Source organism: Streptomyces sp. NPDC002044 (genome assembly GCF_040296725.1).
GTDB classification, from domain to species: Bacteria; Actinomycetota; Actinomycetes; order Streptomycetales; family Streptomycetaceae; genus Streptomyces; species Streptomyces antarcticus.
The window spans coordinates 1-105147 of the sequence record NZ_JBEOXU010000005.1 but is presented as its reverse complement, the minus strand read 5'-3'; the positions used below and the strand labels follow the sequence as shown (position 1 = coordinate 105147).

The following is a 105147-nucleotide window of genomic DNA, read 5'->3' as shown; positions in this document are numbered from 1 at the left end:
GGGTGGGGCCCCCCCCCCCCCCCCCCCCGGCGCCCCCGCCCCCGCCCCCCCGGCGCCGGGGGGGGGGGGGGGGGGGCGGGGCCCCCCCCCCCCCCCCCCCCCCCCCCCCGGCGCGGGGGTCAAGGCCGCAGCGCGTCCGCCAGGGCGGCCAGCAGGGCGACGACCTCGGCGGGGCCGGCGAGCACGATGTCGGCCCGCGAGGCCAGTTCCGGGACGTCCGCGGAGCCGCTGCACACCAGCAGCCCCGGGTGCCCGTCGGTCCGCCGCTTCTCGACGGCGGCGTAGGCGGCGAGGTCGCCCAGGTCGTCCCCGGCGTACAGCACGGCCTCGGCGCCGGTCTCCTCCAGGAACTCGGTCAGCGCGACGCCCTTGTCCATGCCCGGGGGCCGCAGCTCCAGCACGGCCCGGCCGGGCTCCACCATCAGCCCGTGCCGTGCGGCCAGGTCGGCCAGCGGCTCACGCAGGGCGTCGAAGGCGGCGGCGGGGTCGGCGGCGCGCCGGGTGTGGACGGCCAGCGCCTGGCCCTTCTCCTCGATCCAGGTGCCGCGCCAGGCCCCGATCGACTCCAGGAACCCCGGCAGCTCCGCCCGGACCGCCGCGACCCCGGGATGCTCGGCCGGGGCGTGGACGGTGCCGGTGACGGCGTCCCAGCGCTCGGCGCCGTAGTGCCCGAGGACCACGAGGTGTTCGAGTCCGGGGACGCCGGCGAAGCCGCCGTAGCGGACGGCGACGCCCGCCGGGCGGCCGGTGACCACGGCGACGGAGGCGACCTCGGGGGCCAGCGCGGCCAGGGCCGGTACGGCTCCGGGGTGGGCGCGGGCCTGGTCGGGGTCGGGAACGATGTCGGCCAGGGTGCCGTCGAAGTCGAGGGCGACCACGGACCGGCGGGGCGCGCGGAGCAGGGCTTCCAGGCCCTCGCGTCCGGCTGCGGTGACGGGCATCGGCAGGTCGTGCGGATGGCTCCCCATACGGACGACCCTAACGGGCGAGCGGAGCGACGGCTACGGCGCGGTACCCGCCCGCTGCGGCCCGCCCCGGACGGTCACCGCCGCGCCCGCTGGGCTTCGCGGATGCGGCGCAGCCGGTTCACCGTGCCCGGGGCGTGGGCGAGCGCCCGGGGATCGTCCATCAGCGCGTTGAGCAGCTGGTAGTACCGGACCGGGGTCATCCCCAGTCCCTCGCGCACCGCCCGCTCCTTGGCGCCGGGTCCGGGCCAGGTGCGTGCCTCGTACGCGAGCACCTCGGCCTCCGTGGCCGTCAGCCGCCCCTCGTCCGTCATACCGCCAGATTAACGCCGCCCTCCGACACCGGCCCGCGGGGCGTACCGGCGTCCCGGTCAGCTCGGGTCGGCCTTGCGGGCCGCCGTGGCGATCTCCTCCAGCACCTTCGCGGGCTGGCCGCCCGGCTGCACGGTCTTGCCGATCTTCTGCTTGATGTCCTCGCTCACGCCCGCCCAGGACTTCTTGCCGACCGGGTAGAGCCGGGAGTTCGGCAGGGCCGCCAGGAACGTTTTGAGCTGCGGGGAGGAGCCGCCCGTGGCCGCCTCGGCGGCCCGGTAGCCGCTCGTGGTGACCGGCAGCAGGTCGTACTTCGCGGTGAAGGCCGTCACGTTCTTCGCCTCGTACAGGTAGTCGAGGAACCTGCCGGACTCCTTGCGGTGCCCGTTCTTGAAGGCCATCACCCAGTCCGCGACGCCCATCGCCGAGTGCTCGGTGCCGTCCGCGGTCGGCAGGGCCACCATGCCGAACTTCACGCCCCGCTCGCCGGCCTGCTTGAGCAGGGTCGGGTGGCCGTTGAGCATGCCGACCTCGCCGCGCACGAAGGCGTCGAAGGCGGCCTGGCGGTCCAGCTTGCCCGGCTCGACCGAGCCGGTCAGGCCCTGTCCGACGAGCTTGTCGCGCAGGAACTCCAGCGTCTTGGTGTTGTCGGCGGAGTCGAGGGAGTAGTTCTCCTCGTTGTCCGTGTAGCCGCCGCCGCCCGCGAGCATCCACATCATCGTCTCGGCCTGGGCCTCCTCGCGGCCCAGCGGCAGCGCGAAGGGAGTCGGGACGCCCGAGCCCTTCAGCTTCTTCGCCGCGGCCTCCAGGTCGCTCCAGCTCTTCGGCTGCCAGGCGGTCTTCCCGTCCTTGGGGACGATCCCGGCGTCGCCGAGCAGCTTCTCGTTGTAGAAGAGCAGCCGGGTGCTGGCGACGAAGGGCAGGCCGTACTGGACCCGCTTGACCTTGCCCGCGTCGGCGAGCGGCGCCAGGAAGTCCGCCTCGGTCTTCACGGAGAGCAGTTCGTCCGCGGTGTACAGCTTGCCGTCGGCCGCGTAGTCGGCGTAGGCGCCGATCTGGGCGATGTCGGGGGCCTTCCCGGCCTTGACCATCGCGGCGACCTTGGCGTCGACCTCGGACCAGTTGAAGACGCTGACCTCGACCTTGATGCCGGGGTGCTGCTTGGTGAAGGCGTCGCCGAGGTCCTTCCAGTACGCGGCGGAGGAGTTCTGCGGATTGTCCCCGTAGTCGGCCGCCACGACCCGCAGGGTCACCTCGTTGTCACCGGCGAGTCCGTCGACGGCTCCGCAGCCCGTCAGCGTCACGCCCGTCAGGCAGAGTGCGGCGCCGGAGGCGGCCAGGCTCAGGTAACGGCGCTTCACAGTTCTCGTTCCACCCCTTGTTGTACGTACGATCCACGTAAGGTCTACACCACTTTGGCCACTGGTCCACATCCCGGGCGCGGTCCGTGTCCGCTTCGTATCCGGACCGGGGCCCCGATTTTGTATGGCCACTCAACAATCCCTCCCAATGGACTAGACCTTTCCCCGTCGAGCACGCGAGACTGTCACCTGTGAAACCCGTGAAACACGTCATCGCCCTCGATGTGGGCGGCACCGGGATGAAGGCCGCCCTCGTCGCCGAGGACGGCACCCTGCTGCACGAGGCGCGCCGCGCCACCGGCCGCGAGCGGGGACCCGACGCCGTCGTCGAGACGATCCAGGACTTCGCCGCGGAGCTGCTGCGCACCGGCGTGGAGCGCTTCGGGCGGCCCGCGTCGGCCGCCGGCGTCGCCGTACCCGGCATCGTCGACGCCGAGAACGGGATCGCCGTCTACGCGGCGAACCTGGGCTGGCGCGACGTCCCCCTGCGCGAGCTGATCGGCAGACGCCTCGGCGGCATCCCGGTGGCCCTGGGCCACGACGTCCGCACGGGCGGCCTCGCCGAGGGCCGCATCGGCGCCGGGCGGGGCGCCGACCGCTTCCTCTTCGTCCCGCTGGGCACCGGCATCGCCGGCGCCATCGGGATCGCGGGCCGCATCGAGGCCGGCGCCCACGGGTACGCGGGCGAGATCGGCCACATCGTGGTGCGCCCGGGCGGCCCCGCCTGCGGCTGCGGCCAGCACGGCTGCCTGGAGACCCTCGCCTCCGCCTCCGCCGTCTCGCGCGCGTGGGCGGCGGCCTGCGGCGACCCCGGGGCGGACGCGGCGCACTGCGCCAAGGCCGTCGAGGCCGGTGACGAGCGGGCCCGCGAGGTCTGGCTCGCGGCCGTCGGCGCGCTCGCCGACGGGCTGGTCACCGCGATCACCCTGCTGGACCCGCGCACGCTGATCATCGGTGGCGGGCTGGCCGAGGCCGGGGAAACCTTGTTCACACCACTACGGGCGGCCGTCGAGGAGCGCGTGACGTTCCAGCGGCTGCCGCACATCGTTCCGGCGGCCCTCGGGGACACGGCCGGATGCCTGGGCGCAGGGCTGCTCGCCTGGGACCTACTCGCCACGGAGGTACCCGCCTGATGTCCGGAAGCGCTCACAGCATCGTTCTCTCCGGCGCCAGGGTGGTGCTGCCCACCGGGACCGTCGCCAACGGCCGGGTCATCGTCGACGGCGACCGCATCGCCGGCAGCTCCCGGGAGGGCGCCGACGTCCTGGACCTGTCCGGGCACTGGATCGTCCCCGGCTTCGTGGACGTGCACAACCACGGCGGTGGCGGCGCCTCGTTCACCTCCGGCACCCCCGAGGAGGTCCTCAAGGGCGTACGGACCCACCGCGAACACGGCACCACCACCCTCGTCGCCTCCACCGTCACCGGGGACCTGGACGAACTCGCCCGCCGCGCCGGACTGCTCGCCGAGCTGACCCAGCAGGGCGAGATCGCGGGCATCCACTTCGAGGGGCCGTTCATCAACCCCTGCCGCAAGGGCGCGCACAAGGAGGAGCTGCTCCGCGACCCCGACCCGGCCGAGGTCCGCAAGCTGGTCGACGCCGCCCAGGGCGCCGCCCGGATGTTCACCCTCGCCACCGAGCTGCCGGGCGGCCTGGACTCCGTACGGCTCCTCGCCGAGCACGGGGTCATCGCGGCCATCGGCCACACGGACTCCACCTACGAGCAGACGCGCCAGGCCATCGACGCGGGCGCGACCGTGGCCACCCACCTCTACAACGCCATGCCGGGCCTGGAGCACCGCGCCCCGGGACCCATCGCGGCACTGCTGGAGGACGAGCGGGTCACCGTCGAGCTGATCAACGACGGCGTCCACCTGCACCCGGCCATGCTGGAGCTGGCCTTCCACCACGCCGGCGCGCACCGCGTGGCGCTGATCACCGACGCGATGGACGCGGCCGGCTTCGGCGACGGGACCTACCACCTCGGCCCGCTGGAGGTCGAGGTCAAGCAGGGCGTGGCCCGGCTCGTGGAGGGCGGCTCCATCGCCGGTTCCACCCTCACCCTGGACACCGCCTTCAAGCGGTCGGTGACCGTGGACCGGCTGCCGGTGGAGTCCGTGGTCCAGGCGATCTCCGCGAACCCGGCCCAGCTGATCGGCCTGTACGACCGGATCGGCTCGCTGGAGGCCGGCAAGTACGCCGACCTGGTCGTCCTCGACGCCGCGTTCGACGTCAAGGGCGTCATGCGGCGCGGCGAATGGATCGTCACCCCGGCCGTGCGGGGCCGTTCCTGACGGTTCGTGACACCGGCAGGACACGCAGGCAAGGCGGACGGCCCGCAGGACTGGGCCGGCCGCCTTCCGTTTGGCATGATCCCGGCAGCAACAGACCCGGGAGTGCCCATGATCCTGACCGTCACGCTCAACACGGCGCTCGACGTCACCTACCGCGTGCCGCGGCTGCTCCCGCACGCCTCGCACCGCGTCTCGGACGTCGCCGAACGCCCCGGCGGCAAGGGCCTCAACGTGGCCCGCGTCCTGGCCGCGCTCGGCCACGAGGTCACCGCCACCGGCTTCGCGGGCGGCCGGACCGGCGCCGTCGTACGGGAACTGCTGGCCCGCTCCCCCGGGGTGAGCGACGCGCTGGTCCCCTGCGCGGGCACCACCCGCCGCACCCTGGCCGTGGTCGACACGGCCTCCGGGGACACCACGCAGTTCAACGAGCCGGGCCCGCTGATCACCGCTCCGGAGTGGTCGGCGTTCCTGGCCCGGTACGACGCCCTGCTGGCCGGCGCCGGGGCCGTCGCCCTGTGCGGCAGCCTCCCCCCGGGCGTGCCGGTGGGCGCGTACGCCGTCCTCGTACGGGCCGCCCGCGCGGCCGGGGTCCCGGTGCTCCTGGACACCGGCGGCGAGGCCCTGCGCCGCGGGGTCGCCGCCCGCCCGGAGGTCATCAAGCCGAACGCCGCCGAGCTGGCGGAGCTCACCGGGTCCCGCGACCCGCTCCCCGCCACCCGCGACGCCCGCCGCCGGGGCGCCCGCGCGGTGGTCGCCTCGCTCGGCCCGGCCGGACTGCTGGCCGCCACCCCCGAGGGGGTCTGGCGGGCCGCCCCGCCGCACCCGCTGGCGGGCAACCCCACCGGAGCCGGCGACTCCGCGGTCGCGGGCCTGCTGTCCGCCCTGGCGGAGGGCCTGGACTGGCCGGCCCGCCTGACGCGCGCGGTCGCCCTCTCGGCGGCGACGGTCCTCGCCCCGGTGGCGGGAGAGTTCGACCCCCGCACCTACGAGGAGGTACGGGGGTCGGTGAAGGTCACCGCGGTCTAGGGGGTGTCGTCACCGGGCGGGCCGGGGGATCAGAACTGCTCCAGCCACAGCTGGTCGATGTTGACGTTGCAGCTGTTGCCGGCCTCGCACGACAGCTTGATCGTGTTGGCGCCCTTCTCGAGGTTGACCTGACCCCAGGTCGTCTGCCAGCCCTTCTCCCAGTCGCCCTTGGGCGACTTGGCGAAGTTGCGCATGCTGATCGGCGCCTCGTTGGCCTTGCCGTTGACGGTCAGCGTGCCGTTGGCGTCCTCGCCCGGGATGCCGAACCGCACGTAGAACTTGTACTTCCCGGCCTTGGGGACGTCCAGGGTCCACGTCACGGCCGCGCCGGGCTGGTTGAACCGGCCCACGTACTGGCCGCCCGAGCTCTTCGCCCCCGGCACGGTGCTCTCCAGGGCCGCGCCGCCGGTGATGGACATGCCCGCGCCGGCCGCCTCGCCCTTCGGGAGCGGGGCCTCGGAGGGCTTGGGAGAGCCGCTCGGAACCGGGGACGCCGGGTTCTGCGGGGCGGCCGACTGCTGACCGCCGCCGTCGTCGGCCTTGTCGTCGGCCTTCTCCTTGCCGCCGCCGCCGAAGGCCAGGGCCGCGCCGATGCCGAGCACGACCACGCCGACCACCGCGACCGCCGCGATGAGCAGGCCCTTGCGGTTGGCGCCGCCGCCGCGACCGCCGCCACCGCCGTGGCCGTGGCCCCCGCCGCCGCCGTGCGAGGCGATGGCCTGGGTCTGGGAGGACTGCGCCGAGCCGCCCGGCTGCGGCGGAACGCCGTAGCCGCCGGCCTGGAGGGCCTCGGGAGCCTGGTACTGCGCCTGGTAGGACGGCTGGCCCTGCTGGGGAACGGGGCCCCGCGGGCCGCCGCTGCTCCTGCGGTCGCCGACCGTGCGCACCTGGTGGTGGGAGGTCCGCGGGACGCCGGGCTGCGTACCGGGGTGACCGCCGCCCGGGCCGGGGTAGCCGTATCCGCCCTGCCCGGGCGGGGTGGCACCGGCTGCCTGGCCGTCCTCGTAGAGGTAGCCGAACGGATCGTCGTCCTCGGGCTTGTTCGCCCCACTGTGCGAGCCGTTGTTCGCGGGCGTCGTCATCGCAGGTCACTCCTTTCGACCCCCGGGAGCCTACCCCGAACGCGTGCGCCCACGAGCGGCCGATCGCCTCATCCGGCCCGGCGGTGGGACTTGGACCGCGACCGCTTCTCGATGTACATCCGCTGGTCGGCGGAGCGCAGCACCTCGTCCGCGGACATCCCGCAGCTCGCCCATCCGATCCCGAAACTCGCCCCCACGCGCACCGCGCGGCCGTCGACCCGGATCGGCGGGATGATCGCGTTCCGCAGCCGGACCGCGAGGTCGGCGGCGTCCGCGGCGCCCAGGCCGTCGGCGAGGACGACGAACTCGTCACCGCCCAGCCGGGCCACGGTGTCGCCGTCCCTGACGCCGGTCGTCAGCCTCCGGGCGACCTCGATCAGGACCGCGTCGCCCGTGTGGTGCCCGAACCGGTCGTTGATCGACTTGAAGCCGTCGAGGTCGCAGAAGAGCACCGCGAGCCCCTTCGTCCCGTCGTCGATGTCGGTCGCGGGCGCCACCGTGTGCACGTGGTGGTCGTACGGCCCGTCCGCCGGGGCCGCCACCGCCCCGGGGAACTCGAAGGAGTCGGCCCCGGCGAACCGGTCGGTGCCGTCGGTGCCGTCGGGCTGAAAGCCGTGCTCACCCGCACCACCCGCCGCCCCGTGCACCTCGTACCCCGTACGCACCTCACGCCCCTCGTAGGCCGCGTCCAGGGCCTCGACGGCCGTGGCCCGTACGGACTGGGGACGGCGGCACAGCCGGGCCCCGAGCCGGGATCTGAGTTCGGCGCTGTTGGGCAGGCCGGTCAGCGAATCGTGGCTGGCCCGGTGGGCGAGCTGGAGCTCGTGCCGCTTGCGCTCCTCGATGTCCTCGACGTGGGTCAGCAGGAACCGCGGCCCGTCGGCGGCGTCCGCCACCACGGAGTTGCGCAGCGAGACCCATACGTACGTGCCGTCGCGGCGGCCGAGGCGCAGCTCGGCCCGGCCGCCCTCGGCGGAGGTGCGCAGCAGGGTGCCGATGTCCTCGGGGTGGACCAGGTCGGAGAAGGAGTACCGGCGCAGCACCGAGGCCGGTCTTCCCAGCAGCCGGCACAGCGCGTCGTTGGTCCGCAGCAGCCGGCCGTGCTGGTCCCCGCCCATCTCGGCGATGGCCATGCCGCTGGGCGCGTACTCGAAGGCCTGGCGGAACGACTCCTCACTGGCCCGGAGCGCCTGCTGCTCGCGTTCCAGCCGGACCAGGGCCCGCTGCATGTTCGCGCGGAGCCTGGCGTTGCTGATCGCGATCGCCGCCTGGAAGGCGTACATCTGGAGCGCTTCGCGGCCCCAGGCCCCGGGGCGGCGCCCGTTGCGCGGCCTGTCCACCGAAATGACACCCAGAAGTTCCCCGCCGGACGCGTACATGGGTGCGTAGAGCCGGTCCTCGGGGTGCCACTCGTCCTCGAACCGCGGTTCGGGCCCCTCGGTGTGCCACTGGGGGACGTCGTCCTCCATGAGGACCCAGCCCTCGGTGTGCGGGATGAAGCGGAGGCCGTCCCAGTTCTCGCCCATCGTCAGGCGGCGGTCCCAGGAGGCACGGGAGCCGACCCGGCCGGTGATCAGGGCCTCGGCGGCCGGGTCCCCGGCGAAGGCCGCGACGACCAGGTCCCCGTCAGGGCGTACGAGGTTGACACAGGCGAGTTCGTAGCCGAGCCCCACGACGATGCCGTCCACGACGGTCTGCAGGGTGTCCGCCAGGCTCCGGGCCGTATTGAGCTCGGCCACCACCCGGTGCAGCTGCCGCAGGGTCGCAAGACGGACGTACGGCTCCGACTCGGTCTCCATTGCTCGCTCTCCCCGAGACCTCGACAGCAACTCCAGGTTTGTCATCGGCGTTTCGTTGCGGTGTCCCGTCCACTGAATCACAGTGAGCTGTGCGGCAGGTACACAGGGTCAACAAATCTTGCTCTCTGTGACTCAAGTCACATGAGATGAATAAGAGTACGCAACGGGCCTCCCCGGGCTGGGAGCGCTCCCCCTCATTCCCGGGAGCAAACGATACGCCCGGGCCTAGGCCGAGAGGCGGGGGCGCGACTCGGACCAGGGCCCGATGTGCGCCGCACGGCGCGGGATTAGCGTTTCACCGTGCCCCAGACGACCTCCGGAACCACCCTGCCCGAGCGAACCCCCCATGCTGAGGGCGTGAGCAATGACGAGTTCCGGGCCGCGATGGCCCGGCTGGCGGCAGGCGTGTGCCTGATCACCGCGCACGAGGCCCCCCTGACGGCCGCCGGACCGCGCGGCGAGGACGTCGGCATGACGGCGACCGCCTTCATGTCCGTATCCCTCGACCCGCCGCTGGTGGTGGTGAGCCTGCGCGAGGGCTCCCGGATGGACGACCTGCTGGCGGAGCAGCCGCTGTGGGCGGTCTCGGTGCTCGCCGACCAGCAGCTCCAGATCGCGGGCCGCTTCTCCATGAAGAACCGCATCAGCGACCGCCTGCTGTTCGCGGACCTGCCGTACGTACGCGGCGAGGTCTCCGGCGCCCCGCTGCTGACCGGCGCCCTGGCCACCCTCGAATGCCGTACGGAGAACCGCGTGGAGGCGGGCGACCACACCCTGGTCGTCGGCCGCGTGCTGACGGCGGGACTGCCGTCGCCGGACTCGCCGCCGCTCACGTACTTCCGCGGGCGCTACCGGCACCTCGGGCAGTAGCGGGGCGGGGCTCGGCGGGCTCGGCGGGCTCGGCTCGGCGGGCTCGGCTCGGCGAGCGGGACGCGCGCCCAGGTGCGCGGCGCGCACGGCGGCCGTTGGGGCGTGCGGGGCGGCCGGGGGCGCATGCGGTGGCCGGTGCGCTACCAGTCGCGGCCGGTACGGCCCCGCTTGGTCTGCGCCCTGGCCTTCTTCTCGCGCAGCCGGCGCTCGTTGATCCCGCGAGGGATCTTCGTCGCCCGGCGCTGCCGCGGCGGCGGCGCCGTCGCCTCGGCGAGCAGCGAGGCCAGCCGGACCAGCGCCATCTCCCGGTTGCGCAGCTGCGAGCGGTGCTCGGAGGCCCGTACGGTCACGATCCCGTCGACGAGGCGCGAGGCGAGCCGCTCCAGCGCCCGCTCCTTCCACACCTCGGGCAGCGCCTTGGTCGCCGCCAGGTCGAAGAGCAGCTCGGCGCGGGAGTCCGAGGTGTTCACGTGCTGTCCGCCGGGCCCCGAGGAACGCGAGAAACGCCAGGCGAGCTCCGACTCGGGGAGCGCGACCGAACCGCGGATGACATAGGGACCAGGCATGCCCCTATGATCCGTGCCCGCGGCCGCTCCGTCACCCTTATTTCCTCCGGGAACCCGGCAGGCCCCTCCTCGCGTTAGAGGGAGCAGCGGTACTTTGACCGCCTGTACGTGCATGTTGGATGAGGAAAGGGACATTCCCATGGCTGTAAGCCTGTCCAAGGGCGGCAACGTCTCGCTCTCGAAGGAGGCCCCCGGTCTGGCTGCCGTCACGGTCGGCCTCGGCTGGGACACCCGCACCACCACCGGTGTCGACTTCGACCTCGACGCCTCGGCCATCGCGGTCAACGCGACCGGAAAGGTCGTCTCCGACGGCCACTTCGTCTTCTTCAACAACAAGTCCACCCCGGACCAGACCATCGTCCACACCGGTGACAACCGCACCGGCGAGGGCGCGGGCGACGACGAGGCCATCAACGTCAACCTCGCCGGCCTGCCGGCCGACGTGGACAAGATCGTCTTCCCGGTCTCCATCTACGACGCGGAGACCCGCAACCAGAACTTCGGCCAGGTCCGCAACGCGTACATCCGCGTCGTGAACCAGGCCGGCGGCACCGAGATCGCCCGCTACGACCTCTCCGAGGACGCGGCGACCGAGACCGCCATGGTCTTCGGCGAGCTCTACCGCAACGGCGCCGAGTGGAAGTTCCGCGCGGTCGGCCAGGGCTACGCCTCCGGTCTCACCGGCATCGCGCAGGACTTCGGCGTCAACGTCTGATCCACCCCGCGCCGGCGGCCCCGCGCGGACCGGTCCGTACGACCGGTCCTCGCGGGCTGCCGCACGGACCCGCCCGGGCGGCCCCGTCCGGGCCGCGCGGCGGACGCCCGCGCTGGTGAAGCCCCCTCCCGGCCGTCCGGGGAGGGGGCTTCGCTACCGTTCGTCAGGTGATCCTCCACCCGCTCGTCCCCCTGGACGGCGCCCTGCCCGGCCCGGTCCTCACCGAGATCGCCACCCTCTACGCGACGAACCACGCGTTCTTCGAACTGAGCGGCGATTTCCCCGACCCCGGCCGCATCACGGTCGAGCAGGTCGCGGCCGCCCTCGCCGACGAACTCTCCCGCGACGGCGCCGAGGTCCTCCTCGCCCGCTCGGCCGGCCGGCTGGTCGGCCTGGCCACCACCCTCGCCCACCATCCCGACCCGGCGTCCGGGGACCCCGACCCGTGGATCGGGCTGCTGCTGATCGACGCCACCGCGCACCGGGAGGGGTACGGCCGCGTCGTGGCCGGCCTGGTCGAGGACCGTTTCCGCGCGGCCGGGCGCACCGGCCTGCGGCTCGCGGTGCTGGACAACAACCCGAACGCCCTCGCCTTCTGGGAGTCCCAGGGGTACACCGTCCTGCGCCGGGCCAAGGACCGCGAGCCGGGCCGCGACTGCGCGGTGCTGCGCAAGCCGCTCGAAGCCCCGTAGACCGGTGGGCCGGTGGGCCCTTGGGGGGAACTAGCGGGGCGCGGCCGGCCGGTCCTTGCCGTACAGCCAGACGTCCCAGACGTCCTTCAGGTCGTGTCCCGTCGTCTTCTCCGCGTAGGCGGTGAAGTCGGCCGTGCTCGCGTTCCCGTGCCGGTGTTCGGCGGCCCAGCCGCGCAGGAGCGCGAAGAACTTCTCGTCGCCCACCTCCTGCCGGACGCGGTGCAGCACCATCGCGCCGCGGTAGTACACCGGGTTCCCGGAGATGTCCGCGGGCCCCGGCGGGGCGGCCGGCGGGAAGGCGTCCCAGTCGGAGTCTGCGTTCTCGTCGACGTCCGTGTCGCCTTCCAGGAAGGCGTCGAACTCCTCCTGCGCCGTGGGTCCGTCGTGCTCCTCGGTCCACAGCCACTCGGCGTAGGTGGCGAAGCCCTCGTTCAGCCACATGTCCTTCCAGGACTCCGGCGAGACCGAGTTGCCGAACCACTGGTGGGCCAGCTCGTGCAGGAGGAGTTCCTCGCTGCCGAGGGCGCCCGGGAAGACGGGTTTGGTCTGCGTCTCCAGCGCGTAGGCCAGCGTTCCGGCGGGCAGCACGACGGCGCCCGCCGTGCCGAAGGGGTACGGGCCGAACCGGCCGCTGCCCCACTCCACCATCTCCGGCAGCCGCGCGAGCACCCCGGCGCTGCCGGCGGCCTCGTCGGGCGTCACGGCGTTGTAGAGGGCCACACCCGAGGGCGTGCGTCCCGTCGTCACCCGGTACTTCCCGACGACGGCGGTGGCCAGGTAGCTCGCCATCGGCTCCGGGCTGTGCCACGCGAAGGCGGTCCGGCCGGCTCCGGCCGGGGTGCGGGAGCGCAGCGCGCCGTTCGACACGGCCTCGTAGCCGTCCGGGACGGTCAGCGTGATGTCGTACGCCGCCTTGTCGCTGGGGTGGTGGTTGCCGGGGAACCACGTCATCGAGCCGACCGGCTCGCCGACGCCGACCGCACCGGCCGCACCGGCCGCACCGGCCGCGCTCCCGGTGCCTCCCGAGGTGGTGATCCAGCCTTCCTTGGAGCCGTCCGGATCGGTGAGGGCCTTCGGGTGGCCGCTGTAGGCGACCTCCGTACGGAAGACCTCGCCCTTCTTCAGGTCCTCGGCGGGACGCACCGTCAGTTCGTTCCCGGTGCGGTTGAACCGGGCGGCCTCGCCCCCCACGGTCACGCCGTCGACGCGCAGCCCGCTCAGGTCCAGGTTGAAGGAGCTGAGGCCCTGCCCGGCGCGGGCGGTGATGACGGCCCGGCCGCGCAGCCGGTTGCCGACGGGTTCGTAGTCCAGGTCCAGCGCGTAGTGCTCGACCTGGTAGCCGCCGTTCCCGGCCTTGGGGAAGTACGGGTCGCGCAGGCCCGACGCACCCGGCCGCCCCTGCACGGTGCCGCCCGTACACGCCGCGGTGAGGGCGAGGAGGGCGGCCGCGGCCGGGACGGCGAGGCGGGAGGAGCGGGATCGGGCGGGGTGTTCCACGCACTCGATCCTAAGCGGGGGAGGTGACGGGCTACTTGCCCAGCGCGTCCACGCCGGCCTGGGCGAACTTCTCGTCCAGGTCGCCGCTGGGGGCGCCGGCGACACCGATGCCGGCCACCGGGGCGCCCTTGGCCTGCACCGGGGTGCCGCCGCCGAGGAAGAGGGTGCCGGGGATGTCCTTCAGGTTCGGGGTCTGGGCGAGGCGGCCCGCGAGGACGGAGGTCGGTGCGTTCCAGGACACGGCGGTGAAGGCCTTGCGCTCGGCCGACTCGTAGGACTGCGGGCCCGCGCCGTCGCCGCGCAGGGTGACGATGGTGTTGCCGTTGCGGTCGACGACCGCGACCGTCACCCGCTGGTTCTCCTTCTCGGCGGCGGCCAGCGCGGCCCGGGCGGCGCGGGTGGCGGCGTCGACGGTGAGGTGGGTCGAGGTGGTGAAGTTGCGGTCGTCGTCCTTCTTCGCCGCGGCGGCGGCCGGGGCCGGGGCGGCCGGGGCGGCGGTGGCACTGGCGCTGACGGCCCCGAAGGTCCCGGCGCCGATGACGGCTGCGAGGGCGGTACCGGTGAGGACGCGGGTACGGGTGTTCATCTCTGCTCCTGAGGACGGTGACACGGGGGCGGCATCGGGTGGTGCCTCCCGCTCCGCTGGTGCGGTGCGGGCCGGCTCCTTCACTGCTCCAAGCCTGGGCCCGGAACCCCCGCCGGCCCGTCCCCGTACCGGCTCCCGCCGGCGACCGCACCGGTTGACCCGGGGGTCAGCCGATCGGCCGATGCGCGGCCCCCGACTCCGGTATTGGCTGACACCCACCCGGCGGCGCCGGGCACCGGGTCAACCCGCCCCGGCCGGCTCGCCGGGTCGCCGGTTCGCCGGTTCGCCCGCAGCCCGCACGCACGCACGCACGGCGCGGGCCAGGGCGCCGGGACCGCGTCCCCCGGTCCGTGCCCCCGGCCCCGGCCAGGGGCCTCCGTCCCCGTCCGCCCGCACCATGCCCCGCCCGTACCCGCGGCGCGGCGCAGCCGTACCCGTACCCGCCCGCGCCGCCCCGCGAGGACCCGCGCCGCCCCGCGAGGACCCGGCAGGATGGGAGGGCCGCGCCCCCCACCCCAGGAGAAACCCCCGTGAGCCACCCCCCACCGCGGCGACCGGACACCCGCACCCTGGCCACCGTCACGCACGCGGCGTTCTTCCTGCTCCTCGGTGCGTCCCTGGCCCGGTTCCTGCTCCGCCACCCCGGCGAACCCCGCACCCCGTGGATCATCGCGCTCAGCATCATGCTCTCCCTGCTGTACGTGCTCGGCCCCGCGGTCGGCGCCACCCCGCCCCCCGGCGCCCGGGCCGCCGGGGGCGCCGCCACCGCGGCCCCCGCCGCCCCCGTGGCCAACGCTCCGGCCCCGCCCCTGGGACGGCTGCTCTGGCTCGGCCTGGTCGTGGCCACCTGGGTGGTCCTCGTCCTGCTCGCGCCCAGCTTCGCCTGGTGCGCCGTCCCGCTCTTCTACACCGCCCTGCGCACGCTGCGCCCCCGCGCGGCGATCGTCCTCGTCGCCCTCCTGACCACCTTCGTCGTCATCGCCCAGCTCCAGCTCGCCACCGCCTTCGACCCGAATCTGCTCCTCGCCCCGCCCGCCGTGGCCGCCCTCGCCACCGCCGTCTTCGTCCACACGGAGCGCCAGGCCGAGGCCCAGCGGGCCCTGATCGACGACCTCATCCGCACCCGCCGGGAACTGGCCGCCACCGAGCGCCGCGAAGGCACCCTCGCCGAACGGCAGCGGCTGTCCATGGAGATCCACGACACCCTCGCCCAGAACCTCTCCAGCCAGCAGATGCTGCTCCAGGCCGCCGACCGCACCTGGGACACCGACCCCGCCACCGCCCGCGCGCACGTCCGTACCGCCACCGGCATCACCGCACGCGGCCTCGCCGAGGCCCGCCGCCTCGTCCACGACCTGGCCCCGTCCGAACTCGCGGACGGCGCCGGCCTCGCCGACGCCCTGCGCGCCCTGGACGCCGGCCCGCACATCGAGGTCCGCTTCCACCTCGAAGGCACCCCGGCGCCGCTCCCCGACCGCGTCCAGTCGGCCCTGCTGCGCATCGCCCAGGGAGCACTGGCCAACGTCCGCGAGCACTCCGGCGCCCGTACCGCCGCCCTCACCCTCAGCTTCCTGGGCGACCAGGTCGTCCTGGACGTCGCCGACGACGGCCACGGCTTCGCCGAGCCCCCCACCGGCCCCGGCACCGGCACGGGTCCCGGCACCGGCAGCCGCACCGGCGCCCCCGACCGCGGCCACGGCCTCCCGGCGATGCGCGCCCGCGTACGCCAGCTGGGCGGCACCCTGACCATCGAATCCACGCCCGGAGAAGGCACCGTCCTCTCCGCGGCCATCCCCCTGGAGTCCACCGGATGACGACGATCCTGCTCTGCGACGACCACGTCGTGGTCCGCGCCGGACTGCTGGCCCTGCTCGGCAGCGAGCCGGACATCGAAGTGCTCGGCGAGGCGGGCAGCGGCGAGGAGGCGGTCGCCCTGGCCGCCAGACTCCGGCCCGACGTGGTCCTGATGGACCTCCAGCTGGGCGAGGGCATCGACGGCGTGGAGGCCACCCGCCGCATCACGGCGCTGCCGGAGCCCCCGCACGTCCTGGTCCTCACCACGTACGACACGGACGCCGACATCACCCGCGCCATCGGCGCGGGCGCCACCGGCTACCTCCTGAAGGCGGAGCGGCCCGAAGAGCTCTTCGCCGCCATCCACTCCGCGGCCGCCGGCCGCACCACCCTCTCCCCGCCGGTGGCCAGCCGGGTGATGGCCCAGCTGCGCGGCACCCGCCCCACCCTGACCGACCGCGAGCTGGACATCCTCGGGCAGCTGGCCCGCGGCCTCGGCAACCGGGACATCGCGCGGGCCCTGTTCATCAGCGAGGCCACGGTCAAGACCCACCTGGGCCGGATCTACGACAAGCTCGGCGTCGACACCCGCGCGGGCGCCGTCGCGGTGGCCAAGGAACAACGCCTCCTCCCGTAGTACCCGTACGGCCGGGGGCGGGGGCGGCCCGGACCCGTGACACCATCGGGTACGTGCTCGACATCGGCTACTCCCTCTCCCGGCGCTTCCCGGACCCCCCGCAGACCGACTACCGCTCGGCGGACGTCCACACCCTGCGCCACGACCTGTTCTGCGGGGACGTCTACCTCGCCGACACCCATGCGGACCGGGAAGTATCCACAGCCTGGGGATGGGTTCCCGTACTGGACTTCGCCTGGGCCCTGTGCGACATCGTCGAGCAGCTCGACCAGGACCCGCGCGGCAACCGATCCGCCCACCGCCAGTACGCCGAACTCGACTTCACCGAGTCCACGGACCGGATGCTCTTCGAGCGCCGCTTCGGGTGGGTCGACGTCGAGGCCGACTGGATGCCGGCCGAGGAGGCGCCGCTGACCTTCGGCCACCGCCTGCTGCGCCGCGAGGCCCGCGACTTCCTGCACGACGTCATCGCGGACCTGGTCGACATGCACGAGGGCCTCGCCGACAACCCGGCCATCTGGACCCTCCAGTCCCGCTTCCCCCGCGTCCCGGCCTAACCCCACCCACCCAAAGCCCCCAACCCCACCGGCCAAAATCCAGCCCCGCCGGCGTTTGAGGCGCGGGGTCCGGGGCGGAGCCCCGCGCCTCCCCGAACCGCCGCTACGCGACCACCCGCACCCCCAGCTGCACAGCCAACGCCGGCGCCAGGTCGAACAGCTGCGCCGGGCTGATCACCGCCCCGGACAACGCCTCCACCCCGCGCGCGATCTCCAGCACGGCGGCGGCCCGCAGGTCCACGTCCGTCATCCGCGCGGCGGTGAAGTCCACCCCCCGCAGCGCGCAGTCCCGGAACTCCACCCGTTCCAGGACCGCGCCCGCGAAGTCCGGCTCCACCAGCACGCACCCCTCGAACACCACGTCCTTGAGCCGCGCCTTGCGCAGGTTCAGGTAGTCGATCTTCCCTCCGCGCACCACCACCCGCTCCAGCACCGCCCCGTGCATCTGCACCCCGCCCAGCCGGGCATCGGTCAGCTCCACGTCCCGCAAGGACGCCCCGGACAGGTCCGTACCCACCCCCCGGACCCCCTCCAGCAGCGAGTCCAGGACCCGCGCCTTCGCCAGTCCCGCCTCGTCCAGTACGCAGCGCCGCACCGCACAGTCCATGAACCGCGCGCCGGCCCCCTCCTGGCCCGTCAGGTCCAGGTCGGCGAACTCCACCCCGTCGTAGTCCCCGTCCGGCTCCAGCTCGCCATCCGCCCACACCGCCAGCTCCGGCAGCCGCACCTCCGGCCGCTTCGCCGCCTTCACCGCCCTCACGGCGTTCGCCGCCCTCACGGCCTTCGCCGACTCCGCCGACTCCGCCGACTCCGCCGTCCGCTGCTGCTGCCCGTTTCGCGCCATCCGCCCATCCTGACGCACCGCACCGACAGCACCCCCTTGACCTCAACCGCGGTCGAGGTCACAGCCTGGACCCATGACGACACCGAACCCCGCCCCCGCCCGGACATCCGCCCCCGCCGCCGCGCCGACACCCCCGCCGCCGCCCATGCGCGCCGTCCGCCTCCACGCCTTCGGTCCCGCCGAGAACCTCGTCCACGAGTCCGCCCCCACTCCCGTCCCGGCCCCCGGCCAGGTCCGCATCGCCGTGGCCGCCGCCGGGGTGCACCTCCTCGACACCGCCCTGCGCGAGGGCAACCGGGGCCCGTTCCCCGCCCTCCCCGAGCTGCCCACCGTTCCGGGCCGCGAAGTCGCCGGCACCGTCGACGCCCTCGGCCCCGGCACCGACCCCGCCTGGCTCGGCCGCGACGTCGTCGTCCACCTCGGTCTCGCCCCCGGCGGGTACGCCGAGTACGCCGTCGCCGACGCCGGCCGGCTGCACCCCGTACCGCCGGGCCTGGACCCGGCCGAGGCCGTCGCCATGATCGGCACCGGCCGCACCGCCCTCGGCATCCTCCAGTTCACCGACCTCGGCCCGGACAGCGTCGCCCTGATCCCCGCCGCCGCCGGCGGCATCGGCACCCTGCTCGTCCAGTACGCCGTCAGCGCCGGAGCGACCGTCATCGCCCTCGCCGGCGGCCCCGACAAGACGGCCCGGGCCGCCGCGAACGGCGCCCACCTCGCCCTCGACTACACCGACCCCGCCTGGTCCGACGCGGTCCGGGCCCACCACCCCGGCGGCGCCACCGTCCTCTTCGACTCCGTCGGCGGCCCCGTCACCCGCACCGCCCTGGACCTGCTCGCCCCCGGCGCCCTGCGCCTCGTCTTCGGCTGGTCCGCCGGACCGCTCACCCTCACCGACGCCGAGGAAGCCGCCCTGACCGCCCGCGGCATCACCACCCGGCAGGTCCTCGGCCCGGCCATGTTCCGGCTCGTCGGCACCCCCGACCCGCTGCGCACCCTGGAAACCCGCGCCCTCGCCGAAGCGGCCGCCGGCCGCCTCCGCCCGGCCCTCACCCGCTTCCCCCTCGCCGAAGCGGCCGCCGCCCACCGCGCCCTGGAAACCCGCGCGACCACGGGCAAGGTCATCCTGGAACCCTGACCCGGCCACCGGCGGCCCCGAGCGGATCCCGACCCCCGCCAGGATCCGGGCGACGAGGGGTCCGGGCGACGAGAGGTCCGGCGACACGTGGTCCCGGCGGCGAAGGGTCCGGTGCGCCGGTCACTGCGTCCCCGCGAGCCCCCGCAGCGCGCCGCCCGTCAGGCGGTTCACCGACCACCCGTCCATCGGCACCGCCCCGACCGACCGGTAGAAGTCGACCGCGGGCGTGTTCCAGTCGAGGACCGACCACTCGAGCCGCTCGTACCCCCGCTCCACGCACGTCCGCGCCAGTTCCGCCAGCAGCGCCTTGCCGTGGCCGCCCCCGCGCGCGCCGGGGCGTACGTACAGGTCCTCCAAGTAGATCCCGTGCGCCCCGCGCCACGTCGAGAAGCTCAGGAACCACACCGCGAACCCGACGGGCTCCCCCGCCTCCGACTCCGCGATGAGCCCGAACACCGCCGGCCGCTCCCCGAACAGCGCCTCCCGCAGCTGCTCCTCGGTCGCGCGGGCCTCCCCCGGCTCCTTCTCGTACTCCGCCAGCTCTCGGATCATGTCCCGGATGACGGGAACGTCGGCGACACACGCGTTACGGATCATGCCCGCACTCTAGACACCCCGGCCCCGGCACCTCCCGGGCACTGCACGTCCCCGGGCACTACACGTTCCGCCCCATCAGCAGCTCCGCCACCGCCCGTTGCTCCCGCGGCAGCCGTTCCTCCCCGTCCTCCACCTCCCACAGGCAGTTCTGCAGCACCCGTCCCAGCGTCCACGCCCGCGCCCGTTCCCGGTCCAGGCCCAGCACCTCCGCCAGGAGGTCGAACCGCCACCGCACCTCCCCCGCCGCGAAGTTGTTCACGAGCGCCGGCAGCAGCTCGAAACCCGCGTCCCCCGCCAGCGGCTTCGGGTCGATCGCCAGCCACTCCCCGCGGCCCCCGTCTCCGCCGCCCAGCACGTTGCCGTAGTGCAGGTCCCAGTGCAGCAGCCGGTCCCCGGGCTCCCCCGCCACCTCCGCCAGGGCCGCCGCGCAGTCCGCCAGCACCCTCCGGTCCCGCCCGTCCGCGAGCCGCCCCAGCGCCCCCGGTACGTCCTCCAGCATTCCGGCCGCCATCGCGCCGAGCCCCCGCAGCCCCGCCGGGGCCGGCGTCGCCGTCAGCCGTGCCAGCAGCCCGGCGACCACCGCCACCGCCGCGCGCGGGTCCCGCTCCGCGACCGCCGTCAGCGGCCGCCGCTCGTCCAGCCGCTCCAGCAGCATCGCCCCCGACGCCGCGTCGTGCTCCCACAGCCGTACGGCGCCGTCTCCGTCCCACGCCCGCAGCGCCACCGGCTCCCCGGCCGTCTCCTCGTCCACCGGCTGCAGCTTCAGCGCCGCCGGCGTCCCGTCCGCCCGCTCCACCGGCAGCACCAGCGCCGCCACACCGTGCATCCCGGGCCCCGTACGCCGCAGCTCCCACCGCTCCAGGAACCGCCCCGCCAGCGCCGGCAGCGCGGCGATGAACTCCCGGCCCGCCGCCCCGCCGTACGTCGCCTGCGCCTCGACCAGCCCCTCCGGGATCTCCTCGACCGCGACCTTCTCGATGTCCTCGACCCTGTCGACCATGGCCCCGAGGCTACGACGGCTCCTTCCGGGGTAACCACACGGCGCACGAGCACGCACAAGCCACGCATATACGCGTACGAAACGTTCGCGCGCAGCACCGGTGGCACACCCCGCCGGCAGACCGTACGAGGGAGAGCGCATGACCGTGTCCGACCGCTACCGCACGTCCTGGGACGGCTTCTGGGAGCAGAGCTCCGGCGAACCGGGCGAGCCCTTCTGGGACGCCGACCCCGCCCTCACCGCCGCACGCGACCTCCCCCGTCTCACCCCGTACGCCGACCCGTCCCTCCCCATCGCCGACCTCGGCTGCGGCAACGGCACCCAGACGCGCTACCTCGCCACCCGCTTCCCCCGCGCCGTCGGCGTCGACCTCTCGGCCGCCGCCGTCGCCCACGCCCGCCGCGGCGATCCGGCGGGCACCGCCGCGTACGAGCAGCTGAACCTCGCCGACACGGACCAGGCCCAGGCGCGCGCCCTGCACGTCCGCCTCGGCGACAGCAACGTCTACATGCGGGCCGTCCTCCACCAGAGCGACCCCGAGGACCGCCCCGCCGTCGCCGCCGCCGTCGCCGCCCTCCTCGGCGCCCGCGGCCGCGCCCTCGTCCTGGAGCCGACCGGCGACGCCAAGCGGGTCATCGCCGCCATCGCCGAACAGCCCGGCGGCCCTTCCCCGAAGCTGCGCCGCGTCAAGGAACACGACCTCCGCCCCGGCGAAGTCGCCGAGGGCGAGGTCGGCGCCCTGCTGCGCGCCGCCGGCCTCGCCGTGCTGGAGGAGGGGCCCACCACCCTCGCGATGAGCGAGAACCGGGCGGACGGCTCCCCCGTGGAACTGCCCGCCCGCTGGTTCGTCGCGGGCCGCGCCTGACGCACACCGGCCCGCGCCGGGCACGCACCCGCAGCGCCGGACCGGGCGCCCCCACCCCCACCCGCTACCCGCCGACGCCGGCCTCCCTGAGCGCCGCGGCGAGCGCCGCCCCGTCGAAGATCGACCCGGCGGCGCGCGCCGGCAGGGGCTTCCCGTCCAGCAGCACCATCGGCGTCCCCCGCGCACCGGTCGCGCGGAACGCCTCGGCGGCCTCGCCCACCCACGCCTCGTACGTCTGCTCCGCGACGGCCTTGTCGAAGTCGCCCGCACCGCGCAGCCCCGGCACGCCGTCGGCGATCCGCAGCAGCAGCTCGTCCGTGAACCGCCCCTTCGGCTGGCTCGCGAACAGCGCCGCCTGGTACTCGGCGAACTTCCCCTTGTCCACCGACGCCCGCAGCGCGTTCACGGCGATCCCGGAGCCGCTGCCCCGCTCGTCGAGGAACGAGGCGAGTACGTACTGGACCTTCAGCCCGCCGTCGCCCGCCAGCTTGAGCAGCGCCTCGCCGCCGGTCCGCTCGAACTTCGCGCAGTAACCGCAGTGCGGGTCGACGAGCACCTGCACCGTGTGCGGCGCGTCCGGCGCGCCCACCACGACCGTCCCGCCCTCCACCCGGGCCGGCAGCTTCGCCAGCCGGCCGGCGAACGGGCTGGTCCGTACGGCGAAGGACGCGTCGGGGTCCGCCCGCGCGTCCGCGCCACCGCTCCCGCCCCCGCAGCCCGCCACGGCCCCGCCGAGGAGGGCCGCCACCGCGGCCGCCACGACGGCGCGGCCCGCGCGCCCTGCCTTCCGTACCCGCGCCATGAACCGCACCTCTCCGTACATACAACGACAAATGCCCCGGCCCACCGTACGGATGACCGCCCCGCCCCCGCATCGGTCTTTCGGCCTCCGATCCGGCCTCGGAACACGACACTCCGCCCCTGGACACCCCTTCCGAACCGGGTGTAGCAACTCCCCCATGACGATCAACGGCGGCATCTCCTTCTGGTACGCGACCGACCCCAACGCCCCGGCCGCCCCACCCCGCGCCCCCCTGACCGCCCACGCCACCGCCGACGTCGTCATCGTCGGCGGCGGCTACACCGGCCTCTGGACCGCCTACTACCTCAAGCGCGCCGCCCCCGACCTGCGCGTCACCGTCCTGGAACAGGCGTTCTGCGGCTACGGCGCCTCCGGCCGCAACGGGGGCTGGCTCTACAACGGCATCGCCGGCCGCGACCGGTACGCCGCCCTCCACGGCCACCCGGCGGCCCTGCGCCTCCAGCAGGCCATGAACGACACCGTCACCGAGGTCATCGACACCGCCGCCGCGGAGGGCATCGACGCCGACGTCCACCGCGGCGGGGTCCTCGAAGTCGCCCGCACCCCCGCCCAGCTCACCCGCCTGCGGGCCTTCCACGCCAACGAGCTCTCCTTCGGCGAGACCGACCGCGAGCTGTACGACGCCGCCGCCACCCGGGCCCGCGTCGACGTCGCCGGCGCGCTCGGCTCCAGCTGGACCCCGCACGGCGCCCGCATCCACCCCCTCAAACTGGTCACGGGACTGGCCGCCGCCTGCGAGCGCCTCGGCGTCGTCATCCACGAGTCCACCCCCGTCACGGGGATCGCCCCCGGCCGGGCCGTCACCCCGTACGGAACCGTCCGCGCCCCCCACGTCCTGCGCTGCACCGAGGGGTTCACCGCGGCCCTCAAGGGGCAGCGGCGCTCGTGGCTGCCGATGAACTCCTCGATGATCGTGACGGCCCCGCTCCCCGCCGCGGTCTGGGACTCCCTCAACTGGTCGGACGCCGCCACCCTCGGCGACACGGCCCACGCCTACATGTACGCCCAGCGCACCGCCGACGGCCGCATCGCGATCGGCGGCCGCGGCGCCCCGTACCGCTTCGGATCGCGCGCGGCGGGCGCCGGGAACACCGGGCGCACCGAGCCGGCCACCATCGCCGCCCTGACCGACCTCCTCACGTCCTTCTTCCCCCGGCTCGCGGGTACGGAGATCACCCACGCCTGGTCCGGCGTCCTCGGCGTCCCCCGCGACTGGTGCGCCACCGTCAGCCTCGACCGCGCCACCGGCCTCGGCTGGGCGGGCGGTTACGTCGGCTCGGGCGTCGCCACCTCCAACCTCGCCGCCCGCACCCTGCGCGACCTGGTCCTCGGCGAGTCCACCGGCCTGACCGAGCTGCCCTGGGTCGGCCACCGCGTCCGCCGCTGGGAGCCGGAACCGCTGCGCTGGCTCGGCGTCCACGCCCTGTACGCGGCCTACCGCGCGGCGGACCGCCGCGAGGCGTCCACCGGCAGTGCGCGGACGACCCCCCTGGCCCGCCTGGCCGACCGCGTCGCGGGCCGCCACTGACGGCACGACGAAGGCCCCGGACGGTGACCGTCCGGGGCCTTCGTGCGCGGAGCCCCCTGTCGGGTTCGAACCGACGACCCCCGCTTTACAAGAGCGGCGCTCTGGCCAGCTGAGCTAAGGAGGCAAGGCGCTCTCACTCTACACAGAGGCCACTTACCGGGACCATCACGTTGTCGGCGCCGCCGGGCGGCCCGTCCAGCCGCGCGCGAGGGCGCACGGAAGCACGCCGGACCGGCAATCCGGGCGGCCAGGGTGCTGACAGGAGCCGTCCGGGCGGGTAGCGTCGAGCGGAGTCCGACAACTGGACTAGACCTTCCACTCGGATCGTCCGGCACGTTCCTGCCGGTAGAAGGGATTCACCCCCATGGCTTCCGTCACTTTCGACAAGGCGACCCGCCTGTACCCCGGCGGCGACAAGCCCGCCGTCGACCAGCTGGAGCTGGAGATCGAGGACGGCGAGTTCCTCGTCCTCGTCGGCCCCTCCGGCTGCGGCAAGTCCACCTCGCTGCGCATGCTGGCCGGCCTGGAGGACGTCAACGGCGGCTCCATCCGCATCGGCGAGCGCGACGTCACGCACCTGCCGCCCAAGGACCGGGACATCGCGATGGTGTTCCAGAACTACGCGCTGTACCCGCACATGTCCGTCGCCGACAACATGGGCTTCGCGCTCAAGATCGCGGGCGAGGACAAGGCCACCATCCGCCGCAAGGTGGAGGACGCGGCGAAGATGCTGGACCTGACCGCGTACCTCGACCGCAAGCCGAAGGCGCTCTCCGGCGGCCAGCGCCAGCGCGTCGCGATGGGCCGCGCCATCGTCCGCAAGCCGCAGGTCTTCCTCATGGACGAGCCGCTGTCGAACCTGGACGCCAAGCTCCGCGTGTCCACCCGTACGCAGATCGCCGCGCTCCAGCGCGACCTGGGCATCACCACCGTCTACGTCACCCACGACCAGGTCGAGGCCATGACGATGGGCGACCGGGTCGCGGTCCTCAAGGACGGTCTGCTCCAGCAGGTCGACACCCCGCGCAACATGTACGACCGCCCGGCGAACCTGTTCGTCGCCGGCTTCATCGGCTCCCCGGCCATGAACCTGGTCGAGGTCCCGATCACCGACGGCGGCGTGAAGTTCGGCGACAGCGTCGTCCCGGTGTCCCGCGAGGCCCTGTCCGCCGCGGCCGACGCGGGCGACCGCACCGTCACGGTCGGCGTCCGCCCGGAGCACTTCGACATCGCCGCGACCGGCGGCCTGACCATCACCGTGAACGTCGTCGAGGAACTCGGCGCCGACGGCTACGTGTACGGCTCGACCTCCGCCGCCGACGGCTCGCAGGACCTCGTGGTCCGCGTCGGCGGCCGCCAGGTCCCGGAGAAGGGTTCCGAGCTGCACGTGGTCCCGCGGGCCGACGAGATCCACGTGTTCTCGACGTCCTCGGGCGCGCGGCTCTCCAAGTAGCCGCCGCGGCACGGTCCGGAGCGTGAGGAGGGGCGTCCCGCCAAGGGGCGCCCCTTTCCCGTCGGTTGCCCCGCGCGGGCGGCGCCGCGAGGGGTGCCGGAACCCCGGCAGACCGGGCCATTCGGCCCCAACCGTCAACCCGTTATTCGAAAAGCCACGTCGAACCATCCCCCGACAGGGTGACTAAATGTCGCCAATTCTTCACCGAGCGCTACTCTCGCCCTCGTGACCCACACTGCCCGCCGTATCGGCCGTTCCCTCGCCCTGGTCCTGCCCGTCGTCCTGGTCCTGTCCGGGACCCTCGCGGTCACCATGGTCCCCTGGGCGGACACCTCCTCCTCCCAGATCCTGACCGCCTCCGCCGAGGACGTCTCCGTCCCCGCCAAGCCGCGCGCCGCGCAGGACGTGCTGCGCGACAAGCTGCTGAGCGAACTGCAGCAGGGCGAGGAGCCGGGTGACGTACTCACCCACCTCCAGCAGGAGGTGGACCGCAGGCCGTCGCTGGCCGAGCACTGCGTGGGCATCGCGCGGGCCCTGGGGCGCGCCGCCGTCGACGCGTACGGCCCGACGAAGGCCCAGTCCTTCGCCCGCCCCGTGTGCGACACCTCGTACGCGACCGGCGTCGCCTCCATGGGCTGACCCCCGCCGCGTCCCTACGCTGGCGGCCATGACCGACGCAGCTCCCGAACCCGCAGCACCCCAACCGTCCGATCCCGCAGCCGCGTTCCCGGCCGCGCCCGTCCAGGCAGTCGTCCTGGCGGGCGGCCAGGGTTCGCGGCTGCGGCCGTACACGGACGACCGCCCGAAGCCGATGGTGGAGATCCCGGGGACCGGCGTGCCGATCATCGGGCACCAACTGGCCTGGCTCGCCTCGGAGGGCGTCACCGACGCGGTGGTGTCCTGCGGGCACCTCGCCGGCGTGCTCCAGGAGTGGCTGGCCGGGGCCCGGCTGCCGCTGCGCGTGACCACGGTGGTCGAGGACGAGCCGCTGGGGCGCGGCGGCGGCCTGAAGTACGCGGCCCGGAGCCTCCCGTACCCGGAGCTGTCCTGGTACGCGACCAACGGCGACGTCTGGACCCGGTTCTCGCTCCGCGAGATGGCGGCCTTCCACGCCGAACGGGGCGCGACGGCGACGCTGGCCCTGGCCCGGCCGCGCATCCCGTGGGGCGTGGTGGAGACCAACGAGTACGGGCAGGTGCTGGACTTCATCGAGGCCCCGCCGTCCCCCTACCCGGTCAACGCCGGGGTGTACGTCTTCGGGCCCGAATTCGCGGCACTGCTGCCCGACTTGGGGGACCACGAGCGCACCACCTTCCCGCGGCTGGCGCGCGAACGCCGCCTGGCGGGCTTCCCGCTGCCCCAGGGGGCCTACTGGCGGGCGATCGACACCGCGAAGGACCTGACCGAGGCCGCGCGGGAGTTGGCCGCACAGACGGGCTCCTGAGCCTTTTCGCCCGCCCGTACGGCGCCTCGCCCACCCCTACGACACCCCGCGCGCGACCCCTCACAGAGCCGCGCCGGACACACGCGAAGGGGCCCGGCACGCTCGCGCGCACCGGGCCCCCGACCGTACGGCCGGACTCAGCCGAGGAGGCCGCCGACCAGGCCGGGCTTCTTCGGCGCAGTGCTCCCGCCGGTCCCGCCGCTCCCGCCGCTGCTCCCCGAGGAGGAGGACGGCGGCTTCTGCGGGGTGGACTGCCGGGGGGTGCTGCGCGGGGTCTGCTGCCGGCCGGTGGCGCCCTTCGTCGCGGAGGGCGGCTTGGAGCCGGAACGGGTACCGGTACCGGTACCGGTACCGGTACCCGTTCCGGCGGTCTCCCGGGCGGGCTCGCCGCTCGCGCTCCGGCCGGACGTGGCGGCCGGCTCGGAGGCGGTGGCGGACGGCTTGGCCGGCGCCCTGGTGGGCTGCTGCGAGGAGGGCTGCCGGCGGGCGGGGGCCTTCGGCAGCGGCTGCCCCGGCAGGTAGTTGCTCGGCGGCTCCCCGGGCCCGGGGACGGTGACCACGGTGCTGGAGCGGACGGCCCCGCCGAGGAGGGAGCCGACGAGCAGGGCGAGCCCGCAGACGACGGCGGCCATGACGGCCCCGCGGCGCAGGACCCGCCGGCGCAGCCGCCAGACCTCGGAACGCGGCCCGAGCGTGCGCCAGGCTTCGCCCGCGAGCCGCCCGTCGAGGGAGTAGACGGGGGCGCCGGCGATGATCAGCGGGCTCCAGGCGGCGAGGTAGATGATGTCGGGCGCGTCGTACGCGGGAACCGTCTTCCAGCTCACCGTCATCAGCAGCGCGGCGGAGAGCAGCGCCCCGAAGCTCGCGGCGAACCGCTGCCACAGGCCGAAGACGGTCAGCACGCCGACGATGACCTGGAGGAAGGCCACGCTCAGGCCGGCGCCCACCGGGTGCGCGAGCGCGAAGTCGCGCAGCGGCTCTGCCAGCGCCCACGGGTGCAGGGTGTGCAGCCAGGTCACCATGGAGCCGCGTTCGCCGCCGTCGAAGTAGACGGGGTCGCACAGCTTGCCCATGCCGGCGTAGATGGAGATGAACCCGAGGAACACGCGCAGCGGGAGCAGCACGACGCCGAGGTTCATCCGGCGGCCCGGATAGTACGACGCCTGCGCACGGCTGTCGGCGGGGCCGCGCCGGGAGTCCGCCCCGGGCCCGGCGCCGCCCGGCGGCTGCCCGTACGGCAGGTCCCGTACGGCGGCCAGCGGGCGGGTCTCGTCCGGATCCCCGTAACTGCGCTGGCCGATGACGGTCGGCGTGGCGAGCGTGTCGTCGGCGAGGTCGTTCGCCAGGTCCACCCGGGGGATGGTCTGGGTGGCGCCGCCGTCGTACTCGCCGTGGCCGCGCCCGGCCTCCCGCACGGCCTGGAGGAGTCCTCCCATGGCGGCCGCGTCGCCGGGGGCGGCCTTGCCGCTCCACACGACGGGGGCCCGGCGGCGGGTGGCTCCGGCCGCGGCGACCACGGCACCGCCGAGAACGGGTGCGCGGCCGGGGGCGTTCGCGGGCTTGGAACGCGCGCTCGGGCTCGGTGCGAGCCGCACGCGGAAGCTGGCGTGGTTGACGATGACCTGTGCGGGATCGCACGGCACCTTGACCATGCTCAGCGCGGGCTGGTCGTCGAACCCTGACGTTCTGGTGTCCACACTCATCTAACCGAGTGATCAGTGTTTAGGACACTGCCTTGACATCAGGGATCTGTCCGAGACCCGTCAAGATCAAGCCACCCCGCCCGTAACGGGCGGGGTGACACGCTCACGTGTCACTTTCCGTGAGCCAAGTGGATCAAGCCGTCGGACCGGCCGGACCCGTCGGCCCGCTCGGACCGGCCGGACCGGCCGGGCCGGACCCGCGGATCAGACGCGGCCGCGGTCGGCGCGGCGGCGGGCGGCCTCGTACAGCACGACGCCCGCGGCGACACCGGCGTTGAGGGACTCGGCGCCGCCCGGCATCGGGATGCGCACCAGGTAGTCGCAGTTCTCGCCGACGAGGCGGCCGAGGCCCTTGCCCTCGGAACCGACGACGATGACGACCGGGCCGCCGAGCGCCTCCAGGTCGTTCACGGTGTGCGTGCCCTCGGCGGCGAGACCGACGACGGTGATGCCCGCCTTCTTGTACTCCTGGATGGCGCGCGTCAGGTTGGTGACGCGGGAGACCGGGGTGCGCGCGGCGGTGCCGGCCGAGGACTTCCAGGCACCGGCGGTCATGCCGGCGGCGCGGCGCTCGGGGATGACCACGCCGTGGCCGCCGAAGGCGGAGACGGAGCGGACGATCGCGCCGAGGTTGCGCGGGTCGGTGACGCCGTCGAGGGCGACGATGAGCGGGTCCTCGCCGTTGTCGTACGCGGCGGCGGTGAGGTCCTCCGGGTGCGCGTACTCGTACGGCGGGACCTGGAGGACCATGCCCTGGTGGTTGAGCCCGTTCGTCATGCGGTCGAGCTCGGGGCGCGGGGCTTCCATCAGGTTGATGTTGCCGCGCTCGGCCGCGAGCTGGAGGGCCTCGCGGACGCGCTCGTCGTTGTCGATGAACTGCTGGACGTAGAGCGTGGTGGCCGGAACGCCGTCGCGCAGCGCCTCGAAGACCGGGTTGCGGCCGACGACCATCTCGCTGGTGCCCTTGGGACCGCCGCGGCGCGGGGCCGGGCGGCGCTTGGCGGCCTGCCGGGCCATGGCGTTGCTGATGCGGTTCGCCTTGTGCTTCTTGCGGTCCTCGGCCTTGGGCGTGGGGCCCTTGCCTTCCAGGGCCTTGCGCCGCTGGCCACCGCTGCCGACCGTCGCGCCCTTCTTGTTGGACGTGCGGCGGTTCCTGCGCTGGCTGTTCCCGGCCATGACTTCTACCTGTTTTCGTTGATGCTGCGGTGTGTACGTATGAAGAGTGTGCCGCCCGGGGGGCCGGGCGGCACAGTCGGACTGCTCCGGTGGGCTCAGCGGGGGCCGAGCGTCCAGCGGGGTCCCGTGGGGCTGTCCTCGATGACCAGGCCGGACTGCTGGAGCTGGTCGCGGATGGCGTCGGCGGTGGCCCAGTCCTTGCGGGCCCGGGCCGATTCGCGCTGCTCCAGGACGAGGCGTACGAGGGTGTCGACCGCGCCGTGCAGGTCCGCGCCCCGGTCGGCCTCGCCGGCCCAGAACGGGTCGAGCGGGTCCAGGCCGAGGACGCCGAGCATGGCCCGTACCTCGGACAGGCGCGCGACGGCCGCTTCCTTGTCGTCGGCCGCGAGCGCGCTGTTGCCCTGCCGGACCGTGGTGTGGACGATGGCGAGCGCCTGCGGGACGCCCAGGTCGTCGTCCATGGCCTCGGCGAACGCGGGCGGGACCTCGGCGGCGGGCTCGACGGCCTTGCCCGCCTTCTCGCCCACGCGCTGGTAGAAGCCCTCGATCCGGGCGAAGGCGGACTCCGCCTCGCGCAGGGCCTCCTCGCTGTACTCGATCATCGACCGGTAGTGCGGGGTGCCCAGGTAGTAGCGCAGGACGATCGGGCGCCACTGCTTGACCATCTCGGAGACGAGGACCGAGTTCCCGAGGGACTTGGACATCTTCTCGCCGGACATGGTCACCCAGGCGTTGTGGACCCAGTACTTCGCGAACTCGTCGCCGAATGCCTTGGCCTGGGCGATCTCGTTCTCGTGGTGCGGGAAGATCAGGTCCAGGCCGCCGCCGTGGATGTCGAAGGCCTCGCCGAGGTACTTGTGCGCCATGGCGGAGCACTCCAGGTGCCAGCCGGGACGGCCGCGGCCCCACGGGGTCTCCCAGGAGGGCTCGCCGGGCTTGACGGACTTCCACATGGCGAAGTCGCGGGCGTCGCGCTTGCCGGTCTCGCCGGTGGACTCCGGCTGGCGGATGTTGTCGAGGTCCTGGCGGGACAGCGAGAGGTAGCCGGGGTACGACTTCACGTCGAAGTAGACGTTGCCCTCGGACTCGTAGGCGTGACCGCGCTCGATGAGGCCGCGCATCATCTCGACCATCTCGGTGACGTGGCCGGTGGCGCGGGGCTCGTAGGTGGGCGGGAGGCAGCCGAGGGCGGCATAGCCGTCGTTGAAGGCCCGCTCGTTCTCGTAGCCGATGGACCACCAGGGGCGGCGCTGCTCGGCCGACTTCGCGATGATCTTGTCGTCGATGTCGGTGACGTTGCGGACGAAGGTGACCTCGTAGCCCCGGTACTCGAACCAGCGGCGCATCATGTCGAAGTTGAGGCCCGACCGGATGTGCCCGATGTGCGGGGCGGCCTGCACCGTGGCGCCACAGAGGTAGATCGAGACGCAGCCCGCTGTGAGCGGGGTGAAGTCACGGATCTGCCGGGCGCTGGTGTCGTACAGGCGAAGAGTCACGGCATCCAGGGTAGTGCGCCCATAGCAGTGCCCCGCGACCCTTTCGCGGTGCGGGGCGCGTTTGTTGCCGAAGAGGTGTCGGCGGCGGCACGGACGGACACCCGCTAGGCCCGATTCGTCCGGTACACGAGAGCGGTGGCGAGGGCGGCGAGACCCTCGGCCCGGCCGGTGAGGCCCAGACCGTCGGTGGTGGTGCCGGAGACGGACACGGGGGCGCCCGCGGCGGCCGCGAGCGCCTTCTGCGCCTCTTCGCGCCGTTTGCCGACCTTCGGGCGTACGCCGATCACCTGGACGGCGATGTTGCCGATCTCGAAGCCCTCGGCGCGGACGATGCGGGCGGCCTCCGCGAGGAGGGTGGTGCCCGAGGCGCCCGACCACTCGGGGCGGGAGGTGCCGAAGTGCGCGCCGAGGTCGCCGACACCGGCCGCCGAGAACAGGGCGTCGCAGGCGGCGTGCGCGGCGACGTCGCCGTCGGAGTGCCCGGCGAGGCCCTCCTCCCCCGGCCACAGCAGGCCGGCGCACCACAGCTCGCGGCCGGTCTCGAAGGCGTGCACGTCGGTGCCGATCCCGACGAGCGGGATCAGCGGGGTCTGCGGGGTCTGCGGACCGGTTCCGTACGCGGACCCGGTCTCCGTCTCGGGACTAGTAGGCATCGGTGGCCCTCCTGCGGGCGAGTACGGCCTCGGCGAGGACGAGGTCGAGGGGGCGGGTGACCTTGAAGGCCTCTTCGTGGCCGGGGACGACCACGACGGTGACGCCGAGCCGCTCCACCATGCCGGCGTCGTCGGTGGCACCCTCCCCGTCGAGGGCGATCTCGGCGTGTGCCCTCAGGAGGGTGGCGAGGTCGAAGCCCTGGGGGGTCTGGACGGCGCGCAGCCGGGCCCGGTCGGGGGTGGCGACGACCGGCTCGGGCTCGCCCGGCGTGCCGGGCTCGACCTCCTTGACGGTGTCGGCCAGCGGCAGCGCGGGCACCACGGCGGGGGCGCCGTCGCGGACGGCCCGGGCGACGGAGTCGACGGTGTCCACGGGGACCAGCGGGCGGGCCGCGTCGTGGATCAGTACGGAGGTGACGTCGGCCGGCAGCGCCTGGAGCCCGGCGCGCACGGACTCCTGGCGGGTGTCCCCGCCCGGGACGACCAGGACCTCGGCACGGTCGGGTAGTGGGTGCTCGTCGAGCAGGAGGCGTACCTCGGCGGCGCCGTCGGCGGGGGCCACCACGACGACGAGGGAGACCGCGCGGGATCGGGCCATCGCCCGGACGGCGTGGATCAGCATCGGGGTGCCGCCCAGGGCCCGCAGGGCCTTGGGGGCGCCGGGACCCAGGCGCACCCCGCGCCCGGCGGCGGGAATCACCGCGGCGGTGCGGTGCGGTCGCGTTTCGTCAGACATCGCAGACTCCGGGTTGCGCGGCCAGGTTTGTGTCTTCGGCCGACATGGGTATGGCCCTGGGTGATGTGCCGGGTGCGACGCCCTCGCCCCTTCCGTGACGACCGGTCGAGCCGGCTGCCCGGACCCGGCACACCAGTGGGGTCAGAGGTTCAGTACGGTGCCGGGAGGTACGCCGGACGGTGCGGAGGCAGGCATGCCGCAGACAGACATGCCGCAGCGCCCGGCAACAGGTCCCTCGTGGAGGAGGGGTCTTGTCATCGGGCACCGCGGCACAACTGTGTGAACACTGTTCTGATGTGCTCAGAGGAACGGGATGCTCGCGTCAGGACGCGAGGACCTCGTCGAGGAGGGCCTCGGCCTTGTCCTCGTTCGTGTTCTCGGCGAGCGCGAGCTCGCTGACCAGGATCTGGCGTGCCTTCGCGAGCATGCGCTTCTCACCTGCGGAGAGTCCGCGCTCACGCTCACGACGCCACAGGTCACGCACTACTTCCGCGACCTTGATGACATCTCCGGAAGCGAGCTTCTCCAGATTTGCCTTGTAGCGACGGGACCAGTTCGTCGGCTCTTCTGCGAACGGTGCGCGGAGCACCTCGAAGACCCGGTCCAGCCCCTCCTGACCTACTACGTCGCGAACACCGACGAACTCCGCATTGTCCGCAGGCACACGAACAGTCAGGTCGCCCTGGGCGACCTTGAGCACCAAGTAGGTCTTGTCCACGCCTTTGATCTGACGAGTCTCAATGGCCTCGATCAGCGCGGCCCCGTGATGGGGATAGACCACGGTGTCGCCAACCTTGAACGTCATGTGACAGGTACCCCTTCCGTGGCTATCCAGGGTAACACGAGAACTGACTGTTATGAATGGCGTTTTCGCAGGTCAGGGCACCTCTCGGGGCTTGACAACAGCGCCACGAACGTGCTGCGGAAGGGCTCGGGAAGGGGGTATCCGCAGGTCGGGGGCGCTGCGCGGACCAGGCGAAAGGGCCACGCTACACCCGCCCGGCAGTTCCGCCGGAGTGACGTACGTCCCGATTTGCGGCGTTCGGAGGCCGGAAAACGAACTACTCCGTTCGACTGGCGGGCGCCCCCGTCCAGCGGGTTCCGGCCCAATCCGGAATTGATCACGAAGCCGCGTTCGAAGGAATCCGGAATTGATCACCGGGTGGCCGGCGCACGATATGCGGGACCGGATGCGGGACCGGCCCGATCGGCCACATGATCGACGGGGGAAGACGCGGGGAAGTCCCGGGGAACGGCCGGGGGCGGAATGCAAGATCGCGGGGTGGGCCGAGCGCGGGGCCGCGCTGCGGAGGGTCGGGTGCGGGGGCGGGGCGGCGGCTCGGTAACCTAAGCGCGCTGACACACCCTTAGAGCGGCTTTACCTCGGCCGTTCCGAGCGTCCACCCTCCCCCTTTCGTTCGTCCAAGGAGATGCCGCCGCCGTGAGCCGCAGCCTTCGACGCGGCGCCCTCGCCGCCACCGCCGTCGTGTTCTCGATCGCCTCGCTGGCTGCATGCAGTGCGGGCAACAACGCTGAGACCCTGCAGATCAAGCCGGACAACGCCGCCGTCACCAAGGGCGAGATCAAGATCCAGAACGCTCTGGTCATCACCCAGGGCGAGAAGGACAAGAAGGGCGCCGCCGCCGTCTCGGCGACGGTGTTCAACTCCGGCACCAAGGCGCAGACCCTCGACGGCATCACCCTCCCGGGTGGCAAGGCCAAGGTCGTGCTGAAGGCGGCCGAGGGCACCGGCAAGGTGACCGTGCCCGCCGGCGGCTCCGTGATCCTGGGCGGCAAGGGCAACGCCTCCGCGCAGATCGACGCGGGCGCGGACGCCGAGGCGGCCAAAAACGGCGACGTCCAGAAGGTCGTCTTCCAGCTGAGCAGCACGGGCGACGTCGAGCTCGAGGCCTTCGTGGTCCCGGGCACCGGCATGTACGCGGGCTTCGGCCCGACCGTGGCCCCGGCCGCCGGTGTCTCGCCCTCCGGCAGCCCCTCGGGCACGCCGTCGGGCGCCGCTTCCGGCTCCCCGTCGGGCTCGGCCTCCGGCAGCCCCTCCGCGGGCGCCACGGGCGGCGCGGCCGGCTCCTCCCCGTCGGGCTCCGCCTCGCACGCCGCGGGCCACTGAGCCGCGGAACCGTACCCGTACGGGAAGGGCCCCCGGTCGCAGCCGCGACCGGGGGCCCTTCCCGTACACCCGTGAGGATGACGGCCTACGGCTCGAACGTGTGGCCGGGTCCGCGGGCCGCCACCAGGCAGCGCGGCGTGCCCGGGTCAGGCCCGAACCCCTTCCGCCCGCACCCCTCGCCGCGGGCCGTCCCGCGGTTTACGGCTCGAACTTGTAGCCGAGGCCGCGGACCGTCACCAGGTAGCGCGGCGCGCCCGGGTCCGGCTCGATCTTGGCGCGCAGCCGCTTGACGTGGACGTCGAGAGTCTTGGTGTCGCCCACGTAGTCGGCGCCCCAGACCCGGTCGATCAGCTGCATGCGGGTCAGGACGCGGCCCGCGTTGCGCAGCAGCATCTCCAGCAGGTCGAACTCCTTGAGCGGGAGGTCCACCTTCCCGCCGGAGACGGTGACCACGTGGCGGTCCACGTCCATCCGTACGGGACCGGCCTCCAAGGCCGCCGGGGTGACCTCCTCCGGCTCGCCGCGGCGGCGCAGGACCGCGCGGATGCGGGCGACCAGCTCCCGCGAGGAGAACGGCTTGGTGACGTAGTCGTCGGCTCCTATCTCCAGACCGACGACCTTGTCGATCTCGCTGTCCTTCGCGGTCACCATGATCACGGGGACGTTGGAGCGGCCGCGCAGCTGCCGGCAGACCTCCGTGCCGGGCAGGCCGGGGAGCATCAGGTCGAGGAGGACGAGGTCGGCGCCGTTGCGCTCGAACTCGTCCAGTCCGTCGGGCCCGGTCGCCGCGATGGCGACCTCGAAGCCCTCCTTGCGGAGCATGTAGGACAGGGCGTCGCTGAAGGATTCCTCATCCTCGACGACGAGCACTCGGGTCACGGAAGGACCTCCGGGGCAGGGATGGCTGGTGCGGTGTGCGGTGCGGGTGCGGTGTGCGGTGCGGCGGGTGCTGCCGCGTGCAGCGGTGTGGCGGACGCGGGGGCCGCGGCCCGGCCGGGCGCGGCTGCTTCGGGTGCGGCCGCCTCGGGCAGCCGCAGGGTGAACGTGGAGCCCTGGCCCTCGGAGCTCCAGACCGAGACCTCCCCGCCGTGCGAGGCCGCCACGTGCTTCACGATCGCGAGGCCCAGGCCCGTACCTCCCGTGGCTCGGGAGCGGGCCGGGTCGACGCGGTAGAAGCGCTCGAAGATGCGCTCGCGGTCCTTTTCCGGGATGCCGATGCCCTGGTCGGTCACGGCTATCTCGATCAAGTCTCCACCCGGCGAGGTCACCCGGCGCGCGGCGATGCCGACGCGGGTGCGGGCGGGACTGTAGTTGACGGCGTTCTCCACCAGGTTTCCCAGGGCCGCCGCGAGCTGGCCGCGGTTCCCCCAGACGCGCAGGTCGGCGGTGCCGCCGGCGGCCATGGTGATCTGCTTGGAGGTCGCCGTGTGGCGGCAGCGGTCTATGGCCTCCGCCACCAGGGTGTCCACGCGCATCGGCTCGGCGTCCTCCAGCGGGTCGTCATTCTGCACCCGGGAGAGGTCGATGAGCTCTTGCACGAGGTTGATCAGCCGGGTGGACTCGATCTGCATGCGGCCGGCGAAGCGGCTGACCGCCTCGGGGTCGTCCGAGGCGTCCATGACCGCCTCGGACAGCAGGGAGATCGCGCCGACGGGCGTCTTGAGCTCGTGGGAGACGTTCGCGACGAAGTCGCGGCGTACGGCTTCGATGCGGCGGGCCTCCGTGAGGTCCTCGACCAGGAGGAGCACGAGGCGGGAGCCCAGCGGGGCCACGCGCGCCGAGACCGCGAGGGCCTCGCCGCGGCCGGTGCCGCGCCGGGGCAGGTCCAGCTCGACCTGCCGTATCTCCCCGTCACGGCGGGTGTCGCGGGCCATGTGCAGCATGGGCTCCACGGCGAGCTTGCCGCCGCGGACCAGCCCGAGGGCGTAGGCCGCCGAACTGGCCTTGACGACGGCGTCGCCCTCGTCCAGTACGACGGCGGATGAGCGGAGCACGGAGAGGACGGTGTCCACTCCGGGCGGGAGTACCGCGTTGATGTCGGGGCGCATGGAGCTCCTGGTGGGGCGGGCTTGGTCGCGCTCGCTCCAGCGGAACGCCAGCATGGCGATGACACCGGTGCAAAGACCGGCTATCGCTGCAGCTGCGGCGACCGCCGCGTTCACGTCCATGCATCCAGGTTAAGCAGGCAGAACGACACTTCCACAGCCGTTCGGGTGGCACCTCGAACACTCGTCGCCCAGAGTTCACCCTGGCGACGGGGTTGATTCACTTGTGGTGCCGGAGTCGGACGCGTTTGCGGCGCACCGTGTCAACGTGGGGCAAGAGGCCGCCCCGGCCCGGCCCCCGGGCAGTAGCGCAGTAGGTCAAGAGAGGGACACCAGACATGCGTGACGCGTACCACGAGGAACTGGACTCGATCGGCGAGAGCCTGGTCGAAATGGCCCGGCTGGTCGGTTCCGCGATCGGGCGGGCCACGACGTCCATGCTCGACGCCGACCTGAAGCTCGCCGAGAGCGTGATCGCCGGTGACCAGAAGGTCGACGACCTCCAGCACGACCTGGAGGCCCGCGCCATCGCGCTCCTCGCCCGCCAGCAGCCGGTCGCCACCGACCTGCGCATCGTGGTGACCTCGCTGCGGATGAGCGCCGACCTGGAGCGCTCCGGCGACCTGGCGCAGCACGTGGCGAAGCTGGCGCGGCTGCGCTTCCCGGACACGGCGGTGCCGCGGGACCTGCACGCCACCATCCTGGAGATGGGGCAGCTCGCGCAGCGGCTGATGGCGAAGGCCGCCGAGGTGATCATCACGAAGGACGTCGACCTGGCGCTCCAGCTGGAGCAGGACGACGACGAGATGGACCAGCTGCACCGCACGCTGTTCCAGCACCTGATGGACGACCGGTGGAAGCACGGCATCGAGACGGCGGTGGACGTGACGCTGCTGGGCCGGTACTACGAGCGCTTCGCGGACCACGCGGTGTCGGTGGCGAAGCGGGTCGTCTACCTGGTGACGGGCGAGCACGCGGACGAGCTCCAGCCGCCGACGGCGGTCGACGGCGTCTGACCGGGCCGCGGCAGGGCGGCCGGGCCGGGTCCCGGCGGTCCGGCGGCCGGCGGTCCCGGCGGCGGCCCTCACGTACGGGCGGTCCTGGCGTACGGGCTTTGCGGGGCCTCGACCCAATGCGCCGTTGACGCGCCGGTGCGGCTGGGCATGAATGAGGCGAAGGCGGTCCGTCGTGCGAAGTCCCGTACGCCGCCTGCGAGGAGGAACCATGCCCGATTCCCCCGTCCCCATCACCCCGGAGCAGGAGCAGCCGCCGAGGCCGGAGCCGCTGCGCCTGCCGCTGCTCGCCGCCTGCGGCTGCGGCTCGGGCTGCGGCTGCGGCTGCCAGTCCGGCGCCCCGTGCCAGTGCGGCGGCTGAGCCGCCCGCCCGGTTCGACACGTACAGGGCCCCGCCCCGGCTTCCCCGGGACGGGGCCTCTGCGCGTCCCCCTAGGATGCGGTGGGGGGCGGGGCCGTAGCGCAGAGGTGGTCGCGCGCGGTCTCCAAAACCGCGAGGACGCCGGTTCGACTCCGGCCGGCCCCGCCCTTCCTTTCCCCTTCCGTCCGCGATGAGTTTTCCGCGCCGCGTCGGTCTGTACGCGTGAGACCGACTCACGGGAGGCTGGCCGGCATGAGGAAACTGATCTACGGCATGAACCTGTCCCTGGACGGCTACATCGCCGCGCCCGGCGACGACATCGGCTGGAGCGTGCCGAGCGACGAGCTGTTCCAGTTCTGGTCCGACCAGTTGCGGGCGACCGACCTGTCGCTGTACGGGCGCAAGCTGTGGCACACGATGAGCTCGTACTGGCCGACCGGCGACGAGCGGCCCGGCGCCACCCCGGCGAAGATCGAGTTCGCGCACCGCTGGCGGGACATGTCGAAGGTGGTGTTCTCCTCGACGGTCGACGAGGTCGACTGGAACACCCGCCTGGTCTCCGGCGACGCGGTCGCCGAGATCACCCGGCTCAAGGCCGGGGACGGCGGCCCGATGGACATCGGCGGCGCGACGCTCGCCGGGGCGGCCATGCGGGCCGGGCTGATCGACGAGTACGTGCTGGCCACCGCGCCGGTCCTGGTGGGCGGCGGCACGCCGTTCTTCACCGCGCTGGACAACTGGGTGAACCTCGACCTGGTGGAGACGCGGACGCTTCCCTGCGGCGTGATCCTGACCAGGTACGAGACGAGGCGCTGAGCGCCCACCGTGGGCCCCGGGCAGACGAATGCCCCCGATCTGCGCCGCACGCGCAGGTCAGGGGCATGGTCGCTGTGGCTACTTCTTCTTGCCCTGGTTCTTGACCGCCTCGATCGCCGCCGCGGCCGCGGCCGGGTCGAGGTAGGTGCCGCCCGGGTTGAGGGGCTTGAACTCCGCGTCCAGCTCGTAGGCGAGCGGGATGCCGGTCGGGATGTTCAGGCCGGCGATGTCCTCGTCGGAGACGCCGTCCAGGTGCTTGACCAGCGCGCGCAGGGAGTTGCCGTGCGCGGCCACCAGGACCGTGCGGCCGGTGAGCAGGTCGGGGACGATGCCGTCGTACCAGTACGGGAGCATGCGGACGACGACGTCCTTCAGGCACTCCGTCTTGGGGCGCAGCTCCGGCGGGATCGTCGCGTAGCGCGGGTCCTCGGACTGCGAGTACTCCGTACCGTCCTCGAGGGCCGGCGGCGGGGTGTCGTACGAGCGGCGCCACAGCATGAACTGCTCCTCGCCGAACTCGGCGAGGGTCTGGGCCTTGTCCTTGCCCTGGAGGGCGCCGTAGTGACGCTCGTTCAGGCGCCAGGAGCGGTGGACCGGGATCCAGTGGCGGTCGGCTGCCTCGAGCGCCATCTGCGCGGTGCGGATCGCGCGCTTCTGGAGCGAGGTGTGCACGACGTCGGGGAGCAGGCCGGCGTCCTTGAGCAGCTCACCGCCGCGGACCGCCTCCTTCTCGCCCTTCTCGTTGAGATTGACGTCCACCCAGCCGGTGAACAGGTTCTTCGCGTTCCACTCGCTCTCGCCGTGACGGAGGAGGATCAGCTTGTACGGTGCGTCGGCCATGCGTACGAGCCTAATGGACGCGCGGGGGCGCTCGCGCGCGGTGCGCGCCCCCGCCGATTGACGCGGCGCGTCAATTCGCTGGCGCCGGACGGCCCCCACTCGTAACGTGCCCAGAGCAGGAGAGACGCTTACATCACCGGGGGGATTCCTTATGTCCGTTGCCAGTCTGAGACGGGCGGCCCGGGAGAGCGTGTCGGGGCTTCCGCGCGAGTTCTGGTGGCTGTGGACGAGCACCCTGGTGAACCGGCTCGGGGCCTTCGTCGCCACATTCATGACCTTGTACCTGACGATGGACCGGGGTTACTCGGCGACCTTCGCGGGACTCGTCGTCGCCCTCCACGGCCTCGGCGGCGTCATCTCCTCGCTGGTCGCGGGGGTGATGACGGACCGGCTGGGGCGGCGGCCCACGCTGATGGCGGCGCAGGCGTCGACGGCCCTGTCGGTGGCGCTGCTCGGCTTCATGGAGCACCCGGCGGCCATCGCGGCCGTGGCGCTGCTGGTCGGCATGACCTCGAACGCCTCGCGGCCGGCCGTGCAGGCGATGATGGCGGACATCGTGCGGCCCGAGGACCGGGTGCGGGCCTTCGCCCTCAACTACTGGGCCATCAACCTCGGCTTCGCCGTGTCCGCGACGGCGGCCGGCTTCGTCGCCGAGTACAGCTACCTCGCCGGCTTCCTGGGCGAGGCGGTGCTGACGATGGTGTGCGCGGTGCTCGTGTACGTCAAGCTCCCCGAGTCCCGGCCCGAGAAGGGCGCCGCCGCGGCGGCCGCGGACGCGGAGGTCGGGCTGGGCACCGTGCTGCGCGACGGACGCTTCATGGGGGTCGTCGGGCTGTCGTTCCTGATCTCGCTGATCTTCATGCAGGGGTCGTTCGGGCTGCCGCTGGCCATGGGCGCGGCCGGGTTCTCCACGGGGGACTACGGCCTGGTGATCGCCGTGAACGGGGTGCTGATCGTGCTGTTGCAGATCCCGGTCACCCGGTTCATCGAGCACCGCGACCCGCAGCGGCTGCTGGTGCTCTCGGCGCTGCTCGCGGGGTACGGGTTCGGGCTCACCGCCTTCGGCGGTTCCCTGGGGGTGATCGCGCTGACCGTCTGCGTCTGGACGCTGGCCGAGATCATCAACTCGCCGACCCAGATGGGCCTGGTCGTGCGGCTCTCCCCGCTGCACGGGCGCGGCCGCTACCAGGGCATGTACACGATGTCCTGGGCGGTGGCCTCGCTGATCGCGCCGCTGCTGGCGGGCTGGGTCATCGACCGGTTCGGCGCGGCGTGGCTGTGGGGTGCGACGGCGGTCCTGGGCACCGTCGCGGGCCTCGGGTACTGGCTGCTGATGCGGAACCTCCCGGCGGCGCCCGGCGCCGACGGGACCGCCCCCGAGGAAGCCGCGGCCGACGAGCCCGCCGCCGCGGATTCGGCTTCCGGCTCCGGCCCCGCCGGGCTGCCGCTGCCGGGGCCGGCCGTGACGCCCGCGCCCTCCTCCGCGTGACGAGGGGGCCCGGGCCCGGGGGCTACGACGGGCGCGTCAGGTGCTTGAACGCGTCGAGGTTGCGGGTCGGCTCGCCGCGCGAGACGCGCCAGTCGTACTCGCGCCGGATCGCGCCCGCGAAACCCAGCTCCAGCAGGGTGTTGAAGGCGCCGTCCGCCGCCTCCAGGACCGTGCCCAGGAGCCGGTCCAGCTCCTCCGGGGTGACCACGGCGAGGGGGAGGCGGCCCGTCAGGTAGATGTCGCCGAGGCGGTCCACGGCGTAGCCGAGCCCGTACAGCTTGAGGTTGCGCTCCAGCAGCCAGCGGTGGACGGCCGGCTCGTTCTCGTCGGGGTGGCGGATCACGAAGGCGTTGACCGACAGCGAGTGCCGGCCGAGGCGGAGCGAGCAGGTGGTGCTCAGCTTGCGGGTGCCGGGCAGCTGGACGACGTACGAGCCGGGTGACGGGCTCTCCCACGACAGTCCGGCCCCGGTCAGCGTGCTCTCGATGATCGCGGCGGTGTCAGCCATGGTGGGAGCGTACGCGACGGCGATGATCGTGCATGGCCGCGGTGTAGACGTCCGCCGTGCCGCTCGCGGCCGTGTCCCAGCCGAAGAACTGCGCGTGCCGCGCGGCCTGCGCGCCCATCCGGTCGGCGAGCCCGGGCTCGTCCACGAAGCGGCGCAGCTGCCGGGCGTAGTCCACGGGATCGTGCCCGGGTACGAGGATGCCCGTGACCCCGTCGTTGACGGCGACGGGCAGCCCGCCGACCGCGGCGGCCAGGACCGGCGTGCCGGCGGCCTGCGCTTCGATGGCGACGAGCCCGAAGGATTCGCTGTACGAGGGCATGACCAGCACGGACGCGGCGCGGAACCAGTCGGCGAGCCGGTCCTGCCCGACCGGCGGGTGGAAGTGGACCAGGTCGGCTATGCCCAGCCGCGCGGCGAGCTTCTGCAGGCCCTCCGGCTTGGCGAGGCCGCTGCCGCTGGGCCCGCCGACGACGGGGACGTGCAGGCGGCGGCGGAGCGAGGGGTCCCGGTCGACCAGCTCGGCGACGGCCCGCAGCAGGATGTCGGGGGCCTTCAGCGGCTGGATGCGGCCGGCGAACAGGGGGATGACGGCGTCCTGCGGCAGCCCGAGGCGGGCGCGGGCGGCGGCGCGGCCGTCGCCGACGGTGAACCGGTCGAGGTTCACGCCGGGGTGGACGACGGCCACCTTGCCGGGGTCCGCCTCGTAGTGGCGGACGAGCTCGTCCGCCTCCTCGGCGGTGTTCGCGATGAGGCGGTCGGCGGCGGCCACGATCTGGGTCTCGCCGATGACGCGGGCGGCGGGCTCGGGCGTGTCGTCCTCGGCCAGCGACGCGTTCTTGACCTTGGCCATGGTGTGCATGGCGTGGACGAGCGGGACGCCCCAGCGCTCGGCGGCGAGCCAGCCGACGTGGCCGGACAGCCAGTAGTGGGAGTGGACGAGGTCGTAGTAGCCGGGGCGGTGCCCGGCCCACGCCTGCATGACGCCGTGGGTGAAGGCGCACAGCTGGGCCGGGAGCTCCTCCTTGGCGAGGCCCTCGTACGGTCCCGCGTCGACGTGGCGCACCAGGACGCCGGGCGCGAGGTCGACCACGGGCGGGAGGCCGCCGGTGGTGGCCCGGGTGAAGATCTCCACCTCTATGTTGATCGCGGCGAGGCGCTTGGCCAGTTCGACGATGTACACGTTCATCCCGCCGGCGTCGCCGGTGCCGGGCTGGTGCAGCGGCGAGGTGTGCACGCTGAGCATGGCCACGCGGCGGGGCTTGCGGTGGTGGCCGACCGCCGGCAGGCGCAGCCGCGGGGGCTCGTGACGGGTGGCGCGCGCGGCGGCGAGGCGGCCGCTGATGCTGCCGCCGAGACGGGACACGTACTGGCTCAAGGGAGCAGTTCCTCTCGCTCTGACGATGCTCGGACGGACGGCGCGGCGGGACGGCCCCGGGGCGCTCTCCCGGCGTTGGCACCACGCTGTGTCGACGCTGGACGGCATGACCGCAGGGCTGGACGGCATGACGACAGGAGCGCGGTCGGCGCCCTGCACCGAGTGCAACCCGAACGGCCGTCCCCCGCATTCCGGGGAGCGGGGACTTTCCTCCTCGGTTTGCCGGATTTTTATCCTGCGCGCGCCCTCCGCTTACGCTCGCCCCATGGCCTCCCGCACCACCCCGCCCCCTTCCGCGGGCCGATCCGACCGCACCGGCCGTTCCGAGCGCGCCGACCGCTCCGAGCGCCCGGGCCGCCCGGTGGGCGCGGTGACGCGCGGGACGACCAACCCGAACCGGTTGCGCCGGATGGACCGCTGGATCGCCGCGACGCACGGGGCCGCGCTGCGGCGCGCAGGGTCGCCGGTCGCCGTCGACCTCGGGTACGGGGCCGCGCCCTGGACCGCGGTGGAGCTGATGACGCGGCTGCGGGAGGCGGCGCCGCACGTGCGCGTGGTCGGCATCGAGATCGAACCGGCGAGGGTCGCGGCGGCGAAGCCGTACGAGCGCGAGGGCCTCGGCTTCCGGCACGGCGGCTTCGAGGTCCCGCTGGACGGCGGGGAGCGCCCCGCGCTGATCCGCGCGGCGAACGTGCTGCGCCAGTACGACGAGGACCAGGTCGCGCGGGTCTGGGAGCGGCTGTGCGGGCGGCTGGCGCCGGACGGGCTGCTGGTGGAGGGGACCTGCGACGAGATCGGGCGGCGGCACGTGTGGGTCGCGCTGGGTCCGGAGGGGGCGCGCACGGTGACGTTCGCGACCCGGCTGGGCTCCCTGGAGCGCCCCTCGGACCTGGCGGAGCGGCTGCCGAAGGCGCTGATCCACCGGAACGTGCCGGGCGAGCCGGTGCACGCGTTCCTCCGCGACTTCGACCGGGCGTGGGCGGCGGCGTCCCCGTACGCCTCGTACGGGGCGCGGCAGCGCTGGATCCGGACGGCGCGGGCCCTGGCGGCGGACTGGCCGCTGGCGGACGGGCCGGGCCGCTGGCGGCAGGGGGAACTGACGGTGCGCTGGGAGGCGTTGCGCCCCCTGGGCTGAGCGGGACGGACGGGGAACCGGGAGCCGGGAGCCGGAGAGGCCCGTTGAGCCGTCAGGGGCGGCGGGACCGAGGCCATTTCCGGGCTCTTCGGGGACTTGTCGGGGACTTGTCGGGGACTTCGCGGTGCTTGCCGGCGCTTCCCGGGAGGACGGCCGGAGGTCAAGTACCGCACGGTGGCTTCGCGATGGCGTTCCGGCGGGGCGGGCGGGATCCGGCGGTTATCCACAAGGGTGTTGGAATTCACCGACTCGTGGCACCATCCCGAAGGCAGTGAAAAGTTACTGATGAATAGTCAGATCTGATACGGGATCCGACTCGGGTGCCTGGGGGGACCATGGTGGCCGTAAGGCGACGGCGCGGCGCAAGCACGCTCGTACTGCTCTGCGCGATGGCGATAGTGACGGCCCCCGGCCTCGCGGCGGGCGTGGCACACGCGGCGCCCGCGGCGCCCGCTCCCCCGCCGGCGGCCCCGGCGGCACCGGCTCCCCAGCCCGGCGCCAAGTCGCTGGAGCAGGTCCGCAAGGAGATAGAGGACCTCTACCGCCAGGCCGGCAGCGCCACGGACGCCTTCAACCTGGCCGAGTCCGAGACCAAGGCCCAGTCCGAGAAGATCGTCGAGATCGCCAACCTCGTCGTCGCCGGCCAGAACCGCATCACCGCCCTGAAGGGGCGCGCGGGCGCCGCCGCCCGCGCCCAGTACCGCTCGGGCGGCCTGCCGGCGGGCGCGGAGCTGGCGCTGAGCGAGAACCCGGACCGGTTCCTCGACGGCGCGGGCCGGCTGCGGCAGGGCGAGAAGGCCGCCTCCGATCTCCTGTCCGAACTGGACCGTACCCAGGCCGACTTGAGCCGGTACGCGACGGACGCGGCCGCGCACTGGCAGGCCCTCGAAGCCAACCGCGTCAAGCAGGAGACCGCGAAGAAACAGGTCGAGGAGAAGATCAAGGCGGCGGAGGAGCTGGAGAGCAAGCTGGAGGCCGAGGAGAAGGCCCGGCTGATCCAGCTGGAGCAGGAAGCCCAGTACAAGGCGCAGACGGCGTGGCTGTCCACGGGCGCGATGAAGGACGTCAAGGGCACGGCGACGGACGCGGGGAAGCGGGCGGTCCAGTTCGCCACCGCGCAGATCGGCAAGCCCTACATCTGGGGCGCGGTCGGCCCGGACTCCTTCGACTGCTCCGGCCTGACCTCCAAGGCGTGGCTGGCGGCGGGCAAGGGCATCCCGCGCACCTCGCAGGAACAGCTGCGGCTGCCGAAGGTCGCGCTCAAGGACATGCGGCCGGGCGATCTGATCATCTACTTCGACGACGCCAGCCACGTCGGGATGTACGTCGGTGACGGCGCGATGGTCCACGCCCCGCGGCCGGGCCGGCACGTGACGATGGCGGGGGCGGGCTCCATGCCGATCAAGGCGGTCGTCCGCCCCGACGCGTAGGCGTCCCCCGCGGATCTCGCCGGCCGAGTCCGCGCCGGGCCCGGCACCGTCCGGCCCGGTCCCGCCCGGCGCCCGTGGCGAAGGACACAGCCACCGCCCCCGGAGGCAACCAACCCGCCGTCCACGGCGTCTCGCTCCACGGGACGTACCCCGGGCCTCCGTGACATTGGTCATCCGGTGAGGCCGATTTTCCCCCGCGATAACGGCATATGACGCAGGCCCGGCCGGGAACGGCATTCCGCTCCCCGGTCCGGGACCGCTAGGGTCTGCCCGACGAGCGCACCCCCGGGGGGAGGGAAGGAACCGGAGACGATGCCCGTACCCGTACCGCGGCAGAGGGACACCCCGGCCGCGGAGAGCGGTCAGGCCGTTCTGCACACCGCCGCACCGCCCGCCGCCGCACCCACCACGCTGGTCGGCGCACCGGCGGCCGCGCGGCCGGTCCCGCAGACGGCTCCGCCGGCGACCCCGCTGACCCTCCTGGTCATCCAGGACGACCCGGCGGGCGGCCTCACCGTCCCCGAGGTCCTCGACGCCGACGGCCACCGCATCCGGCTCCGCACCGCCCGCAACCTCACCGAGGCCGCGCGCCTGCTCACGCCGGACGTGCACTGCATCCTGCTGGACCTGTCGCTGCCCGCCCCGGCCGCCACCGACGACGACCTGGCCGCGCTCCGCCAGGTCCTCGGGCTCGCGCCGCACCACGCCGTCATCGTCCTCACCTGCGAGACCGACGCCGAACGGGCGGCCGAGGCCGTACGCGTCGGCGCCCAGGACTTCCTCTTCCGGGACGAGCTGGACGGCCGGCTGCTGAGCCGCGCCATCCGGTACGCGGTGGAGAGAAAACGGGCCGACATAGCCCAGTACAAGCTCGCGGAATCGAAACTGCGCGCCCAGGAGAACGCCCGCCTGGAGCGCGGGCTGCTTCCCCACCCCCTCCTGGAGGGCTCCGACCTCCGCTTCGCCGCCCGCTACCGTCCCGGCCGCAGCCGGGCGCTCCTCGGCGGCGACTTCTACGACACCGTCCGCACGCCCGACGGGACCGTCCACGCCATGATCGGCGACGTCTGCGGCCACGGCCCCGACGAAGCCGCCCTCGGCGTCGAGCTGCGGATCGCCTGGCGGGCGCTGACCCTGGCCGGCCTGTGCGGCGACGACCTGCTGGCCACCCTCCAGGAGGTCCTGGAGGTCGAGCGCCCCTGCGACGAGATCTTCGCGACCCTGTGCACGGTGGACATCGCCCCGGACGGCCGCCGCGCGGGCCTCTGCCTCGCCGGCCACCCGGCGCCGCTGATATCCAGGCCGGGCCGCCCCGCCCGGCTGCTCCCGTACGAGAACAGCGGCCCCGCGCTCGGCCTGCTGCCCCGGGCCCGCTGGCCGCGCCGCCAGGTCGAGCTGGGCGGCGCGTGGAGCCTGATGCTGTACACCGACGGCCTGATCGAGGGCCGGATCGGCGAGGGCAGGGAACGCCTCGGGCAGGACGGCATGGTCGAGATGATCAACCGGCACCTGGACCGCGGGCTGACCGGAGACGCCCTGCTGGAAGCCTCCGTCACCGAGGCCCGCCGCCTCAACGGCGGCGAGCTGACCGACGACGTGGCCGTGGTCCTGCTCTCCCGCGGCGGCGGCTGAGCCGGCCGGCCCGGCCGGACGGGGTCACCTGACGGCGTCCGCCGATCGGGTCAGCGGTCCGGGTCAGCGGCTCGGGGCACCGGCTCGCGTCACCGGCCGCCGTTGTAGGGCCCGTACGGCCCGTCGCTGCTGCTTCCGCCCCGGCGCCGGCCGCCGCCCGAGACCTGCTTGAGGGCCGGCCGCACGTCCACGAAGAAGACGATCGTCGCGACCAGCCCGGCGATCTGGAGGAACAGCATCCCCAGGAAGAAGTCCACGAGCACGGTGATGCCGAGGAGGACCATCCAGAAGGTCTTGCTCTGCTTCTCCGCTGCGCGGTAGGCGTCCTCACGGGCCACCAGCGCCATGACGAAAGCCACGACGGCGAGCACCAGCATGGCCAGTCCCAGCAACGGGACCACACCTCGATCGAACCCGTCCATCAACCACATCGCGATGACCGCTTTCTCCCGCTCCGCACGCCGGACGACGTCTGCCTCCACGCTACCGGCAGTGGTTCCTCCGCGGAGAGCACAACGGGCCGGACACCCGTCGAGGTGCCCGGCCCGCCCCGTGTCATGCGGTTCAGCTCGCGTCGCCCTGCACGGCGGCGGTCTTCTTCGCCGTGCTCTTGCGCGCCGCGGGCTTCTTCGCGGCGGGCTTCTCCGCCCCGGCGGCCGCCTCGGCGGCGTCCGGCTCGGTGACGACCGGCTCGGTGACGACCGGCTCGGTGACGACCGGCTCGGTGACGACCGGCTCGGTGACGACGGTCCCGGACGCGGCCTCCGGCGCGGGCTCGACGGCCACGGCGATGTCGACGATCTCGTCGGAGACCTCACCGCGCCAGGTCCGGACGGCCTGCTCGCCGTGCTCGGCGACCTTGTCGTACGTCTCCTTGGCGCGCACCGCGTACTCGGCGGCCACGCCGACCCCGCGCAGCGCCAGGTCCTGGGCGGTCTCGCCGAACTTCTTCGGGTCGATCGCGCCGAACACCTCGGCAACCTTCGCGGAGACCGCCTCCTGCGCCTCCTTGGCCGCACCCCGGGCCTTCTCCTGCACGGCCTTCGGGTCGGTGTTCTTGACCGCCTCGATGCGCGCGGGGGCCTCGGCGCGCAGCTGCTCGATGAGCCCCGGCACCTTCTTGGCCTGCTGCACGGCCAGGTCGGCGGTACCGGCGGCGAAGTAGAGCGGGGTGGGGTCGGTGAGGGTCTTCTTCAGGTCATCGGCGATGGCCATGTGCGGGTCCTCCCGGATCCAGGTCAGTTCGTCTTCTGCGGCATCTCGTCGTCCACTACGGCATCACGTCGGTGGCGGACGCGTCGGGCGCCCCGTCCGCCGGGGCCGTGCCGGCCGTGTCGAGCGCGTTCTCCTTGCGGAAGGACTCGTAGATCTGGAGCAGCACCTGCTTCTGCCGCTCGTTGATGGACGGGTCGGCGAGGATGACGGCCCGCGTCTCCACCTCGTCCCGGTCCCGTTCGTCCAGGATCCCGGCCTGCACGTACAGCGTCTCCGCGGAGATCCGCAGCGCCTTGGCCAGCTGCTGCAGGATGTCCGCGCTCGGCTTGCGCAGGCCGCGCTCGATCTGGCTCAGGTACGGATTCGACACCCCCGCGGCCTCGGACAGCTGCCGCAGCGAGAGCTGGGCCTGCCGGCGCTGCTCGCGAAGGTATTCGCCGAGGTTTCCGACGTTGAGCGATGCCATGCCCCGATCCTGCCCGAGCTTGCTAACTATTGCAAGCAGCCGCTTGCAGGATCTAGCACCCCGGGACGGTGGCGATGGCCACCGTCGCGTACAGCTCCCGTGACTCCGCCGTGCGGACCTCCAGGCCCGCCGAGGACAGGGCCGAGGCCGTCCGCGCGGCCTGGTGGGCGCTCGTCTCGATCAGCAGGTGCCCGCCCGGGGCCAGCCAGGGCAGTGCCCCCGCCGCGACCCGGCGGTGAACGTCCAGGCCGTCCGCGCCGCCGTCCAGGGAGACCAGCGGCTCGTGGTCCCGGGCCTCCGCCGGCATCAGCGCCACCTCGTCCGTCGGGACGTACGGGGCGTTCACCACCAGGACCTCCACCCGGCCCCGCAGCGACGCGGGCAGCGGCCCGTACAGGTCGCCCTCCCACACCGCGCCGCCGTACGGGGCCACGTTGCGCCGCGCGAAGGCCAGCGCCACCGGGTCGATGTCCGCCGCGTGCAGCTCCACCCCGCCCGGCACCCGCGCCGCGACCGCCGCGCCCAGCGCGCCGACCCCGCAGCACAGGTCCAGCACCACGGCGCCGGGCCGGACCAGCGCCGCCGCCTCCCGCACCAGGAACTCGGTGCGCCGGCGCGGTACGAAGGCCCCCTCGCCCACCTCCACGCGCAGTCCGCCGAACTCCGCCCAGCCCACCACGTGTTCGAGTGGCTCACCCGCGACCCGGCGGGCCAGCAGTCCCGCCAGGTGGCCGTCGTCCCGCGCGGCCGAGACCAGCAGGTCCGCCTCCTCCTCGGCGAAGACGCAGCCCGCGGCGCGCAGCCGCTCCACCAGTGACCTCGAATGCGTCATGTGCCCGGTCTCCTCCGGTCCCGCGTCGCCTGTGTCCGGCCGTACCCCGCGGCCGCTCAGAAGACGTCCGGGCACCACGGCCGCCGCGCCGTGCGGAACACGGCGTCCGCCAGCGCGACCGCCCCCGGGCGCTCCTCCGCGATCCGTCCGAGCAGGGCCAGGCGCACAGCGGACTCGTCGCCGAGGTAGAGGGAGCCCAGCGCCGACACCTCCAGCCGCAGGTCCGCCGGATCCGCGGTGCGCTCGCACGCGCCCTCGGCCGCGTCCAGCCGGTAGCGGCCGTCCGCGAGGCCCGCCGCGTCCGTCACCTCCAGGACCAGCACCCCCGGTACGGCGTACGTCCGCGCGCGCAGGGCCCGTACGACGTCCAGCACCCGCACCCACAGGAAGTCCGCCGTGGTCACCAGCGCGGCGGCGCGCGGGTCGGGGAGCAGCTGCGCGACGAGGTCGTCGGGCGCCCGGAAGCCGGTGCGGACCCTGGCCACCCAGTCGATGGAACACAGGAAGTGCCACAGCGCCCGCTCCGCGTCCGCGGTGACCGCGAGCAGCTGCTTGACCCGCAGGGTGTTCTTCGGGAGCTTCGCGTCCGTCCAGTGCCCGTCGGCGGCGTAGACGGCCAGGCCGGCCACCTCGCCCGCGGCCGTCCGGTACACGGCGTAAAACTGCTCCTTGTACGGGCGGTACGACAGCTCCTCCGCACCCGTCGCCAGGCTCCACCAGCGCGCGTCGCGGTCCACCGCGCCGTGGGTCGCCGCCCGCAGGCGTTCGTGCAGCCCGGGGCCGGTCCGGCGGGCCTCGGCGGCGTCCACCAGGTCGATGCGGCCGCCGTCGGCGGGCGCCGACCACCGGGGGTCCAGCCCGGCCCGCGGTACGTCGATCTCCCATTCCGAGACGGACGCGGCGGGCCCGTACCCGTACCGCCCGTAGATCGGGTACTCGGCGGCGATCAGCGTCGACAGCACGTCGCCGCGGTCGCGGGCGGCGGTCAGCTCGGCGGTCATCATGCGGGTGAGCAGGCCGCGGCGGCGGTGCGTGGGGAGCACGGTGACATTGGTGACCGCGCTGGAGCCGACGGCCGCGCCACCGGGCACGGTCAGCTCCTGCGGGAACGAGCGGAAGGTGGCCACGCAGCGCCCCGTGCCGGGGTCGAACGCCCCCTGGGTGCGCGCGAGGTCGCCGTGTCCGGCGCGCTGGGCGACGTCGGAGTCGCTCACCGCGGCGGCTTCCAGGAAACCGGTGTTCACGGTCCGCAGCCAGTCGGGCAGTTCGGATTCGGCGATCGGCCGGACATCAGCGCTCATGGCGGACCACGCTAATCGGCCCACCGGCCCGCGTCCCGCGAATATCCGGGGCCGGGGCGCGCGGTGGCGCCGGGTGCCCGGGGAGGCCGGGCGGGACGCTCACGCCAGCAGGTCGTCCACCTGCGCCTCGCCCTCGCGGTATCTGCGGGTGATCTCGCCGCTGCAGTCGTCCGCCGTGCGCTGGAGCGCATGCCGGCGCCGCGAGACCTGCTGCTCGTACCGGACCAGCCGGCCCAGCCCGTCGTGGAGTTCGCCGTCGGTACGGGCGCCCAGGTCGGAGAGCTCCACGTCGGACAGCATCTCCGCCGCCAGCACCCGGTACTCCTCGCTGTGCGGAGTGCCGAGTGTGACGTGCCGGGCGGAGGCACTGCGGCTGGAGGGGGCGTCGGCGAGGATCTCCGAGAGCCGGTCCACCACCGGCGCCTCGGGGTCGGTCCGCCGGGCGAGCTCGGCCCGCAGGATGTCGATGCGGCCCTGCAACAGCCGCCGTACGTAGCTCAGATCGGCCTCGTCGCGCTGCGCGTCGCGGCGCAGCGCCCGCAGCTCCGGCAGCCCGAGGGCGGTGGCCGCGGCCGCCGTGGTCGCGGCCGCCGGGACCGGGCTTTCGGCGGTGCGCTGCGCGGGCGGTCGTACCGCGGCAGCGGAGATGGAAGCGGGTGAAGCAGGTACGGAGGTACCAGAAGTATTCATACGAACGAGTCCGTCCCCTCGACCGGTGCGGCGCACCCGCACCGCCTGCGTGCATCGTGCCACTCTCCGTGGCCCGGGTGCAGTCCCACTGCACCCGATCGGCCCCGGACGGGTGCACGCCTGGTACACAGGTGGTATGCGAGCAGTGGTGCAGAGGGTGGACGGCGCGAGCGTCGTCGTGGCCGGCGAGACCGTCGGGGAGATCGTCGGCGAGGGACTGTGCGTGCTGGTGGGGGTGACCCACGACGACACGCCGGAGAAGGCCGCGCTGCTGGCGCGCAAGCTCTGGTCCGTACGGATCCTGGAGGCGGAGAAGTCGTGCAGCGACGTGGACGCGCCGCTGCTGGTGATCTCCCAGTTCACGCTCTACGGGGACGCCCGCAAGGGCCGGCGCCCCACCTGGAACGCGGCCGCGCCCGGCCCGGTCGCCGAACCGCTGGTGGACGAGGTCGTGGCGCAGCTGCGGGCGCTGGGCGCGACGGTGGAGACGGGCCGCTTCGGCGCGCAGATGCGGGTCTCGCTCACCAACCACGGCCCGTTCACCATCGTCATCGACATCTAGCCCCGGCGGCTCCGCGGCTCACGGCGCCACAACGACCTCCTGCGCGGCCGCCGTGCCGCCGACCAGCAGCGGCGCGTCCACCGGCACGTTCCGCTTGACCAGCGCGAGGGCGATCGGGCCGAGCTCGTGGTGGCGCACCGAGGTCGTCACGAAGCCGAGCTGGCGGCCCTCCTCGCCGTCGGCGGCGAGCCGGACCGGGGCGCCGTGCGCCGGGAGCAGCACCTCGGAGCCGTCCAGGTGCAGGAAGACCAGGCGGCGCGGGGGCTTCCCCAGGTTGTGGACGCGGGCGACCGTCTCCTGGCCGCGGTAGCAGCCCTTCTGGAGGTGGACGGCCGTGCCGATCCAGCCCAGCTCGTGCGGGATGGTGCGGTGGTCGGTCTCCAGGCCGAGCCGCGGCCGGTGCGCCTCGACGCGCAGGGCCTCGTAGGCGAGGAGTCCGGCGGCCGGTCCGTGGGCGACGGCGAAGGACTCCAGCTCGGCGCGGGGCAGGAAGACGTCGCGTCCGTGGGCGGTCTCGCGTACGGCGTGCTCCTTGGCGACCTCGGCGATGGAGCCGGCGGGCAGGTGGACGACCGCGAACTCCTCGGTGCGGTCGGCGACTTCCACCCGGTAGAAGAACTTCATGGACTCCAGGTAGGCGATCAGCTCCGCCTGGGTGCCGGGTTCCACGTGCACCCAGGTGGTCTCGCCGTCGTCGACGAGGTAGAGCGCGTGCTCGATGTGGCCGTTCGCGGAGAGGATCAGGGCCTCGGTGGCCTGGCCGGCCGGCAGCTCGGTGAGGTGCTGGGTGAGCAGCAGGTGCAGCCAGCTGAGGCGCTCGGCCCCGGTCACGGTGACCACGCCGCGGTGGGAGAGGTCGACGAAGCCGCGGCCGGCGGCGAGGGTCCGCTGTTCGCCGTACAGCTCGCCGTAGTGGGCGGCGACGCCCTCGTCGCGGCCTTCGGCCTGCACGGCGCCGGGGAGGTGGAGCAAAGGGCTGCTGGTCATGGGACCAAGCGTACGACTCGGCTACGCCTGCGCGGCACGGTGCTTGGCCGCGCACTTCTCGCAGAGCCCGAAGATCGCGAAGTGCTTCATGTCGGTCTCGAACCCGAAGGTGGTGCGGAGCTTCGCGGTGAACTCGGCCGCGATGTCCACGTCGGCCTCGATCACGTCGGCGCAGTCCCGGCAGACCAGGTGGATGTGGTGGTGCCGGTCGGCCAGGTGATAGGTGGGGGCGCCGTGGCCGAGGTGGGCGTGCGAGACGAGCGCGAGCTCCTCCAGGAGCTCCAGCGTCCGGTACACGGTGGAGATGTTGATCCCGGACGCCGTCTTGCGCACCTGGACGAGGATCTCGTCCGGGGTGGCGTGCTCCAGGTGGTCGACGGCCTCCAGCACGAGCTGGCGCTGGGGAGTGAGCCGGTACCCGCGCTGGCGCAGGTCGGTCTTCCAGTCGGTGCCTTCGGTGCCTTCGGCGTGCTCGGTCCTCACCACCCGGCCAGTGTAAGCGCGGGGAGGGGACCGCGGGCGGTCCCGCGGTCCCCTCGTCGCACGGCCCGTGGAACGGGCGGGCGGATCAGCGGAAGAAGGCGATGCCGTCGTCCGGCATGTCCGGGAGGTTGCGCGCCATCTCGGCGACCTCCTCGGGCGTGACGACCTTCTTCAGCTGGGCCGACATGTACGGGCGCAGTTCGACGTCGGGGGTGGCCTTCTCGCCGACCCACATCAGGTCGCTCTTCACGTACCCGTAGAGCCGCTTGCCGCCGCTGTACGGGCCGGAGGCCGCGGTGCGGGCGACGGCGTCGGTGGCCAGGTCGATCTGCGGCTTCTGGTCGGCGAGCTCGCCGTACCAGACCTCGACGACGCCCTGGTCGCGGACCATGACGATCTCGACCTTGCGGTCCTTGTCGATGCGCCAGTAGCCCGACTCGGACTCCAGCGGCCGCACCTTCTCGCCCTCGGCGTCGAGGACCCAGGTGTGGGAGGTGTACTCCAGGAAGTCCCGGCCGTCGTGGCCGAAGACGACCTCCTGGCCGAAGTTGCACTTCTCCTCACCGGGGAAGTCGAAGACTCCCGCGCCCTCCCAGGTGCCGAGGAGGAAGGCGAGCGGGACGAGGCCCGGGTTCAGGTCGGACGGGATCTGGATCATGAATGGCTGCTCAGGCGATCTGTCGGAGGGGTTCCGGGGCGGTCAGCTGCGCGGACGCTCAGCGCTGACCCTGGTACAGCTTCTTGACGGCCAGGCCGGTGAAGGCCATGACGCCGACGCAGACCAGGACCAGCAGGGAGGTGAAGACTGCCTCAAGCACGGGGTGCTCCTCGGAGGATTCGGTGCGGTGTACGGGCCGGTCCCCAAGCCTACTGGCCCGGGGACCGGCGCACTCTGTGAGGTCCGCCGTACCGGTGGCTCCGGCCCGCGGTCAGCGCAGCAGCTGGTGCTGCAGGATCACCGTCTGGTGGAGGGGGACGGCGGGCAGCACCTCGCCCTTGCGGCTCTGGAGGATCACCGCCTGGACGTCACCGGACTGGACGCATCCGATCCTGACCTTCTCGTCGCCCACCGGGACGGACTCCTCGTGGACCGAGAGGCCGGTCCCGTCCGGAACCGACTGGTCGATCCTCGCCTTGCCCCACACCCCGTCGGTCTCGATCCGGTTCACGCCGTTCAGGTTCATGTCGGGGCCGCAGCCGTCGAAGGCGTCCGTGAAGCCCGAGGCGTGGAAGCGCAGCAGGTAGAGGCGGGTCCGGATGCCGTCCGGGGTGGTCCAGCCCCGGCCGACGATCTGGCGCAGGCCGTCGTCGGCGAACTCCTGCTTCATCTTCGCGCGCACGGAGGCCCCGTACTCCTCCAGGAAGGTGTCGACGGCCACCACGCCGTCCTTCTCCACCTTCAGCGCGGCGTCCGGGGTGGACCCCAGGGGCGCCGGCAGGAGCAGTTGCGTGAGGCCGGCGTAGTGGATGCCGTCCTCGTTGTCCGGGGCGAAGGGCAGGGCCGCGCCCGGGGGCAGCGCCGGCTTGGCCAGCTCCGGGTAGGTCCAGCGGCCGTCGGACGCGGTGGACAGCCCGGGGATGTCGGTGCGCTCGGGCTGGGAGATCCCGTACGCGACCCCCGTGGCGGCGGCGCCGAAGACCAGGAAGGCGGCCGTCCAGCGCAGGAACGCGAACAGCTTGCGGCGGTCCCTGGGAGCCGCGGCCGGGGCCAGGACCTCGGCGCCGGATTCCGGCGCGGGCCGGGTTTCCGGGGCGGGAGGGGCCGCGGCTCGCGGGGCCGCGGCGGCCTCCTCCGGGGCGGGCCCGGCTGCGATGGCGGGATGCTCGGTCACACGGACTCCCCGGGGGACTTCAGGTGGTTCAGCTGGTTTTTGAGGAACCCGACGGCTTCGGTCACCGAGAACTCGGGCTTGGGCCCGAAGGCGCGGAAGTTGACCATCACGTCACTCTCGACCGCCACGCAGTAGAGGGAGTCGATCTTCTCCTTCTTCTCCTCACCGACCGGCAGCACCCAGCACTTGGCGTCCGGGTAGCCGTCGACCTTCGGCGCGCCGCGGTCGGCGCCGCTGAGCTCCATGAGCTTCTTGGTGACCTCCGAGAAACCGCCCACGGCCTGCGGGCCGGCCTGCATGAGACGGACCTCCGCGACCAGGTAGCCCGAGCCCTTGGTGTAGCTGCGCCCGGCCAGGCCCTTGAGCTTGAGGCCGGCCAGCATGTCGTCGCGCTTCTTGCGCTCGGTGCTGGACAGGCCGTCCCTGGCCTCCTTGAAGCCCTCGACGGCCTTGTCGCCGGAGACGAAGAAGTTGTTCCCGTCGCCCGCGAGGTCGGGACCCGGCGTGAAGCCGCTCGGAACCGGGAGCAGCTTGCCCGAGAGGGCGTTCGCCGGCACCGGCGCGGGCTCCTCGGCCTTCTGGACCTTCTCCCCGAGGGGGACCCAGTAGGCGGTGGGCGCGGTCCGGTCGGCGTCCGCGACGGCGGAGACCGACCAGACTCCGCCGCCCGCGAGCACGGCGACGGCCAGACCCGCGGAGACGAGGACGGCCGTCTTACGGCGGCGGGGGGTCACCGGCCCGGCAGGCGCGGCCTCGGAGGGCGGGGCCGGGGGAAGCGGGGCATCGGGAAGCGGAGCCTCGGGCCGCGCGGCCGGGGCCTCAGCGGCCGGGGACGTCGGGAGCGGGGCCGCGGGCCCGGGTGCCCCGGCCGGGGCCGCCGGGGGGTTCTCGTTCTGCGGCTCGGTCACAGTCGCTCCAGCTGTCGCTCGGCCAGGCGGACGATGTCGCTCTCGGCGATCTTCCCGCCGCGGTTGTCGTGGTAGTAGATCGTCATCACGATGTCGCCGCGGCGGGCGATGGCCGTGGCACCGCGGGTCGGCTCGTAGCCCGGCTGCTCCCGGGCCTTCGAGTCCACCCAGACCCGCCCGAGGTCCCAGGAGATTCCGGGGATGGCCACGCCGGCGTAGCCCGCGTTCTCCTTCAGCGGCATGAAGGACGCCTGGTTCTTCTGGTAGTTCTCCGCGCCGGCGTAGTCGGTGAACTGGACCAGCTGGACCTGGACGAAGACCCGGTCACCGCGTGACCAGTGCGTCGAGGCGACCCGCCGGAGGCCCTCGGACGCGAATTCGCTCACGGCCAGGTCCGGCTTCTCGAAGTCCGCCGCGAAGACGTCGAGGCTGTCGTAGCCCTTCCCCTCGGGCTTGGTTCCGTCGGGCGCCTCGATCAGCAGCTTGCCGAGGTCGTCGTCGTTCTTGTGCCAGCGGTTGGCGTTGATCGTCTTGTTCGTCGTGCTGTCGTCCGGCGCGAGCGCCTTCGGGGCCACCAGGGTCCGCTGGGCCAGTGGCGGCAGCGGGGTGGGGTCGCGGTGGTACTGGACCGCGTAGCCGGCGACGGTTCCGGCGAGGACGCCGAGTACGGCCGCGGCCGCGATCAGGAGGGTCGTACGGCCCCGGCCGCGCGGTGGCGCGGCGCCGTCGGCCGTGTCGGCTACGGCGGCTACGGCGGCTACGGCGGCTACGGCGGCTTCGGCAGCGACCGGGGCCGTACCGGCAGCCGGTGCGGCGATCGGGTCCGAACCATCCGGCTCCGGGGCGGATTCATCCGCTTTCCGCAGCTCGGGGATGGTCTGTTCGTGTTCCAAGAATGTCCCCCACAGGGCTGGACGCGCCGGCTGGTTACCCGCGCGTACCCATGACCCGTTCCGGGGAGAAGCAGTTGTAAGGATGTCTATTACATTCTTGTCTCACTGGGTTTCACGGCTCGCGTCGCCGTTTTCCGTCCAGTTCGTCCCACCACTCGTCGGACTTCGGGTCGCCCGAGGGGTCGTCCCACCAGCGGTCGTCCGGGCCGCGCCGGTTCGCGATCATCGCGGCGACCGGCGGGATGACCATGGCGACCACGCACAGGGCGACCGCCGCCTCCACCGACCACAGGCGCACGAAGGACCAGGCGGAGACGAAGAGGAACAGGCATCCGCCCATGAGCAGGAAGTAGACGCGTCGGCGCCGGGCGTACATACCTCCAGCGTAGAGCGGGACGCCGCGCTGACAAGTGCGCGGACCCGGACGGCACGAAGGGCCGCACCCCGATCCAGTGGCGTCCAACCCCCGGGGGTGCGGCCCTTCGGCCGGCTCTGCGGTCATACGGTCGTGCGGTTACGCGGTGGTGCGCGGAGCGGTGGTCAGACCGCGATCGCCACGTCCGTCACGCCGCCGGCGTCGGCGACCACGACGTTGCGGTCGGCCGTGCCGCCCGGAACGAGCGCGCGCAGCGTCCAGGAGCCGGTCGCCGCGTAGAAGCGGAACTGGCCGGTCGCCGAGGTCGGGACCTCGGCGGTGAACTCACCGGTCGAGTCCAGCAGGCGGACGTAGCCGGACACCGGCTCGCCGCCCTGGGTGATCTGGCCCTGGATGGCGGTCTCACCGGGCTTCAGCGTCGCGAGGTCGGGCCCGCCGATCTGTGCTCCACACATGTTCTCTGTCCTGTCCTAGAGAGGTCGTACGTGACTACGGGCCCTGCGTGCCCGGCAGGGCCGACTGCTGGGCTACTTGGCGGGGCCGAGCTCGATCGGCACGCCGACCAGCGAGCCGTACTCGGTCCACGAGCCGTCGTAGTTCCTGACGTTCTCCTGGCCCAGGAGCTCGTGCAGCACGAACCACGTGAGCGCGGAGCGCTCACCGATGCGGCAGTAGGCGATGGTGTCCTTCGCCAGGTCGACCTGCTCGGCCTCGTAGAGGGCGGTCAGCTCGTCGTCCGACTTGAAGGTGCCGTCGTCGTTGGCGTTCTTCGACCACGGGATGTTGCGGGCGGTCGGCACGTGGCCGGGACGCTGCGACTGCTCCTGCGGGAGGTGCGCCGGGGCGAGCAGCTTGCCGGAGAACTCGTCGGGCGAGCGGACGTCGACCAGGTTCAGGGAGCCGATCGCGGCCGTGACGTCGTCACGGAAGGCGCGGATGGACTTGTCCTGCGGCTTGGCCTTGTAGTCGGTGGCCGGGCGGTTCGGGACCTCCTTGCCGTCGACCAGGTCGCGGGAGTCGAGCTCCCACTTCTTGCGGCCGCCGTCGAGGAGCTTCACGTCCTGGTGGCCGTAGAGCTTGAAGTACCAGTAGGCGTAGGACGCGAACCAGTTGTTGTTGCCGCCGTAGAGGACGACGGTGTCGTCGTTGGAGATGCCCTTGGCGGAGAGGAGCTTCTCGAAGCCCTCCTGGTCCACGAAGTCACGGCGGACCGGGTCCTGGAGGTCGCTCTTCCAGTCGATCCGGACGGCGTTGGTGATGTGGTTCTTGTCGTAGGCGGACGTGTCCTCGTCCACCTCGACCACGACGACGTTCGCGTCGTTCAGGTGGGCCTCGACCCAGTCGGCGTCTACGAGGACGTCGCTGCGGCTCATGGTGTTCTCCTCCGGGCAGTGTGCGGCGGGCTGTGCTGCGGGTGCTGCGAGGTGCGTGCGGTGCGGATGCGCTCGCCCGGTCCTGCGCGGGGAGGCGTCAGGGATCGGGAGGCAGGTGCGGTCACGCGGGAAAGCCGTCGTCCGGCTGGTGGAGCGGATGCGCTCCACAGGTCACATGGATCGACAGAGCATGGCGGCGACGCGACACAGGTCTACTGCCCGCCGCTTCGTGAGGTCCGCCTGCTGATGCTTCATAGGCATGGATCGTAGGGACGAATCGACCGCTCTGTCACCGGCGTGTCATATAGCGAGACAGGATCGTCCGAATAGTGGGATGAGAGAGCTCCGGGCGGCCGCCGCGCCGCTCCCGGGGCCCCTCCCGCGGCCCGTCCATCTGCGGATCGGACCGCACCGTCTCACGATCCGGCCAGCACCACGTTCGAGCCGGTCAGCGCGAGGTGCACGCCGGCCTCGTCGGAGGTCAGGGCCGACAGCCGCAGTCCGGCGGGCAGCCCGCCGTCGAGCCGGCGGTCGAAGTCGGTCTTCTTGCGGACCAGGCCCTCGATCCCGGGGATGCCCTCGCCGGGCACCTCTTCGGCGCGCACGCGGACGACCTTGCCGTCCTTCGGGTCCTTCGCGTCCTCCAGGGTGACGGTCGACACCACGCTGCGCGTCAGGGACTTGCCGAACACCTCGATGCCCGCGGTGACCTTCACCTTGCCCGGAGCGCCGCCGTAGGCGAGGGTCGCGCCGGTCTGCGAGGCCGCCGTCAGGTCGGCGTACGTGATGAGGGCGCTGCCCTCGGCGCGCCGGGCGGTGCCGCGCGTGTAGTCCCCGTTCAGCGACACCCCGCGGAAGCTCGCGTCGAGCTCCGCGAGACGGGTCTTGCGGCCGTCCGCCATCGCCTCGACGCCGCGCAGCTTCAGGTCGACCCGCTCCAGGTCCCGGCTGGCCGCCTGGGTCAGGAACGGGAAGCCGTGTATCTCCACCTCCGCGGTGCCCGCCAGACCCTGGCGGGACTGGATCCGGTCCGCGAGCTGGTTCTCGGCGTATCCGGCCGCCCAGCGGTCCGCGCCGACGAAGAGCGCCCCCAGGACCACACCGATGATCACGACCACACGTAGAAAGCGCACGTGCCCCTCCCCCTGACTACTTGTCGGTACGTGCGCCTAGTGGACCATGCCCGTTGTCGGGCAGGGATCAGCCCACCACCCGCCCGATCAGGTACACGGCGGGCGCGGCGGCCGCCAGCGGCAGCGCGACCCCGGCCGTCATGTGCACGAACTTCGACGGATAGTCATACGCCGCCACGCGCAGCCCGATCAGCGCGCACACCCCGGCGGCGAGGCCGACCAGGGCCCCGCCGGCCCCGAGGGAGGTCAGCCCGCCCACGGCGATGCCGGCGCCGGCGGCAGCCGCCAGCGAGACGCCGACCGAGGGCGCGGTGGGCAGCGGCAGGGCGCGGGCGAAGACGGCGACCGCGACGGCGGCCGCGCCGACGGTGACGGCCGCGGAGTCCGCGGCCAGGTATCCGGCGCAGACGATCGCCAGGGCGGCGGAGGCCACCGAGGCCATCAGCCCGTACATCCGCTCGTCGGGGTCGGCGTGACTGCGCAGCTGGAGCACGAGGGTGAGCAGCACCCAGGCGCCGAGGGTGCCGACGATCGCGCCGGGTCCGTACGGCTCGTCCACCGCGAGCACGGCCGCGTCGGCGACGAGGGCTCCGGCGAAGGCGAGGGCGATGCCCTGGCGGGCCGGCCACATGCCGTTGAGGCGGAACCAGCCGGCCGCGGTGAGCCCCTGGAGGGCGACCAGCGGCACGAGCAGGGCGTACGACCCGAAGACGGCGGCCGCGGCGAGCAGCACCCCGAGCGCGGCGGTCAGCAGGGCGGGCTGCGGACCGGGGTCGATGATCGGCGACCGGCCCTCGGCGCGGGCCTGGGCGGGGTCGACGGCCCGCAGGGTGTTCCCCGCGAGGGTCGGCGGGGAGTACGCGGGCTCCTCGCCGGCCGCCTCCGGAGCGGCGGGCGCGGCGTGGGCCGGACCCCGGGCCGCTCCCGGGGCGGCCCCGGGAGCCGCCCCGGGAGCGGGGTAGGGCGGCAGGTAGGCCGTCTGCTCGGCGGCCGGGCCCGCGGACTGCCCGGCGGCGGCCGGGCCCGCGGGCGCGGACCGCTCGGGCTCCGGTTCGGTGGCCTGGGGCGGCAGGTACGCCGTCTGCTCGGCGGCGGCCTCCGGCCAGCCGGAGGCGGCGGCGCCCCGGGACCAGTCCTGGACGGGCGCCTGCGGGGCGTGGGCCTGCGGGGCCGGGACCTCGTCCCGGAACCACCCCTCGGGCGCCGCGGCGGCCGGCTCCGGGGCCGGGGCGGCCTGGGCCTCGTCCCGGTAGGGCGGCAGGTACGCCGTGGCCTCCGCGGGGGCTTCCCGGTAGGGCGGCAGATACGCCGTCGCCTCGGCGGGGGCCTCGTCCCGGTAGGGCGGCAGGTACGCCGTGGCCTCCGCGGGGGCTTCCCGGTAGGGCGGCAGATACGCCGTCTCGGCGGCGGCCGGGGCCGCCGTGCCGCCGTCCTGCGGCCAGCCGGCGGCGGGCCCGGCCTGCGCGGCCTGGGCCTGCGCCGGCTGGTCCTGCTCGGCCGGCGCCTCGTCGCGGAACCAGCCGTCGGGTGCGACCGCCTGCGGGTACGCCTGCTGCTGGGGCTGTTGGGGCTGCTGGGGGTACGCCTGCCGGGCCTGCGGCGCGTACGCCTGCTCGGGCTGCTGCCCGTACGCCTGCGGGGCCAGCTGCCCCGGGTCCGCCTGCGCCGGGTACGACTGAGCCGGGTACGACTGCCCGTACGGCTGCCCGTACGCCCCGTCGTCCGGGGGCGTTCCCGCCCCGTCGGCGCCCTGGGCGGCGGCCTCGTCGCGGAACCACCCCTCGGGCGCCACCGGCCGGTCGGGGGCCGCGCCGACCGGCGGGTGCACCGGCTGGTAGCTGGTGTCCCAGGTGTCGGACTGCCAGGTCTGGGTGCCGTACGGGTCCTGCGGCTGGGCGTACTGCTCCTGCTCCGCCGGGGCCTGGCCCTGGGCCCGCTGCTGCCGTTGGTGCTGCTGTTGCTGCTGTTGCTGCTGTTCTTCGGGCGTGCTCATCGGCTCCCGCTCACCCGCCCGCGAACGGGGGGAGCACCTCGACGGTGCCCCCCTCGGCCAGCTGGACGGAATCGTGCGGGCGCTTGCCCACAGGCTCTTCGTTCACGAGGAAGGAGCAGCGCAGCAGGACCCGGGTCAGTTCCCCGGGGTGGCGTTCCCGCACGGCGTCGAGCGCCTCGGCCAGGGTGCGCGCCGAGTACGGCTCCTCCGCCGTCCCGGCCGCGGACTTGGCCGCCGCCCAGTAGCGGATGGTTCCGGTTGCCACTGCTGCTCCTATCGTCGGCTCTCTACCGTCGGCCTCCATGATGACCCCTCCTACCCCCCGCTCCGACGTGCATCCACGCGCCCCGTGTGCGCCCGGACGGTCCACCCGGAGGCCGCCGATCCGGTGAAACCGGGGCATACGCTGGACAGAGGCGTGGCAGGGACCACAGAACCGGTACCGGTAGAAGCCTCGGCCACGAAAGGGGCGGTGGGCTATTCTGCTGCGAAGAGGATCCGGGCAATGTTGCCCCCGGGTCCTTTTGTGCTTTCAGCGCGTTGAACAGAACGAGAACGGTGGTGTCCCTCCGGGCCTCAGGGCGCGGGGCCGGCCGGGACACCGCACACGAGGCACGACGCAGCACGCACCACGCACCACGTACGAAGCCGTACCGCGCACGTCCTCGACGGGACCGAGGAGGAACCGACGTGATGGACCAGCGAACCGTGTTCGACCGCCCGACCCGGGCAGGTGGTCGGGCATGAGCTCTCTCCTGCTGCTGACCAACGCCCTGCAGCCGTCGACCGAGGTGCTGCCCGCCCTCGGCCTTCTGCTGCACAACGTCCGGGTGGCGCCCGCCGAGGGCCCCGCCCTGGTGGACACCCCCGGAGCCGACGTGATCCTCGTCGACGGCCGCCGCGACCTGCCGCAGGTGCGGTCGCTGTGCCAGCTGCTCCGCTCCACCGGGCCGGGCTGCCCGTTGCTCCTCGTCGTCACCGAGGGCGGTCTCGCGGCCGTCACCGCCGACTGGGGCATCGACGACGTACTCCTGGACACCGCGGGTCCCGCGGAGGTCGAGGCGCGGCTGCGGCTGGCCACCGGCCGCCAGCAGCTGGGCTCGGACGACTCCCCGATGGAGATCCGCAACGGCGACCTGTCGGTCGACGAGGCCACGTACTCCGCCAAGCTGAAGGGGCGGGTCCTGGACCTGACCTTCAAGGAGTTCGAGCTGCTGAAGTACCTCGCCCAGCACCCGGGCCGGGTCTTCACCCGCGCCCAGCTGCTCCAGGAGGTCTGGGGCTACGACTACTTCGGCGGCACCCGGACGGTGGACGTCCACGTACGGCGGCTGCGCGCGAAGCTGGGTCCCGAGCACGAGTCGCTGATCGGCACGGTCCGCAACGTCGGCTACCGCTTCGTCACCCCCGAGAAGGTAGAGCGGGCGCAGGCGGAGGCCGCGGCACAGGCGGCGGCGCAGCTGGCGGCGCAGGCCGCGTCCGCCGCGTCCCAGGCGGCCGCGCGGAGCGCCGCGCAGGGCTCGGGTCACGGCTCCGCCCCGGACGCCGCGGCCGTCACCCGGGCGGCCGAAGACCCCGTGGGCATCCACTCCGCAGGACGCCCTGCCCAGAGGTAGGTCACCCCGCGTAGACTGCCGCGCGTGGCCAAGGTGACGCGGGATGACGTGGCGCGACTTGCGGGTACTTCTACCGCCGTCGTGAGCTACGTCATCAACAACGGACCCCGGCCGGTTGCCCCGGCCACGCGCGAGCGTGTCCTCGCCGCGATCAAGGAGCTGGGCTACCGCCCGGACCGGGTCGCCCAGGCGATGGCCTCACGGCGCACCGACCTCATAGGCATGATCGTCCCGGACGCCCGGCAGCCGTTCTTCGCGGAGATGGCGCACGCGGTCGAGCAGGCCGCCGCCGAGCGCGGAAAGATGGTCCTGGTCGGGAACTCCGACTACCGCGACGAGCGCGAGGTCCACTACCTCCGGGCGTTCCTCGGCATGCGGGTCTCGGGCCTGATCCTGGTCAGCCAGGGCATGAGCGAGCGCGCGGCCTCGGAGATCGAGGCATGGGACGCGCGGATCGTGCTGCTGCACGAGCGCCCCGAGGCGATCGACGACGTCGCCGTCGTCACGGACGACATCGGCGGCGCCCAGCTCGCCACCCGCCACCTGCTGGAACACGGGCACCCGTACGTGGCCTGCCTCGGCGGCGTGGAGAACACCCCCGAGGTCGGCGACCCGGTGGCCGACCACGTCGAGGGCTGGCGCCGGGCCATGCTGGAGTCCGGCCGCTCGGTGGAGGGCCGGCTGTTCCAGGCCCCGTACAACCGCTACGACGCGTACAAGGTGGCCCTGGAGGTCCTCTCCGGGCCGGACCGCCCCCCGGCGATCTTCTGCGCGACCGACGACCAGGCGATCGGCGTCCTGCGGGCCGCCCGCGAGCTGCGCATCGACGTGCCGGGCGAGCTGGCCGTGGCCGGGTTCGACGACGTCAAGGAGGCGGCCCTGACGGACCCGCCGCTGACGACGATCGCCTCCGACCGCCCGGCGATGGCGCGGGCCGCGGTGGACCTGGTGCTGGACGACGGGCTGCGGGTCGCGGGGTCGCGGCGGGAGCGGCTGAAGCAGTTCCCTTCGGCGCTGGTGATCCGGCGGTCGTGCGGCTGCCGGTAGCCTCCGGCGGTCGGTGGGGGTGTGCTCTGCTCCGGCCGGGCCTCTGCGCGCGGCGTCCTCCGCGCGTTCCTGCCCGCGGGCCGGCTTCTCGGGGCTCCGCCCCGAACCCCGCGCCTCAAACGCCGGCGGGGCTGATCGTGGTCGCTGCCGCCCCGGATGTGCCGCCTCGCCAGTGGGAGGCTGGGCGCGACTGCTGCCAATATGTCGCTTTTAATGGCATTCGGGGTTTGAGGTCCTGATGGACGGGGTCCGAAGCGCCTGAGGGGCTGCGAGCGGCTTACCACAGGTCCTTATATGGGGCATACGCGGTTCTGTCGGGCTTCTCAGGCCAGGCTCAGGAAGCTCTCATGATCCGCGGACAGAGTCGGGGACATGACCGACAGCTTCCGCCGCGAAGGCGAGTACCCGCAGGAGAACCGCCCGGCCCAGCACCCGCCCTTCGGCGAGGACTGGCAGCGGGGGCGTGACCGGCTGGCCCAGGACGCGGCGGGGGCCTCGTACCCGCCGCCGCCCGCGTATCCGCCCGCCCCCGCGCCCGGCTGGCACGAGGCGCACCAGCCTCCGGTCATCCAGGGCGAGACGGTGCCCCCGGCGGGCGCCGCCTGGAGCGGTCCCGCCCACGCGGCGCCCGCGCCCCGCGCCAGGAGGCCGGTCGCGCTGCTGGCCGCCGTGGCGCTCGCCGCGGCCGTCGTCGGCGGCGGCACCGCGGCCGCCGTGCAGCAGTTCGCCGGGCACTCGGCCGCCGGCTCCGGCGGCGGGGTCAGCGGCTCCAACGTCTCGCAGTCCAGCATCGGCACCGTTTCCGGCGTCGCCGAGCAGGTCAGCCCCTCCGTCGTCCGCATCGACACCCGTACCGGCTCCGGCCAGGGCACCGGCTCCGGCATCGTGATCACCGCCGACGGCGAGATCGTCACCAACAACCACGTGATCAGCGGTGCCTCCGAGATCCAGGTGACGATGAGCGACGGCAAGAAGTACAGCGCGAAGACCGTCGGCACCGATCCCGACAAGGACCTCGCCCTGATCAAGCTGGAGGGGGCCAGTGGCCTCAAGCCCGCCAAGCTCGGCGACTCCGGCGGTCTGAAGGTCGGCGACCAGGTCGTCGCCATCGGCTCCCCCGACCGCCTCACCGGCACCGTCACCAGCGGGATCGTCTCCGCGCTGGAGCGCGAGGTGAACGTACCGAAGTCGGAGCAGCAGTCCCCGCAGAGCAGGCAGCAGCAGGGCGGCGGCTTCCCGTTCTCCTACGGCGGCCAGCAGTTCAACGGGAACACCGGCTCGGAGACCACCTCGTACAAGGCCATCCAGACGGACGCCTCCCTCAACCCCGGCAACTCCGGCGGCGCCCTCGTCAACATGAACGGCGAGATCGTGGGCATGCCGTCCGCGATCTACTCCCCTTCCAGCGACAGCGCCGGCGCCGGCAGCGTCGGCCTCGGCTTCGCCATCCCGGTCAACACCATCAAGGCCGACCTCGACTCCCTCCGCAAGGGCGGCCCCGGCGGCGCCGGCTCCGGGACCGGCGGCGAAGGCACCGGCTCCGCCACCGGCGGCGCCGCGAACGGCTTCGGCACCTCCTTCTAGCGTGCGGGCCGGGCGCCGCGCGGCAGGCGCGAGTGTGACGACACCCCCCAGCCCGCCCGTGCGAGGCTGGAAGGCGCCGCCGCGCACCGACCGCACACCCCTGGGGGAGCATCCATGAACGCCGCCGAAGACGACCAGCAGCGCATCCTCGTCGTCGACGACGAGCCGGCCGTGCGCGAGGCCCTGCGCCGCAGTCTCGCCTTCGAGGGCTACGCCGTACAGACCGCCGTCGACGGGATCGACGCCCTCGACAAGGCGGCCTCGTACGCCCCCGACCTGATCGTGCTGGACATCCAGATGCCCCGCATGGACGGTCTGACGGCGGCCCGCCGGCTGCGCGCCGCCGGGGGCGTCACCCCGGTGCTGATGCTCACCGCCCGCGACACCGTCGGCGACCGCGTCACCGGCCTCGACGCGGGCGCCGACGACTACCTCGTCAAGCCGTTCGAACTCGACGAGCTGTTCGCCCGCGTCCGCGCCCTGCTGCGCCGCAGCTCGTACGCCGCCCCGCGCACCGGCGGCGCCGAGCCCGAGGACGCGCTGGTCTTCGGCGACCTGCGCATGGACCTCGCCACCCGCGAGGTCACCCGGGCCGGGCGCCCGGTGGAGCTGACCCGTACCGAGTTCACGCTGCTGGAGATGTTCCTCGCGCACCCGCGCCAGGTCCTGACCCGGGAGCAGATCCTCAAGACCGTGTGGGGCTTCGACTTCGAGCCGAGCTCCAACTCCCTGGACGTGTACGTGATGTACCTGCGGCGCAAGACCGAGGCGGGCGGCGAGCCCCGCGTCGTGCACACGGTGCGCGGGGTGGGCTACGTCCTGCGGGCCGGCGAGAGCGGGCCCGAGTGAGTCCGGCGGCCCGGTTCCGCGCCCTGCCGCTGCGCTCGCGCCTGGCGCTGCTGGTCGCGGTCGCGGTGGCGGTCGCCGTGGCCGGGGTCGCGGCGGTGTCCTGGGTGATGGTGCGCACCCAGCTGCGCGACCAGCTGGACCGCTCGCTGATGGCGACCAACCCGAACCCCGAGGTGGGGCGGGTCCTGGAGGTGGGCCGCTGCGTGACCCGTCCCGCCGAGTCCAAGCAGGACATCGCCGGGAACCTCAACGCGACCGTCCAGATCGTCACCGCCCAGGGCGGGCACTGCTGGGTGAGCGGACCGGCGACCCTGCCCGTGACCGCCGTCGACCAGGAGATCGCGGCCGGCAAACGGCGGGCCACCCTGCAGGACGTGACGACCTCCGACGGCGTCGACATGCGCGTCTACACGACGCCCGCACAGGTGTCCGGCGGGCGCGTGTTCGGCATCTCCATCGCCAAGCCGCTCGCCGACATCGACAAGCCGCTGTCCACCCTGGCCTGGGTCCTGCTGTTCGTGTCCGGCGTCGGCGTGGTCGGCGCGGGCGCGGCGGGGCTGTGGGTGGCCCGTACGGGGCTGCGGCCGGTCGACGAGCTGACCGACGCCGTCGAGCACATCGCCCGGACCGAGGACCTGACCGTACGCATCCCCGACGAGGGCGACGACGAGATCGCCCGCCTGTCGCGGTCCTTCAACTCCATGACGGCCGCGCTCGCCTCCTCCCAGGAACGCCAGGCCCAGCTGATCGCGGACGCCGGGCACGAGCTGCGCACCCCGCTCACCTCGCTCCGTACGAACATCGAGCTGCTCGCGCGCAGCGAGGACACCGGGCGGGCCATCCCGCCCGAGGACCGCCGGGAGCTGCTGGCCTCGGTGAAGGCGCAGATGACGGAGCTGGCCGCGCTGATCGGGGACCTCCAGGAGCTGTCGCGGCCGGACGCGGTCTCCCCCGGCCCGCTCGGGGTGGTGGCCCTGCACGAGGTCGCCGGGACCGCGCTGTCCCGGGCCCGGCTGCGCGGTCCGGAGCTGGACTTCAGCTCCGCCCTGGAGCCCTGGTACGTACGGGGTGAGGCGCCCGCGCTGGAGCGGGCGGTGGTCAACGTCCTGGACAACGCGGTGAAGTTCAGCCCGCCGGGCGGCAGGGTCGAGGTGACGCTGCGGGCGGGCGAGCTGACCGTACGGGACCACGGGCCGGGCATCCCCGCCGAGGACCTTCCGCACGTCTTCGAGCGGTTCTGGCGCTCCCCGTCGGCGCGCGCCCTGCCCGGCAGCGGGCTGGGCCTGTCGATCGTGGCCCGTACGGTGCAGCGCGCGGGCGGCACGGCGCGGCTGCGCGCGGCCCGGGACGGCGGCCCGGGCACGGAGGCGGTGCTCCGCATCCCGGGCGCGCCGGCCCCGCCGCCGTCAGTTGTGCCGGATCAGTGAGGCGACGAGGCCGCCCCGGGTGTTCGGGAAGTCCATCGGGACGATGCCGAGGCCGGTGCGGCCGGCCATCTCGCCGCCGTCGACGAAGCCGTGGACCTGGGGGTTGAGGCGGTCGGAGTTCCAGCGGGGCGGCATGTAGGCGGCGGTGCTGGCGTAGTTGACGAAGAGCTTGCCGGGCTGCTGGACGGCCTTGCGGAAGTGGTTCTCGATCCGGCCGCGCTTGGCGAAGGGCTCGGTGTTGTAGTCGTCCTGGATGTCGAAGACGTTCCCGTCGCCGTAGCGCAGGCCGGGCAGGCCGCCGTTGTCGGCGAGGAGGACGACCTTGCCGCGGGCCTGGCCGAGGGCGGGCAGGGTGTCGGCGATGCGGAAGAGCGGGCGCCAGCCCCGGTTGTCGAGGTAGTCGTCGAAGACCGCGCGGAAGGTGGCGTCGCTGTCGCCGGAGTACTCCTGCTTGACCCGCATGAGGACGGTCTCGGAGGGGTGGGCGGCGAGGAAGTTCCAGCAGGCCACCAGGACGTCGCCGAACATCAGGTCCTGGAAGAAGGCCGCGTGGTGGATGGCGAACGATCCGCCCGTGACCCGGCAGCGGACGTCGAGGAAGCGGATGCCGGAGTCGAGCTGCTGCGCGATCGAGGTGTTCTGGCAGGCGACGTAGAGACCGCCCTTGGTGGCGCCGGAGTCGTGGGTGCCGGGGATGGTCATCCGCTGGAGGGGGGTGGCGTCGCCGAGGCCCGCCATCCAGTCCTGGGTGCCGAGCGCCTTGGCGGAGGCCGGTGCCGCCGGCCCCAGCCCGATCGCCGCGCCGGTTCCCGCCGCCAGTGCTCCGACCAGAAACGCCCGCCGGTCCAGTCCCATGTCCGCCCCTTCGCCGACCCAGTGATGGGCGGATTATGGCGTGGACACCTCAGGAATACTACCTACCGGTAGTGCCGGATCCGGGCCGCGCGACGGGCGCGTCCCCTTCGTCCAGCAGCGCGGCCAGCCCGCGCAGCCCCGCCGCGAGCTCCCGGCCGGTCGGGGCCTGCTCCGGGTCGGTCAGGGCCTGCACCATGACCCCGGTCATCAGCGCGATCTGCACCGACCCCAGGCTCCGGGCGTCGGCCTCGGCCACCTCGGACTCCGGCACCCCCCGCAGCAGCGCGGCCACGTGCGGGCGGGCGGCGCGCTGCCCGGCGGCCAGCGCGGCGAGCAGCTCCGGCGAGGACTGCGCGTGCACGAACGCCTCGACGTTGGCGATCCACAGCCAGCGCAGCTCGCCGAAGTTGCGCACCTTGCGGTCCCACATGTCGGCGAACCGCTCCTCGGCGCTCTCGCCCTCCCCCGCGAGCCCGCCGACGGCGTCGCTCCACTCGTCGATCGCCGCGAAGAGCGCCTGGTTCAGCAGCGCCTCACGTGAGCCGAAGTGGTAGCCGATCGCCGCCATGCTCACCCGCGAGGCCGCGGCGATGTCGCGCACGGTCGTGCGCAGATAGCCCTTCTCCTCCAGGCAGCGGCGCGCTCCGGCCAGCAGGTCCTCGCGATTTCCCATGGCGGGATCGTAGCCGCGCGCCTTTTTGGGCAAGCGCCCTACACGAGCGTATTGCGCACGTGCCCAACTCCTGTCAGGCTGGGACCACCCAGACATGACGGAACGGGGAGAACGCATGCGCCACGACCTCACGATCGACGACCGCACCCTGTCCTACCTGGACTTCGGCGGCCCCGGCCGCCCGCTCCTGGCCCTGCACGGCGGCCTGTCCGAAGGCGCCCACTTCACCGGCCTGGCCGCCGCCCTCGGCGACGACTGGCGGGTCATCGCCCCCGACCAGCGCGGCCACGGCGACTCCGACCGCGCCGACGCGTACGACCGCGCCGGATACGTCACCGACGCCGTCGCCCTGCTGGAACACCTGGGCCTCACCGCCGCCCCCGTGGCCGTCCTCGGCTTCTCCCTCGGCGGACTCAACGCCTACCGGCTGGCCGCCGACCGGCCCGACCTGGTCGGCGCGCTCGTCAACGTCGACGCCCCCGTGGAGATCCCGAGCCCCCTCGGCCACGGCTTTCTCGGCTTCCTGCCCGGCCTTGCGTACACCGCGGAGACCCGCGGGGAACTCGTCGCGGCCTGCGGTCCGTTCGGCGAGGGCGTCGCCCCCTTCCTGCGGCCCCTCCCGGACGGCTCCGGCTGGCGGCTGCCGTTCCACCCGCAGGACACCCTGGAGACCGTGGAACAGGGGTACGGATCCCACTGGGACACCTGGCTCGCGAGCGACTGCCCGGCCCTGCTCGTCCACGGCCTGCGCAGCACGGCCCTGCCCCAGGCCCAGGCCGACGCGATGGTCGCCCGACGCCCGGGGACGGCGTACGTCGGCCTCGACACGGAGCACTACGTTCCGTTCCAGGACCCGGAGGGCTTCACCCAGGCGGTCAGGACGTTCCTGGCCGGCCTCTGAGTTCCTCGCCTCTGAACCTCTGTGCCTCTGAACCTCTGCGTCTCCGCGCCTCTGTGCCTCTGCGCCCCTCCCGGGACGGGGAACGCCGGAGGGGCGGCGGGCCGTCGGGCCCACCGCCCCTCGGGGCGCACTGCGCGCGGTACCGCGCGGGAACTACTTGACGACCGTGATCCGGTTCGCCGCCGGCGGGGCGATCGGGGAGGCCGCGGAGGAGTTGTTCGTCAGGTAGGCGTTGAAGCAGTCCAGGTCGGACGCGCCCACCAGCTTGTTCTTGTGCTCCTTCAGGACGGTGAACCCGTCACCGCCGCCCGCGAGGAACTCGTTCATCGCGACGCGGTAGGTCTTGGCCGGGTCGATCGGAGCGCCGTTCAGCCGCACCGAGTCCACGACGATGCGGTCCGCACCGGCCTTCGTCGTGTCCAGGGTGTACGCGAAGCCCTTCGACACCTGCAGGATCTTCGGGCTCAGGCCGTTGACCGGGCCGCTGACCTGCTGCTGGAGCGTGGTGATCAGCTGGGCGCCGGTCAGGTCCACGACGTTCATCATGTTCGTGAACGGCTGGACCGTGAAGGACTCGCCGTAGGTGACGACGCCGTCGCCCTCCTGGCCCGAGGCCCTGTAGGCGAGGTCCGAGCGGATGCCGCCCGGGTTCATCAGCGCCAGCTGCGCGCCGCCCTTGTCGGCCGGGGCCAGCGCCTCCAGCTGCGCGTCGGCGATCAGGTCGCCCAGCGGCTTCTCGAACTCCGGCGAGCCGCGGCCCGGGATGTCCGCCGAGATGAAGCCCTGCGGACGGTTGGCGACCGGGGCCGCCAGCTCGTTCCAGCGCTGGATCAGCTCGGTCATGTCCGCGGCCTTGGGCTGCTCGCGGGTGACGACCTTGTTGACCGGCTTCGGCGAGGTGACCGGCGTACGGACGATGTCCTTGGTCTGCCGGTCGTACGTCAGCGTGGTGTCCGTGTACAGGCGGCCGATGGAGGCGGCCGAGGTGACCGTACGCGGGTTGCCCGCCGGGTCGGGGATGTTGCAGGCGTACGCCTGGTGCGTGTGGCCGGTCACCAGCGCGTCGACCTTCGGGTCCACGTTCTTGGCGATGTCGACGATCGCACCGGAGATGCCGGCGCCCGCGCCCGGGGCGTCGCAGTCGTAGTTGTACGCGCCGTTCGCGGGCAGACCGCCCTCGTGGATCAGCGCGACGATCGACTTCACGCCCTGCTTGTTCAGCTCGGCGGCGTACTTGTTGATCGACTCGATCTCGTCGCCGAACTTCAGGCCCTTGACGCCCTCGGCGGTCACGATGTCCGGAGTGCCCTCCAGGGTGACGCCGATGAAGCCGATCTTCACGTCCCCCTTCTTCCAGATGAAGGTGGGCGACATCAGCGGACGCTTCGTCTTCTCGTCCGTCACGTTCGCGGCGAGGTAGGGGAACTCGGCGCCCGTGAAGGTCTTGCCGAACTCGTAACAGCCCTCGACGGGGTGACAGCCGCCGTACGCCATGCGGCGCAGCTCGGTCTTGCCCTCGTCGAACTCGTGGTTCCCGACGCCGGACACGTCCAGGTCGAGCTTGTTCAGCGCCTCGATGCTCGGCTCGTCGTGGAAGAGCCCGGACAGCATCGGGCTGCCGCCGATCATGTCACCGGCGGCGGCGGTGACGGAGTACTCGCGGCCCTTGCGGGCCTCGCGCAGGCTGGTCGCGAGGTACTCGACCCCGCCCGCGGGTATGGCTTTGGTGGTGCCGTCGGCCTGACGTTCGGTCACGGTGCCGGAGGAGCCCTGCGGGGGCTCCAGCGTGCCGTGGAAGTCATTGAACGAGAGCATCTGCACATCGACGGTCCGGCTCTTGGCCGCACCGCCACCACTCGCGGCGCCGGCCGGCAGTGCGGCGGCGACCATCGCCCCGGCCCCGACCGTGACGGCGAGGGCGGTGAGGGTCAACCGGCGGGAGCGGCGGAGCCGTTGTGGCGTCGCTGACATTTGTTCCCCTTCGTGGACAGCGAGACAGCTTGGGAGGTCCGCCGCAGCCTATGGTCAACGCGCGTAGCGCGACAGGGGGGAACGGGTATCGAGGTGGTTACGCGCAGAAGACGGACCGCCGCCCGGGCCGCGCTCCACCACCGGGCCGCCGCGGTCGTAGGCTCGTGCCATGACTGACGCAGCAGGGGCCCTGGAGCCGGGACGGCAGATCGAGACCCTCGACGAACTGACGGAGGAGCAGGCCGGCGCCGTACTCGCCCTGATCGAGGACGCGGCACGCACCGACGGCACCCACGCCGTCTCCGAACAGGGCCGGCTCCAGCTGCGCGGCGGCCCGCGCGAGGGCATCCGGCACTTCCTGCTCACCGCGGACGGCCGGCTCGCGGGGTACGGGCAACTGGAGGACACCGACCCGGTCGAGGCCCCGGCCGCCGAACTCCTCGTCCACCCCGCGCTGCGCGGACGCGGCCACGGGCGGGCCCTGGGCTCGGCCCTGCTCGCCGGCTCCGGCAAGCGGCTGCGGGTGTGGGCGCACGGCGGCAAGTCCGCCGCCCGGCACCTCGCGCAGGTCCTCGGCCTGACCCTGTTCCGCGAACTGCGCCAGCTGCGCCGCCCGCTCGGCGCGGACGCGGCCCCACTGCCCGAGGCCGCGCTGCCGGCCGGGGTGACGGTGCGCGCCTTCGTCCCCGGCACGGACGACGCGGCCTGGCTCGCGGCGAACGCGGCCGCCTTCGCCCACCACCCCGAGCAGGGCTCGCTGACGCAGCGCGACCTGAACGACCGGATCGCGCAGCCGTGGTTCGACCCCGAGGGGTTCTTCCTCGCGGAGCGGGCCGGGAAGCTCGTCGGATTCCACTGGACGAAGGTCCACGCGGCGGAGAGGCTCGGCGAGGTGTACGTGGTCGGTGTCCTCCCCGGCGCCCAGGGCGGCGGCCTGGGCAAGGCCCTCACGGCGATCGGCCTGCGCCACCTGGCGGCCCGGGGCCTGCCCACGGCGATGCTGTACGTGGACGCCGACAACCCGGCGGCCCTCGCCGTGTACGAGGGCCTCGGCTTCACCACCCACGAGGTGGACCTGATGTACCGCACCGAAAGCTGACCCCACCCAAGACCCAGCCCCGCCGAAACCCAGGCCCCGCCCCAAAGTCAGCCCCGCCGAAACCCAGGCCCCGCCCCAAAGTCAGCCCCGCCGGCGGTTGAGGCGCGGGGTCCGGGGCGGAGCCCCGGCAACGGCCCCGCACGGGACCCCCCGCACCCGGGAAGCCCCCGCCGCCCCGCACGGCACCCGGCACGGGACCCGCACGGCACCCGGCACGGGACCCGCACGGGCCCCCGCCCACCCCCGCGGAAGCGACTCGTGCGCCAGCCGGACCCGGGAAGCCACACGCCATTCACCGGGCATTAAGACGCGCTTGCGACCCTCCCGGCATGCAGCCCCGACTCCGACTGACGGCCGACACGTCCGACGCGCCCGTCCTGCCGCGCGGGCGGAAGAATGGAGTCATGAGCCACCAGCCCAGCGCGGGCCCCACCGAGGTCCCCGCCCAGCACCCGTCTCACACGCCCGCTCCCCCCGCGCCCCCCGCGTCCGTCACGGGCGCCCACGCGCGGATAGGTTCCATCTCCGCGCACCGCCCGAACGTCGATCTCGAACCCGATCTCGACGCGGACCTGGACGCCTACGACGACAAGGACGGCGGCGAGCTACCACCGGGCCGCTTCCTCGACCGCGAGCGCAGCTGGCTGGCCTTCAACGAACGGGTGCTGGAGCTGGCCGAGGATCCGGCGACGCCCCTCCTGGAGCGCGCGAACTTCCTGGCGATCTTCGCGAGCAACCTCGACGAGTTCTTCATGGTCCGCGTCGCCGGCCTCAAACGGCGTATCGCGACCGGCGTCGCCACCCGTTCGGCCTCCGGCCTGCAGCCCCGCGAGGTGCTGGACCTGATCTGGACGCGCTCGCGCGAGCTCATGGCCCGCCACGCCGCCTGCTTCCAGCAGGACATCTCCCCGGCCCTGGCCGAGGAGGGCGTCCACCTCATCCGCTGGCCCGACCTCACCGAGAAGGAGCAGGCCCGCCTCTTCACGCTGTTCCGGAACCAGATCTTCCCGGTGCTGACCCCGCTGGCCGTGGACCCCGCGCACCCGTTCCCGTACATCTCCGGCCTGTCCCTGAACCTGGCCGTCGTCGTGCGCAACCCCGTCAGCGGCCACCGCCACTTCGCCCGGGTCAAGGTCCCCCCGCTCCTCTCCCGCTTCCTGGAGGCGTCCCCGCAGCGCTACGTCCCACTGGAGGACGTCATCGCCGCGCACCTGGAGGAGCTGTTCCCCGGCATGGAGGTGCTCGCGCACCACATGTTCCGCGTGACCCGCAACGAGGACCTGGAGGTCGAGGAGGACGACGCCGAGAACCTCCTCCAGGCCCTGGAGAAGGAGCTCATGCGGCGCCGCTTCGGGCCGCCCGTCCGCCTGGAGGTCGAGGAGTCCATCGACCCGGGCGTACTGGACCTCCTCGTGCAGGAGCTGAACGTCAACTCCTCCGAGGTCTACCCGCTGCCCGGCCCCCTCGACCTGACCGCCCTCTTCGGGATCGCCTCGCTGGACCGGCCGGAGCTGAAGTACCCGAAGTTCATCGCCGGCACCCACCGGGACCTCGCCGAGGTCGAGTCCGCGTCCGCCCCCGACATCTTCGCGGCGCTGCGCGAGCGGGACGTGCTGCTGCACCACCCGTACGACTCGTTCTCCACCTCGGTACAGGCTTTCCTGGAGCAGGCCGCCGCCGACCCGGACGTGCTCGCGATCAAGCAGACGCTGTACCGCACGTCGGGCGACTCCCCGATCGTGGACGCCCTGATCGACGCCGCCGAGGCCGGCAAGCAGGTCCTCGTACTCGTCGAGATCAAGGCCCGCTTCGACGAGCGGGCCAACATCAAGTGGGCGCGCAAGCTGGAGGAGTCCGGCTGCCACGTCGTGTACGGGCTCGTCGGCCTCAAGACGCACTGCAAGCTGTCGCTCGTCGTCCGCCAGGAGGGCGACCAGCTGCGCCGCTACTCCCACGTCGGCACCGGCAACTACCACCCCAAGACCGCCCGGCTCTACGAGGACCTCGGCCTGCTCACCGCCGACCCGCAGGTCGGCGCGGACCTCTCCGACCTCTTCAACCGGCTGTCCGGCTACTCGCGCCGCGAGACCTACCGCCGGCTGATGGTCGCCCCGCGCTCGCTGCGCGACGGGCTGATCGCGCGGATCGACAAGGAGGCCGCCCACCACCGGGCCGGCCGCCCCGCGTACGTGCGCCTGAAGATGAACTCGATCGTCGACGAGGCCCTCATCGACTCGCTCTACCGGGCCGCCCGGGCGGGCGTCCCCGTCGACATCTGGGTCCGCGGCATCTGCGCGGTGCGGCCCGGGGTCCCGGGGCTCTCGGAGAACATCCGGGTCCGCTCGATCCTCGGCCGCTTCCTGGAACACTCCCGGGTCTTCGCCTTCGGCAACGGCGGCGAGCCCGAGGTGTGGATCGGCAGCGCCGACATGATGCACCGCAACCTCGACCGCCGCATCGAGGCACTGGTCAGGGTCGCCGACCCGGCCCACCGCGCGGCACTGGACCGGATGCTGGAGACCGGCATGTCCGACGCCACCTCCTCCTGGCACCTGGGCCCGGACGGCGAGTGGACCCGGCACAGCACGGACTCCGAGGGCCAGCCGCTGCGGCACGTACAGGAGATGCTCATTGACGCCCGGAGGCGCCGGCGTGGCTCAGCCAAACCATGACCCGATGGCGGGCGCGGGTGACGTGCTCGCCGCGTTCCTGCGCTCCCAGGCCACCGCCTTCCTACGCGGACTGCGCCTGCACGACGAGAGCCCGGCGAGCGGCGCCGACTCCACCGGCCGCTTCGAGGCGGCGCGCGGCCTTCGGGGCGCCGCGCGCCGCATCAGCGGCTCCCTGGCCACCTTCCGGGTGGTGACCGAGTCCGCCTGGGCGGACGGGCTGCGCACCGAGCTGGTGTGGCTGTCGTCGACCCTGGCGCACGAGCACGCGTACGCCGCCCGGCTGGCCCGGCTGATGGACGCCCTGCACCGGCTGTCGGGCTCCCCGGAGGTCCCGGCCCCGCGCGGTGCCTCGTCGGCGGGAGCGCTCACGGTCGGTTCCGCGCGCGCCGGCGCGCTCCTGGAGCGTCAGCTGACGCTCGCCCGTACGCGCGCCCACTCGGCGACCCTCCAGGCGCTCGGCTCCGCCCGCTTCCACGCGGTCGCGGACGCGGTGGCGGTGCTGGCCTCGGACGTCCCGCTGGACCCCGTCGCGGCCCGGGGGCGGGTGGACGAGGTCCTGCTCCCGCTCGCGGCGGTGGCCGAAACCCGCCTGTCGGCCGCGGTCGCGGCGCTGCCCCCGGCCGACGGCGGGCACCCGTACGACGCGGACCACGACGGGCTCTGGCACGAGGTGCGCCGCCTGCTCCGCATCCACCGGTACGCCCGCGAGGCGCTGGGCGAGGACGTGGCCCGGGCGGCGGCCGCGGGCGAGGCCCTGGACCGCCACCGCGACGCCGCCGAGGCCGCCGCCGCCTCGGCCACGGCGGCCCGTACCCCGCGCATCGCCCCGGCCACGGCGTACGCCCTGGGGGTGCTGCACGCCGACCAGCGGCACGCGGCGGAGGCCGCCCGCACCGCCTTCCGGCACGTCTGGCTGCCGGAGCCGGCGATCACGCCGCGCCCCAGGTAACAGATGAATAACGGATGCTTACGTCCGGGTGTGGCCGAACCCGAACGCACCGGGTCGTCCGCCACGGTTCACCGTCCGTTCACTCGCACCGGTCGGCCGCTTCACCTGTACGGCCTAATTTCGGTGGTGCACGGTGAGAACGCCAGCAGGTCAGGCGGTCCAGCCGGGCACATCGACGTAGCAGTCCTCTTCGCACGCCGCCCCGACACAGAAAGCGGCCGGCGGCTTCTGGAAGGAACACCCGAAAGTGAAGCTTCAGCGCAAGAACCGGCTTCGTGCCTCCGCCCTCGGGGCGCTCGTCGTGTCCGGCGCCCTGGTCCTCACGGCGTGCGGCTCGGACGACAACACCAAGGACAACGGCTCCGCCACCGGCAAGCCGTCGGCCGCCGCCGCGGGTGACATCAAGTGCGACGGCGCCAAGGGCAAGCTCCTGGCCTCGGGCTCGTCCGCGCAGAAGAACGCGGTCGACCTGTGGGTGAAGAACTACATGGCCGCCTGCACCGGCGTCGAGGTGAACTACAAGTCCTCCTCCTCCGGTGAGGGCATCGTCGCCTTCAACCAGGGCACCGTCGGTTTCGCCGGCTCCGACTCGGCGCTGAAGCCGGAGCAGGTCGAGGAGTCCAAGAAGATCTGCACCGGTGGCCAGGGCATCGACCTGCCGATGGTCGGCGGCCCGATCGCGATCGGCTTCAACGTCGCCGGCGTCGACAAGCTGACCCTCGACGCCCCGACGCTCGCCAACATCTTCAACGACAAGATCAAGAAGTGGGACGACGAGGCGATCAAGAAGCTGAACCCCGGCGTCACGCTTCCCGCCACCGCCATCCAGGCCTTCCACCGCTCCGAGGACTCGGGCACCACCGAGAACCTCGGCAAGTACCTCAAGGCCGCCGCCCCCGACGCCTGGACCTACGAGGCTTCGAAGAAGTGGCCGGCCCCCGGTGGCCAGGCAGCGTCGAACTCCTCCGGCGTCGCCTCGCAGGTCAAGTCCGTCGACGGCGCGATCGGCTACTTCGAGCTCTCCTACGCCAGCTCGCAGAGCATCAAGACGGTCGACGTGAACACCGGCGCCTCCGCCCCGGTCAAGGCCACCGGCGAGAACGCCTCCAAGGCCATCGCCGCCGCCAAGATCTCCGGCACCGGCTCCGACCTGGCCCTGAAGCTCGACTACGCCACCAAGGCCGAGGGCGCGTACCCGATCGTCCTGGTCACGTACGAGGTCGTCTGCGACAAGGGCAACAAGCCCGAGACCCTGTCCACGGTGAAGTCCTTCCTGAACTACACCGCCTCGGACGCGGGCCAGAAGGTCCTCACCGAGAACGGCTACGCGCCGATCCCCGCCGAGATCAACGCCAAGGTCCGCGAAATCATCGCCTCGCTCGCCTGATCAAGACCCCGAGGCCGGTCCGCTCCCCCCGTCCGGGACAGCGGGCCGGCCCCGGGACCTTCCCCTCCACCCGGGGGAATCCGGTGCACCGCCGCCAGGGGGCTCGCCCTCCCACAGACCGGAAAGACCATGGCTTCCACCACACCCACCCAGACAGACACGGCTCCGCCTGTCTCCAGGAGCGAGAGGTCCACCGGCCGCGCCGGTGACAAGATCTTCGCCGGGCTCTCCAAGGGCTCCGGCATCCTGCTCCTGGTGATCATGGCGTCGATCGCCGCCTTCCTCACCTACCGCGCGGTCATCGCCCTGTCGAAGAACGAGGGCAACTTCCTCACCACCTTCGACTGGAACGCGTCGGCCAACCCGCCCGTCTTCGGCATCGCCGTCCTGCTCTTCGGCACCGTCGTCAGCTCGATCATCGCGATGGTCATCGCGGTTCCGATCGCCGTCGGCATCGCCCTGTTCATCTCGCACTACGCGCCCCGCAAGCTGGCCGCCCCCCTCGCCTACGTCGTCGACCTGCTGGCCGCCGTGCCGTCGATCGTCTACGGCATCTGGGGCGCCCTCTTCCTCGTCCCGCAGCTGGGGGGCCTGAACCTCTGGCTCGACGAGTACCTGGGCTGGACGTACGTCTTCGAGAAGACCCAGATCGGCGTGGCCCGCTCGCTCTTCACCGTCGGCATCCTCCTCGCGATCATGATCCTGCCGATCGTGACCAGCGTCAGCCGCGAGGTCTTCCTCCAGGTCCCGCGCATGAACGAGGAAGCCGCTCTGGCCCTCGGCGCGACCCGCTGGGAGGTCATCCGGATGTCGGTGCTGCCCTTCGGCCGCTCCGGCGTCATCTCCGCCTCCATGCTCGGCCTCGGCCGCGCGCTCGGCGAGACCATGGCCGTGGCGACCGTCCTCTCCCCGAGCTTCCTGATCTCGTTCCACGTCCTGAACCCGGGCGGCGGCACCTTCGCGCAGAACATCGCCGCGAAGTTCGACGAGGCCAACGAGTTCGGCCGCGACGCGCTGATCGCCTCCGGTCTGGTCCTCTTCCTGCTCACCCTGCTGGTCAACGGCGCGGCGCGCCTGATCATCGCCCGTCGCAAGGAATTCTCGGGGGCGAACGCCTGATGAGCCACGCACTCCAGGACCAGCGGCCCGTCCGGGCCCCGAAGTCCCCCGCCCCCGCCGGCCTCACCCGGGGCGGCCTGCCCCGCTGGGCCCCGGCCGGCATCGCCGTCGTCTCGGTCGCCCTCGGCTGCGGCATCGGCCTCGTCTTCGGCCTCCACAGCAAGATCCAGTGGGGACTGATCGCCGCCCTGCTGTTCGTCGCGATCACCTACACCGCCAGCGCGGTCGTCGAGAACCGCCGCCAGGCCAAGGACCGCGTCGCGACCTCCCTCGTGTGGGTCTGCTTCGTCCTCGCCGTCATCCCGCTGCTCTCCCTGATGTGGACCACCATCAGCCGCGGCATCAAGGTGCTCGACGGAGACTTCCTCGGCCACTCCATGAACGGCGTGACCAGCTTCGAAGAGGGCGGCGGCGTCTACCACGCCCTCCTCGGCACCCTGGAACAGGTCGCCCTCGCGACGCTGATCGCCGCGCCGATCGGCCTGCTGACCGCCGTCTACCTGGTCGAGTACGGCCGGGGCGCACTGGCCAAGTCCGTCACCTTCTTCGTCGACGTCATGACGGGCATCCCCTCGATCGTCGCGGGCCTGTTCATCCTGACGACCTGGAACCTGATGCTCGGCTTCGGCCCCTCCGGCTTCGCCGGCGCGATGGCCCTGTCGATCCTGATGATGCCGGTCGTGGTCCGCTCCACCGAGGAGATGCTCAAGCTCGTCCCGAACGAGCTGCGCGAGGCGGCCCTCGCCCTCGGCGTACCGAAGTGGCGCATGATCCTCAAGGTCGTGCTGCCCACGGCCATCGGCGGCATCGCCACCGGTGTGATGCTGGCCGTCGCCCGCATCGCCGGCGAGACCGCGCCGATCATGCTGCTGGTCTTCGGCACCCAGCTGATCAACAACAACCCCTTCGAAGGCGCTCAGTCCTCGCTCCCGCTGTACATCTGGGAGCAGTACAAGGTCGGCAGTGAAGCCTCCTACGACCGGGCATGGGCCGCGGCGCTCGTCCTGATCGCCTTCGTCATGATCCTCAATCTGGTGGCTCGCGGCATCGCCCGCTGGAAGGCCCCCAAGACCGGTCGCTGACGCGACTCTCCGAAAGCGAAGTGACCCCTCATGGCCAAGCGAATCGACGTCAGCGGACTGTCCGCCTTCTACGGCACCCACAAGGCCATCGACGACATCTCGATGACCGTGGAACCCCGCTCCGTGACCGCCTTCATCGGCCCCTCCGGCTGCGGCAAGTCCACCTTCCTGCGCACCCTCAACCGCATGCACGAGGTCACCCCCGGCGGCCGCGTGGAGGGCAAGGTCCTCCTGGACGACGAGAACCTGTACGGCGCCGGCGTCGACCCGGTCGCCGTCCGCCGCACGGTCGGCATGGTCTTCCAGCGCCCGAACCCGTTCCCCACCATGTCGATCTTCGACAACGTGGCGGCGGGTCTGCGCCTGAACGGCAGCTTCAAGAAGGCAGAGCTGGCCGACATCGTCGAGAAGTCCCTCAAGGGCGCCAACCTCTGGAACGAGGTCAAGGACCGGCTGAACAAGCCGGGCTCCGGCCTCTCCGGCGGTCAGCAGCAGCGCCTGTGTATCGCCCGTGCCATCGCGGTCGAGCCCCAGGTCCTGCTGATGGACGAGCCCTGCTCGGCCCTCGACCCGATCTCCACCCTCGCCATCGAGGACCTGATCGGCGAGCTCAAGGAGCGCTTCACGATCGTCATCGTGACGCACAACATGCAGCAGGCGGCCCGGGTCTCGGACCGCACCGCGTTCTTCAACCTCTCGGCGGTCGGCCAGCCCGGGAAGCTCATCGAGCTCGACGACACCGACCGCATCTTCTCCAACCCGTCCGTCCAGGCGACCGAGGACTACATCTCGGGCCGCTTCGGCTAGACCGGGTTGGGCGTGAACGTCCTGCGGTGCTGCATGGCGGTGCCACCGCGAGGCGAAAGGAAAAGGGCCGGCTCCCCCTGGGTGGGGGGAGCCGGCCCACTTTCGTGGATCGGGCACTGCGGCGGGCGACCTGCGGGCACTCCGGCCGGGCGTCCTCGCGGACGTCCTAGGAGACGAAGGCCAGGTTCACGATCCAGAAGCTGACCGCGGCGACCAGGGCCGCCGCCGGCATGGTGATGAACCAGCCCAGGATGATGTTCTTCGCGACGCCCCAGCGGACCGCGTTGATCCGCTTGGTCGCGCCGACACCCATGATCGCCGAGGTGATCACGTGGGTGGTGGAGATCGGCGCGTGGAAGAGGAACGCCGAGCCGAACATGATCGACGCACCGGTGGTCTCCGCCGCGAAGCCCTGCGGCGGGTCCAGCTCGATGATCTTGCGGCCGAGGGTGCGCATGATGCGCCAGCCACCGGCGTACGTACCCAGCGACAGCATCACGGCACACGCGATCTTGACCCAGATCGGGATCGCGTCGCCGGCCCCCTGCACGTCGGCGATGACCAGGGCCATCATCACGATGCCCATGGTCTTCTGCGCGTCCTGCAGGCCGTGGCCCAGCGCCATGCCGGCCGCGGAGACGGTCTGCGCGATGCGGAAGCCCCGCTTGGCCTTGTGCGGGTTGGAGCGGCGGAACATCCACAGGATGGCCACCATCACCAGGTAGCCGACGATCAGGCCGACCACCGGTGAGACGAACATCGGGATGACGACCTTGTCGACCACACCGGACCAGATGACCTCGGTGCCGCCCGCGAGGGCCGCACCGACCATGCCGCCGAACAGCGCGTGCGAGGAGGACGAGGGAAGGCCGAAGTACCAGGTGATCAGGTTCCACACGATCGCGCCGACCAGCGCCGCGAACAGGATCCACATGCCCCGGTTCCCGTGGGGCGTCTCGATCAGGCCCTCGCTGACCGTCTTGGCGACCCCGCTGCCCATGAAGGCACCGGCGAGGTTCATCACGGCGGCCATCGCGAGCGCGGCCCGCGGCGTCAGGGCCCGGGTGGAAACCGACGTGGCGATCGCGTTCGCGGAGTCGTGGAAACCGTTGGTGTACGTGAAACCGAGCGCGACACCGATGGTCACGATCAGGGCGAAGGTGTCCACGAGGTTCAGGACTCCTTGACCGCGATGGTCTCCACCGTGTTCGCAACGTGCTCGAACGCGTCGGCCGCCTCTTCGAGCACGTCGACGATCTGCTTGAGCTTCAGTACCTCCATGGCGTCGTACTTGCCATTGAAGAGCTGGGCGAGCAGCTTGCGGTGGATCTGGTCGGCCTGGTTCTCAAGGCGGTTGACCTCGATCCAGTACTCGGTCAGGTTGTCCATCGTCCGCAGGTGCGGCATGGCCTCGGCGGTGAGCTCCGCCGCGCGCGCCAGTACCTCGATCTGCTGCTCGACGCCCTTGGGCAGTTCCTCCACGTTGTAGAGGACGACCAGGTCGACGGCCTCCTCCATGAAGTCCATGATGTCGTCGAGGCACGAGGCGAGGTTGTAGATGTCCTCGCGGTCGAACGGCGTGATGAAGGAGGAGTTCAGCTGGTGGAAGATCGCGTGGGTGGCATCGTCCCCCGCGTGCTCCGCAGCCCGCATCCGCTCCGCGATCTCGACCCGGGCGGAAGAGTCCGCTCCGAGCAGTTCCATCAGGAGCTTCGAGCCCGTGACGATGTTGTCCGCGGATGCGGCGAACATGTCGTAGAAGCTCGTCTCCCTGGGGGTCAGACGAAATCGCACGTGAGGTCCTCGGGGTGCATTGGATTCGGTCAGGCTGATGCTAGGCGCATCCCCCGGCCACGGCTAACCGGCCGTTCCCCAGTGTCCTCCATCAGGCAGAGTGAGGACCACGGGCCCCTGTTTCCACGACGGAGGGCCGGTACCTTATACCCACGAGGGGTATGCGTCCCTCAGGTCAGGACCACGGGAGGACCCATGACGACCATCGAGACGGCGGGCCCGGGAGCCGAATCCGGCACCACCGGATCCGCGACCGCCGCTCCCGCCGCCACGCCCCACGACGGCGGGGCCGTCCACGGCTACCACCACCAGAAGGACGAGCACCTCAAGCGCCTGCGCCGGATCGAGGGCCAGATCCGCGGCCTCCAGCGCCTCGTCGACGAGGACGTCTACTGCATCGACATACTCACCCAGGTCTCCGCGAGCACGAAGGCCCTGCAGTCCTTCGCGCTCCAGCTGCTGGAGGAGCACCTGCGCCACTGCGTCGCCGACGCGGCGGTCAAGGGCGGCGCGGAGATCGACGCCAAGGTCGAAGAGGCCACCAAGGCCATCGCCCGCCTCCTCCGCACCTGACCACCGAACGCCGCCCGAATCCGAGGCTCCCAAGGCAGCCGGGCACACATCCGGCTCCGCCGGCCCCAGACAGGCACCGGGCGTCCCGGCACACATCCAGCCTCGCCGGCGATTGCGGCGCGGGGTCCGGGGCGGAGCCCCGGAAGGCCCGGGCGCAGCCCGGGGCCGCCCGCGCGACGGCGCTGCCCGGCGCCGCGGGGAGAACGGGAAACGGGTCCCGGCCCGACCGGCTAGAGCCCGACCCCCATCAGTACCTCGTCGATGCGGTCCTGACTCAGCCGGTCCTCGGCAGCGGCCGACGCCGCGATGATCAGCTCGCCGCACAGCTCGATCTCGGCGAGCGCCACGTGGTCCTGCACCGTCTTACAGCCCGCGGGAGTCACGCACGTCACCTCGATCTTCCGTCATACGGACATCGGTCATCGGTCATCGGTCTCTCTCGCCGCTCGTCGCCCGGGTCTCACCGCTCACCCCGTCTCACGCACACGCAGACACCCACACACCCACAGACGCACCCACAGCCGCACCCGCACCGCCCGTCGGTCCCCGCCGCTCCCCGACCGACCCCGCCGGCGGCCGCCCCCTCAGCCTAGGGAGGCCCCGCCTCCCCCCGCATGACACGGATGGACCATTTCCGGATATCCGGCATGGCCCGATCGCGCCGCCGGGTTCCCACCCGCCCGGCTACTCGGCGATCTTCCCGGCGTAAATGTCCCCGCTCGGGGGCAATACGACGGTCACCGGCGTCCCGAACCCGTACAGGAGCGTTGTCGAGGAGACATCGATCACGCCATTGTTGACATACGTGAACCGGTGGCGAACCTTCCGCAAGCGCCCCTCCGCGTCCAGATACGCGTCGAACGGCACCGCGTCCTTGCTGAACCCTTTCGCCGCCGCCTCCAGCGCCCCCCGCACGCCTTCCGACGCGCTCCGCGCCGCCCGCGCGATGTCCGTGGTCCCCCGGTAGTGCCGCACCCTGGTGCCCGCCACCTCGGTCTCCCCGACGTACGTGACCTCCCGCGCGCCCCGCAGCAGCTCCGCCGCCACCAGCGGATCGGTGGCCCCGCCGGTGACCAGGTTCCCGTCGGCGAGAGTGGTCGTGTCGACCCGTACCCACTTGTCGGCGGGCACGCCCGCGCCCCGGTTCTTCATGTAGAGGGCGCCCGGCACCAGCAGCTCGGTGATCGGCCGGTGCTCCGCCTTGCCCTTGACGTCGGCCGGGAGCATCACCAGCAGCTGGCCCATCCGGTTCTTGAAGTCGACCCCGCCCTCGCCGCGGATCGTGACCCGGGTGCCGCCCGTGGCCATCTCCATGGCCGTACGGGCCCGGGCGCTGCCCGCCCTCGTCAGCGCGTCGGCGGCGCCGCGGACCACGGCCTCCGGGTCCGGGGGCGGGCCGTCGTCGCTGCCGCGTGCGGGACCCCCGCACCCGCCCATCGCCACGACCGCCAGCGAGACGCCGGCGGCGAGCAGCGTCTCACCCGCGCGACCGCGCCGCCGCCTGTGCTGGTGCACCACCATCGCCTGCCAACCCCCAACGCATGACCGCTTTTTGCCCGAGGCCCCCACCCGCTCCGGTTAACGAGGTCCGGGGTTTCCCGTCACGGCCCGCTCGCGTCCCCGGCCCGTGCCCGCCGCGGGTACCGTGGAGACGTGGAACCGCACACCGAAGCGACCCCGGTCCCTCCGCTTGCCTCCGTGCCCCTCCCCCGGGCCCAGTCGGCGCCCCCGGCGGCCGCCGGGTTCCCGCAGCACCCCCGGTCGCCGGATCCGGCCGCCGGCCACACCGCCTCCACCACCGAACGCGGATCGTTCTGCCTGGCCGTCTGCACCTGCGGCTGGACCGGGCCGGCCCGCCGCTCCCGCGACCTGGCCCGCAAGGACGCCACCCGCCACACGACGCCGTAGGCCGGGGCGGCCCCACCCCGGCGTGTCGCCCGTTCGGACGGCCCGGCTGGCCGGTGCGGGCCGGACCGTATGCCCTTGACTCATGCCAGGTCCCGCAGCCCGCCTCGCGGCCCTTCTCTGGGCCCTGCTCATCGCCTCCGCGCCCGCCGCCACGGCCTGGGCGCGGCCCGTGGGCTCGGCGGACGGCCCCGGCGACGTGGCCCTGGCGATCGGGCTCACCACCGCCGCGGCGGCCGCCACCGGGCTGTGGCTGCGCTCCCGCTACCGCCGCGACGAGGACGCCTCCGGGGCGGGCTCAGAGGACGGCGACCCGTGACGCCCCGGCCGCGGCCCACGGCCGTGCGCGTGTGCTTCGGCGCGGCCGCGCTGTGCCTGCTGGCGGCCGGGCTGCTGATCGCGTGGGACACGTTCGCCCACGCCTGACCCCGTACGACCACGTACCGCATGACCCGTACCGCATGCCTCGTACCGCATGCCTCGTACCGCATGCCTCGTACCGCATGCCGCAGACCGCGTACCGCCCGGGCGGTACGCGCCCCTCAGGCCGCGAGGTCGCTCTCGTGCGTGCGCTGCCCCGCGGGCGGGGTCGGCGCCTGCGTCAGGTCCACCGCGAGGGGCACGGCCCGCACCTTGGACCGTACGAGCCACCCGGCGCGCGCGGACCGGTTCAGCGCCCCGACCACCGGGGTCAGCAGCGCCAAGGCCGGCGGCGCGAGCACCAGGACGACGGCGGTGCCGAGCGCGAACCCGCCGATGACGTCGGTCGGGTAGTGGACGCCGGTGTACACGCGGCAGAAGCCCTCCACGAGGGCGAGCCCGATCCCGACGAGCCCGATCCTCCGGTTGGCCACGAACAGCCCGACGCCCAGGGCCATGGCGAGGGTGGCGTGGTCGCTGACGAAGGAGAAGTCCGTCCTGGCCAGCCCCGTCGTCAGCCCCGTCCCGGGACCGGGGTCGAGGACCTGGAGCCCCTCGTGCTGCCGGAACGGCCGCGGCCGCCCGACGAATTCGCGCAGCGGGGCGTTCACGAGCAGCGCCAGCCCGGCGGCCAGCGGGGCCCACACGAGCGCCGCGAACGACTCGGCCGCCGTGGCCTCGTCCGCGCGCCGCGCGCCGCGCCAGCACCACAGGACCAGGAGCACCAGGGCCAGCGGGATCCCGTACTCGCCGGTCAGGCTCACGGCCCGGTCGCACCAGCCCGGGGCCTGCCGGGCCAGGGAGTTGATCTCATACAGCAGGCTGACATCCACATTCGGCCCACCGGTCGTGAGTCCAGCCATGGCGATGCGGCCCCTTGCTGTTGCGGTGGATTCCCCTGTGGGCGCGCCCCTGTGCGCACCCGTTCGCCCCCCGGTTGATCAGCCCCCGTGCCCATGGAACGCCCGTTCTGACGACTACGTTCCACTCTCCACCGAATGATCACCCCAACGTTATCGAAGAGTGACTCATCGTCGCAGCTCAGGGCCTGGACTTCACGGAGAGTTGCCGGGGGCCGCGCTCGACGCGGCGCGCTCCGGAAGGGCCTGCGCCCCGTCCTTCGTCACGCGCGTCGCACCGAAGTAGTCGGGGGTGTCGATCTTGTCGAACCGGATCACCGCCCCGGTGAACGGGGCGTTGATCATGTAGCCGCCGCCCACGTAGAGCCCGACGTGCCGGATCTCCCGGGAGTTCGTCAGATCATCGGAGAAGAACACCAGATCACCGGGGAGCAGTTCGGCCCGTGAGGGGTGCGGACCGGCGTTGTACTGGTCGTTCGCCACGCGCGGCAGCTCGATCCCCACCGTCTCGTACGCGGCCTTCGTCAGCCCCGAACAGTCGAATCGGCCGTCCTGGTCGGGCGTCCCGTTGCCGCCCCACAGGTACGGCGTACCGAGCTGCTTCTGCGCGAAGTAGATCGCGCCGGCGGCCTGTTGGGAAGGTGCGACCCGCCCGACGGGGCGGGCGAAGCTCTTGGCGAGGGTCGTGATCGTCTTCACGTAGCCCTGCGTCTCGCGGTACGGCGGCACCCCGCCGTACTTGATGACCGCGTACGCGCCCGCGTTGTAGGCGGCCAGCATGTTGGACGTCGCGTCACCCGGCACGCTCGCCACGTCCTTGGCGAGTTCACAGTCGTACGAGGCCGCCGACGGGATCGCGTCGCTCGGGTCCCAGATGTCGCGGTCCCCGTCCCCGTCGCCGTCGATGCCGTGGCCCGCCCAGGTGCCCGGGATGAACTGCGCGATGCCGCGCGCGTCCGCCGGGCTCACGGCGCTCGGGTTCCAGCCGCTCTCGGAGTAGAGCTGCGCGGCGAGCAGGGCCGGGTTGATGGCCGGGCAGAGGTTGCCCCACTTCTCCACCAGCGCCTGGTACTTGCCGGGCACGGCCCCCTTGACGAGCCCCACCGCACGGCCGCCCGCGCCGGAACCCGCGAGGCCGGCCGCGGCCGAATACGTCCCCACGACGAGCAGCACGACGAAGCTCAGACAGAGCCCCAGCCCGATCCCACTCGCCATCCAGAATCTGCGCACCCGTCAACCCTCCCCCATCGATGCCGCTTTCCGACGTGATTTGACCGTGTCGCCTATCGGACTAGCCCACTTGGAACCACGCCTCCCCCACACCCGCCCACCGTCCTCACCCGGCACACCCCCCTCACCCGGCGCGCGCGGCGCGCCCGGCTCGTCCGGCTCGTCCGGCTCCGGCTTCCCGGCAGTCACCGGGCCACGTTGAATCCCGAGCAGGAGATGCCCTCGTACGTCCCCGCCCCATCCTCGACGCGATAGAAGACCACCGTCCAGTCCCCCCGGTCCGCGGCGAGCGGAACCGCTCCCGGGAAGTCGTCCGGGTAAGTCAACTCCACGTAGTCACCGGAGTCCCAGCCGCTGTACAGGTCCACGGGAGCGCTCAGGAACCCCGCCGGGCCTCCGTCTGCGGGCGGTTGGGCACCCGGCGGCCGCACGGCGACCCTGACCGGATACGGCCGCGGCCGCTCGGCCCCGCCGGCCGCGCCCGCCCCGCCGCCCGCGGGCTTGGGCCGCATCCGCACCGTCGCCGTGGTGCTGGGCACACCACCCCTATGGGAGCTCACGGTCTGCGTCTCGATCCCGCCCCCGGGGGGAGTCCCCTCCGCGGGCCGTGCGCAGTCCCCCGCGCCGTACTCCGCCATGAGGGGATCGGTGGACAGCTTCCAGCGGTAGTCGACGGCCTTCCGCCCGCCGCCCTTGCCCGTGCCCTTGCCGGACGGGGCACCGGTCCCGGCGGGAGCACTCGCACTCGCTCCGGTCGGGGCCGTCCCGGTCGGGCCTGTGCCGGGCGGGGCGGTGCCGAGCGCTCCGGCCCCGGGCGCACCGGCCCCCGGGGCGCCGGTCTCGGACGCCCGGGCGCCGTGCGCCCACTCGTCCGCCCGCCCCACGGCCCAGACCCCTCCGGCCCCCACCCCGGCGAGCAGCACCGCCGCAACCGCCCGCCGCGCCCACCGCGCGGGGGCCGCCCCGGCCCGCGGCGATGCGGCGTCCCGCCCCCCGTACGTCTCCACTCCCCCGGCCCCGAACACCCCTGAACGGCCCTCACCCCCGGCAGCCGTCCCGCCGGCGGTCCCGCGTTCCGGCCCCGGCACCCCGGCATCCGTCCCGCGCTCCCCTTCCGAGGCCCCACCACCGTCCGCCTCACACTCCGGCTCCGGCGCCCCGGCGGCGGTCCCGTGCTCCCGCTCCGAGGCCCCACCACCGTCCGCCTCACACTCCGGCTCCGGCGCCCCGCCAGCCTCCCGCTCACGCTTCCGCGCCCCGGCGGGCGCTCCACGCTCCGGTTCCGGCGGCCCGGCCGGTGCTTCGCCCTCCCGCGGCAGTTCCCCGTACGCCGACGCCTCGGCCGATGTCCCGGCGGCCGGTTCGCGCCGGGCGCCGGGCTCCCGCGGCCCAGCCTCCGCCGCGGCCCCGGGCGGCGGCGCGTCCTCCGGCCAGGCTCTGGTCGCCGCGCCGGGCGAAGCCCCCGGCCCACCGTCCTCCCCGCGCCCGGACCCGCCGCGCCCGGTCCCCACCGGCACGGTCGTCCCGCCGCCCGGGAGCACCGACGGCACCGACGGCACCGACGGCACCGGGAGCCCCGACAGCCCCAGCGGCACCATCGGCACCATCGGCACCATCGGCACCAGCGGCCCCGCCCAGGCCCTCGTCGCCCCGCCGCCGGCCGGGTCGCCCGCCGGCGCGGCCGCCCCGTAGCCGGGGTCCTCCACCAGCGCGCCCCGCACCCCGCAGCGCCGGATCACCTCCGCCGGCCCCGGCCGCGCCGCGGGGTCCTTCGCCACGCAGGACTCGATCAGCGCCGCCAGCCCCGGCTCCACCCCCGCCAAGTCCACCGGCTCGTGCACCGTCCGGTAGCCGATGCCGGCCGCCGCCCCGGCCCCGTACGGCGGCCGTCCCGTCGCCGCGTACGCCAGCGTCGCGCCCAGCGCGAAGACGTCCGCCGCGGCCCCGGCCACCGCCCCCAGCAGCACCTCCGGCGCCGTGTACCCCGGCGTCCCCGGCGCCTGCCCGGCCTGCGTCAGCGCCGTCGACCCGATGCCCCGCGCGATCCCGAAGTCGATCAGCTGCGGCCCCTGCGCGCCCAGGATGACGTTCTGCGGCTTGAGGTCCCGGTGCGTCACCCCGTACGCGTGCACGCTCGCCAGCCCCTCCGCCAGCGCCGCCGCCACCCCCCGGCAGGTCCCGGCGCCGAGCGGCCCCCGCCCGCGCACCGCCTCGGCCAGCGTCGGCCCGGCCACGTACTCGGTGGCCAGCCAGTACGGCGCCTCCTCCAGCGAGGCGTCGATCAGGCTCGCGGTGTACGCCGACCGCACGGCCCGTACGGTCTCCACCTCGCGCCGGAACCTGGCCAGCGCCTCCGGATGCCCGACGACCTCCCCACGCACCACCTTGACCGCGACGAGCCGGCCCCCGGGCGACCGCCCGAGGTACACCTGCCCCATCCCCCCGGCCCCCAGCCGGGCCACCAGCACGTACGCCCCGATCCGCCCGGGATCGGCCTCCGTCAGCGGCTCCATCTGCCCGAGCCTGCCATACGTACGATCTCCCGTACGCGGCAAGGGTGTTGAGGGCTACCTCGGCGCGACGAACAGGCTCTGCGCGCTCCGACCGATCGGGCCCTTCTCGTCGTGCAGCCGCGCGTCCGCGAGCCCGATCCCGGCCGCGTCCACGCTCGTACGGGCCTCCACGCACGCCCACTCGCCCACCGGATGCCGGTGCAGGTGGACCGTCAGGTCCCCGTTGACGAAGACGTACCGCGCGAAGTCCAGCTCCGCGCTGATGCCGTTGCCCGAGTCCGCGGCGACCAGCACCCGGTCCAGCGGCCTCACGTCCTCCCCCGCGACGAGCGGCACCCGCATCCGCATCCAGCAGGTCCCCGGCCCCCGTTCGACGAACGCGCCCTCGGTGAACCGGGTCTCCATCGCCGAGTGGTAGCCCGTCTCCCACGGCACGGGGAAGAACGGTGTCACCGCCGCCTCCCCCGGCGGCGGCAGCTCCGGCCCCGGAACCACCGTCGGCACCGACTCCGGCGCCACCCTGATCCGCAGCGCCCGCGCCAGCATCACCGGCCGTGCCGCGCCCTCCGGGACGAGCGCCGCCTCCACCACCTCCGTGCTCCGGCCCGCCCGCAGCACGCTCGTGGTCACCTCCAGCGCACCGATCGGCACCGGCCGCAGGATCTCGTACGTGATCCGGGCGATCCGCATGTCCTCCCGGGCACCGGGCCGCTCCTCGACGACGCGTCCCAGCAGTGCGGCGGGCGGCCCGGCGTGCTGCGCGGCCGGGTCCCACGGCCCGCGCGTGTACTCCGTGGCCAGGAAGCGGCCCGCGTCGACCCGCTCGTAGAACCCCTCGGCGGCACTCCTGCGACCAGCACTCATGCCGCGCACGCTACCGAGAGGTAACTCCGGGCACCAGCCCCCGCACCCCGGCTCGGCGGGCGAACCCCAAACCCACCCCCAGCCCCACCGGCACCTCAGCATCCGGCCGCGCGGCCGACTCCGACGGTCGGGCGCGGCCGGCACCGCGAAGGCCCGGATCCCGATCCCGATCCACGGAGGCGGCCCCCGCTCGTGGGTGCCCACCCCCGCCGAGCCCGGCCGCCACACCTGGATGGCCCTGCCCCCCCCCCCCCCCCCGACGGGCAGCCCGTCGGGCATGCCTCACTGGCCGGCACCCGCCTCGGCCGCGTCCTGATCGACCCCGGCGCCCGCGGCCGGGGACTCGGCGCAGCGATGGCGTCCCTGGTCGTCGAACGGGCCTTTGGCGAGCTGGGCGTGCCGGAGCTCGGCCTCGGCGTGTGGTCCCACAACACGGCGGCCCTGCGCGTCCACGAACGGCTCGGCTTCCACACGGTGCGGGTGGACGAGGACGTCGTGGAGGTGGACGGCGTCCGCTGGTCCGCCCACGAGATGCGGCTCACCTGACCGGAGAGGTGACAATGGACGACGTGCCGAAGCAACCCCCTCCCGACACCCCCGCCGAGCAGGACCTGCCCACCCCGCGGGACCTCCCCGCCCTGCCTCTCCTGCGAGCCGACTGCGCGAACTGCTTCGCCCTCTGCTGCGTCGCCCTCCCCTTCGCCAAGTCCAGCGACTTCGCCGCGAACAAGCCCGCGGGCACCCCCTGCAAGAACCTCGGCCAGAACTTCCGCTGCGGCATCCACACCCGGCTGCGCGACTCGGGATACCGAGGCTGCACGGTCTTCGACTGCTTCGGCGCGGGCCAGCAGGTCTCCCAGGTCACCTTCGGCGGCCGCGACTGGCGCGGCCACCCCGGCACCGCCCGTCAGATGTACGAGGTGTTCCCCGTGATGCGGCAGCTCCACGAGCTGCTCGCCTACGTCGCCGAGGCCCTGGCCCTCCCGGCCGCCGCCCCGGTCCACCCCGGACTGCGCCGCGCCCTGGCCGAGACCGAGCGGTGGACCCGCGCCGACGCAGACGCCCTCGCGGACCTGGACGTGGGCACCCTGCGCCAGAAGGTCAGCACGCTGCTCCTGGAGGCCAGCGAGCTCGTACGGTCCAAAGTGCCGGGCCGCACGAAGAACCACCGCGGCGCCGACCTGATGGGCGCCCGGCTCTCCGGCACGGACCTGCGCGGCGCAAACCTCCGCGGCGCCTATCTGATCGCCGCCGACCTCAGCCGGGCCGACCTCCGCACGGCCGACCTGATCGGCGCCGACCTCCGCGACGCGAACCTCCGCGGCGCCGACCTCCGCGACGCGCTCTTCCTCACCCAGCCCCAACTGAACGCGGCCCAGGGCAACCCCTCCACCCGCATCCCCACCCCCCTGACCCACCCCACCCACTGGACCTAACCCCGCCCCTGCCCACCCCAAGCCCCCCTCAGCCCCGCCGCGATTGAGGCGCGGGGCCCGGGGCAGCGCCCCGCAACCCACCAGCCCCCACCCCCAGCCCGGCCCGGCACGGCCCGGCCAGGCACACCCCGACGCCCCGCCCCGCCCCGGCAACGGCACGCCCCCACGCCCCCCACCCCCCGGGACGGAACCGTCACACCCGCGCCAAAAACCCCCGCACGGCAGCGACGAACCCCTCCGGATCCCCCACGTGCACCGCGTGCCCGGCCGGCAGCTCCACCAGCCGCACCCCCGCCCGCCGCACCGTCATCTCCCGCGCGTGCTCCGCCGACAGCACCCCGCTCCGATCCCCCCGCACCAGCAGCGTCGGCCTGCGCACCGCCAGCCAGTCCCCCCAGTGGTCCCCGTTCAGCTCCCGCTGCGAAGCCACCACGTCCTCGGCCTCGAACCCGGTCCCCCACCCGTCCGCGTGCTCCCGCAGGTACCCCTCCAGGTGCGCCGCCGCGCTCCCCACCCCCGCCAGGAAACCGGCCCGCGTACGGGCCCGCCTCGGCCAGTCCCGTACGAACGACAGGTCGTCGTCGACCACCGCCCCGATGTCCTCGACCACCACCGCCCGCACCAGATCCGGCCGCCGCGCCGCGAGCTGGTACGCGGTGACCCCGCCCAGCGCATGCCCCAGCACCACCGCCGGCCCCAGCCCCAGGTGCTCCAGGACGGCCGCGGCATCCGCCACGTACCCCTCCCTCCCGTACTCCCCGGCCCGGTCCGACTCCCCGTGCCCCCGCTGGTCGAGGGTGATCACCCGCCACCCCGGGCCCACCTCGCGGGCCAGCCGCCCGAAGGTCCGCCCGTCCTGGAAGTGCCCGTGCAGCGCGAGCAGCGGAGCGCCGTCCCCGCCGAAGTCGGTGTAGGCGAGCCGGCGGCCGTCCGCCGTCCCGACCGCACCCGGCAGCGGGCCCAGCTTGTCGATGACCCGCCGGCGCAGCAGCTGGTACTCCTCCCAGCGCCTCGGCAGCCGCCCCGCGGGCCGCTTCCCCATCGGCCGCCCCGCGGTCACCGTCTGCCCGCGCCGGAACTGCTCCCGGGTCAGGTCGACCGGTATCCCCCCGGGCAACACGTTCCAGCAGTGGAACCCCTGCTGCTCCCCGTCGTGCCAGACCTCGCCTACCACCAGTTCGCCGCCGACGACGTCCTGGACGATCAGCGCCGTGATGTCACAGTGCCCCCAGGCCGGATTGTCGGCCGTCCACGGGGCCCGCTCCACGTCGTCGGGCGAGCAGGTCTCGGCCGACCATCCCGCCCGGATGGCCGCCTCGATATCGGCAAGGGTCCACGGAGTCGTCATGTCCCCAGCGTGCCGGACCCCACTGACAACGCCCCCGACAAGACGGTGAACAGCAGGCACCCCTCGCAGCACCCGAGGGGAAACGAAACGACCCGGCGGAATCCCGCACGGCTCCACCGACACCCCGACCACCCCGGCGGCACCCCCACCACCCCAGCGGGATCTAATACCGGTCCAGCACATGCGCGTGCGGCAACGGCAGCCCCGGCGCCCCGCCCCCCGGAAACCACCGCCCGTACAGCCCCTCGTACCCCTCCGGCACCACCAGCCCCTGCACCACCGCGTCCGCCACCGACCAGTGCCCCAGCAGCATCCGTACGAGCACCCCGTCGTCCGGCACGAGCCCGCCGCCCGCCAGCTCCGCCACCGCCTCCGGCCCGTACGGATACCCCCGCGCCCGCCGCTCCAGCTCCGGCGCCAGCTCCCGGACCAGCTCCTCCCGCCGCAGGATCCGCGCCATCATCCCGCCGCCCACCGGGTACCGCTGCCGGTATCCGCACCCCCACGCCCGTACGATCCGCCCGACCAGGCTGTCGGCGGGCTCCCGCACGGTGAACTCCGCCACCCGCAGCTCCCAGCACCGCGCCGCCAGCTCGGCGAGCAGCCTCCGCGCCCCCGCCGCGTCGACCGCGCCCATCTCGTGCACCACCAGACTCCGCACGCCGTCCCCGAAGGCCCGCCCCTTCAGCAGCGCGTAGCCGGCCACCGCCCCGTCCCCGTCCTCCAGCACCAGCAGCTCCGACCCGGGCTTCCACGTCCCCTGCGGAACCCGCCCGTCCCAGCCGGCCTCCCGCACCCGGCTCCACGGCCGTTCGGCGTGCACCGCGTTGAAGATCCGCACCACCTCGGGCAGGTCCGCCCCGGTCCCCCGCCGCACCCGACCCACACCACTCCCGCGCCCACCCACCCCACCCACAGCGCCAACACCACCCGTACCACCCGCACCGCCCGCCCGCTCCACGGCGCGTACGGGCACCACCAGCGCCCCTTCCCCGAGCGCCGTCACGAAGCCCCGCTGTTCGTAGGCCCCCTCGATCGCCTCCGACACGAAGCCGACCGCCACCCGCTCCCGCATCCCCGCGACTGCCGTCTCCAGCAGCTCCCGCATGTGCCCCCGCCGACGGTGCTCGGGCCGCGTCTCCACCCCGCCGATCCCCTCGCCGGCCACCGCGACGGCCCCGAACCGCAGCCGGAAGGAGACGACTTCGAGCGAGCACACCGGCTCGGGATCTCCCTCCCGCCGCATCCGGCAGTGCCGCACCCCGCCGACGAGCTGTTCCTCGTACGAGAATCCCTGCTCCATGCGCGCCAGTGTGAAGGTCCCGCCCGGGCGCCCGCCAGACGTGCATGCGCCCCTCGCGCACCCGCACGCCCCCCGACCACCGGCAGGGAGCCCACCGAACGCCCACCGCCACCGCCCGGGCCCGCCGCGGGCCGCGCCCGATGACTCCGCGTAGGCGCCCACACCCACCGGCACCACGCGCACGAGGGCGCCGCGACCGGCCCGAGCACCCGATCACGACACCCTCACGCCCTGACACCCTCACACCCCGCAGCGGCGCGAACTCCACCCGCCCGGAACCCGCGCCCGCGGAGCTCAGGCCGGGCGGATCACCGCCGACCAGCCCTGGCTGCAGTCCAGTCCCGCCGTGGCACACGAGTTCTCGTACAGGTCACCCCTGGAGGTGAGCACCTTCACGTAGACCCGGTCGCCCGCGAGCTTCACGGACACGCCACAGGCGTCCCGCGGCTGCCCGGGCGTCACGGAGCGGCTCAGGTCCCGCCACACGTACCCGCGGTTCGCCGCGAACCGGTACCCGACGTACACCTTCCCCCGGCTCACCACCCCGCTGTACTCGGCACCCGACTGCGAGCCCGGCACCCCGACCGTGTCGATGTCCGCGCACGGACCGGACTGGCCCGGCTGACCGGCCGGTCCCCGGTCGCCCTTCGGCCCCCGGGGACCCGACGGACCCCGGTCTCCCTTGGGCCCCTTGGGCCCCGTACAGGCCGCGCGGTCCCCGTCGTACCCGGAACCGCCCTTGGCGCACGCGGCGACGGCCGCGGACCCCGAGACCCCGTCCACCCCCGGCGCGGCCGCCACGGCCTGGGCCGAGACACCCGTGAGCGCGAGCGCCAGCGGCATCGCGAGACCCCCGGCCAGCCACGCACGCCGACCCGCCCTGATTGCAGAACCCATCCGTCCGCTCCTTCCGTCGCCGTACCGATCGACGTGGAGCATCCCGCGCGATCCCGCACGCGGATCGAATGACTGACGGAATGTCGGACATATATCAGCGAGTCGGCCCAACGACACGCACGCCCACTACGCCGAACGGCGGCCCCTCACCCCGCCCCCCGTACGCCGAGACGACAATCATTGCCCGACGTCACACCCCGTGATACACAGAGTGACCATACATTCCTTCGCATACACATCACCCCGGCCCAGGTCAGAGCGCGCGGGCGGTGCGCGGGTCGGGAGATCGGGTAAAGAGAGCCGCCAAGTCGACGACGGCGCCGGTTTCATCAGGGAAGATAGTGCGTGACCCATGCCGTCGGGCACGGGCTACCGGAACTACCCATACAGGGGCGGTGAGTTGCATGATCCTGGCAGCCGAAAAAGGCGACATCACCACCATCATCGGCGGAATCGCCCCGAACTGGGGGCCTTTCGGCAGTCTCGGCAACGAGGCGAAGATCATGATCGAGGTCGTCATGGCCGTCGCGATCCTCCTGTGCCTCGGCATCGCCATCTGGGGCGCGGCCAAACAGCGCATCGGCGCGACCGCCCTCCGCGACACGTTCAGCGCGGAACAGGGCAAGGGCCTGATCGTGGCCGGCCTCACGGGCGTCTTCATCATCGGCTCCCTCGGCACCCTCTTCACGATCGTCTACGGAATGGCCGTATAGCCGGGCCGCCGCGGCCGTACCTGATGAGGACTCACCACACCGCACCTACGCGGGAACCAGCGCTACCGTCGTACGACGCGGAGGGGGCCGACACGGAATGAGCAACGACGACCAGTACGGCGGCGGCTACGGCGAGGTCGGCGGCACGGGCCAGACCCGCACCCGCCTCCCCGACTCCCCGACGGACGCGTACGGCCCCACCCGCCGCACCCCGCGCACCTCCCGCAGCCTGATCACAGTGGTCGGCGTGGTGGTCCTCCTGATCGCGGCAATCGCCTTCGCAAACCAGTCCCCGGACACCCCCACGACCGAGACCTCGGACAAGTCCCCGTCCGCCAACTCCACGGCGGCCACCGGCACCACCCCGGTCACCGGCAAGTCCTCCGGCATCCCCAGAGGCTTCGCCCACGACGAACAGGGCGCCCAATCGGCAGCCGCCAACTACGCGGTGGCCCTGGGCTCCGAGGCCATGTTCGACGGCGTCCGCAGACGTGCGTTCGTGCAGGCGATCTACCTGCCCGATGTCGTCGCCGCACGCCAGAGCGACCTCGACAAGGTCTACGCCAACCAGGACTTCCTGGCCCGGATCGGTCTCGATGCCGCCGGCAAGGCTCCCAAGGGTCTGACCTTCATCTCCCGAATGAACCCCGTGGGGACGAAGGTCGAGAAGTTCGGCGGGGAGTCCGCCAGCATCTCCGTCTGGTACTCGGCTCTCTTCGGACTCGCCGGCGAGGGTTCGAAGAACCCGGTCTCGGAGAGCTGGTATACGAACACGTTCGAGCTCAGGTGGCTGGACGGAGACTGGCGGGTCGCCGACTTCACGCAGAAGGACGGTCCCGCTCCGGTGGGCCGTGACCAGGCCGCCGCCACGGCGGAGGAGATGGCAGCCGCTGTGTCACAGTTCGGGGGGCTCACCTATGCACGCTAGCCGTCGCGGGATGTCCCTTACAGCAATCGTGGCAGCCGTGCAGGTCACCACCATGCTCCTCGCCACCCGGGCGGTCGCCGCTCCCACCCCGACGCCGGCCCCGACGCCGGAGGCGAGCAATAACCCCTGCGACTTCATCCGAGGCCCGGCCAAGGACTACTGCGAACGCGGTTCCACCGGCGGCGCCGCCTCCCCCGGCCTCGCCCCCAACGATCCCGCCGACGCCCTCAACCCCCTGGCCTCCCTGGCCAAAGGCTGCGCCGACGCCGCAGCCTGGATAGTCACCAAGCTCAGCGAAGCGGTCAAGGGCACCGCCGAAGTCGACTTCACCAACGACACCTTCCTCAAGCAGTACGCCGTCGTCTTCGCCGCCTCCACCATCCTCACCCTCGTCCTGTGGCTCTTCGCCGTCGCCAAGCGCGCCATCCGCGGCGTCCCCCTCACCACCGCCATCTCCGAAGCCATCGGCTTCCTCTGGCTCACCGTCCTCGCCTCCGCCTTCACCCCCCTCGTCCTCTACACGATCGTCTCCGCCACCGACGGCGTCACCGAGGTCATCGCCTCCGCCACCGGCGGCCAGACCGACGTCTTCTTCGGCTCCTTCACCGAAGCCCTCAAGAAGGGCGACGACATCGGCGGCGGCCCGATCATGCTGATCGTCGTCGCCCTCGTCACCGTCCTGGCCGCCGGAGTGCTCTACCTCGAGCTGTTCATCCGCGCCGCCCTCCTCTACGTCGGCGCCCTCCTCGGCGTCGTCGTCTACGCGGGACTCGTCGACCGCAACCTCTGGGGCCACGTCCGCCGCTGGGCCGGCATCATGATCGCCGTCATCCTCGTGAAGCCGGTCATCGTGATCGTCCTCGGCCTCGCCGGCGCCCTGGCCGGCGAGGAAGGCCCCAACGCCTTCTCCGCCGTCGTCACCGGCCTCGCCATCATCCTGCTGGCGATCTTCGCCTCCGCGATGATCTACCGCTTCGTCCCCGGCTTCGGCGACGAGATCGCCTCCGCCCGCTCCAACCGCAGCAAGGCCACCGACGGCGCCCAGGCCGCAGCCGTCATCAGCTCCCCGGCCTCCCTCGTCTCGCAAGGCATCAAGACCCACAGCAGCCGCGGCGCCCACCGCGGCGGCGACGGCGGAGGCGGCGGCTCCCACAGCGCACCCCGCCCCGCCAACCCCATGTCCGGAGGCGTGGCCGCCCACAGCAGCCGCGGCTCGGGCGGCGGAGCAGGCGGCGGATCTGTCCCCTCCGCCGCACCCCCGCCCCGCACGAGCACGAGTTCGAGCACGAGGAACACAGGAGGTGACGGGCGTTGACGACCCAGTCCCACCAGATGCACCCGGTCGCACCCCGCCGCACGTATCTCATCGGCCGTGCCCGGCCGAACGCGATCGTCGGAAAGAACCGCGAGACCGGCGAGATCGCCCTGATCATCGCGGGGGCGTTCCTCGGCATGATGAGCGGACTGCTCGTCCCCGACCTCACCCTGCGCATCGTCAGCCTCGCCGGCTTCCCCATGATCGCGCTCGCCGCCGTGTACGTCCCGTACAAGGGCCGCACCTTCTACCGCTGGTTCGAGATCGGCCGCAGCTACAAGCGCATCCTGCGCCGCGGTACCACCTACCGCTCCGGCGCCATGGAAGCCGGCTTCCGCGGCGCCGACGGCCGCGAGGTCGAAGTCGGACCGCCCCCCGGCATCGGCCGCATCAACTGGCTCGCCGCCCCCTTCGGCCCCGACGAGATCGCCGTCCTCCTCCACGCCGACCGCAGGACCGTCACCGCCGCCATCGAGATCGAGGGCCCCGGCGTCGGCCTGCGCGACAGCGAGGACCAGGAAGCCCTCGTCGACCGCTTCGGCACCCTCCTCAAGCACGTCGCCAACGGCGACGGCTTCGTCACCCGCCTCCAGATGCTCGCCCGTACGCTCCCCGCCGACCCCGACGCCCACGCCAAGGACGTCGCCCGGCGCGGCGACACCCAGTCCCCCGGCTGGCTCCGCGACTCCTACGAGCAGCTCCAGTCGATGGTGTCCACCTCCTCCGAGCAGCACCGCGCGTACCTCGTCGCCTGCATGCACTACACGCGCGAACTCTCCGCCGAGGCCCACACCATCGCCCGCGCCTCCACCCCCCACAAGGGCCGCAGGCTCGACCGCGACGCCGGCCTCGCCATCGTCATGGCCCGCGAGCTCACCGACATCTGCGCCCGCCTCGCCGAAGCCGACATCCGCGTACGCCAGCCCCTGGGCCAGGGCCGCCTCTCCTCCCTCGTGCACTCCATGTACGACCCGGACCACCCCATCGACCACATCCAGGCCATGACCAAGCGCAACGCCTGGCCGGCCGAACTCGACGCGGTGGAACCCACCTACCTGCAGGCCAAGACCCGCGAGTCCTCCACCCGCGCCCCCTGGTGCCACGCCACCGCCTGGGTGAAGGAGTGGCCGATGACGCCCGTCGGCGTCAACTTCCTCGCCCCCCTCCTCGTCCACACCCCCGACGTGATCCGTACGGTCGCCGTCACCATGGACCTGGAGCCCACCGAGATCGCCATCGAGCGGATGCTCACCGAGAAGACCAACGACGAGGCCGACGCCTCCCGCGCCGCCAAGATGAACCGCACCGTCGACCCCCGCGACATCGCCGCCCACGGACGGCTCGACCAGAGGGGTGAAGATCTCGCCAGCGGTGCGGCGGGAGTCAACCTGGTCGGGTACATCACGGTGTCCTCGCGTTCACCGGAAGCCCTCGCCCGCGACAAGCGCACCATCCGCGCCTCAGCCGGCAAGTCCTACCTGAAGCTCGAGTGGTGCGACCGCGAGCACCACCGCGCCTTCGTCAACACCCTGCCGTTCGCCACCGGCATCCGACGCTAGCCGGAAGGAAGTGCCGCCCATGCGCGATCCCATGTCCGCCCTGACGGACGCCTTCACCAGCTTCCTCTTCGGCAAAGTCGAAACCACGCGCCTGCCCGTCCGCACCTCCACCGGGCAGGCGCAGGCCGTCTACCTGCCCACCGCCGCCCCCGGCCTCGGCGACTCCGGCGTCATCATCGGCCGCGAGGTCTACAGCGGCAAGGGCTACATCTACGACCCCTTCCAGCTGTACGGCCAGCAGCTCCCGGCCCCCCACTGGCTGGTCCTCGGCGAGTCCGGCAACGGCAAGTCCGCCCTGGAGAAGACGTACGTCCTGCGCCAGCTCCGCTTCAAGGACCGCCAGGTCGTCGTCCTCGACGCCCAGGGCGAGGACGGCTTCGGCGAGTGGAACCTGATCGCCCAGCAGCTGGGAATAACCCCCATCCGCCTGGATCCGATCGCCGCGAACGACGACGGTATCCGCCTCAACCCGCTCGACCCGGCCATCACCACGACCGGGCAGCTCGCCCTGCTCCGCACCATCATCGAAGTCGCCATGGGCCACGGCCTCGACGAACGCGCCGGCTTCGCCCTCAAGGTCGCCCACGCCTACGTCGTCGACACCATCCGCGACCGCCAGCCCGTCCTCACCGACATCGTCGAACAGCTCCGCCACCCGAAGCCCGAATCGGCTCTCGCGATGAACGTCGACATAGACGACGTCCGGGCCTGGGGCCTCGACGTCGCGCTCGTCATCGACCGCCTCGTCGACGGCGACCTGCGCGGCATGTTCGACGGCCCCACCACCGTCGGCATCGACCTCGACGCGCCCCTCATCGTCTTCGACCTGTCCCACATCGACCGCAACTCCATCGCCATGCCCATCCTGATGGCGATCGTCGGCGTCTGGCTCGAGCACACCTGGATCCGGCCCGACCGCAAGAAGCGCATCTTCCTCGTCGAAGAGGCGTGGCACATCATCAACAGCCCCTTCGTCGCTCAGCTGTTCCAGCGCCTCCTGAAGTTCGGCCGCCGCCTCGGCCTGTCCTTCGTCGCCGTCGTCCACCACCTCTCCGACGTCGTCGACGGCGCCGCCGCCCGCGAAGCCGCGGCCATCCTCAAGATGGCCTCCACCCGAACCATCTACGCCCAGAAGGCCGATGAGGCCCGCGCCACCGGCCTCGTCCTCGGCCTGCCCCGCTGGGCCGTCGAGATCATCCCCACCCTCACCCCCGGCATCGCGGTCTGGGACGTCAACGGCAACGTCCAGGTGGTCAAACACCTCATCACCGAAGCCGAACGCCCCCTCGTCTACACCGACCGCGCCATGACCGAGTCCTCCGCCCCCGCCCCCCTCCACGACGACATGCTCGCCGCCGAACTGGAGGCGGAGGAACGGGCCCTGTCCATCGAGCGCCGCCGTGGCGGCCCGGGCGCCGCGACCACGGTGGCCTGACCATGCCCGACGCACGACGTACGGACGCCTCCGCCCGCGGCGGCGTCCCCGACGGCCTGCTCCTCGGCCTCCTCGGCTTCCTCCTCGGCCTGGCCGTCCTCGTCTGGACGGCCACCGGCCTGGCCGCCCTCTTCGCGAAGGGCGCCTGGCCGGACACCGTCACCTTCACCCGCACCCCGGACGCCATCCGCGCCCTGATAGCGCAGCCGCACGACGTCCCCGGCGCCTGGCCCGACACCACCGCCGAAGCCCTTCCGGGCTGGGGCCTGTTCTGGGGGCTGTTCGTCAGCCAGCTCCTGGTCATGTTCGTCCTGGCGGTCTTCGCCATCGGCGTGATCGCCCGCACCAAATCCCGCCGCGCCCTCGCCCGCCAGGCCGCCGGCGAACCGGCACCCCACGACGCCGCCCGGGCCACGCCCACCCCGGCAACCGCCGCCGAGGCCAAGGCCCACGCGTACGCACCCGTACCGCCGGCCCCCGCCCCGACGGCCGCCCTCCCCACCCCGGCCCCAGCACCGCCGGCCCCACCGCACATCCCCGGGCCACCCCACATCCCCGCCCCGCACCACGCGCCCGTCTCCGCCGCCGCACCGCTCGCCGCGGCCCCGGCCGGCCCGGTACGGCCCACGGCCGCCGACCGCGTCCCGGACCGCACCGGCCCCCCGGCCGACGAGGCCTACCGCTACGGCTTCGGCTACGCCCCCGCCGCCCCGCCGCCCCTCACCACCCCGCCGCGGCGACTGGCCTACGCCGGCCCCGCGGAGCGCCACCACCTCGCCGCTCAGGCCATCGCCGCCGCCGAGGGCGCCGCCCTCGTCGTGACCTCGTCCCCCGCCCTGTGGGCCGAGACCAAGGACGCCCGCGCCAAACTCGGCCCGGTCCTCCTCTACGACCCCTCCCACCTCTGCGACACCCCGGCCCGCTTGCACTGGAACCCGGCCGAGGGCTGCGCCGACCGCGACACCGCCGCCGCCCGCGCGACCGCCCTGCTGGCCCCCGTACGCCCCCAGGCCCGCCTGGACGCCGCGGTCGCCGACACCGCCGAAACGCTCCTGCGGAGCTGGCTCCAGGCGGCGGCCCTCGACAACCGACCCTTCAAGCACCTGCACCGCTGGACCCAGGGCACCAACGCCCAGGAGCCCGTACGCGTCCTGCGCACCCACCCCCACGCCGCGGCCGGCGCCGCCGGGGAACTCGAAAGCGCGCTCACCGCCCACCCCGAACGCCGCGAACTGGCCCAGCACCTCACGGCCCGCGCCCTCTCCTGCCTGGCCTCGATCCACATCCGCGAGGCATGCACCGCGAACCGAACCGATTCCCTCACTCTGGCTTCGTTCCTCGGCGAAGGGGGCAGCCTCTACGTGGTGGGCGAACCGCTGGAAGACCCCCGTACCCACCCGGGTGCGATGCCGTTGCTCACCGCACTCGCCTCGCACGTGGTCGAGCACGGCCGCCGCATGGCCGCACGGTCATCCCGCGGTCGGCTCGACCCACCACTCACCCTGATCCTGGACGACGTGGCGGCCGTGGCCCCCGTCCCCCAGCTCCCGGACCTGCTCACGGACGACGCCCTCCCGCTGCTCGCCCTCTGCCGCAGCCGCGAACAGGCCCGCTCCCGCTGGCCCCACACCGACCTCCCCTAAGCCCCGGGCCCCCGGCCGGGGCGTTGAAACTGGTCCGGAACGCAGAAAAGCCCCGCACCATAAGGTGCGGGGCTTTCCCACAATAATTGTTCGGCGGCGTCCTACTCTCCCACAGGGTCCCCCCTGCAGTACCATCGGCGCTGAAAGGCTTAGCTTCCGGGTTCGAAATGTAACCGGGCGTTTCCCTAACGCTATGACCACCGAAACACTATGAAATTTGAACACTGGCTGACAACACAGCTGTTCGTTATTTCAGAACTAACACAGTGGACGCGAGCAACTGAGGACAAGCCCTCGGCCTATTAGTACCAGTCAGCTTCACCCGTTACCGGGCTTCCACATCTGG

104 protein-coding genes, 2 tRNA genes and 1 rRNA gene are annotated in these 105147 nt (G+C 73.1%); 49 read left to right on the top strand and 58 right to left on the bottom strand.

The window, feature by feature from the left end:
• Positions 1-119: 119 nt before the first annotated feature.
• The 3 genes from otsB to ABT106_RS02785 form a co-directional block, all read right to left on the bottom strand.
• Positions 120-968: a trehalose-phosphatase gene (gene otsB, locus ABT106_RS02795; RefSeq protein WP_351271236.1), complete on the bottom strand. Its 849-nt coding sequence runs from the start codon at positions 966-968 to the stop codon at positions 120-122.
• 74 nt (positions 969-1042) lie between these two features.
• Positions 1043-1279 (bottom strand): DUF3263 domain-containing protein, encoded by a 237-nt coding sequence (locus tag ABT106_RS02790; protein WP_267724545.1) that lies wholly within the window; start codon positions 1277-1279, stop codon positions 1043-1045.
• A 57-nt stretch (positions 1280-1336) separates the two neighbouring features.
• Positions 1337-2638, bottom strand: a complete 1302-nt coding sequence (locus ABT106_RS02785; protein WP_502979175.1) for an extracellular solute-binding protein — start codon at positions 2636-2638, stop codon at positions 1337-1339.
• Positions 2639-2838: 200 nt separating this feature from the next.
• Between ABT106_RS02785 and ABT106_RS02780 the strand changes: the two genes are divergently transcribed.
• The 3 genes from ABT106_RS02780 (at position 2839) to ABT106_RS02770 (ending at position 5960) form a co-directional block, all read left to right on the top strand.
• A complete protein-coding gene (locus ABT106_RS02780) occupies positions 2839-3771 on the top strand; it encodes an ROK family protein (RefSeq protein ID WP_351271262.1) in 933 nt (310 codons plus the stop codon).
• Positions 3771-4934 (top strand): N-acetylglucosamine-6-phosphate deacetylase, encoded by a 1164-nt coding sequence (gene nagA, locus ABT106_RS02775; RefSeq protein ID WP_351271233.1) that lies wholly within the window; start codon positions 3771-3773, stop codon positions 4932-4934. The genes ABT106_RS02780 and nagA overlap by 1 nt, the downstream gene beginning before the upstream one ends.
• Positions 4935-5042: 108 nt before the next feature.
• The gene (locus tag ABT106_RS02770) at positions 5043-5960 is read left to right on the top strand and encodes a 1-phosphofructokinase family hexose kinase (RefSeq protein WP_351271230.1); all 918 of its coding nucleotides are present in this window, start codon (positions 5043-5045) and stop codon (positions 5958-5960) included.
• Positions 5961-5989: 29 nt separating this feature from the next.
• Here ABT106_RS02770 and ABT106_RS02765 read toward each other — a convergent pair whose 3' ends face one another.
• Entirely contained in the window at positions 5990-7042 is a 1053-nt protein-coding gene (locus ABT106_RS02765; protein WP_351271227.1) for a CBM35 domain-containing protein, read from the bottom strand.
• A 68-nt stretch (positions 7043-7110) separates the two neighbouring features.
• Positions 7111-8841, bottom strand: coding sequence for a diguanylate cyclase CdgB (cdgB, locus tag ABT106_RS02760; RefSeq protein ID WP_351271224.1), 1731 nt, complete (start codon positions 8839-8841; stop codon positions 7111-7113).
• A gap of 300 nt (positions 8842-9141) precedes the next feature.
• Between cdgB and ABT106_RS02755 the strand changes: the two genes are divergently transcribed.
• Positions 9142-9711, top strand: a complete 570-nt coding sequence (locus ABT106_RS02755) for a flavin reductase family protein (protein ID WP_351271221.1) — start codon at positions 9142-9144, stop codon at positions 9709-9711.
• A 140-nt stretch (positions 9712-9851) separates the two neighbouring features.
• Here the strand turns inward: ABT106_RS02755 and arfB are convergent, their stop codons facing one another.
• Positions 9852-10277 (bottom strand): alternative ribosome rescue aminoacyl-tRNA hydrolase ArfB, encoded by a 426-nt coding sequence (arfB, locus tag ABT106_RS02750; protein ID WP_351271218.1) that lies wholly within the window; start codon positions 10275-10277, stop codon positions 9852-9854.
• A gap of 139 nt (positions 10278-10416) precedes the next feature.
• Between arfB and ABT106_RS02745 the strand changes: the two genes are divergently transcribed.
• Positions 10417-10992, top strand: coding sequence for a TerD family protein (locus ABT106_RS02745; protein ID WP_267724528.1), 576 nt, complete (start codon positions 10417-10419; stop codon positions 10990-10992).
• 167 nt (positions 10993-11159) lie between these two features.
• The gene (locus ABT106_RS02740; protein WP_351271214.1) at positions 11160-11684 is read left to right on the top strand and encodes a GNAT family N-acetyltransferase; all 525 of its coding nucleotides are present in this window, start codon (positions 11160-11162) and stop codon (positions 11682-11684) included.
• A gap of 30 nt (positions 11685-11714) precedes the next feature.
• Here ABT106_RS02740 and ABT106_RS02735 read toward each other — a convergent pair whose 3' ends face one another.
• Positions 11715-13181 carry a M1 family metallopeptidase gene (locus tag ABT106_RS02735; protein ID WP_351271211.1) on the bottom strand — a complete coding sequence of 489 codons (1467 nt, stop codon included), beginning with the start codon at positions 13179-13181 and terminating at the stop codon, positions 11715-11717.
• 31 nt (positions 13182-13212) lie between these two features.
• On the bottom strand, positions 13213-13767 hold the full coding sequence (locus ABT106_RS02730; protein ID WP_351271209.1) for a GlcG/HbpS family heme-binding protein: 555 nt from the start codon (positions 13765-13767) through the stop codon (positions 13213-13215).
• A gap of 530 nt (positions 13768-14297) precedes the next feature.
• Here ABT106_RS02730 and ABT106_RS02725 point away from each other — a divergent pair.
• From ABT106_RS02725 to ABT106_RS02715, 3 genes are read left to right on the top strand one after another with little or no spacing between them, the layout of a single operon-like run.
• Entirely contained in the window at positions 14298-15581 is a 1284-nt protein-coding gene (locus tag ABT106_RS02725) for a sensor histidine kinase (protein ID WP_351271206.1), read from the top strand.
• Positions 15578-16198: a response regulator gene (locus tag ABT106_RS02720; protein WP_351271203.1), complete on the top strand. Its 621-nt coding sequence runs from the start codon at positions 15578-15580 to the stop codon at positions 16196-16198. Before ABT106_RS02725 ends, ABT106_RS02720 begins: the two co-directional genes overlap by 4 nt.
• 53 nt (positions 16199-16251) lie before the next feature.
• Positions 16252-16755, top strand: a complete 504-nt coding sequence (locus ABT106_RS02715) for a hypothetical protein (RefSeq protein ID WP_351271200.1) — start codon at positions 16252-16254, stop codon at positions 16753-16755.
• A 103-nt stretch (positions 16756-16858) separates the two neighbouring features.
• On the opposite strand, the gene ABT106_RS02710 is transcribed toward ABT106_RS02715, so the two are convergent.
• On the bottom strand, positions 16859-17599 hold the full coding sequence (locus ABT106_RS02710; RefSeq protein WP_502979174.1) for a pentapeptide repeat-containing protein: 741 nt from the start codon (positions 17597-17599) through the stop codon (positions 16859-16861).
• 145 nt (positions 17600-17744) lie between these two features.
• Between ABT106_RS02710 and ABT106_RS02705 the strand changes: the two genes are divergently transcribed.
• Entirely contained in the window at positions 17745-18737 is a 993-nt protein-coding gene (locus tag ABT106_RS02705) for a zinc-binding dehydrogenase (RefSeq protein WP_351271257.1), read from the top strand.
• A gap of 120 nt (positions 18738-18857) precedes the next feature.
• On the opposite strand, the gene ABT106_RS02700 is transcribed toward ABT106_RS02705, so the two are convergent.
• Both ABT106_RS02700 and ABT106_RS02695 read right to left on the bottom strand, forming a co-directional pair.
• The gene (locus ABT106_RS02700) at positions 18858-19334 is read right to left on the bottom strand and encodes a GNAT family N-acetyltransferase (RefSeq protein ID WP_351271198.1); all 477 of its coding nucleotides are present in this window, start codon (positions 19332-19334) and stop codon (positions 18858-18860) included.
• Positions 19335-19392: 58 nt separating this feature from the next.
• Complete coding sequence (locus tag ABT106_RS02695) at positions 19393-20334, bottom strand: aminoglycoside phosphotransferase family protein (RefSeq protein ID WP_351271195.1); 942 nt, start codon at positions 20332-20334, stop codon at positions 19393-19395.
• 139 nt (positions 20335-20473) lie between these two features.
• On the opposite strand from ABT106_RS02695, the gene ABT106_RS02690 reads away from it, so the two are divergent.
• A complete protein-coding gene (locus ABT106_RS02690) occupies positions 20474-21199 on the top strand; it encodes a class I SAM-dependent methyltransferase (RefSeq protein ID WP_351271193.1) in 726 nt (241 codons plus the stop codon).
• A 64-nt stretch (positions 21200-21263) separates the two neighbouring features.
• Here ABT106_RS02690 and ABT106_RS02685 read toward each other — a convergent pair whose 3' ends face one another.
• Positions 21264-22001, bottom strand: coding sequence for a DsbA family protein (locus ABT106_RS02685; RefSeq protein WP_351271191.1), 738 nt, complete (start codon positions 21999-22001; stop codon positions 21264-21266).
• A 157-nt stretch (positions 22002-22158) separates the two neighbouring features.
• Here ABT106_RS02685 and ABT106_RS02680 point away from each other — a divergent pair, with 157 nt between their 5' ends.
• Positions 22159-23550, top strand: a complete 1392-nt coding sequence (locus tag ABT106_RS02680; protein ID WP_351271188.1) for an NAD(P)/FAD-dependent oxidoreductase — start codon at positions 22159-22161, stop codon at positions 23548-23550.
• A 50-nt stretch (positions 23551-23600) separates the two neighbouring features.
• Here the strand turns inward: ABT106_RS02680 and ABT106_RS02675 are convergent.
• Positions 23601-23674 (bottom strand) — tRNA-Thr (locus ABT106_RS02675).
• Between the two features lie 240 nt (positions 23675-23914).
• Here ABT106_RS02675 and ABT106_RS02670 point away from each other — a divergent pair.
• The 3 genes from ABT106_RS02670 (at position 23915) to ABT106_RS02660 (ending at position 26447) form a co-directional block, all read left to right on the top strand.
• Positions 23915-25003 carry an ABC transporter ATP-binding protein gene (locus ABT106_RS02670; protein WP_267724499.1) on the top strand — a complete coding sequence of 363 codons (1089 nt, stop codon included), beginning with the start codon at positions 23915-23917 and terminating at the stop codon, positions 25001-25003.
• A 225-nt stretch (positions 25004-25228) separates the two neighbouring features.
• Positions 25229-25642 carry a hypothetical protein gene (locus tag ABT106_RS02665; protein ID WP_351271185.1) on the top strand — a complete coding sequence of 138 codons (414 nt, stop codon included), beginning with the start codon at positions 25229-25231 and terminating at the stop codon, positions 25640-25642.
• A 28-nt stretch (positions 25643-25670) separates the two neighbouring features.
• The gene (locus tag ABT106_RS02660) at positions 25671-26447 is read left to right on the top strand and encodes a nucleotidyltransferase family protein (protein ID WP_351271182.1); all 777 of its coding nucleotides are present in this window, start codon (positions 25671-25673) and stop codon (positions 26445-26447) included.
• A 137-nt stretch (positions 26448-26584) separates the two neighbouring features.
• Here the strand turns inward: ABT106_RS02660 and ABT106_RS02655 are convergent, their stop codons facing one another.
• From ABT106_RS02655 to ABT106_RS02630, 6 genes are all read right to left on the bottom strand, one after another.
• Positions 26585-28150, bottom strand: a complete 1566-nt coding sequence (locus ABT106_RS02655; RefSeq protein WP_351271179.1) for a DoxX family protein — start codon at positions 28148-28150, stop codon at positions 26585-26587.
• A 204-nt stretch (positions 28151-28354) separates the two neighbouring features.
• Positions 28355-29326, bottom strand: a complete 972-nt coding sequence (gene rlmB / locus ABT106_RS02650; RefSeq protein ID WP_267724489.1) for a 23S rRNA (guanosine(2251)-2'-O)-methyltransferase RlmB — start codon at positions 29324-29326, stop codon at positions 28355-28357.
• Between the two features lie 95 nt (positions 29327-29421).
• Positions 29422-30822, bottom strand: coding sequence for a cysteine--tRNA ligase (gene cysS / locus ABT106_RS02645; protein ID WP_351271175.1), 1401 nt, complete (start codon positions 30820-30822; stop codon positions 29422-29424).
• A 104-nt stretch (positions 30823-30926) separates the two neighbouring features.
• Positions 30927-31475 carry a 2-C-methyl-D-erythritol 2,4-cyclodiphosphate synthase gene (gene ispF, locus ABT106_RS02640; RefSeq protein WP_351271173.1) on the bottom strand — a complete coding sequence of 183 codons (549 nt, stop codon included), beginning with the start codon at positions 31473-31475 and terminating at the stop codon, positions 30927-30929.
• Complete coding sequence (gene ispD, locus ABT106_RS02635) at positions 31465-32211, bottom strand: 2-C-methyl-D-erythritol 4-phosphate cytidylyltransferase (RefSeq protein WP_351271170.1); 747 nt, start codon at positions 32209-32211, stop codon at positions 31465-31467. The genes ispF and ispD overlap by 11 nt, the downstream gene beginning before the upstream one ends.
• A 322-nt stretch (positions 32212-32533) precedes the next feature.
• Positions 32534-33016 (bottom strand): CarD family transcriptional regulator, encoded by a 483-nt coding sequence (locus tag ABT106_RS02630; protein WP_206960214.1) that lies wholly within the window; start codon positions 33014-33016, stop codon positions 32534-32536.
• Positions 33017-33652: 636 nt separating this feature from the next.
• Between ABT106_RS02630 and ABT106_RS02625 the strand changes: the two genes are divergently transcribed.
• The gene (locus ABT106_RS02625) at positions 33653-34339 is read left to right on the top strand and encodes a DUF461 domain-containing protein (RefSeq protein WP_351271167.1); all 687 of its coding nucleotides are present in this window, start codon (positions 33653-33655) and stop codon (positions 34337-34339) included.
• A 198-nt stretch (positions 34340-34537) separates the two neighbouring features.
• Here ABT106_RS02625 and phoP read toward each other — a convergent pair whose 3' ends face one another.
• Together phoP and phoR are read right to left on the bottom strand one after the other, a co-directional pair.
• Positions 34538-35209 carry a two-component system response regulator PhoP gene (gene phoP, locus ABT106_RS02620; protein ID WP_465270536.1) on the bottom strand — a complete coding sequence of 224 codons (672 nt, stop codon included), beginning with the start codon at positions 35207-35209 and terminating at the stop codon, positions 34538-34540.
• 5 nt (positions 35210-35214) lie between these two features.
• Positions 35215-36507, bottom strand: coding sequence for a two-component system sensor histidine kinase PhoR (gene phoR, locus ABT106_RS02615; RefSeq protein WP_351271165.1), 1293 nt, complete (start codon positions 36505-36507; stop codon positions 35215-35217).
• 215 nt (positions 36508-36722) lie between these two features.
• On the opposite strand from phoR, the gene phoU reads away from it, so the two are divergent.
• The 4 genes from phoU to ABT106_RS02595 all read left to right on the top strand — a co-directional run bounded on the left by phoU (position 36723) and on the right by ABT106_RS02595 (position 38574).
• Positions 36723-37400, top strand: a complete 678-nt coding sequence (gene phoU / locus ABT106_RS02610) for a phosphate signaling complex protein PhoU (protein WP_267724472.1) — start codon at positions 36723-36725, stop codon at positions 37398-37400.
• Between the two features lie 208 nt (positions 37401-37608).
• Complete coding sequence (locus ABT106_RS02605) at positions 37609-37758, top strand: hypothetical protein (protein WP_167344738.1); 150 nt, start codon at positions 37609-37611, stop codon at positions 37756-37758.
• 90 nt (positions 37759-37848) lie between these two features.
• Positions 37849-37923 (top strand) — tRNA-Trp (locus tag ABT106_RS02600).
• A gap of 87 nt (positions 37924-38010) precedes the next feature.
• Positions 38011-38574 carry a dihydrofolate reductase family protein gene (locus ABT106_RS02595; RefSeq protein ID WP_351271161.1) on the top strand — a complete coding sequence of 188 codons (564 nt, stop codon included), beginning with the start codon at positions 38011-38013 and terminating at the stop codon, positions 38572-38574.
• Positions 38575-38652: 78 nt separating this feature from the next.
• Here ABT106_RS02595 and ABT106_RS02590 read toward each other — a convergent pair whose 3' ends face one another.
• Positions 38653-39414: a phosphoglyceromutase gene (locus tag ABT106_RS02590; protein WP_351271158.1), complete on the bottom strand. Its 762-nt coding sequence runs from the start codon at positions 39412-39414 to the stop codon at positions 38653-38655.
• 151 nt (positions 39415-39565) lie between these two features.
• Here ABT106_RS02590 and ABT106_RS02585 point away from each other — a divergent pair, with 151 nt between their 5' ends.
• Positions 39566-40903 carry an MDR family MFS transporter gene (locus ABT106_RS02585; RefSeq protein WP_351271156.1) on the top strand — a complete coding sequence of 446 codons (1338 nt, stop codon included), beginning with the start codon at positions 39566-39568 and terminating at the stop codon, positions 40901-40903.
• A gap of 22 nt (positions 40904-40925) precedes the next feature.
• Here the strand turns inward: ABT106_RS02585 and ABT106_RS02580 are convergent, their stop codons facing one another.
• Complete coding sequence (locus ABT106_RS02580) at positions 40926-41411, bottom strand: type III secretion system chaperone family protein (protein WP_351271153.1); 486 nt, start codon at positions 41409-41411, stop codon at positions 40926-40928.
• Positions 41404-42786, bottom strand: coding sequence for a D-inositol-3-phosphate glycosyltransferase (mshA, locus tag ABT106_RS02575; RefSeq protein WP_502979172.1), 1383 nt, complete (start codon positions 42784-42786; stop codon positions 41404-41406). Before mshA ends, ABT106_RS02580 begins: the two co-directional genes overlap by 8 nt.
• A gap of 361 nt (positions 42787-43147) precedes the next feature.
• Here mshA and ABT106_RS02570 point away from each other — a divergent pair, with 361 nt between their 5' ends.
• From ABT106_RS02570 to ABT106_RS02560, 3 genes are all read left to right on the top strand, one after another.
• Positions 43148-43921, top strand: coding sequence for a class I SAM-dependent methyltransferase (locus ABT106_RS02570; protein ID WP_502979177.1), 774 nt, complete (start codon positions 43148-43150; stop codon positions 43919-43921).
• 389 nt (positions 43922-44310) lie between these two features.
• A complete protein-coding gene (locus ABT106_RS02565) occupies positions 44311-45351 on the top strand; it encodes a C40 family peptidase (protein WP_351271150.1) in 1041 nt (346 codons plus the stop codon).
• A gap of 312 nt (positions 45352-45663) precedes the next feature.
• Positions 45664-46983, top strand: a complete 1320-nt coding sequence (locus tag ABT106_RS02560) for a PP2C family protein-serine/threonine phosphatase (RefSeq protein WP_351271148.1) — start codon at positions 45664-45666, stop codon at positions 46981-46983.
• An 89-nt stretch (positions 46984-47072) separates the two neighbouring features.
• Here ABT106_RS02560 and ABT106_RS02555 read toward each other — a convergent pair whose 3' ends face one another.
• The 6 genes from ABT106_RS02555 to ABT106_RS02530 all read right to left on the bottom strand — a co-directional run bounded on the left by ABT106_RS02555 (position 47073) and on the right by ABT106_RS02530 (position 51487).
• Positions 47073-47414: a DUF2516 family protein gene (locus ABT106_RS02555; protein WP_351271248.1), complete on the bottom strand. Its 342-nt coding sequence runs from the start codon at positions 47412-47414 to the stop codon at positions 47073-47075.
• Between the two features lie 133 nt (positions 47415-47547).
• Positions 47548-48198: a hypothetical protein gene (locus tag ABT106_RS02550; protein WP_351271146.1), complete on the bottom strand. Its 651-nt coding sequence runs from the start codon at positions 48196-48198 to the stop codon at positions 47548-47550.
• 55 nt (positions 48199-48253) lie between these two features.
• A complete protein-coding gene (locus ABT106_RS02545; protein ID WP_351271143.1) occupies positions 48254-48664 on the bottom strand; it encodes a helix-turn-helix domain-containing protein in 411 nt (136 codons plus the stop codon).
• A gap of 52 nt (positions 48665-48716) precedes the next feature.
• Positions 48717-49496: a putative protein N(5)-glutamine methyltransferase gene (locus ABT106_RS02540; protein ID WP_351271141.1), complete on the bottom strand. Its 780-nt coding sequence runs from the start codon at positions 49494-49496 to the stop codon at positions 48717-48719.
• 56 nt (positions 49497-49552) lie between these two features.
• Positions 49553-50797, bottom strand: coding sequence for a GNAT family N-acetyltransferase (locus ABT106_RS02535; protein ID WP_351271138.1), 1245 nt, complete (start codon positions 50795-50797; stop codon positions 49553-49555).
• Between the two features lie 99 nt (positions 50798-50896).
• A complete protein-coding gene (locus ABT106_RS02530; protein ID WP_351271136.1) occupies positions 50897-51487 on the bottom strand; it encodes an RsiG family protein in 591 nt (196 codons plus the stop codon).
• A gap of 136 nt (positions 51488-51623) precedes the next feature.
• On the opposite strand from ABT106_RS02530, the gene dtd reads away from it, so the two are divergent.
• Entirely contained in the window at positions 51624-52049 is a 426-nt protein-coding gene (gene dtd / locus ABT106_RS02525) for a D-aminoacyl-tRNA deacylase (protein ID WP_351271133.1), read from the top strand.
• Positions 52050-52067: 18 nt separating this feature from the next.
• Here the strand turns inward: dtd and ygfZ are convergent, their stop codons facing one another.
• From ygfZ to ABT106_RS02460, 13 genes are all read right to left on the bottom strand, one after another.
• Positions 52068-53036, bottom strand: coding sequence for a CAF17-like 4Fe-4S cluster assembly/insertion protein YgfZ (gene ygfZ / locus ABT106_RS02520; RefSeq protein ID WP_351271131.1), 969 nt, complete (start codon positions 53034-53036; stop codon positions 52068-52070).
• Between the two features lie 21 nt (positions 53037-53057).
• Positions 53058-53522, bottom strand: coding sequence for a Fur family transcriptional regulator (locus ABT106_RS02515; RefSeq protein WP_351271128.1), 465 nt, complete (start codon positions 53520-53522; stop codon positions 53058-53060).
• A gap of 82 nt (positions 53523-53604) precedes the next feature.
• The gene (locus tag ABT106_RS02510; protein ID WP_351271125.1) at positions 53605-54177 is read right to left on the bottom strand and encodes a heme-binding beta-barrel domain-containing protein; all 573 of its coding nucleotides are present in this window, start codon (positions 54175-54177) and stop codon (positions 53605-53607) included.
• Positions 54178-54448: 271 nt separating this feature from the next.
• Complete coding sequence (locus ABT106_RS02505) at positions 54449-55351, bottom strand: hypothetical protein (RefSeq protein WP_351271123.1); 903 nt, start codon at positions 55349-55351, stop codon at positions 54449-54451.
• Positions 55348-56259, bottom strand: a complete 912-nt coding sequence (locus ABT106_RS02500; protein WP_351271120.1) for a hypothetical protein — start codon at positions 56257-56259, stop codon at positions 55348-55350. Before ABT106_RS02500 ends, ABT106_RS02505 begins: the two co-directional genes overlap by 4 nt.
• Positions 56256-57152 (bottom strand): hypothetical protein, encoded by an 897-nt coding sequence (locus ABT106_RS02495; protein WP_351271118.1) that lies wholly within the window; start codon positions 57150-57152, stop codon positions 56256-56258. The genes ABT106_RS02500 and ABT106_RS02495 overlap by 4 nt, the downstream gene beginning before the upstream one ends.
• A gap of 112 nt (positions 57153-57264) precedes the next feature.
• Positions 57265-57528 carry a DUF3099 domain-containing protein gene (locus ABT106_RS02490; RefSeq protein ID WP_351271116.1) on the bottom strand — a complete coding sequence of 88 codons (264 nt, stop codon included), beginning with the start codon at positions 57526-57528 and terminating at the stop codon, positions 57265-57267.
• Positions 57529-57692: 164 nt separating this feature from the next.
• Positions 57693-57983 (bottom strand): DUF1416 domain-containing protein, encoded by a 291-nt coding sequence (locus tag ABT106_RS02485; protein WP_351271113.1) that lies wholly within the window; start codon positions 57981-57983, stop codon positions 57693-57695.
• A gap of 72 nt (positions 57984-58055) precedes the next feature.
• A complete protein-coding gene (locus tag ABT106_RS02480; protein ID WP_351271111.1) occupies positions 58056-58901 on the bottom strand; it encodes a sulfurtransferase in 846 nt (281 codons plus the stop codon).
• A gap of 171 nt (positions 58902-59072) precedes the next feature.
• Positions 59073-59156 (bottom strand): putative leader peptide, encoded by an 84-nt coding sequence (locus tag ABT106_RS02475; protein WP_350206375.1) that lies wholly within the window; start codon positions 59154-59156, stop codon positions 59073-59075.
• Positions 59157-59317: 161 nt separating this feature from the next.
• Entirely contained in the window at positions 59318-60034 is a 717-nt protein-coding gene (locus tag ABT106_RS02470) for an LmeA family phospholipid-binding protein (protein ID WP_351271108.1), read from the bottom strand.
• A 67-nt stretch (positions 60035-60101) separates the two neighbouring features.
• Complete coding sequence (locus tag ABT106_RS02465) at positions 60102-61295, bottom strand: hypothetical protein (protein WP_351271245.1); 1194 nt, start codon at positions 61293-61295, stop codon at positions 60102-60104.
• Between the two features lie 742 nt (positions 61296-62037).
• Entirely contained in the window at positions 62038-62292 is a 255-nt protein-coding gene (locus tag ABT106_RS02460; protein ID WP_351271105.1) for a MoaD/ThiS family protein, read from the bottom strand.
• A 478-nt stretch (positions 62293-62770) separates the two neighbouring features.
• Here ABT106_RS02460 and ABT106_RS02455 point away from each other — a divergent pair, with 478 nt between their 5' ends.
• From ABT106_RS02455 to ABT106_RS02435, 5 genes are all read left to right on the top strand, one after another.
• Positions 62771-63643: a winged helix-turn-helix transcriptional regulator gene (locus ABT106_RS02455; RefSeq protein WP_351271102.1), complete on the top strand. Its 873-nt coding sequence runs from the start codon at positions 62771-62773 to the stop codon at positions 63641-63643.
• Positions 63644-63667: 24 nt separating this feature from the next.
• Positions 63668-64690, top strand: a complete 1023-nt coding sequence (locus ABT106_RS02450; protein WP_267724417.1) for a LacI family DNA-binding transcriptional regulator — start codon at positions 63668-63670, stop codon at positions 64688-64690.
• Positions 64691-65062: 372 nt separating this feature from the next.
• Positions 65063-66274 (top strand): S1C family serine protease, encoded by a 1212-nt coding sequence (locus ABT106_RS02445; RefSeq protein WP_351271098.1) that lies wholly within the window; start codon positions 65063-65065, stop codon positions 66272-66274.
• A 114-nt stretch (positions 66275-66388) separates the two neighbouring features.
• Entirely contained in the window at positions 66389-67123 is a 735-nt protein-coding gene (locus ABT106_RS02440) for a response regulator transcription factor (protein ID WP_351271096.1), read from the top strand.
• On the top strand, positions 67120-68550 hold the full coding sequence (locus ABT106_RS02435; RefSeq protein ID WP_351271094.1) for a HAMP domain-containing sensor histidine kinase: 1431 nt from the start codon (positions 67120-67122) through the stop codon (positions 68548-68550). Before ABT106_RS02440 ends, ABT106_RS02435 begins: the two co-directional genes overlap by 4 nt.
• On the opposite strand, the gene ABT106_RS02430 is transcribed toward ABT106_RS02435, so the two are convergent.
• Both ABT106_RS02430 and ABT106_RS02425 read right to left on the bottom strand, forming a co-directional pair.
• Positions 68530-69405 (bottom strand): phosphatidylinositol-specific phospholipase C, encoded by an 876-nt coding sequence (locus ABT106_RS02430; protein ID WP_351271092.1) that lies wholly within the window; start codon positions 69403-69405, stop codon positions 68530-68532. The two genes, ABT106_RS02435 and ABT106_RS02430, sit on opposite strands and share 21 nt — an antisense overlap.
• Before the next feature lie 58 nt (positions 69406-69463).
• On the bottom strand, positions 69464-70078 hold the full coding sequence (locus ABT106_RS02425; protein WP_351271089.1) for a TetR/AcrR family transcriptional regulator: 615 nt from the start codon (positions 70076-70078) through the stop codon (positions 69464-69466).
• A 115-nt stretch (positions 70079-70193) separates the two neighbouring features.
• Here ABT106_RS02425 and ABT106_RS02420 point away from each other — a divergent pair, with 115 nt between their 5' ends.
• Entirely contained in the window at positions 70194-70979 is a 786-nt protein-coding gene (locus ABT106_RS02420; protein ID WP_351271087.1) for an alpha/beta fold hydrolase, read from the top strand.
• Between the two features lie 153 nt (positions 70980-71132).
• Here the strand turns inward: ABT106_RS02420 and ABT106_RS02415 are convergent, their stop codons facing one another.
• Positions 71133-72950: a bifunctional metallophosphatase/5'-nucleotidase gene (locus ABT106_RS02415; RefSeq protein WP_351271084.1), complete on the bottom strand. Its 1818-nt coding sequence runs from the start codon at positions 72948-72950 to the stop codon at positions 71133-71135.
• 169 nt (positions 72951-73119) lie between these two features.
• Between ABT106_RS02415 and mshD the strand changes: the two genes are divergently transcribed.
• From mshD to pstB, 7 genes are all read left to right on the top strand, one after another.
• On the top strand, positions 73120-74049 hold the full coding sequence (gene mshD, locus ABT106_RS02410; protein WP_351271081.1) for a mycothiol synthase: 930 nt from the start codon (positions 73120-73122) through the stop codon (positions 74047-74049).
• A 404-nt stretch (positions 74050-74453) separates the two neighbouring features.
• Positions 74454-76721 carry an RNA degradosome polyphosphate kinase gene (locus tag ABT106_RS02405; protein ID WP_351271078.1) on the top strand — a complete coding sequence of 756 codons (2268 nt, stop codon included), beginning with the start codon at positions 74454-74456 and terminating at the stop codon, positions 76719-76721.
• Positions 76702-77670 carry a CHAD domain-containing protein gene (locus ABT106_RS02400; protein ID WP_502979166.1) on the top strand — a complete coding sequence of 323 codons (969 nt, stop codon included), beginning with the start codon at positions 76702-76704 and terminating at the stop codon, positions 77668-77670. The genes ABT106_RS02405 and ABT106_RS02400 overlap by 20 nt, the downstream gene beginning before the upstream one ends.
• A gap of 247 nt (positions 77671-77917) precedes the next feature.
• A complete protein-coding gene (gene pstS, locus ABT106_RS02395) occupies positions 77918-79057 on the top strand; it encodes a phosphate ABC transporter substrate-binding protein PstS (protein ID WP_351271072.1) in 1140 nt (379 codons plus the stop codon).
• Positions 79058-79186: 129 nt separating this feature from the next.
• Positions 79187-80176 (top strand): phosphate ABC transporter permease subunit PstC, encoded by a 990-nt coding sequence (gene pstC / locus ABT106_RS02390; RefSeq protein WP_351271069.1) that lies wholly within the window; start codon positions 79187-79189, stop codon positions 80174-80176.
• Entirely contained in the window at positions 80176-81258 is a 1083-nt protein-coding gene (gene pstA, locus ABT106_RS02385; protein WP_351271067.1) for a phosphate ABC transporter permease PstA, read from the top strand. Before pstC ends, pstA begins: the two co-directional genes overlap by 1 nt.
• A gap of 30 nt (positions 81259-81288) precedes the next feature.
• Positions 81289-82065 (top strand): phosphate ABC transporter ATP-binding protein PstB, encoded by a 777-nt coding sequence (gene pstB, locus ABT106_RS02380; RefSeq protein WP_267724389.1) that lies wholly within the window; start codon positions 81289-81291, stop codon positions 82063-82065.
• A 166-nt stretch (positions 82066-82231) separates the two neighbouring features.
• Here pstB and ABT106_RS02375 read toward each other — a convergent pair whose 3' ends face one another.
• Together ABT106_RS02375 and ABT106_RS02370 are read right to left on the bottom strand one after the other, a co-directional pair.
• Positions 82232-83233, bottom strand: a complete 1002-nt coding sequence (locus ABT106_RS02375) for an inorganic phosphate transporter (protein WP_351271064.1) — start codon at positions 83231-83233, stop codon at positions 82232-82234.
• Positions 83234-83238: 5 nt separating this feature from the next.
• Complete coding sequence (locus tag ABT106_RS02370; protein ID WP_267724386.1) at positions 83239-83859, bottom strand: DUF47 domain-containing protein; 621 nt, start codon at positions 83857-83859, stop codon at positions 83239-83241.
• A gap of 195 nt (positions 83860-84054) precedes the next feature.
• Here ABT106_RS02370 and ABT106_RS02365 point away from each other — a divergent pair, with 195 nt between their 5' ends.
• Positions 84055-84432 carry a metal-sensitive transcriptional regulator gene (locus ABT106_RS02365; RefSeq protein ID WP_267724383.1) on the top strand — a complete coding sequence of 126 codons (378 nt, stop codon included), beginning with the start codon at positions 84055-84057 and terminating at the stop codon, positions 84430-84432.
• 230 nt (positions 84433-84662) lie between these two features.
• Here ABT106_RS02365 and ABT106_RS02360 read toward each other — a convergent pair whose 3' ends face one another.
• Positions 84663-84815, bottom strand: coding sequence for a hypothetical protein (locus ABT106_RS02360; RefSeq protein ID WP_351271060.1), 153 nt, complete (start codon positions 84813-84815; stop codon positions 84663-84665).
• A gap of 301 nt (positions 84816-85116) precedes the next feature.
• Positions 85117-85953: an SCO4651 family lipoprotein gene (locus ABT106_RS02355; RefSeq protein WP_351271057.1), complete on the bottom strand. Its 837-nt coding sequence runs from the start codon at positions 85951-85953 to the stop codon at positions 85117-85119.
• Positions 85954-86130: 177 nt separating this feature from the next.
• On the opposite strand from ABT106_RS02355, the gene ABT106_RS02350 reads away from it, so the two are divergent.
• Entirely contained in the window at positions 86131-86340 is a 210-nt protein-coding gene (locus ABT106_RS02350; RefSeq protein WP_351271054.1) for a hypothetical protein, read from the top strand.
• 82 nt (positions 86341-86422) lie between these two features.
• On the top strand, positions 86423-86656 hold the full coding sequence (locus ABT106_RS02345) for a hypothetical protein (RefSeq protein WP_351271052.1): 234 nt from the start codon (positions 86423-86425) through the stop codon (positions 86654-86656).
• A 223-nt stretch (positions 86657-86879) separates the two neighbouring features.
• Here ABT106_RS02345 and ABT106_RS02340 read toward each other — a convergent pair whose 3' ends face one another.
• The 4 genes from ABT106_RS02340 to ABT106_RS02325 form a co-directional block, all read right to left on the bottom strand.
• Complete coding sequence (locus ABT106_RS02340; RefSeq protein ID WP_351271049.1) at positions 86880-87620, bottom strand: phosphatase PAP2 family protein; 741 nt, start codon at positions 87618-87620, stop codon at positions 86880-86882.
• A gap of 192 nt (positions 87621-87812) precedes the next feature.
• On the bottom strand, positions 87813-88832 hold the full coding sequence (locus ABT106_RS02335; protein WP_351271242.1) for a C40 family peptidase: 1020 nt from the start codon (positions 88830-88832) through the stop codon (positions 87813-87815).
• Between the two features lie 200 nt (positions 88833-89032).
• Positions 89033-91360, bottom strand: a complete 2328-nt coding sequence (locus ABT106_RS02330) for a serine/threonine-protein kinase (protein ID WP_351271046.1) — start codon at positions 91358-91360, stop codon at positions 89033-89035.
• 54 nt (positions 91361-91414) lie between these two features.
• Complete coding sequence (locus tag ABT106_RS02325; protein ID WP_351271043.1) at positions 91415-92224, bottom strand: thioesterase family protein; 810 nt, start codon at positions 92222-92224, stop codon at positions 91415-91417.
• A gap of 192 nt (positions 92225-92416) precedes the next feature.
• Here ABT106_RS02325 and ABT106_RS02320 point away from each other — a divergent pair, with 192 nt between their 5' ends.
• Together ABT106_RS02320 and ABT106_RS02315 are read left to right on the top strand one after the other, a co-directional pair.
• Positions 92417-92770, top strand: coding sequence for a GNAT family N-acetyltransferase (locus tag ABT106_RS02320; protein WP_351271040.1), 354 nt, complete (start codon positions 92417-92419; stop codon positions 92768-92770).
• A 14-nt stretch (positions 92771-92784) separates the two neighbouring features.
• Positions 92785-93660, top strand: a complete 876-nt coding sequence (locus tag ABT106_RS02315; RefSeq protein WP_502979165.1) for a pentapeptide repeat-containing protein — start codon at positions 92785-92787, stop codon at positions 93658-93660.
• 193 nt (positions 93661-93853) lie between these two features.
• Here ABT106_RS02315 and ABT106_RS02310 read toward each other — a convergent pair whose 3' ends face one another.
• The 3 genes from ABT106_RS02310 to ABT106_RS02300 form a co-directional block, all read right to left on the bottom strand.
• Positions 93854-95008 (bottom strand): alpha/beta fold hydrolase, encoded by a 1155-nt coding sequence (locus ABT106_RS02310; protein WP_351271037.1) that lies wholly within the window; start codon positions 95006-95008, stop codon positions 93854-93856.
• Between the two features lie 163 nt (positions 95009-95171).
• Positions 95172-96311 carry a GNAT family N-acetyltransferase gene (locus ABT106_RS02305; RefSeq protein ID WP_351271034.1) on the bottom strand — a complete coding sequence of 380 codons (1140 nt, stop codon included), beginning with the start codon at positions 96309-96311 and terminating at the stop codon, positions 95172-95174.
• 294 nt (positions 96312-96605) lie between these two features.
• Positions 96606-97208, bottom strand: coding sequence for a hypothetical protein (locus tag ABT106_RS02300; RefSeq protein ID WP_351271031.1), 603 nt, complete (start codon positions 97206-97208; stop codon positions 96606-96608).
• A 404-nt stretch (positions 97209-97612) separates the two neighbouring features.
• Here ABT106_RS02300 and ABT106_RS02295 point away from each other — a divergent pair, with 404 nt between their 5' ends.
• The 6 genes from ABT106_RS02295 (at position 97613) to ABT106_RS02270 (ending at position 104801) form a co-directional block, all read left to right on the top strand.
• Complete coding sequence (locus tag ABT106_RS02295; protein ID WP_031145169.1) at positions 97613-97921, top strand: DUF8827 family protein; 309 nt, start codon at positions 97613-97615, stop codon at positions 97919-97921.
• Between the two features lie 97 nt (positions 97922-98018).
• Positions 98019-98849 (top strand): hypothetical protein, encoded by an 831-nt coding sequence (locus tag ABT106_RS02290; protein ID WP_351271028.1) that lies wholly within the window; start codon positions 98019-98021, stop codon positions 98847-98849.
• Positions 98850-98859: 10 nt separating this feature from the next.
• Positions 98860-100164, top strand: a complete 1305-nt coding sequence (locus ABT106_RS02285) for a hypothetical protein (protein WP_351271025.1) — start codon at positions 98860-98862, stop codon at positions 100162-100164.
• Positions 100161-101723, top strand: coding sequence for an SCO6880 family protein (locus ABT106_RS02280; RefSeq protein WP_351271022.1), 1563 nt, complete (start codon positions 100161-100163; stop codon positions 101721-101723). The genes ABT106_RS02285 and ABT106_RS02280 overlap by 4 nt, the downstream gene beginning before the upstream one ends.
• 19 nt (positions 101724-101742) lie before the next feature.
• The gene (locus ABT106_RS02275; protein ID WP_351271020.1) at positions 101743-103158 is read left to right on the top strand and encodes an ATP-binding protein; all 1416 of its coding nucleotides are present in this window, start codon (positions 101743-101745) and stop codon (positions 103156-103158) included.
• 2 nt (positions 103159-103160) lie between these two features.
• Positions 103161-104801 carry a P-loop NTPase family protein gene (locus ABT106_RS02270; protein WP_351271017.1) on the top strand — a complete coding sequence of 547 codons (1641 nt, stop codon included), beginning with the start codon at positions 103161-103163 and terminating at the stop codon, positions 104799-104801.
• Positions 104802-104889: 88 nt separating this feature from the next.
• Here ABT106_RS02270 and rrf read toward each other — a convergent pair.
• Positions 104890-105006, bottom strand: a 5S ribosomal RNA gene (gene rrf / locus ABT106_RS02265).
• Positions 105007-105147 lie beyond the last annotated feature (141 nt).

Excerpts from the sequence above, each read along its gene's own strand:
- otsB (WP_351271236.1), bottom strand. The coding sequence starts at position 968 with ATGGGGAGCCATCCGCACGACCTGCCGATGCCCGTCACCGCAGCCGGA.
- ABT106_RS02790 (WP_267724545.1), bottom strand. The coding sequence starts at position 1,279 with ATGACGGACGAGGGGCGGCTGACGGCCACGGAGGCCGAGGTGCTCGCG.
- nagA (WP_351271233.1), top strand. The coding sequence starts at position 3,771 with ATGTCCGGAAGCGCTCACAGCATCGTTCTCTCCGGCGCCAGGGTGGTG.
- ABT106_RS02770 (WP_351271230.1), top strand. The coding sequence starts at position 5,043 with ATGATCCTGACCGTCACGCTCAACACGGCGCTCGACGTCACCTACCGC.
- ABT106_RS02765 (WP_351271227.1), bottom strand. The coding sequence starts at position 7,042 with ATGACGACGCCCGCGAACAACGGCTCGCACAGTGGGGCGAACAAGCCC.
- cdgB (WP_351271224.1), bottom strand. The coding sequence starts at position 8,841 with ATGGAGACCGAGTCGGAGCCGTACGTCCGTCTTGCGACCCTGCGGCAG.
- arfB (WP_351271218.1), bottom strand. The coding sequence starts at position 10,277 with ATGCCTGGTCCCTATGTCATCCGCGGTTCGGTCGCGCTCCCCGAGTCG.
- ABT106_RS02745 (WP_267724528.1), top strand. The coding sequence starts at position 10,417 with ATGGCTGTAAGCCTGTCCAAGGGCGGCAACGTCTCGCTCTCGAAGGAG.
- ABT106_RS02730 (WP_351271209.1), bottom strand. The coding sequence starts at position 13,767 with ATGAACACCCGTACCCGCGTCCTCACCGGTACCGCCCTCGCAGCCGTC.
- ABT106_RS02720 (WP_351271203.1), top strand. The coding sequence starts at position 15,578 with ATGACGACGATCCTGCTCTGCGACGACCACGTCGTGGTCCGCGCCGGA.
- ABT106_RS02710 (WP_502979174.1), bottom strand. The coding sequence starts at position 17,599 with ATGGCGCGAAACGGGCAGCAGCAGCGGACGGCGGAGTCGGCGGAGTCG.
- ABT106_RS02705 (WP_351271257.1), top strand. The coding sequence starts at position 17,745 with ATGCGCGCCGTCCGCCTCCACGCCTTCGGTCCCGCCGAGAACCTCGTC.
- ABT106_RS02700 (WP_351271198.1), bottom strand. The coding sequence starts at position 19,334 with ATGATCCGTAACGCGTGTGTCGCCGACGTTCCCGTCATCCGGGACATG.
- ABT106_RS02695 (WP_351271195.1), bottom strand. The coding sequence starts at position 20,334 with ATGGTCGACAGGGTCGAGGACATCGAGAAGGTCGCGGTCGAGGAGATC.
- ABT106_RS02690 (WP_351271193.1), top strand. The coding sequence starts at position 20,474 with ATGACCGTGTCCGACCGCTACCGCACGTCCTGGGACGGCTTCTGGGAG.
- ABT106_RS02685 (WP_351271191.1), bottom strand. The coding sequence starts at position 22,001 with ATGGCGCGGGTACGGAAGGCAGGGCGCGCGGGCCGCGCCGTCGTGGCG.
- ABT106_RS02680 (WP_351271188.1), top strand. The coding sequence starts at position 22,159 with ATGACGATCAACGGCGGCATCTCCTTCTGGTACGCGACCGACCCCAAC.
- ABT106_RS02670 (WP_267724499.1), top strand. The coding sequence starts at position 23,915 with ATGGCTTCCGTCACTTTCGACAAGGCGACCCGCCTGTACCCCGGCGGC.
- ABT106_RS02660 (WP_351271182.1), top strand. The coding sequence starts at position 25,671 with ATGACCGACGCAGCTCCCGAACCCGCAGCACCCCAACCGTCCGATCCC.
- ABT106_RS02655 (WP_351271179.1), bottom strand. The coding sequence starts at position 28,150 with ATGAGTGTGGACACCAGAACGTCAGGGTTCGACGACCAGCCCGCGCTG.
- rlmB (WP_267724489.1), bottom strand. The coding sequence starts at position 29,326 with ATGGCCGGGAACAGCCAGCGCAGGAACCGCCGCACGTCCAACAAGAAG.
- ispF (WP_351271173.1), bottom strand. The coding sequence starts at position 31,475 with ATGCCTACTAGTCCCGAGACGGAGACCGGGTCCGCGTACGGAACCGGT.
- ispD (WP_351271170.1), bottom strand. The coding sequence starts at position 32,211 with ATGTCTGACGAAACGCGACCGCACCGCACCGCCGCGGTGATTCCCGCC.
- ABT106_RS02630 (WP_206960214.1), bottom strand. The coding sequence starts at position 33,016 with ATGACGTTCAAGGTTGGCGACACCGTGGTCTATCCCCATCACGGGGCC.
- phoR (WP_351271165.1), bottom strand. The coding sequence starts at position 36,507 with ATGGACGTGAACGCGGCGGTCGCCGCAGCTGCAGCGATAGCCGGTCTT.
- phoU (WP_267724472.1), top strand. The coding sequence starts at position 36,723 with ATGCGTGACGCGTACCACGAGGAACTGGACTCGATCGGCGAGAGCCTG.
- ABT106_RS02605 (WP_167344738.1), top strand. The coding sequence starts at position 37,609 with ATGCCCGATTCCCCCGTCCCCATCACCCCGGAGCAGGAGCAGCCGCCG.
- ABT106_RS02595 (WP_351271161.1), top strand. The coding sequence starts at position 38,011 with ATGAGGAAACTGATCTACGGCATGAACCTGTCCCTGGACGGCTACATC.
- ABT106_RS02590 (WP_351271158.1), bottom strand. The coding sequence starts at position 39,414 with ATGGCCGACGCACCGTACAAGCTGATCCTCCTCCGTCACGGCGAGAGC.
- ABT106_RS02585 (WP_351271156.1), top strand. The coding sequence starts at position 39,566 with ATGTCCGTTGCCAGTCTGAGACGGGCGGCCCGGGAGAGCGTGTCGGGG.
- ABT106_RS02580 (WP_351271153.1), bottom strand. The coding sequence starts at position 41,411 with ATGGCTGACACCGCCGCGATCATCGAGAGCACGCTGACCGGGGCCGGA.
- ABT106_RS02565 (WP_351271150.1), top strand. The coding sequence starts at position 44,311 with ATGGCGATAGTGACGGCCCCCGGCCTCGCGGCGGGCGTGGCACACGCG.
- ABT106_RS02560 (WP_351271148.1), top strand. The coding sequence starts at position 45,664 with ATGCCCGTACCCGTACCGCGGCAGAGGGACACCCCGGCCGCGGAGAGC.
- ABT106_RS02555 (WP_351271248.1), bottom strand. The coding sequence starts at position 47,414 with ATGTGGTTGATGGACGGGTTCGATCGAGGTGTGGTCCCGTTGCTGGGA.
- ABT106_RS02550 (WP_351271146.1), bottom strand. The coding sequence starts at position 48,198 with ATGGCCATCGCCGATGACCTGAAGAAGACCCTCACCGACCCCACCCCG.
- ABT106_RS02545 (WP_351271143.1), bottom strand. The coding sequence starts at position 48,664 with ATGGCATCGCTCAACGTCGGAAACCTCGGCGAATACCTTCGCGAGCAG.
- ABT106_RS02540 (WP_351271141.1), bottom strand. The coding sequence starts at position 49,496 with ATGACGCATTCGAGGTCACTGGTGGAGCGGCTGCGCGCCGCGGGCTGC.
- ABT106_RS02535 (WP_351271138.1), bottom strand. The coding sequence starts at position 50,797 with ATGAGCGCTGATGTCCGGCCGATCGCCGAATCCGAACTGCCCGACTGG.
- ABT106_RS02530 (WP_351271136.1), bottom strand. The coding sequence starts at position 51,487 with ATGAATACTTCTGGTACCTCCGTACCTGCTTCACCCGCTTCCATCTCC.
- dtd (WP_351271133.1), top strand. The coding sequence starts at position 51,624 with ATGCGAGCAGTGGTGCAGAGGGTGGACGGCGCGAGCGTCGTCGTGGCC.
- ygfZ (WP_351271131.1), bottom strand. The coding sequence starts at position 53,036 with ATGACCAGCAGCCCTTTGCTCCACCTCCCCGGCGCCGTGCAGGCCGAA.
- ABT106_RS02510 (WP_351271125.1), bottom strand. The coding sequence starts at position 54,177 with ATGATCCAGATCCCGTCCGACCTGAACCCGGGCCTCGTCCCGCTCGCC.
- ABT106_RS02490 (WP_351271116.1), bottom strand. The coding sequence starts at position 57,528 with ATGTACGCCCGGCGCCGACGCGTCTACTTCCTGCTCATGGGCGGATGC.
- ABT106_RS02485 (WP_351271113.1), bottom strand. The coding sequence starts at position 57,983 with ATGTGTGGAGCACAGATCGGCGGGCCCGACCTCGCGACGCTGAAGCCC.
- ABT106_RS02480 (WP_351271111.1), bottom strand. The coding sequence starts at position 58,901 with ATGAGCCGCAGCGACGTCCTCGTAGACGCCGACTGGGTCGAGGCCCAC.
- ABT106_RS02475 (WP_350206375.1), bottom strand. The coding sequence starts at position 59,156 with ATGAAGCATCAGCAGGCGGACCTCACGAAGCGGCGGGCAGTAGACCTG.
- ABT106_RS02455 (WP_351271102.1), top strand. The coding sequence starts at position 62,771 with ATGAGCTCTCTCCTGCTGCTGACCAACGCCCTGCAGCCGTCGACCGAG.
- ABT106_RS02445 (WP_351271098.1), top strand. The coding sequence starts at position 65,063 with ATGACCGACAGCTTCCGCCGCGAAGGCGAGTACCCGCAGGAGAACCGC.
- ABT106_RS02440 (WP_351271096.1), top strand. The coding sequence starts at position 66,389 with ATGAACGCCGCCGAAGACGACCAGCAGCGCATCCTCGTCGTCGACGAC.
- ABT106_RS02430 (WP_351271092.1), bottom strand. The coding sequence starts at position 69,405 with ATGGGACTGGACCGGCGGGCGTTTCTGGTCGGAGCACTGGCGGCGGGA.
- ABT106_RS02425 (WP_351271089.1), bottom strand. The coding sequence starts at position 70,078 with ATGGGAAATCGCGAGGACCTGCTGGCCGGAGCGCGCCGCTGCCTGGAG.
- ABT106_RS02420 (WP_351271087.1), top strand. The coding sequence starts at position 70,194 with ATGCGCCACGACCTCACGATCGACGACCGCACCCTGTCCTACCTGGAC.
- ABT106_RS02415 (WP_351271084.1), bottom strand. The coding sequence starts at position 72,950 with ATGTCAGCGACGCCACAACGGCTCCGCCGCTCCCGCCGGTTGACCCTC.
- mshD (WP_351271081.1), top strand. The coding sequence starts at position 73,120 with ATGACTGACGCAGCAGGGGCCCTGGAGCCGGGACGGCAGATCGAGACC.
- ABT106_RS02405 (WP_351271078.1), top strand. The coding sequence starts at position 74,454 with ATGAGCCACCAGCCCAGCGCGGGCCCCACCGAGGTCCCCGCCCAGCAC.
- pstC (WP_351271069.1), top strand. The coding sequence starts at position 79,187 with ATGGCTTCCACCACACCCACCCAGACAGACACGGCTCCGCCTGTCTCC.
- pstA (WP_351271067.1), top strand. The coding sequence starts at position 80,176 with ATGAGCCACGCACTCCAGGACCAGCGGCCCGTCCGGGCCCCGAAGTCC.
- pstB (WP_267724389.1), top strand. The coding sequence starts at position 81,289 with ATGGCCAAGCGAATCGACGTCAGCGGACTGTCCGCCTTCTACGGCACC.
- ABT106_RS02365 (WP_267724383.1), top strand. The coding sequence starts at position 84,055 with ATGACGACCATCGAGACGGCGGGCCCGGGAGCCGAATCCGGCACCACC.
- ABT106_RS02355 (WP_351271057.1), bottom strand. The coding sequence starts at position 85,953 with ATGGTGGTGCACCAGCACAGGCGGCGGCGCGGTCGCGCGGGTGAGACG.
- ABT106_RS02345 (WP_351271052.1), top strand. The coding sequence starts at position 86,423 with ATGCCAGGTCCCGCAGCCCGCCTCGCGGCCCTTCTCTGGGCCCTGCTC.
- ABT106_RS02340 (WP_351271049.1), bottom strand. The coding sequence starts at position 87,620 with ATGGCTGGACTCACGACCGGTGGGCCGAATGTGGATGTCAGCCTGCTG.
- ABT106_RS02335 (WP_351271242.1), bottom strand. The coding sequence starts at position 88,832 with ATGGCGAGTGGGATCGGGCTGGGGCTCTGTCTGAGCTTCGTCGTGCTG.
- ABT106_RS02330 (WP_351271046.1), bottom strand. The coding sequence starts at position 91,360 with ATGGAGCCGCTGACGGAGGCCGATCCCGGGCGGATCGGGGCGTACGTG.
- ABT106_RS02325 (WP_351271043.1), bottom strand. The coding sequence starts at position 92,224 with ATGAGTGCTGGTCGCAGGAGTGCCGCCGAGGGGTTCTACGAGCGGGTC.
- ABT106_RS02315 (WP_502979165.1), top strand. The coding sequence starts at position 92,785 with ATGGACGACGTGCCGAAGCAACCCCCTCCCGACACCCCCGCCGAGCAG.
- ABT106_RS02310 (WP_351271037.1), bottom strand. The coding sequence starts at position 95,008 with ATGACGACTCCGTGGACCCTTGCCGATATCGAGGCGGCCATCCGGGCG.
- ABT106_RS02305 (WP_351271034.1), bottom strand. The coding sequence starts at position 96,311 with ATGGAGCAGGGATTCTCGTACGAGGAACAGCTCGTCGGCGGGGTGCGG.
- ABT106_RS02300 (WP_351271031.1), bottom strand. The coding sequence starts at position 97,208 with ATGGGTTCTGCAATCAGGGCGGGTCGGCGTGCGTGGCTGGCCGGGGGT.
- ABT106_RS02295 (WP_031145169.1), top strand. The coding sequence starts at position 97,613 with ATGATCCTGGCAGCCGAAAAAGGCGACATCACCACCATCATCGGCGGA.
- ABT106_RS02290 (WP_351271028.1), top strand. The coding sequence starts at position 98,019 with ATGAGCAACGACGACCAGTACGGCGGCGGCTACGGCGAGGTCGGCGGC.
- ABT106_RS02285 (WP_351271025.1), top strand. The coding sequence starts at position 98,860 with ATGTCCCTTACAGCAATCGTGGCAGCCGTGCAGGTCACCACCATGCTC.
- ABT106_RS02275 (WP_351271020.1), top strand. The coding sequence starts at position 101,743 with ATGCGCGATCCCATGTCCGCCCTGACGGACGCCTTCACCAGCTTCCTC.
- ABT106_RS02270 (WP_351271017.1), top strand. The coding sequence starts at position 103,161 with ATGCCCGACGCACGACGTACGGACGCCTCCGCCCGCGGCGGCGTCCCC.